Consider the following 111,454-nt stretch of genomic DNA (forward strand, 5'->3'; position numbering starts at 1 on the left):
GCATGTGCTGGGCGTGCAGGCCAACGTGTGGACCGAGCACATGCCGACGATGGCGCACGTGGAGCACGCGGTGTTCCCGCGGCTGGACGCACTCAGCGAAGTGGCCTGGTCGCCGGCCGCCACGCGCGACTTGCCGGGCTTCCTGGCCCGCCTGCCGGCGCAGCTCGAACGCTACCGCGCGCAGCACGTCGGCTACGCCGACAGCGCCTTCGCGGTGAACATCCAGGTGGACCGCAACGTGGCGCTGGCCACCGGCAAGGCCACAGTCACCCTGTCCGACCAGGCCGGCTTCGGCGACATCCGCTACACGCTGGACGGCAGCGTGCCCACGCTGGCCGCGCCACGCTATGAGGCACCGTTGAACCTGGCGCTGCCGGCCACCGTGCGCGCCGCCAGCTTCGCCGCCGACGGCAGCGCGCTGGCCGCGCCGCGCGCACGCGTGCTTGACCGCGCCGCGCTGCTGAGCCTGCCCGGCACGGAGCTGGCGAACTGCCCCGGCAGCGATTTCCGCCTGCGCCTGCAGCCCACGCCGGACGCAGTGAGCACACAGCCGGTGTACGCGGTGAACGTGTTCGACGCCTGCCAGCTGTTCCCGCCCACGCTGATGGACGGCATCGCGGCGATCCGCGTCGACGCCGTGCGGCTGCCGCGTAATTTCGCCCTCGCGGGCGACGCCAAGCTGGTGGTGTCGCGCCCGCACGCCACGCCGTTCGGCGAACTGGTGGTGCACGCCGACCGCTGCGACGGCCCGGCGCTGGCCACGATGCCGCTGCCCGACCCCGGCCACGGTCCACGCGCATTCAGCCTGCACGCGACGCTGCCCGCGCAGACCGGCGAGCACGCCTTGTGCCTGATCTACACCGCGCCCGTCGACGGGCCGCTGTATGCGTCGGGCCGCGTGTCGCTCGAAGCCAGACCCTGAAGCGGCAGCAGGAGCGTGCCCGTGCGGGGCCGGTACCGGGCCGCCGCTTCGGCGTCAACGCGATCGCCGCCTATGCCGGCTCCGGATGCATGCAGGTGGCGTTGCCTGCACCGGGCTGACGGCAACCGGTCTACCAGCGGGGATTCGCGCGCCGGATTGCGCCCCGGGGTGGCGACAGGCTCGCCTCGCTGGCTTTCGCCATCGCATTCGTGGCGCTCTGGTGGCCATCGGGTGGTGGATGGACCGACGGCGCATCTACCTCAAGCTCTGAGCCGCAGCAACGAACCGGACTGCAGTGCCTGCCGCGCCACCAGTGCCTCGGCGGCGGACAGCTCCATCAGCGGCACGATCTTCCCGGCCACCGACGCCGCCAGCGGCACGCCGTCGCGATAGAGCACGCGCGAGCCCGGCACCGCGGGCACCTTGTCGCCGGCCAGCACGCCGCCGACCAGGTTCAGCGGATCGCAACCGCCCACCACGGCCAGCTCGCCGTCGTCCGCGCGCTGGCGGATCGCGCGCAGCGGCGCGATCGCCTCGGGCAGGGCGAACTGCTCGCCCACCAGGCCTTCCACGAAACGGCCGCCGCGGATCTCGCCGCGCGCCTCCAGCCGGCGATACACGCGCAGCAGTTCGCGCCACGGCGGCAGCCACGGCGCCTCGCGTTCCAGCAGCTGCCAGAACACCACGCCGTAGCGGGCGAGCAGGGCACGCGCCACGTGCTCCGTTTCAATCGAATCGCCTCGGCGCGAGGCGCCACGTTCGCCTCCTCTCCCCTGCGGGGCACGCGGGGAGGCGCCATGGATGGCGCCGGCTTTGGGGAGCGAGGAGAGGATTGAAGCGAGGGGGTGTTCTTGCCGCGAGCCTTCATCTGGCTTTTCCGCGAGCACCCGCCCCTCATCCGCCCTGCCGGGCACCTGCACTCGGGCCATCCCTGGCCCTCGCCCTTCGGGCGGCTCGCGCCGTGCAAATCGGCTGTCCTGCCGATTTGTCTCCTCTTGAGGGAGAAGGGAACGAGCCACCAGCGACCAGCGTCCCGCGTCCTCGATGCCGCCGAACACATGCCGGCGCATGCGCCGGTGCCGCGGTGCCTCGCGCTTCGCGGCCGGCAGCAGCAGGGCACGCAGGCCGGCGAAGCTGTCCGCGCTGGCGCGGCCGGCGGCGACCAGCTCGCCCAGCGCATCCTCCAGCTCGGTGCGCAGCAGGTGCGCGACGGACTGCAGTTCGTCGAAGAACAGCGCGCCGTGCTCGCGCAACGCGTCGGCCACCGCCTGCGCGCGCGAGGACAGCAGGCTTTCCTGCGGCGACGACTCTTGTGCGATGGCCGTCCAGACGGCCATTTGCCGCCGCGGCAGCAGCACGATCGGTGTGGCGCGCACCGGCCCGCTACCGCCGCCCGCGCGCAGGCGGCTCCAGCCGATGCGGCCGGCGCGGCAGAGTTCGTCCAGCCAGCTTGCCGAATAGTCGGCGATGCGCGCGGGCAGGATCTCCGCCTCCCACGCCGCGGCCGCCGCCTCGTAGCCCTCCAGCTGGGCGAGTACCGCGGGCAGCGCGTCGGGGCCGCGCAACTGCGTGGCGGGGCTCACGTGCTGCCAGTCGAGCAGGAAGCGCATCAGCGCGCGCCGGCTCACCGGCTCGATCTCGCGCCGCAGCCGGCCCAGCGTGTAGCGGTGGATGCGCGCCAGCAGGTGACGTTCGCACCATTGCGTTGCGGCGATCGCGGGATCGAAATGGCCCTGGATCACGTAGCCTTCGGTCTGCAGGCGCAGCAGCGCGGCTTCCGTGTCGGCCGCCGAAACACCCAGCGGCGCCGCCAGCGTTTCGACCGCGACCGGGCCAAGGCCGAGCAGGCGGCCGCGTACCAGTTCGCGCAGGGCGTCCTCGCGCGTCCAGCCTTGCACGGCGTATTCGGCGGGCGCGGCGATGGCGGGATGCATCGGCACGCCGGGATGCACGGCCTGCCACAGCGGCAGCTTCTCGGCGCTGACCCACACGCTGTTGTCTCCTTCTCCCCCTCGGGGAGAAGGTCGGGATGAGGGGTGGGTGCTCGCGGTGGCGTCCCCCAGAGCGTGCTTCGACGAAAGCTGCGGCGAGGTTGGCCCCTCACCCCGGCCCTCTCCTCGCTCCTCGGGGCCGGCGCCATCCATGGCGCCTCCCTGCGTGCCCCAGAGGGGAGAGGGAGCAAGACAGGTGGCGCGCTGGTCCTTCGCCAGCGCGCGCAGCCTGTCGTCCCAGCCCAGGTTCGCCGCCGCCTCGGCCGCGGTAATGCCGCCCAGCGCATCGAGCGCTTCGTGCATCTCGTCCACGCTGCGCACCTCGGGCCACGCTTCGGCGCGTACCGCGGCGATGGCGTCGGGATCGAGCCGGCCGAGGTCGCCGGCGCTGGCCGGGCTGTCCTGGCGCACGGCGCGGGTGCGGCGCTCCTCCAGCGGCGCGTCGTCGAGGAAGGCGTAGGGCGCCGCGTTGAGCACGGCGCCGGCGAGCGGACTGGGCGCGGCGAGGTCGCGCGCGACGAGGCGGATCGTGCCGCTCTCCAGCTCGCGCAGCAGGCGCAGCAGGCCGTCGACGTCCATCGCCTCGCGCAGGCAGTCGTGCAGAGTCTGCGCCACCAGCGGGTGGTCGGGAATCTGCCGCTCGCCCACGATGTTCTCCAGGCAGGCCACCTGGTCGGGGAACACCGCGGCGAGCAGATCCTCGCTCTTCATGCGTTGCAGTTGCGGCGGCACCTTCTTGCCGCCGGCGAAGCGCGGCAGCGCCAGCGCGGTGACTGCGTTCCAGCGCCAGCGCGCGGGGAACAGCGGCGCGTCGAGCAGGGCCTGGATCAAGACATGCTCGGCGCTGTTCGAATGCAGGTAGCGCGCCACTTCCTCCAGCGGAAAGCTGTGGCTGGTGGAAAGCGACAGCACGATCGCATCCTCGGTGGCCGCGGCCTGCAGCTCGAAGTTGAACTGACGGCAGAAGCGCTTGCGCAACGCCAGGCCCCAGGCGCGGTTGATGCGGCTGCCGAACGGCGCGTGGATCACCAGCTGGGTGCCGCCGGATTCGTCGAAGAAGCGCTCGAACACCAGGGTGGTTTGCGTGGGCAGCACGCCGAGCGCAGCCTTCGCGCTGGCGAGGTGGTCGAACAGTTGCTGCGCGGCCGCTGCGCCAAGGCCGAGCTCGTCGCGCAGCCACGCCAGCGCGCCCGCTGGGTCATCCTCGCCCAGCCGCGCATCCATTTCCCCGCGCAGGCGCGACACCGCGAACGAGAGTTCGTCGGTGCGCCCCGGCGCCTCGCCCAGCCAGAACGGGATGCTGGGCGGCACGCCGTGCGCGTCCTCCACGCGCAGGCGGTCGCGCTCCACGCGCAGGATGCGGTAGCTGGTGTTGCCGAGCTGGAAGACGTCGCCGGCGAGGCTTTCCACCGCGAAGTCCTCGTGCACCGAGCCGATCACCGTGGCCTGCGGTTCCAGCACCACGAGGTAGTCGGCGGTGTCGGGAATCGCGCCGCCGGAGGTGAGCGCGACCAGCCGCGCGCCGCGCCGCGCGCGCAGCCGGCGGTGCACGGCGTCGCGGTGCAGGTAGGCCGCGCGCGCGCCGCGGCGCGTGGTGAAGCCTTCGGCCAGCATGCGCACCACCGCGTCGAAGTCCGTACGCGCCAGCGCGCGGTAGGGATAGGCGCCGCGCACCAGCGCATACAGCGCGTCTTCGTCCCACTCGCGACAGGCCACCTCGGCGACGATCTGCTGCGCCAGCACGTCCAGCGGCTGCGGCGGCTGCACCAGCGCGTCGAGCTCGCCGCGGCGCACGGCGTCGAGCAACGCGGCGCACTCGACCAGGTCGTCGCGCGTAGTGGGGAACAGCCGCGCCTTGGGCGTGCCGCCGATGTGGTGGCCGGAACGGCCCGCGCGCTGCAGGAAGGCGGCGATGGAACGCGGCGAGCCGAGCTGGCAGACCAGGTCCACGTCGCCGATGTCGATGCCCAGCTCCAGCGAGGCCGTGGCCACCAGCACCGAAAGTTCGCCGCGCTTCAGGCGCTGCTCGGCGTCGAGGCGCTGCTCCTTCGCCAGACTGCCGTGGTGTGCGGCGACGGCCTCCTTGCCCAGCCGCTCGGAGAGATGCCGCGCCGCGCGCTCGGCCAGCCGCCGCGTGTTGACGAACACCAGGGTGGTGCGGTGCGCCTGCACCAGTTGCGCGATGCGGTTGTAAACCAGCTCCCAGCAGTCGTTGGACATCACCGCTTCCAGCGGCAGCGGCGGGAGTTCGAGCGCGAGGTCGCGCTTGCGGGTGTACCCCGTGTCGATGATGGTCACGCTATCCCTTTCCCCCTTGGGGAGAGGGCAGGGTGAGGGGCGGGTGCTTGCGGGGACATCTCCCGAGGCGTGCTCTGATGAAAGCTGCGGCGAACTTGCTCCCTCACCCCCACCCTCTCCTCGCTCCTCGATGCCGCGGCCATCCATGGCCGCTTCCCGCGCGCCACGGAGGGGAGAGGGAGGAGACGCCGCACCTGCCAGGAATCGCGCCACCTCCTCGATCGGCTTCTGCGTCGCCGACAGGCCGATGCGCTGCAAACGCCGCTGGCACAGCGCCTCCAGCCGTTCCAGCGTCAGCGCCAGGTGCGCGCCACGCTTGCTGCCGGCGACGGCGTGGATTTCGTCGACGATCACGCTGCGCGTGCTCTGCAGCATCTCGCGACCGGAGGCGGAACCGAGCAGGATGTACAGCGACTCCGGCGTGGTGACCAGGATGTGCGGCGGCGTCTTGCGCATCCATGCGCGTTCGGCCTGCGGCGTGTCGCCGGTGCGCACCGCGGTGCGGATCGTCACCTCGGGCAGGTCGAGCTTGCCCAGTTCGGCGCGGATGCCTTCCAGCGGCTCTTCCAGGTTGACGTGGATGTCGTTGGAGAGCGCCTTCAGCGGCGACACGTAGACCACCCGCGTCTCGTCCGGCAGCGCACCGCCGTTCGCCAGGCCCTCGCGCACCAGCGCGTCGATCGCGGCGAGGAAGGCGGTAAGCGTCTTGCCCGAACCGGTGGGCGCGGCCACCAGCACGTGGCCACCGGTGCGGATCGCCGGCCACGCCTGCGCCTGCGCCGCGGTAGGCGCGACAAAGCGGCCGGCGAACCAGGCGGCGACGGCGGGGTGGAAACCTGGCAGCTTGAGAGAGTCCGCGGGCATGGGTACGTCACATCATGGGGGCGGCCCCGTGAAATTCTACGCGGACGCCCATGCCGGGCTGGCGGTTCGCCACGCGCTGCGTATGCTTGCCGCCATCGACTCCGCGACACAACCGGAACCCGCAGGACGGCAAGCCCATGCAGGTGGCGTCATCGAATTCCGTTTCCGCGCAGCCGGCGGCGCGAGCCTCCCTTCGTCGCCTGCCGATGCCGGACGGCCAGCCGCTGTGCGTGCACGACTGGCCGCTGCCGCAGGCGCGCGGCGGCGTACTGATCGTGCACGGCCTGGGCGAGCATGCCGGCCGCTACGACCGCCTCGCACGCTGGTTCAACGCACGCGGCTGCGCAGTGCGCGCCTACGACCAGCGCGGCCACGGCCAGAGCCCCGGACCGCGCGGCGTGCTCGGGCACCCGGACGATCTGCCGGCCGACCTGTCCGTGGTGTACGCCGACTACGCACGCACGCTGGGCACCGCGCCGCTGCTGCTCGGTCACAGCATGGGCGGACTCGTCGCCTTGCGCGCCGTGCTGGACGAACGCATCACGCCGAAGGCACTGGTGCTTTCTTCGCCCGCATTGCGCAGCCATGCCTCCCGGGGGCTGCAGCGGCTGGCCGCGACACTCGCCCATCTGCTGCCGAACCTGCCGCTGCGCAACGGGCTCGATCTGGAGCGCCTGAGTCACGACCCGCATGTCGCGGCCGCGTACCGCGCCGACCCGCTGTGCCACGACCGCGTCAGCCCGCGCCTTGCCGACTTCATCTTCCGTGCCGGCGCCGCCTGCATCGCCGAGGCCGCCCGGCTCGACGTGCCCACCCTGCTGCTGGTAGCCGGCGACGACGCGCTGGTCGACGCCGCTGGCAGCCGCGATTTCTCCGCCGCCGCCGCACGCACGAAGCAACTCACCACGCGCTACTTCGCGGCGCTCTACCACGAGTTGTTCAACGAAGCCGAGCCCGGCCGCAGCCAGGTGCTGCAGCAGTTGGAGGGGTGGCTGGAACGGCTGGTGGGCCCACCAGGATTCGAACCTGGAACCAAGGGATTATGAGTCCCCTGCTCTAACCGTTGAGCTATAGGCCCGGCGACGGCGAAGTATAGGGGAAGGAGCTGCGCGATCTTGCAAAGATTGGCCGCAGACGTCTTGCATAATTTGGCCAACACCAAGAGGTACGCCCCCGCTTTCGTAGACGGTTAGGCGCTGCTTTTTGAGTTGATCTCCTCAAACATCATGGGCACAAGGCCGCCCATGTGTCCATGCCGTCGCTGACGGTTGTAGAACACCTCGATGTAGTCGAACACATCGCTGCGGGCCTCTTCACGACTGGCGTACACCCGACTGCGTACACGTTCCTTCTTCAGGCTGCTGAAGAAGGACTCGGCCACCGAGTTGTCCCAGCAGTTGCCGCGCCGGCTCATGCTTACCGCCAAGCCGTGTTCCCGGCAGAAGCGCCGCCAGTCGTCGCTGTCGTACTGCGCGCCCTGATCGGAGTGAATGACGACCTCCGACGTTGGGCGGCGACGCCAGTTCGCCATGAGCAAGGCATCCAGGGCCAGTTCGCGCGCCAGGCTGGATTTCATCGACCTACCGATCACCGAGCCGGCGAACATGAGTCTGCGCAAGCCGGCCAAACGCCGCTTCGCCTTCCCCAGCGGCGAAGCGCCAATGAAGCCGCCCCACCTGGCCTTGCGCGACATCAGCAAAAAGCGGGCGCCGCCGATCCGTGATCGGAAGACGGCGCTCAAGCGCTTTGCGATCGAGCCCAGGGGGCGACTCCCTCCGCTTTAGCCCGAATCCCGGTTACGCAAAATTCTGTACACGCCTCCGCCTGGCGCCTGGCGACGGGCGAAACGCCGGTGTTGCCTCAGAAGCCAAGCTCTCGTCGCGCAATGGCCCCGAACCAGCGGGCAAACTGCCCGGCCATGCTCTGCGCCCCGCCATGGACGATCGCCTGGCCCGGCAGCTCGCGTGGCAGCGCGCCAGCGGCGTCGCACGCATCGAAGCGCAGGCGGAAGGTCGAGTCCAGCGGAGCGAGGCTACCGTCGGGGCGGCGCACGCTGGGCACCTCGCCACCGTAGATGCTGGCCACGTAGGGTTCGTCCAGAGCGGCCAGATTCAGGCGATCCACGTCGGCGACACGGCAATGCAGGGTCGGCTGCTCCGGCAGTGTGGCGATGAAATCCACCGCCTGGCCGGCACGCACCCGTGCGAGCGCGGCCTCTCCGACGAACGCGTCGCCCTTGGCGCCACCGGCGCCGACCACGCCCAGCAAGGGCTCGCCACCCTTGAGCCATTCGCCGGCATGCAGTCCCGCTGCCACGTCGACCACCCGGCCAGCGAAGGGCGCGCGCAGCGTGAGTCGGGCGCGTTCGGCGCGGTAGCCGGCGACCGCCTCGCGCGCGGCGTCCCAGCGCTTGCGCAATGCCGGACCGAGGGCGCGCAGATCCTCGTCGAACGGCTGCTGCCGGACCTGCCATCGCAGTTGTGCGGCCTGCTGCTCGGCGCTTGCCAGCCGGTAGTCCAGCTCTGGCGCCTGCAGTTGTGCCAGCACCGCGCCGGCCTCGACCTGCTGGCCCTCGTGTACCGCCAGCTGCACCAGCTGCGCCGGCCGCGGCACGTAGACGACCTGCGCCTGCGCCTGGCCCAGCACGGCCGGCGCACGCACGTCGCGCTGCCACGGCAGCAGCAGCGCCAGCGCCAGCATCGTGGCCAGCACGCCCGTGCGGATCGTCTGCCTGTTCCGGCGCAGCTCGGCGCGCCGGCGCCACCACACGACCAGTTCGCGGGCGATCGGCAGTGCCAGGAAGAAGCCGATCTCCACCCCCATCAGCACGAAGCCCAACGCACGGAAGAACACGTGGAACACCAGCAGTGCGATCGACAGGAACAGCACGAACCGGTAGATCCAGGTGACCCAGGCAAAGCCGATCAGGAAACGGTGCAGCCGCGGCGGCAGCGCTTCGGGCGGTGCCTCGCCGAAGCCGAACAGCTTCTCGCGCAGCCACCAGCGGCCGAGGGCAAAGGTGCGCTCGTGCAGATTGGGTACGTTGAGCCAGTCGCCCAGCAGGTAGTAGCCGTCGAAGCGGGTGAACGGGCTGGCGTTGATCGCCACGGTGACCAGCCAGGTGCTGGTGGCGAGCATGAACACGCCGGCGCGCAGCGGGCCGTCCGGCAGGAAGCTCCACAGCAGCGTCGCCCACGCGGCCAGCATCAGCTCGGCCAGCACCCCGGCCGCGCCGATCTGCAACCGGGCGCGGCGCGACTTCAGCTTCCACGCCTCGTTGGTATCGGTGAACAGCACCGGCCACATCACCAGCAGCGCGATGCCCATGCTGGGAACGCGGCAGCCGTGGCGATACGCGGTGAACGCGTGCCCGAGTTCGTGCAGCACCTTGGCGAAGGACAGCGCCAGCGCCAGGCCGAGCAGGCCCTGCCAGGTGCCGTACGCGTGGAAGGTATGCACGAAGCTGTCCCACTGCCGCGACACCAGGTACAGCCCCAGCAGCAGCGCGGCCAGCGTCAGCCACCAGAAGCCGCGGCGATAGACGAAGGCGATCCACGGATAGGCGCGACGCAGGAACGGCATCGGCCGCACCAGCGGTACGCGCAGGAACAGGTAGTTCTTCAACAGCCACATCGCCACACCGGGACGATGCCGCGCGGCGGAGGCGGCCAGCCACGCCGTGTCGCCTGCGCCCACTGCCAGGGTCAGGTGATGGCCCGCGAGGAAATACGACAGGGCGGTAACGTCCTCGAGCTCGACCGGCACCGTGGTCTGCGCGTTGACCGCCTCGACCACCGCCTCAGCCGTTCCCAGCGACCAGCGCGAAAGTATCTCGAACGCGGCCCAGCCAAGCTGGTAGAACTGGTTGGTGGCCGGATCGTGCAGGGTCCAGCAGGGCGACCCGTCCGGCGCCGCCGGCGCGGGGTTGAGCGTCAGTTCCTGCCGCAGCGGCGGCAACGGCGTCCTGGTGGGATCCGGTTGCATGCGTTCAGCCCAACCACTGGCGCAACGTCGCCAGCGGCCGCCGCAGCAGCAGGTACGCCAGTGGCACGTGGCCGCCATACAGGCGCGCGGTACCCATCAGGCCCAGCCGCGGCGGCACGCCAGAGCCGACGAAATGCGCCTTGATGCGATAGGCGAGGATGCCTTCGTCCGTGGGCGCCGCCTTGTAGGCCACGCTGTCCACCCTGGCGTGATAGGCGGTGAACGGCGAGGCCTTGGGGTAGAAGGTCACGTCCGCGCCGGGCTTGAGCGCGAGCTGGTCGCCCACCGGCAGGTAACCGGTCAGCTCGACCTTCGCCGGGTCGGCCAGCACCAGCACCTTCTCGCCCACGGATACCGCCCTGCCGGTCCAGTCGTTGACGTCTGCAAACACCGCCACGCCGGCGCGCTCGGCCTTCACCTGCACGCGCGCGAGCTGGTCGGCGGTGTAGTCGAGGTCGACCTGCTTCTGCTTCAGGTCGCCCAGGCGCTCGGCCATCTGCAGCTTGCTCTTGTCGTCGGTGACCGCCAGCTGGGCGCTCTGCCGGTATTCCTCCAGCGCCGTCTCGTAGGCCTTGCGGGCGCTGGCGTACCGGCCGCGCAGGGTGGTCGCGTCCAGGTCGAACAGCGGCGCGCCCCTGGCCACCGCCTGGTTGGGCACCACCGCCAGGCGGTCGATCACGCCATCAAGCGGTGATCGCACCACGAACGGATCGGTCGGGGTCACTTCTGCCGGCGCCAGCGCGGACAGCCGCACGGGAATCGCGGCGGCAACCAGCACGCCCAGCGCGATCTTCCACCACAGCCGACGTGTTCGAAGGAGGGTCACCAGGGCACGCCACCAGCGCTCGCGCGGGCGCAGCGCAAACAGGGCATGGCCGAAGAGCGCGCCAAGCTCGCCCGTCAGCGTCAGCTCGTCCTCGCCCCAGGCTTCGTCGCGCGCCAGCAGCAGCACACCTTGCCGGCCGCTCCCGGCGTGCGGCAGCGGGACGGCCAGCGCATGCGCCGGCAGCCAGCTGCCCCATTCCTCGGCCAGCAACGGCGGCAGCGCGTGGACGTCTACCGCGCGTGGCGCCGGCAGTGGCGCCAGTTCGCGGAACAGCCGCGCCAGCCACTGCACGTAGGGTGTGCCCGGGTCCACATGCGGCACACCCGACAGCGCGGCCACCCGGCGCGCGTCGCCATCGAGCCACAGCGCCGCCTGGCGATAGGCCAGCACCACGCGGGTCTCGTTCACGGCGATGAAGCCCAGTTCCTCCACGCCTGCGGCAGCGCGCGTGCGCTGGCCCAGCTGGAGCAGGCCGAGCAGGCCCTGGATGGAGGCGCTGACGGTGGTCACCCCGGCACCCCGGCAGTCGTGCTCCCCCACCGCACCCTGCAGATGGAACCGCGGCTGGCCGTGCTTGGGCGGATCGGGCGCCGCGGGGTCATTTCCGTCCCGGGAAGCTCGCCCAGCCGCTCATGCCGGGCAGCAGCTCGGTATGCGCATCGAGGATGCGCCCGCTCACGCCGACGGTCTGGCTGACCGGGTCGATGCTGGCGCCAAGGCGCGTCACCTGCGCGGGGTAATCGGTGCCAAGGTCGTCCACGTGCACGGTGAACTTCACGCCGGGCTTGAGCCAGGCCAGCCACTTCGACGGTACGATCAGCTTCACTTCCAGCGCGTCGGCATCCAGGATCTCCAGCAGCGGCTTGCCTGGCGTGACGTATTCGAACGGCGCCACATCGCGCTTGGCAACGCGGCCCGCGAACGGTGCGTGGATGGCACACTTGCCCACCATGGTGCGCATGTAGGAGGCATCGGCAGCGGCTTCCTTGGCGCGGGCTTGCGCCTGTGCCACATCGAGTGCGCCGGCCGAGTGCAGCGCGGCGAGCTTGCCGGTGATTTCCTGTTCGCGCCGGGCCGCATCCGCGGTGGCCTCGGCCTTGGCCAGCTGCGCCTGGTAGAGGCCGCAGTCGAAGGCGACCAGCAGGTCGCCCCTGGCAAACGCATCGCCTTCCTTCAGCGGCAGCCGGGCGATCTTGGCCGCCACCTCGCTGGAGATTTCCACGTCGTGCTGCGCGACCAGCTGCGCGCGGATGCGCCCGGCGGCATCGGCCGGGCCGGCATCCTGGGCCCGGGCGGCGCTCAGACCGGACAGTGCGAACAGCAGCGTGACCGCGGCGGCAGGAGCGTGCCTGCGGACGATGCTCCGTTGTTGCTGCCCGCCCTGGAGCGTCGCCCGCGAACAGGCTCTCATCGGAATGCTCACTGCGCGGCGCCCTCGCTCCACTGCTGCTCCGTCTCGTGGATGGCCTTTTCCAGCGAGGGCAGGTCGTGGCCGGCGACGGTTGCCGGCACCGGGTCCAGGCCCAGCGTGGCGACCATCTGGCCATACGCGCCCTGGTAGGCGGCGTAGCTCTGGTAGAGCCGCAGCGCGGCCATCAGCGCGCTGGTGGCCGCGCGGATCTCGCTCAGCTTGCCCTGCGCGTCGGCCGCGGTGGCGTTGCGCGTGTGCTCCAGGATGCGCTGCTCGACATCGTTGAGCTGCTGCGTCCATTCGAACTGCTGCTTGCGGCTGGCGTAGTCGATGTAAGCCACGTGTACCTGGGTCAGCACCGCCATGTTCAGCGCCAGGCGCTGCTCGCGCGCGAGGTCGTACTGCGCCTTGGCCGCGGCCTTGATGTGTTTGGCGTTGAGCAGGTTGAGCAGGTTCCAGCTGACCTGCAGGCCGGCGTCGCGCCATTCGTTGTTGACCAGGAAATTGTTGCTGTCGTAGTGCGCACCGGCCGACAGCTCGATGCCGGGCAGCAGCTTGGCCATTGCCTTGTGCGTCTCGTTGAGGCCGATGCGCTCGTTGTAGCTGGCCTCGATCAGCTCGGGACGGTTGAGCAGCGCGGTCTCCTCCATCTTCTCCGGGGCGATCCCGAGCTTCGGCTCGGCGAAACCCTCCGGCGGCGCCAGCTCAAACGGTTTGCCGGGCTCCAGGTTCATGATCGAGGCGAGCTTGGGCTTGGCCTGCGCCAGTTCGTCGCGGATCGACTCCAGTTGCAGCACCAGGCCGAGCAGCTCGCGCTGGTAGGCCAGCGACTGCAGCGGGTCCTTCAGACCCTGTTTCTCGATCGCTTGCGAATCGCCCAGCGCCTGCTGCGCCTGCGCGAGCAGCGGCTCGATCTGCGCCTGCAGCTTCTGCGCCCCGGCGGCCTGCCAGTAGGCCTCGCGTGTCTGCTGCATCAGCAGCTGCACCACCTTGCGCCGGCGTTGCTGCGCGGCGAGCACGCGGTCGGCCTGCTGGCGGGCACCGTAATAGCTCACGCCGAAGTCCAGCACGTTCCAGGACAGGCCCAGGTCTGCGCGCCGCGCATTCTGCTCGCTCGAGGTCGAGGGCACCAGCGACTGCTGGCCGGTGACGATGTCCTGCGAGGAGGAGGCCAGCACGTTGTCGCGCGTGGTGTAGCCGGCCGCGGCGGTGAGCTGCGGCAGCAGGTCGAAGTTGGACAGGTCCAGCTGCCGCTGCGCCAGCGCCTCTTCCATCATCTTCACGCGATGGTCCAGGTTGTACTTGAGCGCGCGCGCCATCGCCTCGTCCAGCGTGATCGGACCGCTCACCGGTGCCTGCTCGGCGAACATCGCCCGGCTGTCGGCGGCCAGCGCGGCCTGGCGCTGCTCGAGCGTAAGCGGCCGTGGATGGATCGCGCATCCGGCGAGGATCAGGGTACCGAGCGCGGCGGCGAGCGCTTTCTTGGGAAACACCAGGGGCAAGGACAAGACGTGACTCTCCTTAACGGGAGGAACAGGGGCGATTTCGTACGTACGGGTCGGCATCACGGATGCGCCTGCACGGAAGCGGCCTGGCGCCTGGCGACTGCAAGCTGGCGCAGCAATGCCGCGCGGTCGACGCCATGGCGCTGCGTACCGAACTGCTGGGCCAGCGGGGGCTTGGCCGTGACCGCCGGTCGGCTTTCGTGCGATTCCCGGGCGGCCTTGGCGGCAAGCAGCTGCAGCGGCACGTCATGGACCTGGCCGTGGCTGTCGCGGACCGTGAGGACCAGCGCCAGCGCGCCGCTGAAATCACGTGGCGGCGTGCCTGTCAGCGTGCCGGCCACCGGGTCGAACACGAGCCAGGGGGGCAGCGGACGGCCATCGGCCGCGCTCACCTGCAGGATGTCCAGGCCCGGCAGCGGGAGGCTGAAGGCCGTGTTTGCCTCGATCGCCAGCAGACCGGGCCAGCCGGGGGCGGCCCACCCGGCACGCCCCGGCATGTCCTGCGGCCGGGACGCCAGGATGGCCAGCCCGTCGAGCACCCCGCCAGCGGCCTGGAGCGGCAACTCGACGCCGCGAGGCGGCGCCGCCTCGCCGAAGTAGATCGTCGGCAGCTCCGCCGCGGATACCGTCGTCAGCAGCGAGACGGCCGGATCGTGCGCAAAAGCGGTTGCCGTCGGCATGGGCGCCACCGGCGGCAGCACCATCGGGCTGACGCCGCCGACCACGTAGGCCTGTCCCTGTGTGCCGGCGGCCAGCCCGTTGCCGGCCGCATCCGCGATCCCGCTGCCGTCGGCGACCAGGTCCAGCCGGAGGTTGCCGGTGCCGCCCACGTTGTCCAGGTGCACGGTATAGGTATGACCGTCGACGCGGGTGACGCCGGCGATGGCGGCATGGGCGCTGCCAGTCGTGGCAAGCGTGAAGTCCGCGGCGTCCACGCCGCTGACGGCTTCGTCGAACGTCACCGTGTAGTCCAGGCCCTGCCGGCCGCTGTTGGGGCTGGCATCGCTGCGATCAATCGCCACGACGCGCGGTGCATGCGTATCGATGGCATAGCTGTTCGATGCCGTGGTGCCGCGGCCCGCATTGCCGGATGCATCGGCCACGCGGCTCATGTCCAGCGTGATCGCGTTGCTCGTGGCGGTGACGTCGGCGTTCGGCGTGAAAATCGCCGTCCAGGTGATCCCGCCGTCGCCGGAGGCCAGGCCGCCCAGGCTGCCGTTGGCGACGGTGAAGTCATCGGTGGCCAGACCGTGGACCGCCTCGCTGAAGGTGATCGTGACCCGGCTCGTCTCGCCGGCCTTCAGCGCGGTGTCGGCCACCGTGATGCTGGCCGTGGGCGCCAGGGCGTCGACGCGCACGCCCGTGGTGGAAGCCACGCCGTGGAGCGTGTCGACCTCGGCATTGCCCACCGCATCGTGGATGCCGCCGCCGTTGACCTGGATCGCGCCCGCCAGGGTGACGCCATCCGGATCGGCCTGGCCGTCGGCCACGGTGTAGCGGAACAGCAGCGCGGTAGTGCCGCTGCCCGAGACGTAGTCCGCGTACACCGTTCCGCCGGTGGCCAGGGTCACGGCGATGCGCGGCGTGCCGCCGCTGGTATCCACCGTCACCGCCTCGCTGTAGTTGACCGTGAAATCAAGCGCCTGGCCGGCGACGTACATGCCGTCGGCCGGAGCGCCCACGGAAACGACGACAGGCGCGACGCCGTCCACCACGATGGCGTGCTGCCCGGCGATGGAGGCGCCGCTGCCGGTGGCCGGCAGGGTCAGCACCGCGTCGACACCCTGCGCGCTGCGGATGGTGCCGCCATCGAGCGAGAGCGCCGCGGTCGAGGCATAGTCCAGATCGGCGCTGACATCGCCTGCCTGCACGACGTAGGCGAAGGTCAGCGTAGTGCCGCCTGAACCGGAGACGTAGACCGCGTCGTGGTCGACGCCGCCGGTTTCCATCTGCAGCATCGGCGAGCCGCCGGACGTGTCCACCGTGACCGCCTGGTCGAAGGAGACCGTAAGGTAGATCGTGTCGCCGGCCTTGTAGCTGCCATCAGGCGTCGTGCTGCTGACGTTCGTGACCTTTGGCAGCCCCAGCAGGTCGACCGTGTCGGTGGCCGCCGCGCTGGTCTTCGTGCCGTCGCTCGTGGCGAAGGCGATCGTGCGGTTGCCGTAGCTGGTGCTGGTGCTGGAGAACGCCACCGCCGACAGCGCGTCGGACCACTGCGCATCCGTCGCCGTCGCGCCGGCCGAGGTCAGCGTCAGCACGCCCGTCGCCGCGTTGTACGAACCGACGATGTTGCCGAACGTGGCCGAGCTCGTGTTGACGAACGTCAGCGTATCGCCGCTGTGGAAGCCGCCCGCGATCGATACCGTCCCGCTCGACTGCGTCGTGTTGTCGAGGTCGGTGACGGAGATGCCGCCGTCGATCGTCACCGCCGGCGTGCCGCCGACGTAGTTGGTCGCACCGCCGGTCGTCGTCACGACCGGTGTTTGATCCGTGTCGGCCACCGTCACCGTGCGCGTGGCCGTATTGCTCGTCACGGCCGCCGTATCCACCACCGCAAAGCTGACCGTGCGCGTCGCCGCATTCGGCGTCACCGCCGTGTCGGTGTACGTCACCGCGTCCAGCGCCGCCTGCCATTGCGCCAGCGTCGCCGTGTTGCCCGTTGACGAAAGCGTCAGCACGCCCGTGGCCGCGTTGTACGACGCGGCGATATTGCCGTACGTCGCCGAACTCGTGTTCGTGAAGCCGAGCACATCCTCGCCCGAGTGGAAGTTGCCGGTGATCGCCACCGTCGCCGAGGACAGCGTCGATGCGGCGCCGTCCGTCACCGTCAGGCCGGAATCGATCGTGACCGGGGTCGAGGCGGTGTTGTCGCCCGCAACGAATGCGGCCGAGCCCGAATCGGTCACGATCGTGGGCGGACCGAGCACCGAAACGGTGTCGGTCGCCACGGCGCTCGTCTTCGTGCCGTCGCTCGTCGCAAACGCAATCGTGCGGTTGCCCGGCGTCGCGCTCGATCCCGCCGAGAACGTTACTGCGGACAGCGCGCTCGACCACTGCGCATCGGTGGCCGTCGCACCGGAGGACGTCAGCGTCAGCACGCCCGTCGCCGCGTTGTACGAACCGACGATGTTGCCGAACGTGGCCGAGTTCGTGTTGACGAACGTCAGCGTATCGCCGCTGTGGAAGCCGCCCGCGATGGATACCGTCCCACTCGACTGTGTCGTGTTGTCGAGGTCGGTGACGGAGATGCCGCCGTCGATCGTCACTGCCGACGTGCCGCCGACGTAGTTGGCCGCACCGCCGGTCGTCGTCACGACCGGTGTTTGATCCGTGTCGGTCACCGTCACCGTGCGGGTCGCCGTCGCGCTCGTGTTGCTTGCGATGTCCACCGCCGTGAAGCTGACCGTGCGCGTCGTGTTGTTCGGCGTGATGGCCGTGTCGGTGTACGTGATCGACTGTAGTGCGCTCTGCCACTGCGCCAGCGTGGCCGTCGTGCCGGCCGAGGTCAGCGTCAGCACGCCCGTGGCCGCGTTGTACGAAGCCGCGATGTTGCCCATCGTCGCGCCGTCGTTGGCGAACGCCAGCACGTCTTCGCCCGAGTGGAAACCGCCCGTGATCGCAACGGTCGTGCTTGCCAGCGTGGCCGCGCTGCCGTCGGTCACCGTCACCCCTGCGTCGATCGTCACCGGCGTCGAGGTCGTGTTGTCCCCTGCCACGAATGCGGCAGAGCCCGAATCGGTCGTGACCTTCGGCGGCGCCGTGATGTCGACCGTGTCCGCCGCCTGCGCACTGTTCTTGGTGCCGTCGTTTATCTGAAACCAGATCGTGCGGCTGCCGTAGGTCGTGCTCGTGCTCGAGAACGTGACCGACTTGAGCGCGCTCGCCCATTGGGCATTGGTGGCAGTCCCGCCTATCGACGTCAGCAACAGAACACCAGACCCGGCGCTATACGACGCCTGGATGTTGCCCATCGTCGAGCCGTCGTTGGTGAAGCTCAACGTGTCGCCGCTTTGGAAATTGCCCGTTACCGCCACGGTCGCCGACGTCTGCGTCGTGTTGTCGCGATCGGTGACGGTGATGCCGCCGTCGATAGTCACGCCCGCCGATGCGCCCACATAACTCGTCGTGCCGCCTGTCGTCGTCACGATCGGGGTTTGATCGGTGTCGGTCACCGTGACAGTGCGCGTTGCGGTGTTGCTTGCATTGCCCGCACCGTCCACCGTCGTGAAGCTGACCGTCCGCGTCGTGTTGTCGGGCGTGATGGCCGTGTCGGTGTACGTCACCGATTGCAGCGCGCTCTGCCACTGGGCCAGCGTGGCCGTCGTGCCGGCCGAGGTCAGCGTCAATACGCCCGTGGCCGAGTCGTACGAAGCCGCGATGTTGCCCATCGTTGTGCCGTCGTTCGTGAACGCGAGCACGTCTTGGCCGCTGTGGAAACCACCGGTGATCGCCACCGTCGTCGACCCGAGCGTCGTCGCGCTGCCGTCGGTCACCGTCAAGCCCGAGTCGATCGCCACCGGCGTCGACGTCGCGTTGTCGCCCGCGACGAATGCTGCCGACCCCGAGTCGGTCGCGATGACCGGCGGCGCCGTCATGTTCACCGTATCGGTCGCCGCTGTGCTCGTCTTCGTACCGTCGCTCGTGGCAAACGAGATCGTCCGGCTGCCGTACGTCGTACTCGTGCTGGAAAACGAAACGGCCTTGAGCGCGGCAGCCCACTGCGCCGTATCGGCCGTGGCCCCGGCGGACGTCAACGTCAGCACGCCCGTCGCCGCGTTGTACGAGGCCGTGATGTTGCCCATCGTCGAGCCGTCATTGGTGAAACTCAGCGTGTCGCCGCTGTGGAACCCGGCCGAGACCGACACCGTGCCCGACGATTGCGTCGTATTGTCCAAATCGCTGACCGAGATGCCGCCATCGATCCTCACGGCCGAGGACGCGCCCACGTAGCTCGTCGTACCTCCCGTCGTCGTCACGATCGGCGTTTGATCGGTCGCTGTCACGGTTACGTCGCGCGTGACCGTGCTGCTCGTGTTGCCGGCGCTGTCCACGGCCGAGAAGCTCACGGTGCGCGTGAGAGCATTAGGCGTCACCGCCACATCGGTGTATTGGATCGAATCGAGCGCGCTGCGCCATTGCGCAAGCGTTGCAGTCGAGCCGGCGGAAGTGAGCGTCAACGTACCGGTGATCTGATTGAACGAGCCGGCCGTGATGTTGCCCATCGTCGAACCGTCGTTCGTGAACTGCAGGAAATCTTCGCCGCTCGTAAAGTTGCCCGAAATGGCGACGGTCGCCGATGACAGCGTACCGACGGCCGTATCGGTCACCGTCAACCCCGGATCGACGGTCACCGGCGTCGACGCGGTGTTGTCGCCGGCCACGAACGCGGCCGAGCCCGAATCGGCCGTCAGTTGAAGCGGATTAACGACGTTGACCGTGTCGGTGGCCGCCGTACTCGTCTTCGTGCCGTCGCTCGTCGCGAAGGAAATCGTCCGGGCGCCAAGCGTCGTGCTCGAACTCGAGAAGGTGACCGCCGACAGTGCGTGCCCCCATTGAGCATCGGTGGCCGTCGCCCCGGCGGACGTCAGCGTCAGCACGCCCGTCGCCGCATTGTACGAGGCCGTGATGTTGCCCATCGTCGAGCCGTTGTTCGTGAACAAGAGCGCATCGCCGCTATGGAAGCCGCCGGAGATGGACACGGTGCCCGACGCTTGCGTCGTGTTGTCCAGATCGCTGACCGAGATGGTGCTGTCGATGGTGACCGCCGATGCTCCATCGGCGTAGGTGGTCGTGCCGCCCGTCGTCGTGACGATCGGCGTTTGGTCGGTAGCCGCGACGGTCACGTTTTTTGTGACCGTGTTACTGGACGACGAATACGCGTCACTCGTCAACGTGAAACTGACGGTACGTGTCGAAGTGTTCGGCGACACCGCCGTATCGGTGTAGGTGACCGCCCGGAAGGCGCTCTGCCATTGCGCGATAGATGCCGTGCCGCTTGCCGAGGTAAGCGTCAACACGCCGGTGCTGCTGTTGTAGCTGGCGGAAATGTCACCGTATGTCGCGGCACTGGTGTTGACGAACGCCAGCACATCCTGCCCGCTCGAAAAATTGCCCGTAATGCCGACCGTGCCTTGCTTTGCGGTGGTCGCATCGCCATCGGTCAACGTCAACCCGCTATCGACCGCGACGGGCGTAGACGCGGTGTTGTCCGCTTCGACGAAAGCGGTGCTGCCGCCGCTAGCCGTCACGACCGGCGGCGACGACAGGTCGACATAGGCAAAGTTGTTGAGTGTCGGCGTCAGGAAGAAGCCGTCCGTCTCGCGAAGTCGCAGGGAGGTAATGCCGGCAAATCCCGCGATGCTCGAAAGATCCACATGACTCGTGGAACCATTGATCGCCAATGATGCGACAACTGTACCGGACGAATTCAGCCCCTCGACGGTCACCGCTCCGCCGAACGTGTCGACATCGAAACTCTGGACAGCCATCTTGTCGCCGTTCGTCAACGCCATCGTCATCGACGTCAACTGCGTGCCTTGCACATTGCCGAACAGCACCCCATCGCTCGGACCCGTGGTCAACGGCGGCGTGCCGCCTTGATTGACGGTCGTACTGTCGACGGCAAACTCGACGGACTGATCCATCGTGTACGTGAAGGCGCCGAGCGAAAACGACGTGACGCCCGATGCGCCGCCTGGCGTCACGTAGCCGAGTTCGCTGTCATACGTTTCATTCGTCACCGCCAACAATGCGCCGTATCGCTGCTCAGCCGCCGTCGAAAAGATCACCGGCGTATGCACGGCGCCTGCGTCATATTCGAGCGTCCAGTCGCCGCCCAACGCGGCTGCGCCCGTCGCATCGGTCGATGCCGCCACGTTCAGCCCCGTCACCGACGCGATCTGCTGCACGAGCGCCTTGCCGTCCGCGTTTCCGGCGACGTCGCACCCATAGATCAAGAAGTCGCCACCCGCCTTCATCGCACCGCCGATCTGCGCGAAATCGGCGCTGTACGCCGAAAAGTCGGCCTCGTTGATCCACGTGCTGCCGACCTGGAACTCGCCCTTGGCGCCGTGCGACACGAGGTGGATGGCGCTCACGCCCGGGTGCTCCTGCAGATACTGCTCGATCTGCAGGAGCCCATCCTTCGTCGAGTCGAGCAAGACGTACTGCTCGCCAGCGCGCAAACCGGCGACGAGCGACTGGAGACCGGCGACGTTCGAATTGATGAAGACGACTTGCCTGTCCGCCGCTTGAGCGGCCGTATCGCGGGAACTGTCGATGGCGCGCGCCAGCGAGCCGGTGAAGCGGACCGGGCTTTCGCCCGTGGCATTCAGGTTCCAGTGATGGCCCACGCCGATGCGGGTGCCCGATGTGGCAGCGTCGCGCCCGGTGAGTTCGGCCAGCGAGCCGACAGGGACCAGACCCTTGCCGCCGGCGGCCGTGTCGCTGGCGTAGATCTGGATGTTTCCGCCGGCCTTGACGTCGGCACCTATTTGCCGGAGTTCGACGACATGCGTGCGGAGATTGGCGGCGGAAAGATAGGTGTTGCCCAGCCACAGGTCGCCGTCGTGGCCGTGGGCGAGGATCTGCACGGAATCGGCGCCAGGGTGTGCGCCGAGGTAATCGCGTATCTGCGCCAGGCCGTCGCGGCCCTGCTGCAGATAGACCACCTCGGTTCCGGGTTGGGTGCGGGCGAGCAGGGCGGCGTCCTGGATGCGCGCGTCGACGAACAGCACGCTGCGCGAGGCGGTGCCGCCGGCGGGTTCGTGGTCGACGAGCCTGGGGGCATGCGGCGCCACGTCGTCCGCCCACACCGCGGCGGGGCGATGCATCGCTGCGTGAGTCGCGTCGCCATGCGCGGCCGGAGCCGTATGCACGGCCGGCTCTGGCCGGAACGAGACCGCCGCGGCGACGGCTGCACCGTCGAACATGACGCGCGCCTCCAGGGCCATGACCAGCGGCCGGCGCGGCGGCAGGGCCGGGACGCTCGCGACGGGAGAGTGGGACTTGTCCCGATTGAACCACGCCATTTTTATTGTCCCCTGTCGCGTCCGAAAGCGACTCTCTAGGTCAGTCCGTTTGCGTCAACCGCGCCATGCCGGTGCGCCACGCCCAGCTTGTCGACGAGTCCGCCGACAAATACCGTGGAGCACGGCTGAACATGCACCCCTGGCCGCACGCGGCGCAGATCTTACACTCCCGACACCACATCGAACGCGGCGCGTCTTGGTCACGGGGCAAGAATCGTGCCCGAGCCACGATTCACCGGAGAAATCGTGGACTGGCCGCGGCACTCAGCCAGCCTCATGCCCGGCCACTGGCTTGCGTGCCAGGTTGGGACTCACGGCGCCGACCATGGGCGGTACGCCCCATCCCGCAGACACCTGGCCATGCCCGTTGAGGATCGGGGGCGCATGGCCAGGAAGCATTTTGCAGACGCGTCCGAAACCGGAGCAGTGAAGCAGGCTATCGCGCGGGGCTACCCGCTGGCCGAGGTGCCGGGCGATCGGGCGTTCGAGCCACCGCCTGTACGCCTGGCTTCGTGGGCGGAGTGTCGGCCGCGCTGCCGCAAGGCGCGGAAGGATGCCGGTCTCGCTGAAGAGTTGACCCGACCGCCTGCCTGGCGGCGCCGCGTCGGGGAGGAGCGCGACATCCCGGAGAAGGCCGCCGCGTACTTTGCCAGGAAGCAAGGGCATGGCGCGCCTTGACGCAGTTCCACAACCACCATTTCCAGGTTGTCGCGATGCACTGCGTGCCCGAGTCCGATACACCACGGCCTGGCCAGACTGGCCAAGCCATGGTGTAGCGCGCACAGGGACCCGTCATTGGGTACGCAGGGCAGGCCGGCATGGCAACGGGGGCGGCGCAGGCGTCGCGCGGCGAGGCTGCTGACAGCACGCTGTCAGCAAATCGGCCTAGTCTTGGTCTTCCCATCCCTGAGGAGGTCCGCACATGAACACCGAAGCCGTGGCGAAGCGACTGGCCGAGCTGTGCCGCAAGGGCGAGTACGAGCAGGCGCAGCGGGAGCTGTATGCGCAGGATGCGGTGAGCATCGAGATGCCGGGCGCGCCGGCGGGTGCGCTGGGCGACGCGAAGGGGCTGGACGCGATCTACGAGAAGGGTCGCCAGTTTGCCGCGATGGTGGAAGCGGTGCACGCGAACGATGTGAGCGAACCGGTGGTAGCGGGCAACTGGTTCAGCCTGGCGATGGCGATGGACGTCACCTTCAAGGGCCGCGGCCGCGTGCAGATGGCCGAGATCGGCGTGTACCAGGTGCGCGACGGCAAGGTGGTGCACGAGCAGTTCTTCTACGACATGGGCTGAGCGCCCACCCGCGTTCCGAGCCTGCCCCGCGCCGGATGTGGCGGCGGCCGCCTGTGCGGCCGCCGCCGCGTGGCGAACCCGCTATACGGCCTTGCCGATCAGCAAGCCGATGCCCGCGGTCAACGCCATCGCCAGGGCGCCCCACAGCACGACGCGCAGCGCCGGTTTCGCTGCCTTCGCGCCGCCAGTCCTGGCGCCGGCCACCCCGAGCAGGGCGAGGCACAGCATCGAACCCGTCGCCACCACCGGCACCAGCCAGGATTCCGGTGCCGCCAGCACCAGCAGCAGCGGCGCGGCGGCGCCGACGGAGAAGGTCGCCGCCGAGGTCAGCGCGGCCTGCACCGGCCGCGCCGCCGTGAGTTCGGAAATGCCCAGCTCGTCCCGCGCATGGGCGCTGAGGGCATCGTGGGCCATGAGCTGCTCCGCCACCTGCCGCGCCAGTTCCTTCGTGAGTCCGCGCGCAACATAGATCTGGGCGAGCTCCTTTGCTTCCGACTCCGGGTCTTCCGTGAGCTCGCGGCGCTCGCGCGCCAGGTCGGCATGCTCGGTGTCCGACTGCGAACTCACCGATACGTACTCGCCCGCCGCCATCGACATCGCGCCGGCGATCCAGCCCGCCACGCCGGCGAGCAGCACGGCGTTCCTGCCCGATGCGGCGGAAGCCATGCCCAGCACCAGGCTGGCGGTGGAGATGATGCCGTCGTTGGCGCCCAGCACGGCCGCGCGCAACCAGCCTGCCCGGCTCGCCCGGTGCGATTCCAGGTGCAGGCGGCTCATGGCGCGCTGCCGCCCAGCATTCGCTGCAGCACGCCGTCCTTGAGGACGTAGTGATGGACAAGCGCGACCGCCGCATGCAGGCCGGCCAGAATCACGATGGTCCAACCGACGACGTCGTGCAGATCGCCGAGGATGTCCGACAGCGGCCGGTTCCTGACGCTGGCGAAGCGCAGCGGGAACAGGCCGAAGAACTGGAAGGTTTCGGCCTGCGCCCAGCGCCAGGCGAAACCGAGCACCACCTGCATCACCAGCAGCAGGTAGAGCAGATAGTGCATCGCCTTGGCCGCCTTGCCCTGCAGCCCTTCGACGGCAAGCGGGAGCCGCCTGCCGCGCGTGGTGCGCCACGCCAGCCGCAGCACCAGCACCGCGGCGAGCACGATGCCCAGGGAGATGTGCAGGGACTGCATCTGCTTGCGCAGGTCGTGGGGCACGAAGTCCCACAGCATGGCCAGCGCGAAAAGCACGAGCACCAGCAGCGCGGTAAGCCAGTGCAGCACGATCGTGGTGCGGTCGTAACGGGTCGCGGCTGCTCGCGCGGCCATGGACGGTGGCGTTTCCATCATGGGTCTGTGCGCTCCTTGACGTGCTGGGGCAGAAGGTCTCGCGGCATCCGGCGTGGCCGGCCACGCCGGAGCGGTGATGCCGGCAGCCGCCGGAGGTCCGCGCGGCCTGGCCGGACGTGCATGCTAGCCGCTGAAACTGTGGCATTTCTGAGCCGCCGGCGCACGCCCCCCGGACCGCAACCGGCACCCGCATGCGACGACGGCCGCTTGCGCGGCCGTCATCATTGCCCTGCCTTGGCGCTGCCGGGTCAATCCACGTCGAGGAAGGAACGCAGCTGCTCGGAGCGGCTGGGATGGCGCAGCTTGCGCAGCGCCTTCGCCTCGATCTGGCGGATGCGCTCGCGGGTGACGTCGAACTGCTTGCCGACCTCTTCCAGCGTGTGGTCGGTGTTCATGTCGATGCCGAAGCGCATGCGCAGCACCTTCGCCTCCCGCGGGGTGAGGCCGGCGAGCACGTCGCGCACGGTCTCCATCAGGCCGGTCTCGGTGGCCGAGTCGATCGGCGAGGACGCGTTGGAGTCCTCGATGAAGTCGCCGAGGTGCGAGTCCTCGTCGTCGCCGATCGGGGTTTCCATCGAGATCGGTTCCTTGGCGATCTTCAGCACCTTGCGGATCTTGTCCTCGGGCATGTCCATCTCCTTGGCCAGCTCCTCCGGCGTGGCCTCGCGGCCGTACTGCTGGAGCATCTGGCGGGAGATGCGGTTGAGCTTGTTGATCGTCTCGATCATGTGCACCGGGATGCGGATGGTGCGCGCCTGGTCGGCGATCGAGCGGGTGATCGCCTGGCGGATCCACCAGGTGGCGTAGGTCGAGAACTTGTAGCCGCGGCGGTATTCGAACTTGTCCACCGCCTTCATCAGGCCGATGTTGCCTTCCTGGATCAGGTCGAGGAACTGCAGGCCGCGGTTGGTGTACTTCTTGGCGATCGAGATCACCAGGCGCAGGTTCGCCTCGACCATCTCCTTCTTGGCGCGGCGCGCCTTGGCCTCACCCGAGGCCATGGCACGGTTGATTTCCTTGATGTCGGTGAGCGGCAGGAACAGCTTCTGCTCGATCGCGGCCAGCTTCTCCTGCTCGGCGTCGATCGCCTCGCGATGGGTCTTGACGTTCGGCGACCACTTCTGGCGCTTGCGGGACAGCTCCGCGGCCCACTCGAGGTTGCCCTCGTTGCTGGGGAACGCCTTGAGGAACTCGGCCTTGGGCATCTTCACCTGCTTGACGAAGATGTCCATCAGCACGCGCTCGTGGTGGCGGATGTCGCCCACCACCTCGCGCAGCTTGCGCACGAAGCCGTCGATCAGCGCGCTGGGCAGCTTGAGCTTGAGGAACTCCTCGGCCATCTGGTCGCGCAGCTTGACGATCTTCTTGTCGGTGATGCCGGTGGCCTTGGCCGCGGCCTTCTGGAACTTCGCGTAGTGATCGCGCAGCAGCTCCATGCGGCGCTTGACCTCTTCGGGGTCGGGGCCGCTGGAGCCGGCTTCCTCGTCATCGGAGCTGCTGTCGTCCTCGTCCTCCTCGTCGCCCTCGCCGTCGCCGTCCTCGGCGGCGGCAGCGGCAGCCTCCTCGGCCTCCAGGCGCGCGGCGTCGGCCGCGGCCTCCAGGTCGAGGAAGCCCGCGAGGATCTCGGACAGGCGGCGCTTGCCGTCCAGGTGCTGGTCGTATTCCTCCAGCAGCAGCTCGATGGTGAGCGGGAAGCTGGCCAGCGCCTGCTGCACCTGGGAGAGGCCCTCCTCGATGCGCTTGGCGATGGCGATCTCGCCTTCGCGTGTGAGCAGCTCGACGGTGCCCATCTCGCGCATGTACATGCGCACCGGGTCGGTGGTGCGGCCCACCTCGGCGTCCACGGCGGAGAGCAGGGCGACGGCTTCCTCGGCCGCCGCCTCGTCGTCGGGACCGGCGCCGGGCGCATTGTCGGCCAGCGGGTCGGCGTCCGGTGCGGCGTCGTGCACCTCGATGCCCACGCCCTTGAGCACCGCCATGATGTCCTCGATCTGCTCCGCGTCGACGATGTCGTCGGGCAGGTGATCGTTGATTTCGGCGTAGGTCAGGTAACCCTGCTCGAGACCCTTGGCGATGAGCGCCTTGATTTCGGACTGTTGCTCGTGGACTTTGTTGTTCATTCACCGACCGCCGCAGGGTTCAAGAACCGGACATTATAGCGATGTGCTGCTTTTTTGACCAGTTTTCAAGGTGGAAATTTCGTCGCGACTGCACGCAAAAATCGCGCCAGAACGTGGGTTTGCGCGCGTCCTGACGCGCCGCGCGTTCAGCCGGTGTCGAGCCGGAACGTCACCGGCCCGTCGTTGACCAGGCTCACCACCATATGGGCACCGAAGCGTCCGGTTTCCACCTCGGGATGCGCGGCGCGGGCCAGTTCCAGCAGCCGCTCGAACCAGCGCCGACCATGCTCGGGCGCCGCCGCGGAGGTGAAGCTGGGGCGCATGCCGGAACGGGTATCGGCGGCCAGCGTGAACTGGCTCACCAGCAGCAGGCCGCCGCCGGTGTCGGCGAGCGAACGGTTCATCCTGCCGGCCGCGTCGGCGAACACCCGGTAGCCGAGCAGGCGTTCCAGCATGCGCCGCGCCTGCGGTTCGCCGTCGTGGGGCTCCACCGCCACCAGGGCCAGCAGGCCGGGACCGATCGCGCCCACGCTTTCGCCTTCGACCTCGACACGGGCGGAGAGCACACGCTGGATCAGGGCGATCATGGCGACTCGGCAACGGGCGAAGTGCGCAGCATAAGCGCGCCGCGCGGCCGGTGGAAGCGCAGCTATCCCGTACACTGGATGGATGCGTGCCGACATGTACCTCGCCTACCTCCTGCTGCGTCTGCTCGCCCTGCTGCCGCTGCGCACGCTGCAGGCCGGCGGCGCGCTGCTGGGCCACATCGCGCTGTGGCGGCGCACCCGCACCGCGCACCACGTGGCGGTGAACCTGGCGATCGCCCGGCCCGGGCTGGACGCGGCCGCACGCGCGACGCTGCTGCGCGAGGCACTGGCCGAGAGCGGCAAGTCGGCCACCGAGATCATCAAGATCTGGGGCTCGGGCGCCGGGCGCGCGCTGCGGCTGGTGCGCGAGGTGCGCGGCGAGGCGCTGTTCGACGCCGCGCTGGCCGCGGGCAGGGGCGTGATCATCGCCGCCCCCCACCTGGGCTGCTGGGAACTGCTGAACTACTGGCTGTGCCGCAAGACGCCGATGGCGATCCTGTACCGGCCGCCGCGCATCGCCGCGGTGGAGGGCCTGCTGCGCAAGGTGCGCGGCGCGCTGGCGCCGGAACAGGTGCGCGCCGAGGGCGCGGGCGTACGCACGCTGTACAAGCGGCTCGCCGCGGGCGGCACGGTGGGCATCCTGCCTGACCAGAAGCCGCGCGAAGGCGAGGGCGCATTCGCGCCGTTCTTCGGCCGCGAGGCGCTGACCATGGTGCTGCTGCCCCGCCTGGCCGCCCGCACCGGGGCCACCGTGCTGTTCGCGTTCGCGGAACGGCTGCCACGCGGCGCGGGCTACCGCATCCACTTCCTGCCTGCGCCGGACGGCCTGGCCGACGCCGACCTCGGCGTGGCCTGCGGCGCGCTCAACCGTGGCGTGGAAGCCTGCGTGAATCTGGCCTTCGCCCAGTACCAGTGGCAGTACAAGCGCTGGTCGGCGCACGACCGGCCCAGCCCCTACGACCGCAGGAACCCGGCGCAGCCGGGCTGATCCCGCTCAGCCCAGCTCCACGCGCACGCGGTGGCTGCCGCCATCGTCGGCCAGCGCGATGGGTTCACCCACGGGCAGCGGCCGGCCATCCAGCTCCAGTACGCGCACGCCGCGGCAGACGCCGTGCGGGTTCTCCACGCGGATCGCGTAGCGGGTGAGCTGCCGCGCGCCGCGGTGCCGGTAGTCGAGCTCGAAGCCGGGCCAGTGCCTCGGCACGCAGGGGTCGATGCGCAGCCGCCCGCCCTGCTTGCGGAAACCGAGCAGCGCCTCCAGCCCCGCGCGGTACAGCCACGCGGCCGAGCCGGTGTACCAGGTCCAGCCGCCGCGGCCGGCCAGCTCGCCCGCCGCGTAGACGTCGGCGCAGGAGACATAGGGTTCGACCCGGTAGCGCGCCGCCGCGTCGGCGCCGTCGCTGTGGCGGACCGGGTTGAGGAACCCGAACAGCTCGCCCGCGCGGTCGCCGTCGCCCAGCGCGGCCCAGGCGAAGATCGACCACACCGCGCCATGCGTGTACTGGCCGCCGTTCTCGCGCACGCCGGGCGGGTAGCCCCTGATGTAGCCGGGGTTTTCCTGTCCCTGGTCGAACGGCGGCGTGAACAGGCGCGCGAGCCGGTGTTCGCGATCGACCAGTTCGCGCTCGTTCGAGACCATCGCCTGCGCCGCGTGCGCCGCGTCGGCGGCGCCGGCCAGCACGCTCCACGACTGCGCAAGGGTGTCGATGCGGCAGGCGTCGTCCTGCGCCGAACCCAGCGGCGTGCCGTCGTCGTAATAGCCACGCCGGTACCAGGCGCCGTCCCAGGCCTGTTCCAGCGCGGCGCGCATGTCCCGGGCGTAGTCGTGCCAGCGCTGCGCCCGGGCGCGCTCGCCGCGCGCCTCGGCCAGCGGCGCGTAGGCTTCGATGGCGCGGATCAGGAACCAGCCCATCCAGCCGCTTTCGCCGCGGCCGCGCGCGCCCACCGCGTTCATGCCGTCGTTCCAGTCGCCGGTGCCCATCAGCGGCAGGCCGTGCGCGCCGCGGGTGAGCGCCGAATCCAGCGCGCGGGCGCAGTGCTCGTGCAGGCTGGCTTTTTCGTCCGAGGTGCCGGGCTGGAAATACGCGTCGGCGGCATCGTCGGGTATCGCCTCGCCGGTGAGGAAGGCCAAGGCTTCGTCCAGCACCGCGGCGTCGCCGCTGACCTCGACGTAGTGCGCGGCGACGAAGGCCAGCCACACGCGGTCGTCGCTGATGCGGGTGCGGATGCCCTGCCCGTCCGGCGGCAGCCACCAGTGCTGCACGTCGCCCGCGGCGAACTGGCGGCCCGCGGCGCGCAGCAGATGTTCGCGAGCCAGGTCGGGGCGGCTGACGCACAGCGCCATCACATCCTGCAGCTGGTCGCGGAAACCCCAGGCGCCGCTGGCCTGGTAGTAGGCGGTGCGTGCCCACAAGCGGCAGCTGGTCACCTGGTAGAGCAGCCAGCCGTTGAGCATCAGGTCCAGCGCGCGGTCGGGCGTGCGTACCTGCACCGCGTCGAGCAGCTCGTCCCACTGCGCGGCAACCGCGGCCAGCACCGCGTCGACGTCGATGGCGCGGTACTTCGCCACCAGTGCCTGCGCCTCGGCCTCGCCGGGCGCATCGCCGAGCAGCCAGCGCAACTCGAGCTCGGTGTGCGGCGGCAGTTCGAGGCGCAGCTGCAGCGCGCCGCAGGGGTCCAGCCCCGCGCCGAGGCGCCCGGACAGCGACGCATCGCCGCGCAACGCGGCGGGACGATCCACCGCGCCCAGCGGGCCCAGGAAGGCGGCGCGGTCGCCGCTCATGGCCTGCTGCGCACCGCCCAAGTCGGCGAAGGCCACGCGCCCGCCGAAATCCGGCCGCCAGCGGTTGCGCGCGAACAGTGCGCCGGTCTTGTCGTCGCGCACGGTCTGCACGAAGGGCGCGGACACGGAGCCGTTCGGCCCCAGCGCCCATTCCACGTAGGCGGTGAGGGAAAGGCGCCGCGGGCGCGGCGAGCGGTTGACCAGCCGCACGCGCGCCAGCTTCAGCGTGTCATCCACCGGCACGCACTGCAGGAGCTCCAGCGCGATGCCGTGGGCGTCCGTCTCGAAACGGCTCCAGCCCTTGCCGTGGGTGGCCGCGTAATGCGCGCCGGCGATGCGGATCGGCAGCGCGGTGGCGCTCCACAGCACGCCGTTGTCCTCGTCGCGCAGGTACAGCACCTCGTGCGGGCTGTCGCTCACCGGATCGTTCGGCCACGGCGTGAGCGGATTCTGCTGGCTGTTGAGCGACCACGCGTAGCCGCTGCCCTCGGCGGAAACCAGGAAACCGAACGCAGGATTGGCGATCACGTTCACCCAGGGCTGCGGCGTGCAGCTGCCCTCGGCCAGTTCGATGCGATAGGCGCGGCCGCCCTCCACGAAGCCGCCGCAGCCGTTGGGGAATTCCGGCGCCGCGGCGGCCGGCGCGGCATCGCGTGCCGGCGCGGTGGCGCGCAGCGGCGGCGCGGCTGGCGCGGGCGTGGCGGCCGGAGCGGCGGCCGGCGGCGCCGCTGCGCCATCCAGCACCAGCCGCGCCACGCAGGCCAGGCCGTCGCGCAGGTCCTCGCCGATCGCGCGCTCCTGCAGCGCGAACAGCTCCGCCTTGGGCAGGTCTCGCTCCTCCTTCAGCTGCGCCTGCTGCGTCTTCACCAGCGGCACTAGCGCCGACTGCACGGCGCCGTCGCCCGCATCGAGCAGCACCACGTCGATCGGGAAGCGCTGGGCGCACCACAGTCGCTGCGCGCGCAGCAGCTCCTGCACACGGGGCAGGTCGCCTTCGCCGTGCAGCCGCAGCAGCGCGATCGGGCGGTCGCCGGAGATGCCCGCGGCCCACAGCGTGGGCGCGCCGCCGCGGCCGCGCGCGATGGCTTCCGGCGGGGCGCGTTGCGCAGGGTCGCCGACCAGCAGCGCGTCCAGCCAGCGCGCGGCGCGGGCGGCTTGCACGTCGTCGATGCCGAGTTGTCGTAGCCGCGTCTGCGCCTGTTGCGCGGCGGCGTCGAACAGTCGCGCCGGGGCGTCCGCATCGGCCACCCGCGCGGCGAGCGCCAGGGCGTCGTCGCGGTGGTCGGCCAGCTTTGTCCACAGCAGCACGGCGACTTCGCCGTTCGGTGCCAGCGTGAATTGCCGGCGCTGCGCGAACACCGGGTCGAGCACGCAGCCGACACTGCCTTCCCATGCCGTGCCGGGCTGCAGCGCCCGTGCGTGGCGCAGCGTGCGGCCGCGACCGAGGAAGCGCATGCGGTCGGTCTCGAACTCCGGCACGCCGGACGCCGCACCCCCGATGCGCAGCGCCTGCGCCGCCCATATGGCCGCGTCGTCGTCCGATCGCCTGCGCCGCGTGGCCAGCAGCAGGCCGCGTGCGGCGTCCCACTCCGTCTGCACGAACATCTTGGAGAACGCGGGGTGTGCGTCGTCCGCGCCCGCCGGGCCCAGCACCAGTTCGGCGTAGCTGGCGATCGACAGATGGCGCACGCGGTCGCCGTGGTTGCCCAGCGTGAGCCGGCGCAGTTCCACGTCGGCGTCAGCGGCCACCGCCACCTGCAGCGTGCAGTGCAGGCTGTGGTGGCGGCGATGGAATGTGGCGAGGCCTGGCTCGAACCGCTCGGCGTCATCGGGCGCTTCGTGCGCGAACGGCTGCCGCGTGGGCGACCAGACCTCGCCGCTGTCCTCGTCGCACAGCAGCAGCCAGCTGCCCCAGCCGTCCACCGTGGAATCCTCGCGCCAGCGCGTCACCGCGAGATCGCGCCAGCGGCAGAAGCCGGCACCGTGGCGATCGATCATCACCGAGATGCGGCCATTGGAAAGCAGGCCATGCCGCGGCGTTGCAGGGGAAGCAATCATCGTCGGGATTTCGCGCGGGGAAGCATCGAGCATGCGGGGCCGCGCGCATTCACGGCGTCAATGCACGGCGGACGGCACGCTGGCCAGCGCTGATTCCGCCACGTTCCATCCATGTCCGCCGCCACCTCGCATCCCCCGCTCGAATCCGGCCCGCAGCTGCAGCACCTGCAGAACAAGGCCTGGGCCTACTTCCAGTACGAGACGAACCCGCACAACGGCCTGGTGGCGGACAAGACCGCGCCGGACTGGCCCGCCAGCATCGCCGCCACCGGGATGGCGCTCAGCGCATATCCGGTGGCGGTGGAACGCGGCCTGCTGGACGAACACGCCGCGATCGCGCGCACCCTGGCCACCCTGCGCTTCTTCCGCGACAGCGCGCAGGGCGAGGCGGCGGACGCCACCGGGTACCGCGGCTTCTACTACCACTTCCTCGACATGCGCACGGGCAGGCGCGCGTGGCAGTGCGAGCTGTCCACGGTGGACAGCGCCTTCCTGTTCGCCGGCATGCTCACGGCGGCGGCGTACTTCCGTGCCGACACGCCGCCGCAGCGCGAGATCCGCGAGCTGGCGGACATGCTCTATCGCCGCGCCGACTGGGCCTGGGCGCAGGCCGCGGACGGCACCATCGGCCACGGCTGGCGGCCCGAAAGCGGCTTCATCCCGCATCGCTGGCAGGGCTACGACGAAGGCCTGCTGCTGTACGTGCTGGCGCTCGGCTCGCCCACCCACGCACTGCCGCCCGCCGCATTCGCGGCCTGGGCTTCCACCTACGAGTGGAGGCACGCCTACGACATCGACTACCTCTACTGCGGGCCGCTGTTCACCCACCAGCTGTCGCACGTATGGATCGACTTCCGCGGCATCCAGGACGCCTTCATGCGCGGCAAGGGCATCGACTATTTCGAGAACAGCCGCCGCGCCAGCCTGGTGCAGCAGCGCTACGCGATCGACAATCCGCTGTGCCTCAAGGGGTACGGCGCGCAATGCTGGGGCATCACCGCCAGCGACGGCCCCGGCGAGACCACGCGCGTCATCGACGGCGTGCCGCGCCAGTTCCGTGGCTACGCAGGACGCGGCGCGCCCTGGAGCATCGACGACGGCACGCTGTCGCCGTGGGCGGTGGCGGCCTCGCTGCCATTCGCGCCGGAAATCGTGCTGCCCACGTTGCACCACTTCGTCCACACGCTGGCGCTGCACGACCGCCACCCTTACGGCTTCCAGGCCAGCTTCAACGCCACCTGGGGCGGCGACGCGGCCTGCGGCTGGACCTCGCCGTACTTCTTCGGCATCAACACCGGACCGATCCTGCTGATGATCGAGAACCAGCGCAGCGGCCTGTTATGGCAGCTGCTGCGCCGCTGCCGGTATATCGTGGACGGTCTGCGTGCCGCCGGCTTCACCGGCGGCTGGCTGGACGCGCAGGGCCGGCGGCCCTGACACTTTCGCGGTCGGCGCACATGGCGCCACCGACTTCTTTCAATCAAGCGGAGCAGGCGATGGAACTGGGCATGGTCGGGCTGGGCAAGATGGGCGCCAACATGGCGGAGCGGCTGGTGCAGGGCGGCCACCGGGTCACCGGCTTCGATCCCAGCGCGGACGCGCGCCGGGCGGTGGCGGCCAAGGGCGTGGCCGGCGCCGATTCGCTGGAAGCCCTGGTCAAGGCGCTGCCCGCGCCGCGCGTGCTGTGGCTGATGGTGCCCGCGGGCAAGATCACCGACGACACCGTCAACGCGCTGCTGCCGCTGCTCGCGCAGGGCGACACCGTGATCGACGGCGGCAACTCCAACTACAGGGACACGCTGCGCCGTGCCGCGCTGTATGCCGAACACGGCCTCGGCTACGTGGACTGCGGCACCAGCGGCGGCGTCTGGGGCCTCAAGGAGGGCTACAGCATGATGGTGGGCGGCGACGCGAAGGCCGTCGAGGCGCTGCGGCCCATCTTCCAGACGCTGGCGCCCGCCGCGGAGCAGGGCTGGGGCCGCGTCGGCCCGGTGGGCTCCGGCCACTTCACCAAGATGGTCCACAACGGCATCGAGTACGGCCTGATGCAGGCCTACGCCGAGGGCTTCTCCATCCTCGGCCACAAGAAGGAGTTCGGCCTGGACCTGCACCAGATCGGCGAGATCTGGCGCTACGGCAGCGTGGTGCGTTCCTGGCTGCTCGACCTCACCACCGACGCGCTGGGCAAGAACCCCGCGATGGACGGCATCGCGCCCTACGTGGCCGATTCCGGCGAAGGCCGCTGGACCGTGGACGAGGCGATCGAACTCGACGTGCCCGCCCCGATCATCACCGCCTCGCTGATCGAGCGCCTGCGCTCGCGCGACACCGATTCGTTCTCCGACAAGCTGCTCGCCGCGATGCGCAACGAGTTCGGCGGGCACGCGATCAAGGGCGAGGCGAAGTAGGAGCCTGTCCGGGCAACATCATCCCGGCCGCGCGGCTCAGCCGGGATGGAACGGCCAGAACCGCGGGATCAGCCACATCGACAGCGCGCAGAACAACGCGATCAGCGGGATGCCCACCTTCATGAAGTCGGTGAAGCGGTAGCCGCCGGCGTAGTACACCATGGTGTTGGTGGGATAGCCCACCGGCGTGGCGAACGAGGTGGCGGCGGCGAACGCCACCGCCACCACGAACGGGCGCGGGTCGGCATGCACGGCGTGCGCCACGCTGGCGGCGATGCCCACCATCAGCACCACCGAGGGGTTGTGGCCCATCAGCTCGGTGAGCAGGGCGGTGAGCAGGTACACCATCAGCAGTGCGGCTAGCGGGCCGTGGTTGCCGACCAGGCCCAGCCCGGCCTGCACCACCTCATGCGACAGGCCGGTCTTCTCGATCGCGCTGCCCAGCGGCAGGATCGCACCGAGCAGCACGATGATCTTCCAGTCCATGCCCTCGTAGACGTCCTTGCGGCCGTAGCAGCCAGTGAGTGCCATCGCCGCCGCGCCGCAGATTGCCGCCACCGGGATCGGCAGCCAGCGCAGGCCGGAGACGACCACCACGCCGGCCATGATCGCCGCCGCCACGATCGCCTTGCGCGACATGCGCCGCACGTCGTCACGCTCGCTGAGCACGATGAACGCGTCGTCGCCGCGCAGCTGCGGCATGCTGTCCTCGTCCACCAGCACCAGCAGCACGTCGCCCACCGCGAGGCTGACGTCGCTGAGCTTGTCGCGCAGCACCTGGCCGCGGCGGTGGATCGCCAGCGCCACCGCATCTGGGCGGCGGCCGAGGTCGGTCTCGACCAGCCGGCGGCCCTCGGCGAGGCTGGCCGGCGCGACCATGATCTCGGCAAGCACGCGCGGGTGGTCGGCGTCGCGCAGGTAGCGGCTCTCCGGCACGTTCTGCAGGTGCGCGCGGCGCTGGAACTCCTCGATCTTCTCCCAGTCGCCGCGCACCAGCAGCACGTCGCCGGCCTCCATCTGCTGCGAACGCGGCGACCACATGCGCCGCTCGCCGCGCAGCAGCTCCAGCGGGTACACGCCGTAGCGCTCGCCCAGCTGCGCCTCGCCGATGCTGCGCCCCACCAGCGGCGACTGCACGGTGAGCGCGAGCTCGGTGACGTACTTGCCGATCTCCACCTCCTCGACCTCGCCGGTGTCGACGTGGCGCGGCAGCAGCCAGCGCCCCACCAGCATCAGGTAGACCATGCCGGCCACCGCGAGCAGCACGCCCATGCCGGTGAACTCGAACACGCCGAACGCGGGCAGGCCGTGCTTCTGCGCCAGCGAATCGGCGAGCAGGTTGGACGAGGTGCCGATCAGGGTGCACACGCCGCCCATCTGCGCGGCGTAGGCCATCGGCATCAGCACCCGCGCCGGCGAGGTGCCGGTGCGCTGGCACACCCGCAGCGCCAGCGGCAGGAAGGTGGCGACCAGGGCGATGTTCTTCACGAACGCGCCCAGCGGCGCGATCGCCAGCATCAGCACGAGCGTGAGCAGCCACGGCCGGCGGATGCGCATCAGCAGCCGGCTGAGCGGCTCCAGCACGCCCGAGCGCTCGATGCCGAGGGAAAGCGCGAACATCGCCGCCACCGTTACCGTGGCCTCGTTGCTGAAGCCGGACAGCGCCTCCACCGGACTGACGATGCCCAGCACCACCAGGGTGGCGAGCACCAGCAGCGCCACCAGGTCGATGCGCAGCTTCTCGCTGGCGAACAGCGCCATCGCCACCGCAATCACGGCGACCACCGCCCAGGCCTGCCAGTTCATGCGCAGGCTCCGGCTGCTGTGCTCGGCGGCAACGCCCCGCGTGCTGTCTGCATCGATTTCACCCTGGCACCTGCGCGGCGATACAGCCCGCATGCTACGCGACGACGGCGCGTGCGCAAAACGCATGCATGCCGCGTTCACCGCGATCCGCGGCAGAATGCGCGGATGGACACACTGCCTTCCCCAGCATCCGCCGGCACGCGCCGCCAGCCCACCGTGGCGCTGGCGCTGGGCGCGGGCGGCGCGAAGGGACTGGCGCACATCGGCGTGATCGAGGAGCTGGAGGCGCAGGGCTACCGCATCAGCGCGATCGCCGGCAGCTCGATGGGCGCGGTGATCGGCGGCATCCACGCGATGGGCAAGCTCGACGTGTACCGTGACTGGGTCAGCGCGCTGGCGAAGCTCGACGTGCTGAGGCTGGTGGACTGGACGCTGTCCGGCGGCGGCCTGATCAAGGGCGAGAAGATCATCGGCACGCTGCGCGGGCTGATCGGCGACGCGCTGATCGAGGAGCTGCCGCTGGCATTCACCGCGGTGGCGGTGGACATCGACCGCGAGCGCGAGGTGTGGCTGTCGCGCGGGCCGCTGTTCGACGCGATCCGCGCCTCGATCGCCATTCCCACCGTGTTCCGCCCGCACCGCATCGAAGGCCGCCGGCTGGTGGACGGCGGCCTGCTCAACCCGGTGCCGGTGACGCCGCTGATCCGCGAGCCGGCCGACTACCTGATCGCGGTGAGCGTGGACGGCATGGCCAGCGAAACGTCCCCGGCACCGCCGGCGACCGGCGCGGAGACGGCCGACGCGCCCGGCTACCACCAGCGCATCGGCGCCTTCATCGGCCGGCTGGTGTCGCACGTCGGCAGCGGCGACGTGCCGCGCGAGCCCGGCGCGCTGGAACTGCTGACCCAGGTGATGGACCTGATGCAGGCGAACCTGGCGCGGCTGCGCCTCGCCGCCTACGAACCCGACCTGCTGATCCAGCTGCCGCGGAACATGGCCAGCGCCTACGAGTTCTATCGCGCCCGCGAACTGATCGAGCTGGGCCGGCAACAGGCGCGCGAAGCGCTGGCGCACTGGCCGCGCGCGGCCGCTTCACCGTAGGAGCGCACCCGGCACGCAAGCGGTCAACGCGGCCCGTGCGTGCGCAGCCAGTTTTCCAGGTAGGCCTTCATCACCACCGCGTTGTTGTGCTCCTCGTCGCGGGCGCCGTAGAGCAGGGTGACCGGGTGTTTCGCGGCACGCTCGGCCAGCGGCCGCCAGTGCTCGGCGCGCTTGTCCAGCTCGCCGGCGTAGCGCTGGCGGAAACCCTCCCAGCGCGCCGGATCGTGGCCGAACCACTGGCGCAGCGCGGTGGACGGCGCAAGTTCCTTGGCCCACAGGTCGAGCGGCACCTCGTCCTTCTTCAGCCCGCGCGGCCACAGGCGGTCGATCAGCACGCGGTAGCCGTCGGATTTCGCCGGCGGCTCGTAGACGCGTTTCACGGCAATGCTCATGCACGCAACTCCCGCAGGAAATGCGTTCCAGCATACGCCCGCGCGGTCGCGCAGGCGTGATTGAGGTCAGAGCTCCTCGACCCTCGTCACCTTGCCCCGGCGCATCAGCCAGGCCACGCCGCGCAGGTCGGCCAGGCCCACCCACAGGCGATCCAGCATGCCGTACTTGGACACGCCCGCGGTGCGCGGCCGGTGGCCCACCGGCACGCTGGTGCTCTGGAAGCCGGCGCGCTTCACCAGCGCGGGCAGGTAGCGGTGCATGTGGTCGAAGTAGGGCAGGCGCAGGAACACCTCGCGCTCGAACAGCTTGAGGCCGCAGCCGGTGTCCGGCGTGGCGTCCTTCAGCATGCGCGAGCGCACCGCGTTGGCGATCTTCGAGGAGATGCGCTTGTTGAAGCTGTCGCGCCGCGTGGTGCGCCAGCCGGCGAACAGCCTCACCTCGGGTGCGGCGACATCGCGGGCGGCGAGCAGCTTGGGGATGTCGGCCGGGTCGTTCTGGCCGTCGCCGTCCAGCGTGGCGATCCATGCGCCGCGTGCCGCGCGCACGCCGTTCCACACCGCCGTGCTCTGCCCGCTGCGGGTGACGTGGTGCAGCACGCGCAGCTCGGGATGCTGCGCCTTCTGCGCGTTCAGCACGGCGCGGCTGTCGTCGCTGGAGTCGTCGTCGACGTAGACCACCTCGTAGTCGATCTTGCCGCGCAGCGCGGCGGCAATCTCGGCGAGCAGCGGCGGGATGTTGTCGCGCTCGTTGAACACGGGGACGACCACGGAGAGTTGCGGCATGGGGCAGCCTTTCAACGGAAACGGGGCGCCGCGGCAGCGGCGAGCGCGCAGTTTACCGCCTGCGCCGGTGTTGCCGTGCGCAGCCCGCTGTAAGGAAATCCTGCCTGGGCGGGTCACCTGTGGCAGCCGGAATCCTCCGGCACCCACGGGAGAACCCCATGCAAGCCCAGACCATCCTCAGCTCCGCCCTGCTCAGCCTGATCGCCGCCGGCGCGCTCGGCGCCGCCACCAGCGCCCACGCCGCCGACAAGATGGCCGGCCACACGAACATGGAGAAGTGCTACGGCATCAACGCCGCGATGAAGAACGACTGCCAGACCCCGGGCCATTCCTGCGCGGGCCAGGACAGCAAGGCGCGCGATCCGCAGGGTTTCGTGGCGGTGCCCGCCGGCCTGTGCGCCAAGATCGCCGGCGGCTCGCTGCAGCCGATGGCCGCGATGTCGCACGACGCCATGAAAAAGAGCTGAGCCGTGGACTCTCCGCAAGCCCTGCTTGCGCAGCCGATCCCGACCGCGGTCGGGATCGGGCTGCGGCCGCCGCATGTCGCCCAGGTGCTGGAGCAGCGGCCGGCCGTGCCGTTCTTCGAGCTGCACAGCGAGAACTTCTTCCACCCCGGCGCGTCCTGGGAGCTGCTCGACGCGGTGCGCCGCGACTACCCGGTGAGCCTGCATGGCGTGGGCCTGTCGCTGGGCTCGGCCGAGGCCCTGGACAGCGGCCATCTGGCCGCGCTGCGTGCGCTGGTGCGCCACGCCGAACCCGCGCTGGTGTCCGAGCACGTGTGCTGGGGTGCGATCGGGGGGCGTCACTACAACGACCTGCTGCCGCTGCCCTACACCGAGGAGGCGCTGGACGCGATGGCGACGCACGTCGACCAGCTGCAGGAGGCGCTGGGCCGCCGCGTGCTGCTGGAGAACGTCTCCAGCTACCTGCAGTTCACCCACTCGACCATGCCCGAGTGGGTATTCCTCGCCGCGCTGGCCGCGCGCACCGGCTGCGGCCTGCTGCTGGACGTGAACAACGTCTACGTGAACAGCGTGAACCACGGCTTCGACGCGCACGCCTACCTCGCCGGCATCCCCGCCGCCGCGGTGGGCGAACTGCACCTGGCCGGCTTCACGCGGAAGGAAGGCCTGCGCCAGGACGGCACGGACGGGCCGCTGCTGATCGACTCGCACAACCGCCGCGTCGACCCCGCCGTGTGGGCGCTGTACGCGCACGCGCTGGCGCGGCTCGGCCCGCGTCCCACCCTGATCGAATGGGATCAGGACCTGCCCGACTTCGCCGTGCTGCAGGACGAGGCGCGGCTCGCCACGGAGCATCTCGATGCCTGCGCCGCCCTCGCTGCCTGAGCTGCAGCGCGCCTTCGCGCGTGCGCTCCAGGGCGGCGAAGCGCCCGCGCTGCACGCCTGGATCGCCGCGCGTGGCATCGATCCCGCCGCGCGGCTGCGCATCTACCGGCACGCCGGCTACGCCATCCACGTCGAGGTGCTGGCCACTGCCTTCCCTGCGCTGCGCCGTCTGCTCGGCGAGGACAGCTTCGACGGCCTCGCCACCCGCCATGCCGCCCGCCACGGCAACTGCAGCGGCAACCTGCAGGACTACGGCGCCGACTTCGCCGATTTCATCGCCGCGCAGGCCGAAACCGCCGCGTGGCCATGGCTGGACGCGGTGGCACGACTGGAATGGCTGCGCCAGCAGGCGGTGCTGGCCGCTGACGAGGCGCCCGCCGATGCCGGTGCCCTGCTCGCCGCGCTGGCCAACGCGCAGGGCACGCTGCGCCTGCGTCCGAGCGTGCGCGTGTTGCGCTCGGATTGGGCGGTGCTGGACCTGTGGCGCCATGCGCTGCTGCCGGACGTCGCCACGCCCGAGCCCGCCGTGCCGCAAGCCGTGCTGCTGTGGCGCGAGCACGCGCAGGTGGCGATGCGCGCCATCGCGCCCGCGCAAGCCGCCTTCGCCGAAGCGCTGTGCCGCCGTGCACCGCTGGCCGACGCACTGGCCGAGGCGCAGGCGGTCGACGCGGCCACCCCGCCCGAAGCCCTGCTGCAGCCCCTGCTGGAACACGCGCTGTTCGCCGCCTGACTTCTACCGACCCGCGAGGAAAACCCATGCACACCCTCATCGACCGCTGCTCGCGCCTCACCGCGCGGCTGACCGTGCTCACTCCGCTCGCCCTGCTGCTGTTCCGGGTGTTCGTGGCGCTGGCCTTCTGGCGCGCCGGCGTGGTGAAGTGGAGCGACCCCGGCGGCACCGCCTACCTGTTCGAAAACGAGTACCACGTGCCCCTGCTCGCCCCGGCCGTGGCCGCCGCGCTGGGCATGTGGACCGAACTGGTGCTGCCGTGGTTCCTCGCGCTCGGCCTGGGCACCCGCGCAGTCGCGGCGGTGCTGTTCGTCTACAACATCGTCGCCGTGATCTCCTATCCCGCGCTGTGGCCGAACGGCCTGTGGCACGGCCTGCTCGGCGCCGACTTCAACGACCACAAGGCGTGGGGCCTGATGCTGCTCGCGCTGGTGGCGCTGGGGGCGGGGCGGTTGTCGGTGGACGCCTTGCTCGGACGCGCGCCGGGGCGGCGCTGAGCCCGGCCGGCGTCAGGGCGCCTGCAAGCCGGATGCCCGCTCCGGCGCGCCCGCCGCCTGCGCGGTGCCCATGCCGTCGATGGCCACCCGCCAGCCCTGCGCGACCGCGTCGAACGGCCGCGCGCCCTGGCGGTCGGTAAGCATCACCAGGGTGCCGTGCTGCAGCGGCACGATGCGGCCCTGCCAGCCGTCGCGGTGGAAGTCGCGCGCCCTCGCCACCTGCTTGCCGGGCACGTAGAGCACGGCCACCGGCATGTTGTCCACGCGGCTGACCAGGTGCACGGTCTTGTAGGGACCGACCGGGCAGTCGTGCACGTAGGTGACGCCGGCGGGGAGGGGGCCGCGCAGCTGCACGCCGCGGTCGGCGAAGCCGGCTGCGACGGCCTGCGCGGTGACCGGCCGGACGAGGTCGAGCGAGTGGATCTCGCCGGGCATGTGCGCCACCGCCAGCGCGGGCAGCGAACGCGCGTCGTGCTGGCGCCAGGCGTAGCCGCCCACGCCCAGCGCGAGCAGCACGGAGGCCGCCAGCGCGTAGCCGAGGTGGCGGCGGCGCGCGGTCTGCTGCCGGCGCTCGCCGGTGGCCTGGGCCAGCAGTACGCGCTCGGCCAGGCCGTCGGGCACGGGCACGTCGAGCGCGGCCAGCAGTTCGTGCTCGAAGGCCTGCGCGCGCTCCCACGCGGCGGCGCAGGCCGGGCAATCGCGGCGGTGGGCCAGCAGTGCCGGGTCGCGCGATTGCGGCTCGGCGCCCAGCCGGCGGCGGAATTCAAGACAGTCCATGCTGTGCCTCCGGGCGGCCGCCCTGCAGGATGGACTTGAGTTTCTGCCGGGCGCGGAACAGCTGGGTCATCACCGCGCCGGGCTGCTGGCCCAGTTCGGCGGCGATCTCCTCGCAGCTCATGCCGCCCAGCACCTGCAGCAGCAACGGCTCGCGATATTTGTGCGGCAGTTTCGACATGGCCTCACGCAGCTCCGCGGCGTCACCGTGGCGCTCGGGGCTGGCCCAGGCGGCCTCCTCGGCGATGCCTTCGTCCAGTTCCACCGTGTCCAGCGGCTTGCGCTCGTGGATGCGCGCATGCTCGCGGCGCAGGATGGCGAGCAGCCAAGGCTTGGCCGACTCGGCCTCGCGCAGCGCATCGAGGCCCTTCCAGGCGCGCAGCAGGGTTTCCTGCACCAGGTCCTGCGCCAGCGCGTCCTGCCCGCACAGCCAGTAGGCGAAACGGTACAGGTCGCCGGCATGGGCGCGGGTCAAGGCTTCGAATTGCCGCTGTCGTGGACTCACGAACAAGGAGACCGGCCCGAGGCGCTTCATCTTTCAGTCCATGGCTCAACGCAGCTTGCCGAGGATGCCTTCGAGTTCGTCGTTGCTGTGGTAGTGGATCACCAGCTTGCCGCGGCCGTCGCGGGCGGCGGCCACTTCCACGCGGGTGGCGAAGCGCTCGGCCAGTTCGCGCTCCAGCGCGGCGATGTTGGGATCGCGCGGCGGCGCGGCTTTCGCCTTGCCCTTGGGCGCGGCCTGGGCGCGGCGCGCGGCGTCCTCCAGCTCGCGCACCGACCAGCCCAGCGTCACCGCCTGGCGGGCGAGCGGCACGGCGACGGCTTCGTCCAGCGTGAGCAGGCAGCGCGCGTGGCCCATCTCCAGCTTGCCCTCGTCGAGCAGCTTCTTGATGGCGTCGGGCATCTCGGTGAGGCGCAGCAGGTTGGACACCGCGGCGCGCGAGCGGCCCACCGCGTCGGCGGCCTGCTGGTGGGTAAGGTCGAAGTCCCCGATCAGGCGCTTGAGCGCATCGGCTTCTTCCAGCGGGGTGAGGTCCTGGCGCTGGATGTTCTCGATCAGCGCCATCGCGGGCACCGCGACCTCCGGCACCTCCTTCACCAGCGCGGGCACCTCGCTCAACTGGGCGCGCTGTGCGGCGCGCCAGCGGCGTTCGCCGGCGATCAGCTCATAGCGGTGCCGGCCGATCGCGCGTACCACCACCGGCTGGATCAGGCCCTGCGCCTTGATCGAGGCGGCCAGTTCGTCCAGTGCCTCGTCGTTCCAGTGGCGGCGGGGCTGGTACTTGCCGGGCTGGATCTGCTGGATCGGCAGCGTGCGCAGCTCGCCTTCCTGCTCCAGCACCGGCGCGGCGGCACCATCGCCGCCGAGCAGCACGTCCAGCCCCCGGCCCAGTCCACGTTTCTTTGCAGCAGCCATTCCTCAGCCTCAGTCCTGGTGGTTGGCGGCGGGCGCCTTCAGCACCACGCCATGCGCGCCCGCTGCGGGCGGTTCGGTCACGTCGGCCGGATCGTCCGCGGCGGGCGGCTCCACCGGCACCGGCGGCAGGCCGCGTTCGCGGCGGATGATCTCGCCGGCCAGGCCGATGTAGGCGATCGCGCCGCGCGAACTGCGGTCGTACAGGTGGATCGGCTGGCCGTGGCTGGGCGCCTCGGCGAGGCGCACGTTGCGCGGGATGATCGAGCGCAGCACCTTGTCGCCGAAATGCTGGGTGAGCTGGGCGGAGACCTCGTTGCCGAGGTTGTTGCGCACGTCGTACATGGTGCGCAGCAGGCCCTCGATCTCCAGCCGGGGATTCAGCCGCTGGCGCACCGCCTTGATCGTTTCCAGCAGGCTGGAGAGGCCTTCCAGCGCGAAGTACTCGCACTGCACCGGGATCAGCACGCCGTCGGCGGCGGTGAGCGCATTGAGCGTCAGCAGGTTCAGCGACGGCGGGCAGTCGACCAGCACGGTGTCGTAGCGGCCGCCCACCGTGGCCAGCTGTTCCTTCAGCCGGTGCTCGCGCGCCAGCGTGTCCATCAGCTTCAGCTCGGCAGCGGTAAGGTCGCCGTTGCCGGGCAGCAGGTCGTAATGGCCTTCGGTGGTGACCACGGCGTCGGCCACCGCGGCCTCCTCCAGCAGCACCGCGCAGCCGTTCGGGCGCGCCGCGTGCTTGTCCACGCCGGAGGCCATGGTGGCGTTGCCCTGCGGATCGAGATCGACGAGCAGCACGCGGCGCTTCGCCGCAGCCAGCGCCGCCGCGAGGTTCACTGCGGTGGTGGTCTTGCCGACGCCGCCCTTCTGGTTGGCGACAGCGATGATGCGTGCCATGTCGTCGATCGTGTGCGAAAGGGGGCCTAGATTAGCAGGCCCGGTTCAGTCGGCGCTGCGGCCGAGTACGACCACGCTGCGTTCGGCCTCCAGCCCCGGCACCGCGAGCGCGTGGACGCCGCGCACCGCGAAGCCGGGCGGCACGCCAGCCAGCTCCTCCTCGGGCGTCTTGCCCTTCATGGCTAGCCAGACGCCGCCGGGGGCCAGCAGGTGGCCGCCCCAGGCAAGCATGTCGGCGAGGCTGGCGAAGGCGCGCGCGGTGACGCAGTCGTACTGGCCCTCGACGTCCTCCACCCGCGACTGCAGGGCGCGCACGCCGTCGAGCTTCAGCGCGCGGATCGCCTCGCGCAGGAAGCGCACCTTCTTGCCGTTGGAGTCCACCAGCAGGATCTGCCGCCCTGGCGCGGCGATGGCGAGCGGAATACCCGGCAGGCCGGGGCCGGTGCCGAGATCGGCCAGGGTCTGGCCCTGCACGAACGGCAGGATCGCCAGCGAGTCGAGCAGGTGGCGGGTGACCATCTCGGCCGGGTCGCGGATGGCGGTGAGGTTGTAGGCAGCGTTCCAGCGCTCCAGCAGCGCTTGGTAGTCCAGCAGGCGCTCCACCGCATCGGCGGGCAGGGCGAGGCCGAGCGCGGCGATGCCCTGTTCCAGGCGTTGCTGCAGGGCGGCACGGGCGGTCATGCGGTATCCGGGACGAGGGTGGGCCGGCCAGTATCCGGCAGAACCGCCCTGGCGATCATCCCCGGTCGCGCGGCCCTGCATCCTTGTGATCTTCGATGATCGCGAAAAATCAGGCAGGCGGCCATCCATGGCCGCACTGCTTTGCTTCTGGCGATCCTCCATGATCGCGAAAATCAAATGGGCGGCCATCCATGGCCGCACTGCTTTGCTTCCTGCGATCTTCCATGATCGCGAAGATCAAACGGGCGGCCATCCATGGCCGCACTTCAAAAAAGGAAAACCCGCCGGATGGCGGGTTCAAGGCTTGCTTGCGGCCCCTGTGGCGCGGCGCTCTGGGGCGGCCTGCGCGAAGTACCCGGTGCCTCAGGCGAGATCCAGCTCCACCCGGGTCACCATCACGCCGCGCTCGCGCAACGTGCCGTTGAGATTCCGCTTGAGCTGCTGCCCCAGCACGCGCCGGTCGCCGGTCACCGCCTCGGGCTCGCCGCGCAGCGCTTCCAGCGCGCCGCGGCGGATCAGCTGGTCGGCCTGCTCGATCACCGCGTCCGCACGCTCGGGCTCCAGCACCTGCCAGTACACCGTGCCACGCACATCGCGGGCGTCGGCCAGCGGTTCCTCGAAACGCAGCACGCGGCCACCGAGGTCGATGCGATGACCCACCCGTTCCAGCAGCGGCAGGACCACGTGGGTACCCGGCTGCAGCAGGCGCACCGGTTTGCCATGGCGGTACAGGCTGTAGACCTGCCCGTCCGGAACGCGCTTCACCGCGATCGCGGCTAGTGCGAGCAGGCTGAAGGTGGCGGTGAGGATCAGGGCAAACATGGTCAGGAAAATCAGTGCGTTACCTGTTAATTGTTACGCTTCGACTACAGCTTGAGGATACAGCTACATGAACCTGCGAAGATTAATCTTTATTTAACGCCGATGCCTTGCGGCTTGCAAGCGCCGGTATCGCTGATCTGTGTCGGCATCGGCCGACCCTCCTGAAGGAAGGGCAAGCATCGGCCATACCAGTCGGCGGGGCCGGCGGCGCACGCAACCGGGCGCGCCGCATATCCGCGGGAGCGGTCACGTTGCGGGTGTCGACCCGATCCGCTTTCCGCCGCCCGCTCCCGTGCGCGCCAGCGTCGCGATGGCGACAGGACCAGGCCCCGGTCGGCGCGGCCGGGGCAGGTGTGGACGCGGCGCGTCAGAACTTGCCGGCGCGGAAGTCGGCGATCGCCTCGTGGATCTGCTCGGGCGTGTTCATGACGAACGGTCCGTAGCGCGCCACGGATTCGCCCAGCGGCCGGCCCGCGACCAGCAGCACGCGGGCCGGCGCCTCGCCGCCGCCGATGCGCACGCTGCCGCCGGGCGACAGCACCGCCAGCTCGCTGCGCGCAAGCTTGTCGTCGGCCACCCGGGCATCCGTGCCATCGAACACGTAGGCGAAGGCGTGGTGACCTTCCGGCAGCGGGATCTCCACCTGCGCACCCGCTGCCACCGCGATGTCCAGGTACACCGGTGCGGTGACGATGCCGGCCACCGGCCCGGTGGCGCCGGCCAGCTCGCCGGCGATCACCTTCACCGTGACGCCGTCGGCCGGATGCACCACGGGGATGCGCTCGGGGCCGATGTCCTGGTAGCGCGGCGCGGTCATCTTGTCGGCGGCAGGCAGGTTCACCCACAGCTGGAAGCCCCACATCAGGCCGTCTTCCTGCTGCGGCATCTCCGAATGGAGGATGCCGCGGCCGGCGGTCATCCACTGCACGCTGCCCGCGACCAGATCGCCGCGGTTGCCGTGGTTGTCGCCGTGCTGCATGTGGCCGGCCAGCATGTAGGTGACCGTTTCGAAGCCGCGGTGCGGATGCTCGGGAAAACCGGCGATGTAGTCGTCCGCGCTGTCGGAACGGAACTCGTCCAGCAGCAGGAACGGGTCGAGCATGTCCAGCCCGGGCTGGCCGATGATGCGCTTCAGCTTCACGCCCGCGCCGTCGGCGGTGTCGATGCCGCGGATGCGGCGGAGGATGCGGCGTTCGCCCATGACGATGCTCCGGTGGATGGAATGCCGCCAAGATGCGCGCGCGTGGCGCCTTATCCAAGCGCCGCGGCGGGAACGGATCGTTCCGCCGGCGCGACGGTCTCAGGCCAGCCAGCGAAATGCGCGGCGCAGCTCCGCCCCGGCGTTGTCCAGATAGCAGCGGCCGTGGGCGAGGATGACCCGCTGCGGCTGCCAGCCCATGATGCGCTGGAGGCAGGCACGCGCCGTGGCGCGGTCGCGGAACGTCAGGCGCATGTCCAGCGGGGCCTTGCCGTCGGGATCGAGCACGCCGCCCAGCCGCGCGATCCAGCGCATCGCCGTGCCGAGCCTGGCGGCCTCGAAGTTCTCGATCAGGTCGGCGAGGATCAGGGTGGCGCTGGCGCGGTGCAGGAACACCACCTCCTCGATCACGCGGCTGCCGCGGAAACGCAGCTGGTCGAGCTCCGCGGCCCACGCCGGTTCAGGCCGGTCGCCGAGGTCGGCGTCGAAGGAGACGTGGATCTTCTGGTGTGCTGCACGTTCGCGCACGCCGGGCGAGGCCCAGGCGACGGCGTCGGGATAGCGCCGCTTCCACGCGGCGACGTGCGCGTAGTGCAGCTTGTTGGGCGACACCAGGTGGCGCACCGGGCCCAGCGCGTCGATCGCGGCGAACAACGCCGCATCGGGGGCGACCGGCGAATGGCACCACAGGCCGCCGTCGGCCAGCCGTGCCACCGTCATGCGGGTGGGAAACGGCGCACTGCCGCCCAGCGCGGCCATGCGCACGATCGGGCCGTCAACGATCCACAGGCCCGGCGCGACCGGCTTCAAGGTATTGATGGGCTCGTAGAGCGGCGCCGCGACGTTCAAGCGTGGTCCCTCCCCGCGCGCGGCGGCCTCAGTGCACCCAGTGCCCGCTGCGGTGGCGCGGCGGCGTGCCATCGCCGCTTTCGGGCTCGGCATGCCGCTGCACCATCGCCTCGAGCTCCGCCTCGGTGACGGGCTTGGCCTGCCAGTACTGGCCGACCGCGTCGAGCACGGCGGGCACCTGCGACAGGCAGTCGTCGTATTCCTCGTCGCTGAGCTTCTCGAACTCGGCGTCGGCGCTGAGCACGCCGTCATCCACCGCCAGCGCCATCACCGGGCCGAGCAGTTCCATCAGCTGCGGATCCTCGGCGAGGCGGCCCTCCCACAGCGCGGCGCGCAGGTCGATGCCGCGGCTGAAGCCCTCGCACCAGCCGGCGGCCGACAGCGCGGGGCCGGTTTCGGTGTCGATCTCGCCGAGGATGGGCTCGTAGGCGTCCACGTCGAGCTCGGCGCTGATCGAGTCGTTGAGCTTGGCCAGCAGTTCCAGCACGCGGTTGCCCTCGGCCTCGTTGGCGAACGGCTCGTGCAGCACCTCGGGCAGCCATTCGTCGGGCAGCACCTGCAGTGGTCCCACCGCCAGCGCACTGAGCAGGCCATGCACGCCGTCCAGCAGCAGGCGGCCGTCGTCCCCGCTGGTGTGGGCGCGCAGGTAGCGGTCCAGTTCGTCGAGCTCGCTGTCGGTGAGCGAGCTGGGCCAGTCGGTCTTGCTTGTATTCATCGAATATCCAAATCCAGCGTCACCGGCGTGTGGTCGGAGGGGCGTTCCCAGCGCCGCGGTTCGCGATCGATCGCGGCGCCGACGGCGGCGGGTTTCAAGGCCTCGCCGAGCAGGATCAGGTCGATGCGCAGGCCCATGTTGCGCCGGAACGCCCCCTGCCGGTAGTCCCACCAGCTGTAGTGGCCACCCTCGGCCTCGAACAGCCGGAAACTGTCGTGCAGGCCGAGGTCGGTGATCGCCTTGAGCGCGGCGCGCTCGGGCGGCGAGCACAGGATGTCCTCGCCCCAGGCGGCCGGATCGTGCACGTCGCGGTCGTCGGGCGCGATGTTGAAATCGCCCAGCACCACCAGGCGCGGGTGGCGCTCGATCTCGCGGGCGAGGAACTCGCGCACGCGCTCCAGCCAGTGCAGCTTGTAGGCGTACTTCTCGTCACCCACCGCCTTGCCGTTGACCACGTACAGGTCCACCACGCGCACGTCGCCCACGGTGGCGGCGAGGATGCGCCTCTGCGGATCGTCCAGCCCGGGAATGTCGGTGACCACCTCGGCGAAGTCGCCCAGCGCGTCGCGGGCCAGGATCGCCACGCCGTTGTAGGTCTTCTGCCCCGAGTACACCGTGCGGTAGCCGGCGGCCGCCAGTTCGGCCGCGGGGAATTTCGTGTCCTCCAGCTTGGTTTCCTGCAGCGCCACCACGTCCGGCCGTGCGTCCGCCAGCCACTGCGTCAGCTGCGGCAGGCGCACCTTCAGCGAGTTCACGTTCCACGAGGCGATTTTCATGCGCACATTGTACGGGATGCCCGCGGGCGCACCCCCGGCGGCTGAACCGGTGACGGCAGTCGCCGCCGCCGGGGCGCTTTTCCATGTATGCTCGCGGCGGCAAGGGCCGGGAAGATCCGGATTTCCTGCGTCATCTGCGGCCGAGCACTCCTGCTTCCGGCCGCAAACCATTCATGTTTCAAAGGTATGTGTCATGTCGGAACGTCAGAGCGGTACGGTCAAGTGGTTCAACGATGCGAAGGGTTTTGGTTTCATCACGCCGGAAAGCGGTGAGGACCTGTTCGTGCACTTTCGCGCCATCCAGGGCACGGGCTTCAAGTCCCTGCAGGAAGGCGAGCGCGTCACCTTCATCGTGACCAAGGGCCAGAAGGGCCTGCAGGCCGAGGAAGTGCAGAAGGCCTGAGCCTTCGGCATTCCGCCGCCTGGAGAAGCCCGCCGCAAGGCGGGCTTTTTCTTTGCTGTTGCGATCATCCCTGATCGCAAACGTCAGACGGGCGGCCCTCCGTGGCCGCATCCTTCGACACGGCCTTGCGATCGCCCCTGGTCGCGGGAATCGAGCGGGCGGCCGTTCCTGGCCGCACCTTTCGCTTCAGTCCAGCAGCCCGTGGCTGCGCAGCAGCGCCTCGGGCTCCGGCTTGCGGCCGCGGAAGGCGACGAAGCTTTCCAGCGCGGGGCGACTGGCGCCTACCGCGAGCACCTCGCGGCGGAAGCGCGCGCCGGTGGCGGGATCGATCACGCTGCCGCCCTGCTTCGCCGCGTCCTCGAACGCGCCGAAGGCGTCGGCGCTCAGCAATTCAGCCCACAGGTAACTGTAGTAGCCCGCCGCGTAGCCGCCCGCGAAGACGTGGCTGAAGGCGTGCGGGAAGCGCTGCCACGCCGGCGGATGCAGCACCGCCACCTGCTTACGCACCTCGTCGAGCACCGCCAGCGCGCGCGCGCCCTCGGCGGGGTCGTAGCCCAGGTGCAGGGTGAAGTCGAACAGCGCGAATTCCAGCTGCCGCACCAGGAACAGGCCGGCATGGAAATGCCGCGCGGCCAGCATGCGCCGGAACAGCTCCTCCGGCAGCTTCTCGCCGGTCTGCCAGTGGCGCGCGAACAGGTCCAGCGCCTCGCGGTTCCAGCCGAAGTTCTCCATGAACTGGCTGGGCAGCTCCACCGCGTCCCACTCCACGCCGTCGATGCCGCCGATCGAGGGCAGCGCGATCTCGGTGAGCAGGTGGTGCAGGCCGTGGCCGAACTCGTGGAACAGGGTGAGCACGTCGTCGTGGGTGAGCAGCGCGGGGCGGCCCTCGGTGGGCGGTGCGAAGTTGCAGGTGAGGAAGGCCACCGGCAGCTGCTTCGCGTCGCCGTCGTCGAAGCGGGCGCGGCATACGTCCATCCAGGCGCCGCCGCGCTTGCCGTTGCGCGCGTACAGGTCGACGTAGGCGCCGGCGAACACGCGGCCGTCGGCGTCCTTGACGTCGTAGTAGCGCACGTCGGGATGCCACACGTCGACGCCGTCGCGGGCGGCGAGCGTGATGCCGTAGAGCTTGTGCACGATCGCCCACAGGCCGTCGATCACCGCGGGCAGCGCGAAGTAGGGCTTGAGCTGCTCCTCGTCGAGCTCGTAGTTCTTCTGGCGCAGCTTCTCGGACGCATAGCCCACGTCCCACGGCTCCAGCATGTCCAGTCCCAGCTCGGTGCGCGCGAACTCGCGCAGCACCGCCAGCTCGCGCTGCGCCACCGGCTTCGCGCGCGTGGCGAGGTCGTGCAGGAACTCCATCACCTCGGTGGGCGAGTCGGCCATCTTGGTGACCAGCGATTCCTCCGCCGCGTTGGCGTAGCCGAGCAACCGGGCGGCCTCGTGGCGCAACGCCATGATGCGCTCGATGCGCGCGGAGTTGTCGAACTTGCCCGCATGCGGGCCCTGGTCGGAGGCACGCGTCTGGTAGGCCCAGTACACACGCTCGCGCAGGCCGCGGTTGTCGGCGTAGGTGAGCACGGCCTGCACGCTGGGCTGCTTCAGCGTGACCAGATAGCCGTCCAGGTCCTGCTCCTTCGCGTACTGGCGCAGCACCGCGCGACCGGACTCCGGCACCCCGGCGAGGTCGCGCTCGTCGGTGACGTGCTCGTGCCAGGCATCGGTGGCGTCCAGCACTGCGTTGGAGAACTCGGTGGACAGCTTGCTGAGTTCCACGCCGATCTCGCGGAAGCGCGTGCGCGCCGGTTCCTCCAGCGCCACGCCGGAAAGCCGGAAGTCGCGCAGCGCGTGTTCCACCAGCGCGCGTTCGGGCCGGCCCAGCGCCGCGAACGCGGGCGCGTCGGCCACCGCCTGCACCGCGGCGTACAGGTCGCGGTTCTGGCCCTGTTCGAGGCCATAGTCGGTGAGCTTTTCCTCGGCGGGACCGTAGACCTCGCGCAGCGCCGCGCTGTCGGCCACCGAATGCAGGTGCGACACCGGCGCCCAGGCGCGCGACAGGCGCTGCGACAGCCGCTCCTGCGCCAGCATCACGTGCGTGAAATCGCGCGGCGCGCCGGGCGCGGCGAGTGCGTCGATGGCGGCGCGGTCGTCGGCGAGGATGGCGTCGACCGCCGGCGCCACGTGTTCGGGGCGGATGCGCGAAAACGCCGGCAGCGCGTCGTCGGCCAGCAGCGGATTGTCGTGGTTCATGCAGTACTCCTTGGCTGCCCGAAGCGTGGCGATGGCGCCAGGCGAAATCAAGCGCGGCCCGGCATGTCATGGCCGCGGCGCCGGCGCGGCAGCCGCCGCGCGCGGCCCGTCGACCAGACCGCGCCGGAATACGCCCCATTCGCTGCAAGGGAGGGCGGGCGCGGCGCGGCTAGAATGGCTGCATGAACCCCCTGCGCAGCTACAAGGGCATCACCCCCATCCTCGGCGACCGCGTCTACGTCGATCCCGCCGCCAGCGTGATCGGCGACGTGGTCCTGGCCGAAGACGTCTCGATCTGGCCCGGCGCGGTGTTGCGCGGCGACGTGAACCACATCCGCGTCGGCGCGCGCACGAACATCCAGGATGGCGCGGTCGTGCACGTGGCGCATGCGGGGCCGTACGGCCCGGGCTACCCCTGCCTGATCGGCGCCGACGTCACCATCGGCCACGGTGCGGTGGTGCACGCCTGCACCATCGGGGACGGCTGCCTGATCGGCATGCACGCGAGCGTGCTGGACGGCGCGGTGGTGGGGCGCCACGGCTTCGTGGGCGCCGGCGCGCTGGTGCCGCCGGGCAAGGTGGTGGGCGAGCGCGAGCTGTGGCTCGGCAATCCGGCGAGGTTCGTGCGCATGCTCGACGACGCCCAGGTCGAGCAGCTGCTGTACTCGGCCGCGCACTACGTGCGGCTGAAGGACGACTACCTCGCGGCCTGACCCGCCTACTGCGGCGGGGTGTCCGCCGCCTGCCGCGCGCGGATCGCCATCGCCTCGGCGGCATGCCGCCGGCTCAGCAGGATGCGCTGCGCATCGAGGTAGCCGCCGAGCAGGGCCAGCTGGTAGTTGCTTGCGTTGGTCTCGAAGTGCGCCGGATCGTACCTGTAGTTGCCGGCGTCGTAGGCACGCAGCAGCTGCAGCTCGCGTTGCGCCTCGTCGAGGTCGCCCGCGGCGATCGCCTTCTCGACGTCCTCGCAGGCCGGCTTGAACTCCGCCTGCAGCTTGTCCAGTGCGGTCCGGTTGTGCGGATCGAGCTGCAACACGCTGAAGTAGAACTCGTACGCGTTGCTGCCCACCGGCGCCACCAGCCGGCCGTCGTGCAATGCGGCGGATGCGAGGTCGAACAGGATGCCGGTGCCCTTGTCGTCCGGTGCCGGCACGGCATCGGCACGGGCATTCCAGTGCCACCAGCCGCCGCCGGCCGCCAGGATCAGCACCAGGAGTCCGCCCAGCCAGACGGGGCGGCGAGAGAGAAGCGCAACGAGACCTTGCATGACACCCTGCCTGAGCGGAACCGCGGTCGCGGCCGTCCACCGGGGACGACCGCGACCGTGGCGGCAAGCTAGCCGGGCATCATGTCAGGGCGATGACCAGCGGGCTCACCAGCCGGACAGCGCGTCGCCCTGGTCGGGCGAGCCGTCCGGATGGCTGAACCAGTACACGCCGTTCTGTCCGCCGGGGCAGCCCTGGCCGCTGCTCCAGCTGGTCACCGCGCCCGCCGCCGATCCCACGTCGGCGCGGTAGCAGCCGCCCAGCGTGTCGCGCCAGGCGAACGACTGCGTGCTGGCCTGGCCGCTGTGGCCGGTGAAGTGGCCGCCGGCGTCGAAATCCAGCGTGTCGGCGCTGTTCACCGTGTTGTCCACCTGGTCCGCATACAGCGTGAAACCGCCGAAGCGGCGGGCACGGCGCAACTGGTAGCCCTGCTGCACGATGGTGGCCGCAGTCATGCTGCCATCCGCGGCGGCCTGCTGGTTGTAGTCCAGGTGGAACGGATAGCGCAGCTGCTGGCGGTACTCGCGGGTGACGTGGTGCCCGACGCGGCTGCGGCTCACGCCGTCCATCGAGGTGAGCTGGTCGGTGACCTGGCGGTAGGTGGCCGCGTCGATCGTGAAGGACTGGGTGTCGGCGAAGCCGACGGTCTGCTCCACCGAGTTCCGCACGCGTCCGTGCGAGGTGTCGACGTAGCCCTCGATCACGAAATGGCGCGAAAGCGTGGTGGTGATGTCGCCGTTGCCGCTGCCGTCCAGCGTGCTGGCGACGGCGGGTACGGGCGGCTGGCCGGCCAGGGTGTTGCGGGTCACCTGGCCGGTGACCTGCCGCGCATGGTGGTCCTGGTAGACCAGCAGCGTCGCGGCGGCGGAGAAGTAGTTGTTCGCGCCCTGCACGCTCACCGCCACCGTGTGCGGCGCGCCGTCGCTGAGCACGCCCGCGAACGGGCTGAGGTCGACGCGGTAGGGCATGAAGTTCAACGTCTGCACGCCCGTGACCGGCCGCCACAGGTAGGGGTCGATGCCGCCGGTGTAGATCCACGGATACACCGGCGCCACGCCGGCCGGCTGGCCGTCGATGCTCACCTCGGCCTCGCGGAAGTTGCCGCCGCCGCACTCGTACACCTGCCCGGCGTACTGGTCGGGCACGCAGGTGTACCAGAACTCGTCGGCGTTCTGGCTCTGCGCGAACACGTCAAGGTAGGCGCGCTCCACGTTGCGCGGCAGGCTCAACGTCTTCGACAGCGTGCTGCCGGAGTTGTCCAGCTCGGTGGTGCTGCCCACCGCGTCGCTGCCCAGCGAAATCACGTCGTCGGGCACGTGCGGCGCGGGTGCACGCGCCGTGGCCGGGTAGAACAGCAGCCTGGCGCTGCCGTGGATCACGCCGGTGTAGGTGCCGTTGACCAGGTTCCACAGGATCGCCTGGCCTTGTCCGGCGGTGCGGAACAGCGCGCTGTAGTCGGTAAGGTCGCGTTCCACGTGCCAGCTCGGCGCCACCGTGGACGAGGGTTCCTCGGTGGTGCCGAAGTACAGGTTCACCCCGTTCAGCCACAGCGAGCCGGTGCGGTCGAACTGGCGGCCTGCGGTCACCGAGAAGTCCGCTTCCAGCACTACCTTGGCCCAGTGCGTGCCGCAGCCCGCGGGTGGCGCATAGCTGTAGGGCCGGGTGCCGAAATCGTCGAAGGTGTCGTCGGCGAACAGCTGCACCACGCACGGCTGGCCGGGCGGGCGCGGCACCGCCGGATCCGCGGTGGTCACGTTGGTCGAACCCACCGGACTGCCGCCGCTGTCGGCGGCGTAGGTGGTGCAGGCAAACCAGGTCAGCCCGGCGACGGCCAGGCAACGACTCAACATTCCCATGCGCAACATGCGATTTCCCCTCGCGAGGAGCCTGCCCGTGTGCGCGGCGGCATCGTGGGCAGGCCCGGGTCACCCCCTGCGCCGGGCATGCTGGCACGGGAGATTTTTAGACGGGGTCAAATGCCGGCGCGGAAAGGTGATGCGGTTGGCAGCGGCGCGCTCAGCCCGCCGCGCGCAGCGCCTGGTACACCGTCTCGGTGTCGGGACGGCGGCCGTGCCACAGCGCGAACGCATCGGCCGCGGTTTCCACCAGCATGCCGAGGCCGTCCCAGGCGTAGCGCGCGCCGGCCGCCTTCGCCCAGGCTAGGAAGCCGATCGCCGCGTTGCCATAGGCGAGGTCGTAGCAGAGCGCGCGCGCGCCCACCAGCGACGGCGGCAGCTGCAGGCCGCCACCGAGCACGCCGGCCGAGGTGGCGTTGATGATCAGGTCGTAGCTGCCGAGGGTGGCGAGATCGTCCCAGTAGCGGGTGTGCACGCGTGCCGGCTCGCCGATCGCGTCGGCCAGCGCGTCGGCGGTCTCCGGCGTGCGGTTGACGATGGTCAGCGTCTGCACGCCCGCCTCCAGCAGCGACCAGGCCACGCCACGGGCGGCGCCGCCCGCGCCCAGCATCAGCGCGTCGTGGCCGCGCAGGTCGGCGCGGTGGCGCTCGGTGAGGTCGCGCACCAGGCCATCGCCGTCGGTGTTGTGCGCGGCGAGCCGGCCGTCCGGCAGGCGGGTGAGCACGTTCGCGCTGCCGGCGCGCGTGGCCGCCGCGCTGCGCTCGTCCGCCAGCGCGAACGCGGCGCCCTTGTGCGGCAGGGTGACGTTGGCGCCGACGCCGCCCGCGGCGAAGAACGCACGCACCGCCGCGACGAACTCCGCCGGCGCGGCATCGATCGTGCGGTACTCCAGCGCGATGCCGAACTGCCGCGCGAACGCCTGGTGGATGCGCGGCGACAGCGAGTGCGCGATCGGGTGGCCGAACACGGCGAACTGGGCGGGCAGGCTCATGCGGTGCTCCTGGAAATGGACGGCCATTGTAGGGGGCGCGCGCCGCCCATCGCGCGGTCGCGTCGGCGGTCGCAGGTTCTGAGATGGCGGGCCGGCATGCTGCGTCCATCGCCCGCGAGGAAGCCGCCATGCGCACCACCGCCATCGACCACCGCCGCCACGACCGCCTGCTCGGCGTCGCCCTGCTATGGCTCGCCGCCGGCGCCGCGCTGCTCGCCACCACCCTGGTTCCCGCGCACACCGCGCTGCTGGGCTGGGCACCGCTGCTGTGGCTGCTGGCGGCGCCGCTGGCGCTGCTGCTGATCCTCGAGCCTGGCCTGCCGCGGCAACTGCTGGCGCTGCGGCACGGGCGGCGCAGGTACTGATTCCATCTGGCAGTGGAACGGCCGCAACGGGCAGGTCGCGGCTGGGGCCAGGGCGGCAGCAACCGTCCAGGCCCCCGGGGTAGTCGGGTACCGGGCCGGAGGCTGCGAACCCCGACGGCGTGAGGGAACACGCCTGGCGCCGGTCGCTGCAGGGAAGCGGCGGCCGGCGTGGCCCGCTTGGCTCAGTTGCCCATGCCCTGGCGCTTGCGCTCCATCCGGCGCAGGAATTCGCGCATCACGCGCAGGTACAGCTCGCTGCCGAGATGCTCGTCCTCGACACCGGCGTCGATCGAGGGGTTGTCGTTCACCTCGATCACCACCGGCTTGTCCCCCACTTGCTTGAGGTCCACGCCGTAGAAGCCGTTGCCGACCGCGCTGGTGGCCTTCAGCGCCAGCTTCACTACCTCGGGCGGTGCGCGGTCCACCGGCATCGTCTCGAACCCGCCCGACTTCGCATCACCCTTGGCCGCGTGGTTGTAGATCTGCCAGTGGCCGCGCGACATGTAGTACTTGCAGGCGTACAGCGGCTCGCGGTTGAGCACGCCGATGCGCCAGTCGAACCCGGTGTAGACGTATTCCTGCGCGAGCAGCAGCGCGCTGTGCTGGAACAGCTCGCCGCTGGCCTGGTCCAGCGCCGCCTCGCTCTCCACCTTGACCACGCCGCGCGAGAACGAGCCGTCGGGGATCTTCAGCACCAGCGGGTAGCCCAGCCGCGCGGCGACCTCCTTCATGCCCTTGCCGTCGTCGCGGTAGAGGATCTCGGTGCGCGGCACGGCGAGCTTGCGCGAGACCATCAGGTCGTTGAGGAAGATCTTGTTCGTGCAGCGCAGGATCGAGGCCGGGTCGTCGATCACCACCATGCCTTCCTTCTCCGCGCGGTGCGCGAAACGGTAGGTGTGGTTGTCCGAGGCGGTGGTCTCGCGGATGAACAGGCCGTCGTACTCAGCGAGGCGCTGGTAGTCGTTCTTGCCGATGGTGTCGACCTCGATGCCGAGCTCCTTGCCGGCGGCGACGAACTGCTTCAGCGCCTTCTTGTTCGACGGCGGCATCTGCTCGTTGGGGTCGACCAGCATCGCCAGGTCGTAGCGGTACAGCTTGCGCACACGCGGCTTGCGCCACAACTTGCGCGAGAAGCGGTCGAGCTCCTCGGCGAACGCATCCTCCTGCGCGTCGTCCAGCGTGTGCAGGCCCACCGGCTTGATCGAGCTGACCTGCCACACTCGGTCGCGCTCGAACTCGATGCGCAGCAGCGGACAGGGGAAGGATTCGAACACCTGCCGCGCCAGGTCCTGCAGCGCCGGGTAGGCGGTCTCGCCGAAGTAGACCAGGATGCCGAAGTCGGTGGTGTCGCGGCCGCCCGCAGGCAGGAAGTGGGTGAGCTTGGTGTTGAGATCCTCGATGTCCACGCCGTACAGCGAGCGCCGGCCCAGGTCGTTGATGGTGCGCACCGAGGGCATCACCTTGTGTCCGCGCGCTTCGGCCAGCAGCGACACGTAGTAGCCGGTGCCCAGGTACTTGTAGCTGCGGCACAGGTTGATGACGTGGGTGCGCTCGTCGTCGCTGCCCGCCGGCTCGCGCAGGTAGTCCATCGCGCTGACCACGTCCACGGACGGGTAGTAGGAACCCCAGTCGGAGGCTTTCTCGACCACGATGACCAGACGGGCCATGTCACTACTCAGGCTTGCGATTTGCGGGGACGCCCTGCGGGCAGGGCGGGGAGGCGAAGCAGGGCGGCAGTTTCGCACAGCGCAGGCGCGCCACGGGCCGTGGCACTGAACCTTTTCTGAGCGCCCGCGCCGCACCGCGATTGCCGCCCCACGGGTGGGGCACTACAGTCCGCCCGGTTTTCCGCCCGCCGGCATCCCCACGCACTGCCCGACTGGCCGCATCGTCCGATCCAGGGAATCCATTGCCATGCCACCGGCCAACGTGCGCGTCCGCTCCGCCGAACTCTCCGACCTCGACGACCTGGTGGCGCTGGAGCAGCACAGCTTCGACAGCGACCGGCTGAGCCGCGCGCAATTCCGCCGCCACCTCGACAGCGACAGCGCGAAGGTGCTGGTGGCCAGCACCGGCCCGCACCGCTTCCTCGGCACCGCGGTGCTGTTTTTCCGCAAACGCAGCGGCGTGGCGCGGCTGTATTCGATCGCCACCCGCCACGAGGCGCGCGGCCAGGGCGTGGGCAGCGCCCTGCTCGATGCCGCCGAACGGCTGGCACTGCGGCGCCGCTGCCGTGCGCTGCGGCTGGAAGTGCGTACCGACAATCCCGGCGCCGTGCGCCTGTACGAGCGGCTCGGCTACCGGCGCATCGGCCACGTCGTGGGGTACTACGAGGACGGCGCCGACGCCTGGCGCTACGAAAAGCGGCTGGCGGGCCAGGCGACCTGAGGCCCTGCGCGTCCGGTTCTTTTACCCGCCCAGCGGCGAACTGATACGCCGCTGCGTGGCGGCGTCCGGCCGCGCCACCAGCGCACCCGTGCGCGACAGGCTCACGCTGTAGTGGCCGCCATCGACCAGCGGCAGGAAGGCGCCGCTGCCGTAGACCGCGTCCACCATCGGCAGCGCGCGCGGGTACCGCCGGCGCAGGTCGAGCAGGTCGAAGCCGTCGGCGGGCCCGAAACCGATTACCGTGCGCGGCGCGCTCGCCTCCTGGACGGGGTCGTCGTAACGGCCGTCGACGCGGTCGAGCCGGTACAGCGGCGGCAGGCCGGCGAGCAGGGCGGGCAGCTTCCACTTCAGCACCACCGCCTCCACGCGCCAGTCATCGCCGGCCAGCTGCAGCTGCCGCGTGCTGCCGTCGGGCCAGGAGAGGGTGACGGCCCAGCGCTGCGGCGAGAGGATGTGCGCTTCGATGTCGACCACCGGAGCCTCCTCGCCCAGCAGGCGGTAGCCGCGCAGCGCCCAGCCGCCGATGCCGAATAGCATGGTCAATACCAGGCACGCCACGCAGAGCAGTGCGTGCCAGCCCGCGGCCAGCCGCGCACCGGCATCGAGGCGGCGACGCAGCATCACCAGCTGCAGCAGGCAGCACAGCAGCAGGATCGCCGCCAGCACCAGCAGCACGGTGGCGGGCAGGCGCAGCAGCTCGATCGGGTTCATCGGGGTTTCCGCGGGGAAGGCGCGCGCATGATAAGCCGCGCGGGCCGGATCGACGCGCTCGCTATACTGCAGCGTCCCACGTCACGCCCAGGTACCCGCCCATGCGCCGTCCGCTGCTGTTGCCGCTCTGCCTCGCCGCCACCGTGCTCGCCGGCTGCGGCAACAAGGGTCCGCTGTACCTGCCGGACAACCCCCATCCGCCGGTCCGGGTGCCGATGCAGCCCGCGCCGGCGGCGACCGCCTCGCAGGCGGCGCCGGCCGCCGCGGCGAGCAGCGCCATTCCCGCCACGCATTGAGCGCGCCGATGCTGCGTTTCTCCAAGATGCACGGCCTGGGCAACGACTTCGTCGTGCTCGACTGCCGCGGCACGCCGTTCGCGCTGGACACGGCGCGCATCCGCGCGCTGGCCGACCGCCGCACCGGCGTGGGCTTCGACCAGCTGCTCAGCGTGGAGCCGGCGCGCGATCCATCCTGCGCGTTCTACTACGGCATCTGGAACACCGACGGCTCGCCCTCGGGCCAGTGCGGCAACGGCGTGCGCTGCGTGGCGGCATGGCTGCATCGCGCGGGCGCGCTGGCGCTGGGCGAAGACGTGCGGCTGGAGAGCCCGTCCGGTCCGGTGACGGTGCGCCTGCTCGCCGCGCGCGAGATCACCGTGGACATGGGCGAACCGGTGTTCGCGCCGGCGCGGATCCCGTTCGCGGCACCGGCCGAAGCGGATCGCTACGCGATCGAGGTCGACGGCGCCACGCTGGAGATCGGCGCGGTGTCGATGGGCAATCCGCATGCAGTGGTGATGGCCGACACGCTGGCCGACGGCGCACCGGAACGGCTGGGCCCGGCACTCAGCACGCATCCGCGCTTCGCCGAGGGCGCGAATGCGGGTTTCCTGCGGCGTCTCGACCGGGGCCATCTCACGCTGCGCGTGCACGAGCGCGGCGCGGGCTGGACGCTGGCCTGCGGCACCGGCGCCTGCGCCGCGATGGCCGTGCTGCGCCGGCGTGGCGAGGTGGACGACAGCGTGCGCGTGGACCTGCCCGGCGGCGCCTTGCGCATCGACTGGCAAGGCCCCGGCCACACGCTGTGGATGACCGGCCCCGCCGCGTTCGTGTTCGAAGGCGAATGGCTGGATTGATCCCCGTGCCCGTCCATCGCACACTCCGGGCATGACCGGCCCGAGGAAAACGCGCATGAACGCCCCCCTGTCCGATGAGGCCACCGAGGCCGGCGCCGTCGCGGCCTACCTGCAGCGCCATCCTTCCTTCCTCAGCGAGTACCCCGAGCTGGCCGCCCAGCTCACCGTGCCGCGCGAGCAGGGCGCGGTGGCCTCGCTGGCCGCGTGGCAACTGCAGCAACTGCGCGAGAAGAACGCGGAGCTGGAACGGCGCCTCGCCGAACTCACCGCGATCGCCGCCGACAACGAGCGGCTGATGGAGCGCGTGCACGCGCTCACCGTGGCGCTGTTGCGCGCGAACACGCTGGAAGTGACCACGCGCACCGTGATGGCCCGGCTCAGCGAGGACTTCCACACCGAACAGGTGCGCCTGCTGCTGTTCGGCAACAACGCGGACCTGCCGCGTTCGGACTGGCTGCGCCAGGTGGGCGGCGGCGCCGCGGACCTGCCCGAGCTGGCCGAGCTGCTGCAGCGGCACGAGCCGGTCTCCGGTCGCCTGTCGGCCGACAAGCTGGCGCTGCTGTTCGGCGACGAGGCGCCCGCGATCCGCTCGGCCGCGCTGATGCCACTGGGCGATGCCGGCATCCTTGCGATCGGCAGCCATGACCCGGACCGCTTCCAGCCAGGCATGGGCACGCTGTTTCTGAAGATGATCGCCGCCACCGTCACCGCCGCACTGGCGCGGGCACACGACCTGTCGTGAGTTCCGCATGACGACGCCGGCGCAACAGGTGGAAACCTGGCTGGCGCGCCTCGCCGGCGAGCGGCAGGCCTCGCCGCACACCGTGGACGGCTACCGCCGCGATCTCGCCAAGCTCACCGGCTGGATGGAGACACAGGGCATCGGCGGATTCGCCACGCTGGAGCCGAACCGCATGCGCCAGTTCGTCGCCGCGCAGCACCGCGCGGGCCTGGCGCCGAAGAGCCTGCAGCGCCTGCTGTCGTCCTGCCGCAGCCTGTTCCGCCAGCTCAGCCGCGAAGGCGCGCTGGCGCACGACCCGCTGGCCGGCGTGCGCGGCCCCAAGGTGCATCGCAAGCTGCCCGTGGTGCTGGACGTGGACGAGGCCGCCAGCCTGGTGGAAGCGGGCGGTGACGGCGCGCTCGGCGTGCGCGACCGCGCGATGCTGGAGCTGTTCTATTCCTCCGGCTTGCGCCTGTCCGAACTGGTCGGGCTGCGCTGGAGCGATCTCGACCTCGACGGCGGCGAAGTGCGCGTGCTGGGCAAGGGCCGCAAGACGCGCATCGTGCCGGTGGGCCGCCACGCCGTGGCCGCGCTGCGCACGCTCGGCGAAGCCGAGGGCCGGACGCCGGAAACGCCCGTGTTCCGCGGCCGCGGCGATGCGGCCATCAGCCCGCGCACCGTACAGGCGCGGCTGCGAAAACTCGCGCTTGCGCACGGCTTCGCCAAGCACGTGCATCCGCACCTGCTGCGCCATACCTTCGCCAGCCACATGCTGGAATCCTCCGGCGACCTGCGCGCCGTGCAGGAACTGCTCGGCCACGCCGACATCGCCACCACCCAGATCTATACGCATCTGGATTTCCAGCATCTGGCGAGGGTGTACGACGCGGCGCACCCGCGGGCCAAGAAAAAGTAGACGCACTTCTCGCGTTTGCCCCTTCTCCCCTTTGGGGAGCGTGCGGGGAGACACCATGGATGGCGTCGGCGCTGAGTGCGAGGACGGTTGGGATGCGGGGCGGGCGCTTGTGGGGTACTTCATTGAAGCTCGCTTCGATGGCGGCTGTCGCCAGATTGGCCCCTCACCTCAATCCTCTCCCCGGCGGGGAGAGGAGGCGAAAGTGCCGGGCGGGTCTGCTCCGCATTGAAGGCACTGCCAGCCGGCCCCATGTCGTTCGCTCAACCTTGGAGCTCTCATGGAATCCTTCCACGCCACCACCATCGTCAGCGTGCGCCGCAACGGCAAGGTCGTGATCGGCGGCGACGGCCAGGTCACCTTCGGCAATACCGTGATGAAGGCGAACGCGCGCAAGATCCGCCGGCTGGGCAAGAACGCCGACGTGCTGGCGGGTTTCGCCGGCGCCACCGCCGACGCCTTCACCCTGTTCGAGCTGTTCGAGCAGAAGCTGGACAAGCACGGCGGCAACCTCACCCGCGCCGCAGTGGAGATGGCCAAGGAATGGCGCACCGACCGCCGCCTGGGCCGGCTGGAAGCGATGCTGGCGGTGGCCGACAAGGAGGCCTCGCTGCTGATCTCCGGCAACGGCGACGTGCTGGAACCCGAGCACGGCCTGATCGCGATCGGTTCCGGCGGCCCCTACGCGCAATCCGCCGCGCTGGCGCTGATGGAGAACAGCGACCTCGACGCGCGCACCATCGTGGCGAAGGCGCTGAAGATCGCCGGCGACATCTGCATCTACACCAACCACAACACCACGATCGAGGAGCTGTAGGCGCTCGCACAGCTTTTGCGATCGTCCCTGATCGCGAAGATCAAGCGGGCGGCATCCGTGGCCGCACTTCTCACCAAAAGCCGCATCCTGCCGTTGCAGCTTTTCCACACACTTGACGAAAGCCATGTCCGAACTGACCCCCCGCGAAATCGTCAACGAACTCGACCGCTACATCATCGGCCAGCACGACGCCAAGCGCGCCGTGGCGGTGGCGTTGCGCAGCCGCTGGCGGCGCATGCAGCTGGAGCCGGCGATGCGCAACGAGATCACGCCCAAGAACATCCTGATGATCGGCCCCACCGGCGTGGGCAAGACCGAGATCGCGCGCCGCCTCGCCACGCTGGCGAACGCGCCGTTCGTGAAGGTGGAGGCCACCAAGTTCACCGAGGTGGGCTACGTGGGCAAGGACGTGGAGTCCATCATCCGCGACCTCGCCGACGTGGCGTACAAGCTCACCCGCGAGCAGGCGATGAAGCGCGTGCGCAGCCAGGCCGAGGACCGCGCCGAGGACCGCCTCCTCGACGCCCTGCTGCCGCGCCGCCAGGCGCCCGCCGACTGGAGCCACGACGCGCCGGCCGCGCCCGCGGCCGACAGCGAGACCCGCCAGAAGCTGCGCAAGCAGCTGCGCGAGGGCGCGCTGGACGAACGCGAGATCGAGCTGGATTTCGCCATGAACGTGGGCGTGGAGATCATGTCGCCGCCCGGCATGGAGGAGATGGGCGCGCAGCTGCGCCAGATGTTCCAGAACCTGGGTGGCACCAAGACCCAGCACCGCAAGCTGGCGATCAAGCTGGCGCGCCCGCTGCTGGTCGAGGAGGAGGCCGCCAAGCTGCTCAACGACGAGGAGATCCGTGCGCAGGCGGTGGAGGCCGCCGAGCAGAACGGCATCGTCTTCCTCGACGAGATCGACAAGATCGCCCAGCGCTCCGAATGGGGCGGCGCCGGTGTCAGCCGCGAGGGCGTGCAGCGCGACCTGCTGCCGCTGGTGGAGGGTTCCACGGTGTCCACCAAGTACGGCCCGCTGAAGACCGACCACATGCTGTTCATCGCCTCCGGCGCGTTCTCGCTGGCGAAACCGTCGGACCTGATTCCGGAGCTGCAGGGCCGCCTGCCGATCCGCGTCGAACTGAGTGCGCTGTCGGTGGACGACTTCAAGCGCATCCTGCGCGAACCGCACAATGCGCTGACCAAGCAGTACGTGGCCCTGCTCGGCACCGAAGGCGTACGCCTGGAGTTCACCGACTCCGGCGTCGACCGGCTGGCCGAGGTGGCCTACCAGGTGAACGAGCGCACCGAGAACATCGGCGCTCGCCGCCTGCACACGGTGATGGAGCGGCTGCTGGAGCGGATCTCGTATGAGGCAGCAGACAAGTCCGGCGAAAAATATCTTATCGACGCCGAACAGGTAGACAAAAATCTGGGCAATCTGGTCCGCAACGAAGACCTGAGCCGCTACATCCTGTAAGCGCAGAAAACCCGGGGACGGCCAGCCGCGATGCCATAGGCTGTCGACAGCCGTCCTCGAAGTGCATATATCGCCGCTTTTGTCGCATATTAAGTGCATGTTCGACGAAATTATGCCGGAACATCCTCTGAACAAGCCGGGGAGGCCGCTCTGTTAAAATAGGTCCGCTATGGCAAAGATTCTCGAGTTCAAGACCAACGGCCTGCGCGCCCAGTTGCGCGAGGCCCAGCAGCAGCAGACGATGGTGCGGCTGTGGCGCGGCGAGCTGGAACACGGCAGCTTCTGCGGTTACGTGGGCGGCGTGGGCCGCGAGTTCGTCCTGCTGTGGGTGATCGGCGACGGCCTCACCGACGATGGCATCTACGTGATGCGGCACCGCGACATCACCGAACTCGAGTCGCCGGAGCGCCACCATGCCTTCATGGCCAGGGCGCTGGAACTCAAGGGCATCGCCCCGCGCCTGCCGCGCGGCTTCCCGCTGGACTCGATCCGTGACGCCGTGCAGGCCGCCGGCGCGATGTCGCCGGTGATCGGCGTGCACGTGGACACCGAGGAAGAGGAGGAGGTCTGCTACATCGGCCACCTCGTGCGCGTCGACGACGACGGCTTCTACCTGCAGGAACTCAGCCCCGACGCGGAATGGATGCGCCAGGCCTCGTTCTTCGCCTGGGACGAGGTCTCCACGCTCAGCATCGGTGACGGCTACGCCCAGGCGCTGCTCGCCGTGGCCGGCCCCGCACCCGCGCTGGAGCCCGGTGACGCCGGCATCGGCCACATGCACTGAGCCTGCGCCGCCTCGCGTCGCCGACCACGCCCGCCGGAGATCCGGCGGGCGTTTCGTTTCCGGGAGCGGCAACATTTACTCTGCACGCAATCACGCACCGGAAGACCGCATGCCCCGCATCGTCGTCGTTGGCAGCATCAACATGGACCTGGTCACGCTCGCGCCGCGCTTTCCCGGCCCTGGCGAGACCCTGCTCGGCAACCGCTTCTTCACCACGCCAGGCGGCAAGGGTGCGAACCAGGCGGTCGCCGCCGCACGGCTGGGCGCCGAGGTGGCGATGGTCGGCGCACTGGGTCGCGACGCGTTCGGCGACCAACTGCACGCGGGGCTGGCGCAGGAAGGTATCGACCTCGCCCACGTGATCCGGCTTGACGATGTGGGCAGCGGCAGTGCCTCCATCACGGTGGCCGAGGGCGACAACGAGATCATCGTGGTGCCCGCGGCCAATGCGCGTGTCACGCCTGCCCAGGTCGAAGCCGCTGACGCGGCCATTGCCCGCGCCGATGTGGTGCTGGTCCAGCTGGAAATTCCGCTCGATACCGTAGAGGCCACCTTGCGCCTCGGCCACAGGCTTGAGGTTCCCGTCATCCTCAACCCGGCCCCTGCGCAAAAGCTGCCAGGCGATTGGCTGAAGCTGGTCAGCTACATCACGCCCAACCAGCACGAGCTGGCCGCCGTGCTCGACCAGGATGTGCGCACGGACTTCCGCGAGCTGATGCGTCGCGCACCATGCCCCGTGGTGCTTACCCGAGGCGGCGAAGGCGCGTGGTACCGCGACCCCGCATATCCCGAGCCCGTGCACCAACCCGGATTCGCCGTCGACGCCGTCGACACCACCGGTGCCGGCGACACCTTCAACGGTGCGCTTGCCGTGTTCCTGCACGAAGGCTTGCCACAAGCCGTGCGCAAGGCCTGCGCCGCCGCTGCGCTGTCGGTGACCAAACTTGGAGCGCAGGGCGGCATGCCCACGGCAGGCGAGCTGGAAATGCTGCTTGCCCGATAAACGTATCGACCGCTTGCCGATGCAGGGAGGGGAAAGTGGCGCTGTTCAATCTCCCGCGGAAGACACGGGATCTGGCAAGCCTCTTCGCATGCTTGCAATCGAACCGCCGCCTGGCGCCATTGATATCTAGTGATGGGCGCCCAGGGCGTTGCGCAGCAGCGTGGCCGCGCGGGACGCACTGTCGAACACCATGTACGTCGAACTCACCCGGCCGGCGCGCACGGTATGCCACTCGCTCATCGCCATGGTGGCGCTGCCCTCGGTTGTGCGGACGTCGATCTCGTAGACGGTGCAGACGTCGTTGCCCTGCGTCCATTGGCGCAGGATGCGGAAGGCGTGGATGAAACGGGTCTTCCGCTCCGCCCCGGCGAAATAGGCCGCCTTGCTGCCCTCGCCTTGGTGCATCGGTGCCCGGAAGCAGAAATCGTCGCTCACCATGCCGGACGCCTTCTCGACGTCGCCAGACATGAAAGCCTGCAGGAACGCAGTGACGAGTTCGGAAGGCGTTGCTGACATGGCTCGGCTCGCCAGGGGTATGGGTCTCCAGCCTAAGCCGTGGACCCGGATCGAGAGTCAACCGCGGAGAACGATCGCCATGGCCAGGCGCGCGCTGGCAGAGCGCTGCGAACCGCGGTTGAGGCCCTTTGCCGAGACCTTGCCCCGGAAGAACCCGGACAGCCCATCACTTGCCGATGCAGAACGAGCCGAAGATCGCGCCGAGCAGGTCATCGCTGCTGTAAGCACCGGTGATTTCGCCCAGCGCGTGTTGGGCCTGGCGCAGTTCCTCGGCGGCAAGCTCGCCCGCACGGCTGATGACGAGTGCGTTGGCGGCATGATCCAGGCGTTCACGCACTTCCTGCAGCGCAAGCACATGGCGGCGGCGCGCACTGAAGTTGCCCTCGCCACTGCCGGCGCCGGCGAGTTCCTTGAGGCATTCGCGCAGGGCGTCGAGGCCTTCGCCGGTTTTCGCCGACGCCCACAGCCAGCGGACGCCGTCGCGGGTCTCGGCGTGCGGCACGACGTGAGCGAGGTCGATCTTGTTGATGAGCACCACGCGTTCGGCGCCCGCGGGCAGCGCATCGAACAGGGCGAGGTCGGCGGCGGCGTGTTCCACGTCGGTGACCAGCAGGGCGGCGTCGGCACGCTGCAGTTCGCCATGGGCGCGGCGCACGCCCTCGCGTTCGATTTCGTCGGCGGTGTCGCGCAGCCCGGCGGTGTCGGCAAGTTCCAGCGCCATGCCGTCGAGCGCCACGCTCTCGCGCAACACGTCGCGGGTGGTGCCGGCGACGGCGGTGACAATGGCACGCTCGCTGCCGGCCAGCGCGTTGAGCAGGCTGGACTTGCCGGCGTTGGGACGGCCCACGATGGCCACGCGCAGGCCGTCGTTGAGGCGCAGGCCGCGCTGCGCTTCACGCAGCAGCGAGGCGAGTTCCGCGCGCAGGTTCTCGAGCTGTTGCGCGATCGCAGGATCGGCGAGGAAGTCGATTTCTTCCTCGGGGAAGTCGATGGCGGCCTCGACGTGCACGCGCAGCGCGATCAGTTTTTGCAGCAGGGTTTCGACGCGCTGCGAGAACACGCCTTCCATCGAGCGCAGCGCCGCGCGTGCGCCGGCCTGCGAGCGGGCAGCGATCAGGTCGGCCACGGCCTCGGCCTGGGCGAGGTCGAGCTTGCCGTTGAGGAAGGCGCGCTCGGTGAACTCCCCGGGACGCGCGAGGCGCGCGCCGAGCTCGCAGACGCGGCGCAGCAGTGTGTCGAGCAGCACCGCGTTGCCGTGGCCCTGCAGTTCCAGCACGTGCTCGCCGGTGTAGGAAGCCGGTGCGGGGAAGTGCAGCAGCAGGCCGTGGTCGATCACCTCACCCTGCGCGTCGCGAAAGCTGGCGAAGTACGCATGGCGCGGCTGCGGCGTCCGGCCCAGCATGACCTGCGCGATCGCCGGCGCCCGCGGCCCCGACACGCGCAGCACGCCCACCCCGGCAGCGCCCGGTGCGCTGGCGATGGCGGCGATGGTGTCGACGGGCTGATTCATGTCGGGGAGCGTAAACGAAGACGGCCGCGCCGGTTGCCGGGCGCGGCCATCTGGTGGTTTCCGCGATCAGGGAGGATCGCCAGGACCAGCCATCAGGCGGCCTTGGCCACCGCTTCCTCGCGGTCCATGTGGTGGGTGATCCACCACTGCTGGCCCAGGCCCACCAGACCATTCACCGCGTAGTACAGGCACAGGCCCGCGGGGAAGAAGGCGAACATGACAGTGAACAGCAGCGGCATCACCTTCATCATCTTCGCCTGCGCCGGGTCCATGCCCGCCGCGGCCGGGTTCAGCCACTGCGTGCCCAGCATCACCAGCGCGTAGATCACCGGCAGGATGTAGTACGGATCGGGTGCACTGAGGTCCGGCATCCACAGGAAGGGCGCGTGGCGCAGTTCCAGCGAGTACTCCAGCACGTAGAACAGGCCGTAGAACACCGGCAGGGTGATCAGCACCGGGAAGCAGCCCGCCATCGGGTTGACCTTCTCCTTCTTGTACAGCTCCATCTGCGCCTGCTGCAGCTTCACCTTGTCGTCGCCGTAGCGCTCCTTGAGCGCCTGCACGCGGGGCATCAGCTTGCGCATCTTGGCGCTGGAGCGGTACTGGATGGCGGTGAGCTTCCAGGTGACGCCCTTGATCGCGAGCACCAGGAGGATGATCGCCAAGCCCCAGTTCTTCACGATGGCGTGGAAGAACGACAGGATGCCGTGCATCGGCACCGCGATCGCCTTGAACATGCCGTAGTCGATGGTGAGATCCAGCCCCGGCGCCACCGCGTCGAGCTTGCCCTGCAGGTTCGGTCCGACGTACAGGCGCGCCGTGGCGTCCACGCTCTGCCCCGGCGCCACGCTGAGCGTGGGGCCGATCGCGCGGATCAGGTAGCGCGGATGCCCGCTGCCCGGGTTCACCGTGTCGGTGGCGTAGTGCGCGGTCTCGCCCGCCGGCGGGATCCACGCGGCGAAGAAGTACAGCCTGAGCATCGCCGCCCAGCCGCCCTTGATGCTGGCGTCGAGCTTGTCCTTGGGCTCGGCGAAATCCTTGAACGGCAGCTTCTCGAATTTCTCGCCGGTGTACCACGCCGCGCCCTGGAAGCTGCGCGACTCGGGATTGGAGATGTTCTTCAGCCAGTTGCCGCTGTGCGGCGGCTCGGTGCGCAGCAGTTGGGTATAGGCATTGCCCTGCCACGGCACGCTGCTGCCGTTGGCGATCTTCTGGTCCAGCGCGACGACGTAGCTGCCGCGGGTGAAGCGGTAGGTCTTGGTGACCTTGAGGCCCTTGGCATCCTGCCAGGTCAGCGGCACGTCCAGTTCGTTCTGGCCGGGCGCCAGCGTGTAGTCGGCCTGCGTGGCCTGGAACAGGGCGAGGTGGTTGGGCTGGTCCGCTGCAGCCGGGTCGCTGCTGCTGACCAGGCCGTTCTGCGCCACGAAGTAGTGCGTATCGGTGTTGTCGAACAGGGTCACCGGTGCGGGGTTCGGATCCTTGTGCGTGCGCGGCGCCACCGGATAGTCGAGCAGTTGCGCCTTGACGAGGCTGCCACCGCGGGTGTCGATGGTCAGGCGCAGCACGTCGGTGGTGACGGTCACCAGCGACGACGCGGCGTTGCCGGCCGGGCCGCTGGCGTCGCTGATCGCCGGAGTGCCGCCCGGAGTGCTCGGCACGCCTGGAACGCTGGCCGCGTTCGCGACACTGCCGCTGGCGACAGGCGCCGGTGGCGGCGTCATGTAGTCCTTCTCCCAGGCCATGAACAGGAAGTAGGCCACGGCGAGCAGGGCGAACAGGAGGAAGTTGCGTGTTTGGTTCATCGGGTCACGGATCCGGACGACGCCACGCGGCACGCGGCCACTGGGGAAAAGGAAAGGTCAACACGCGATTGTGGCGGCGGCGTCCATCGGCATCAATGGTGCGGGATGCCTGGGGTGGCCGGCCGCATCGCCGCGAGGCGTCGCCACAGCGCGTCGGCCTCGGCCAGGAGTTCCGTGCCGGGCAGGCCGGCCGCCTGCTCGCGCGCCATCACCACCACGTCCACCGGCGGCAATTGGCCGCGGACGCGCCGGAACGACTCGCGCAGCAGGCGCTTCAGCCGGTTGCGCTCTACCGCGCGCTTGGAGACCCGCTTGGAGATCGCCAGGCCAAGCCGCGCATGCGTCAGTCCGTTGGGACGGTAGCGCAAATGAAAACAGCGGCCGCCGAGGCGGCCGCTGCTCGTGCGCAACGCGGCGAAGTCGCCGGCCAGACGCAGCCGCAGCTCGCGCGGCAGTCCGGCAGGGTGCATGACGGAGCCGCCGCTTACGGGATCAGGCGCTTGCGGCCCTTGGCACGGCGGGCGTTGAGGACTTTGCGACCGTCGGCGGTGGCCATGCGGGCACGGAAGCCGTGGGTGCGGGCGCGCTTGAGCTTGCTGGGCTGGAAGGTCCGCTTCATGGCGTTGCTCCGAAGGGAATGGTATGTGGATAAAAAGGCTGGAAATTATGCGGGGCGCGGCAACGCGATGTCAAATCGGCGCGGTTTGCCGGGCGCAGCACCGCGCGACGGCTTGTGGATATCCATGTGGACGATCCGGGGACGGCGAGCCGGAGCGTGCTGCTAGACTAGTCCGTCCACCCCGCGCACAAGCGCCCGAAGCCTGTGGACGAGAAACATTCATGAGTGAGCTGTGGCGGCGCTGCCTGGAGCGTCTGGAAGGCGAATTGAGCGCCGAGGATCTGCATACCTGGCTGATGCCGCTGCAGGCCCGCGAGGACGACACCGGGCTGGCGTTGTTCGCTCCCAACCCATACACGCTGGACACGGTGCGCGAGCGTTATCTGCCGCAGATCACCGCGCTGCTCGGCCAGCTGGCCGGCCGCGCGCTGCCGGTGCGGCTGGAAGTGGGTTCCAGTGCCCCGCGGGCGGCTGCCAGGCCTGCCGGGGCACTTCGTGCGGGCGCGCCGGTCGAGCCGGCAGCGGCAGCCGTGCCGGCCTTCAGCCACAACCTCGACCCGCACTACACCTTCGAAACCTTTGTCGAGGGCAAGTCGAACCAGCTGGGCAAGGCCGCCGCGATGCAGGTGGCGCAGAACCCGGGCCGCGCCTACAACCCGCTGCTGCTGTACGGCGGCACGGGACTCGGCAAAACCCACCTGATGCACGCGGCCGGCAACTTGATGCGGCAGAACAACCCTGCCTGCAAGGTGCTGTACCTGCGTTCGGAACAGTTCGTGGGCGCGATGATCGAGGCGCTGCGCACCAAGAGCATGGACCAGTTCAAGCTGCGCTTCCGCTCGGTGGACGCGCTGCTGATCGACGACATCCAGTTCTTCGCGGGCAAGGACACCACGCAGGAGGAGTTCTTCCACACCTTCAACGCACTGTTCGAGTCCAAGCAGCAGATCATCCTTACCTGCGACCGCTACCCGAAGGAAGTCGACAAGCTGGAGCCGCGACTGAAGTCGCGTCTCGGCTGGGGCCTCAGCGTGGCGATCGAGCCACCGGACTTCGAGACACGCGCAGCGATCCTGCTCTCCAAGGCGCACGACAAGGGGGTGGCCGTGGACGAGCACGTGGCGATGCTGCTGGCCAAGCGCATCCGCTCCAACGTGCGCGACCTCGAGGGTGCGCTGAACACGCTGGCGGCGCGCGCGAACTTCTACGGCAAGCCGATCACCACCGACTTCGCCGAGGAAACGCTGCGCGACCTGCTGGCCACCCACGCCCAGGCGGTGACGGTGCCGAACATCCAGAAGATCACCGCCGAATACTTCAACGTGCGCCTGCAGGACCTGCTGTCCAAGCGGCGGGTGCGTTCACTGGCGCGGCCGCGCCAGATTGCGATGGCGCTGTCCAAGGAACTCACCGACCACAGCCTCCCGGAGATCGGCGAGGCGTTCGGTGGACGCGACCACACCACGGTGCTGCATGCCTGCCGCACGATCAGGAAGCTGTGCGAGGCCGATGCGCGCATGCGCCAGGACTGGGAGCAGCTGATCCGTACCCTCACCGGTTGAGGTTCTCGCCCGGAGCGAGCACAACTTCTTGATAAGCTGGGCGGGAAGCTGTGGATAATGCGTGGATGGAAGATGCGGACGAGTTATCCACAAATGGCCCACGTTGGAAGCACTGCTTTCCGCACAACCCAAAGGCAGCGCAAGGCATTGATTTGAAACAAGTAAGCGGCGAAAAAAAGTTATCCACGCCGCCAACAGCAACCACCAACTTTCTTTCAAAGACAGAACAGCAGGCATAGGGGACGCGCAGACATGCAATTCAGCATCCAACGAGAAGCTCTGCTCAAGCCACTGCAACAGGTCGTAGGCGTGGTGGAACGGCGCCAGACGCTGCCCGTGCTCGCCAATCTGCTGGTGAAAGTCGCCGACGGCCAGCTGTCGTTGACCGGTACGGACCTGGAGGTGGAGATGATCGCCACCACGCCCGCGGACAAGCTGGACGACGGCGAGGTGACCATTCCCGCGCGCAAGTTCTTCGATATCGTTCGCGCGTTGCCGGATGGTGCCAAAATCGAGCTGAAGCTCAATGGCGACCGTGTCGCACTCACCGCCGGACGCAGCCGCTTCACCCTCACCACGCTGCCTGCCAGCGAATTCCCCACCATCGACTCGATCGAATTGGTGGAGAAAGTCAGTTTGCCTGAAGAAGCCCTGCGCGACCTCATGGAACGTACCGCTTTCGCGATGGCCAACCAGGACGTGCGTTACTACTTGAATGGCATGTTGCTGGATCTCCAGGAACACAGCCTGCGTTGCGTGGCCACCGACGGGCACCGCCTTGCGATGAAGGAAACCAGCCTTGCCACGTCGGTGAAGGCGCGTCGGCAGATCATCATCCCGCGCAAGGGCGTCAACGAGCTGATCGGCCTGCTGGAACCCGGCGAGGGTGAGGTGGAGTTGGAGTTCGGCCGCAACCATCTGCGCGTGCGCCGCGGGGGTGTCACCTTCACCTCCAAGCTGATCGACGGTCGTTTCCCCGATTACGAGGCAGTCATCCCGCTGGGGGCGGACAAGACCGCCACGCTGGATCGCGAGGTGCTGCGGGGCGCATTGCAGCGCGCCGCGATTCTCTCCAACGAGAAATATCGCGGCGTGAAGCTGGAGTTGTCGCCCGGCAAGCTGCGCATCGTGGCGCATAACCCCGAGCAGGAGGAAGCCGTGGAGGAGGTCGAGGCCGACACTCACGTCTCCGATCTCGCCGTGGGCTTCAACGTGGGCTACCTGCTGGATGCGCTCTCCGCGCTGCGTGGCGAACAGGCTCGGCTGAGCCTGCGCGATGCGCAGTCCAGCTGTCTGGTGCAGGAACACGACGGCGAACAGGCCCGTCACGTGATCATGCCCTTGCGCCTCTGACATATGCATCCTGGCAAGCGCCGCATGGCCGAGGAACGCCGGAGTCATCGTCAGATGCTCCGGCGTTCTTGCATCGGTAACCGCCGGTTATGAGGCTGGATCGCCTGCGCATCCAGGGTCTGCGCTGTCTGCACGACGTCGATCTGGCTCTCGCGCCAGGCGTCAATGTCTTCGTGGGCGCCAACGGTGCGGGCAAGACCAGCGTGCTGGAGGCGGCGTTCCTGCTGTCGCATGGCCGCTCGTTTCGGAGCGGCGCCCGGGAAGCCTTGCTCGAACGTGGTGCCTCCCGTTTGTCGGTGTTCACCGAATTGCGGCAGAGCGGCGATCGCCTGCTCCGTCTCGGCCTGGGTCGCGAGGCTTCGCGCTGGGAGGCACGCCTGGAAGGCAAGGACGCGACGCTGGGGGAGCTGATCGCCGAGTGCGCGGTGGTCTGTTTCGAGCCGGGTTCGCATGCGTTGATTGCCGGCGCCGCCGAGGAGCGCCGCCGCTTCCTCGACTGGGGTGTGTTCCACGTGGAACATGACTTCCTGGGCGTCTGGCGCCGTTATCAGCGCGCCCTGAAGCAGCGCAACGCGTTGTTGCGTGCAGGGGCGGATTCGAATACGCCGCTGTTTGATTCCTGGGAGGTCGAACTGGCGGGGCTTGCCGAATGGATCGACAACCAACGGCGCGAATACCTGGAGCGACTGCGAACGCGCGTGCGGGCTTGCCTGGGCACCTTGCTGCCCGAACTGGGCGAGGCGGAACTGCATTATCGCCGGGGGTGGGGTGAGGGGCAGGACCTGCGCGCGCAGTTGGCAACGCAGCGAGGTCGGGACTTGGCCCGTGGGCACACGAGCCTCGGCGCCCACCGCGCCGACTGGTCACTGGCATTCCCGCATGCCCCGCAACGGGAGCACCTTTCCCGGGGGCAGGAGAAGCTCACCGCGCTTGGGTGCATGCTGGCGCAAGCCCGCTTGTTCGCTGAGCAGCACGGCAATTGGCCCGTCATATGTCTCGACGACCTGGCGTCCGAGCTGGACGAGGTCCATCAGTCCGCGGTGATAGCCCAGTTTGCCGAATGCGGAGCGCAGGTGCTGGTCACTGGCACCAGTCCCCCTGAGTCCCTCCGTCGACTGCCGCACCATATGTTCCACGTGGAACAGGGGCGCGTGACGCCCCTGCTATAATGAGGGATTGCGTCGCAGCTCACCGGCTTGCACGCCACGTCTGCCGCACCACCAGCAACCGGAAGTCGCATGAACGAACCCATCACCGAATCGCATTACGACTCCAGCAACATCAAGGTGCTGAAGGGCCTGGAGGCGGTCCGCAAGCGCCCCGGCATGTACATCGGCGACACCGATGACGGTACCGGCCTGCACCACATGGTGTTCGAGGTGGTCGACAACGCGATCGATGAGGCGCTGGCGGGCTACTGCGATCACGTGGTCGTGACCATCCTGGAGGACGGTTCGGTCAGCGTCAGCGACAACGGGCGCGGCATCCCGGTGGACATCCACCCGGAGGAGGGTCGCTCGGCCGCCGAAGTGGTGATGACGGTGCTGCACGCCGGCGGCAAGTTCGACGCGAATTCGTACAAGGTCTCCGGCGGCCTGCACGGCGTGGGCGTATCGGTGGTGAACGCACTCAGCGACCATCTTTGGCTGACCATCTACAGCAACGGTCAGGAGCACCAGCAGGAGTACACGCTGGGCGAGCCGCTGTATCCGCTGAAGGTCATCGGCCCCACGGATCGGCGCGGCACCACGGTACGCTTCCTGCCCAGCCCGCAAACCTTCAGCCAGACCGAGTTCCATTACGAGATTCTCGCCAAGCGCCTGCGCGAGTTGGCCTTCCTCAATTCAGGCGTCACCATCGAGTTGCGGGACGAACGCGGGGAAGGGCGCGCCGACACCTTCGCCTACGAAGGCGGCATCCGCTCCTTCGTGCAGCACCTGGCACAGTTGAAGACCGCACTGCACCCGAACGTGATCAGCCTCAGCGCCCAGCAGGACGGCATCACCATCGAGCTGGCGATGCAATGGACCGACTCGTACAACGAGACGATGTTCTGCTTCACCAACAACATCCCGCAGCGCGACGGCGGCACCCACCTGACCGGCTTCCGCGCTGCGCTGACCCGCTCGCTGCAGGGCTACATCGAAAAGGAGGGCCTGGCCAGGAACGCCAAGGTCGCGCTTTCCGGCGATGACATGCGCGAGGGCCTGATTGCGGTGCTGTCGGTGAAGGTGCCCGATCCGAAGTTCTCCTCGCAGACCAAGGACAAGCTGGTTTCCTCCGAGGTCAAGACCGCAGTGGAGCAGGCGGTCAACGAGAAGCTGGGCGAATTCCTGCTGGAGCACCCCAACGAAGCCAAGGCGATCGCCTCCAAGGTGGTCGACGCGGCCCGGGCCCGCGAGGCCGCGCGCAAGGCCCGCGAAATGACTCGCCGCAAGGGCGCGCTGGATATCGCCGGCCTGCCGGGCAAGCTCGCGGACTGCCAGGAAAAGGATCCGGCGCTGTGCGAACTGTTCCTGGTCGAGGGTGATTCGGCCGGCGGCTCGGCCAAGCAGGGGCGCAACCGCAAGACCCAGGCGGTGCTGCCGCTGAAGGGCAAGATCCTCAACGTCGAGAAGGCGCGCTTCGACAAGATGCTGTCGTCGGCCGAGGTCGGTACCCTGATCACCGCGCTTGGCACCGGCATCGGCAAGGAGGACTACAACCCGGACAAGCTGCGCTACCACCACATCATCATCATGACCGATGCGGACGTGGACGGCTCGCACATCCGCACCCTGCTGCTGACCTTCTTCTACCGCCAGATGCCGGAACTGATCGAGCGCGGCCACGTCTACATCGGCCTGCCGCCGCTGTACAAGCTGAAGCAGGGCAAGCAGGAGCTGTACCTGAAGGACGATGCGGCACTCAACGCCTACCTGATCTCGAGCGCGGTGGACAATGCCGAGCTGGTGGCGGATCCGGTCGCGCCGGCGATCACCGGCGAGCGCCTGGAGAAGCTGCTGCGTGAGTACCAGACCGCGCTGGACCAGATCGAGCGCCTCGGCCATCGCTTCGACACCAGCGTGCTGTCGGCACTGCTGGAACACCCGCCGATCGCCCCGGAACTCTGGGCCGACCCGGTCGCGATGCAGGCCTGGCTGGACGGTATCACCCGGCGCCTCGCCGCCAGCGGGCTGGGCAAGCCGCGCTATCGGCTGTCGCTGCGTCCCGCACACGGCGAGCAGCCGGCGGCGATCGAAGTGGTGCGCGATCAGCACGGCCTCAGCCACACCTTGCTGCTGCCGCAGCCGTTCTTCGCCGGCGCCGAATTCCGCCCCATCCTGCACGTGAGCCAGCAACTGGCCGGGCTGGTCCAGGCCGAGGCGGTGGTTCGCCGCGGCAATGCCTCGCGTGGCGTCACCAGTTTCGCCGAGGTGCGCAGCTGGCTGCTGGACGAGGCGAAGAAGGGTCGCACCATCCAGCGCTTCAAGGGTCTGGGCGAAATGAACCCGGAGCAGCTCTGGGAAACCACGGTGAACCCGGAGACCCGCCGCATGCTGCAGGTCGGCATCGAGGACGCGTTCGCCGCCGACCAGATGTTCTCGATGCTGATGGGCGAGGCGGTGGAACCACGCCGCGACTTCATCGAGGCGAACGCACTGAAGGTCGCCAACCTCGACATCTGAGCCCAGCGCGGCGGGGCCGATGGCCGCGCCGCGAGATCCATGCCTTGTCACACATCAATGCGTTAATACATTGAAGCAGAGCATGGACCGCGGCGCGCCCAAAGCGGGTGCTGCACGGTTTGCCGCGACGGATAGCCCGAAACCGCGTCCAGTGCGGCCGCGTATGGAAACTCCCATGCAACCCATTGATCTGGCAGGGGCTTTCATGTCGCAATGCGACTTGTCATTCACACATTGCTCAGGGTAGTCTCAACGATCCCCTGCGCACGAAGCACCGCGTAAAACCCCGGACACCGAGGATCGCCATGAAGCACACGCCCCTGTTCACGATGCTGGCCGGCGCCGCGCTGGCGTTCACTCTTGCCGCCACGCCTGTTCGTGCGACCGACGCTTCCAAGAAGCAAGCCTCGGACTACCCCAACGCCACGCGCGCCGAACCGAAGCTGGATCTGAAGAGCGAAAAGGACCAGAAGGCACTGCAGCAGGCTGGCGAAGCGTTCAACGCTGGCGACACCGCCAAGGCCACCCAGTTGCTGCAGCCGGTCATCGACAAGAGCAACAGCAAATACGCCAAGGCGTATGCGCAGTATCTGATGGGCAACATCGCGTTCAAAAACGGCGACACGAAAGGAGCCATCGAGCAGTTCAAGAGTTCGCTGGACAACGGCGTGTTGCCGAACGATGTCTATTTCAACGAGATGCTCGCGCTCGCCCAGGTGTATGCCGCCAACCAGCAGTACCAAGTCTCGCTGGACACCATCGCCAAGTGGCATGACCAAGGCAAGAAGGAAAGTGCCGACGCTTATGGCTTGCAGGGTCTGGATGACTACAATCTGGAGAAGTACCCCGAGGCGATCGCCGCGATCCAGAAGGCCAAGTCACTCACCGACAAGCCGCAGGATTCCTGGAACCAGATCCTGATGGCCAGCTATGCCGCCTCAGGCCAGGGTGCCGACGCGGCCAAGATGGCCGAATCCGAATACGCGAAGAACCCAACCGACAGCAGCCTGCTGCACAATGCCGGCGCGATCCTGCTGCAGCAGCAGGACTATGCCGGCGCGATCAAGGTGCTTGAGCAGGGTCGTGCGAACGGCGCGCTGAAGGACGAGGGTGACTGGATTCTCCTCGTCAAGGCCTACCTGCTGCAGGCGCAGAACGGCGGCGATACCAAGAGCGGCAGCGCCAAGGCGCTGGCCGTTTTCGACGACGGCGTGAGCAAGGGTGCGATCAAGCCCAGTGCAGCAAATTACAAGCTGGCCGGCGATGCCTCCGTGATCGGCGAGAACGACGCCAAGGCAATCGGCTACTACCAGAAGGGCGCGGCGCTGGCCAGCGACGGCGAACTCGATGTCGCGCTGGGCCGCGTCTACTTCCAGGACCAGAAGTTCGCCGAGGCACGCAAGTACCTGAAGCAGGGTATCGCCAAGGGTGTGCAGCACAAGGGACAGGCCTACATGGTGCTGGCCGAGACGGATCGCCAGCTGAAGGACAAGCCCGCCGCGATCACCGCCGTGATGGAAGCCGCCAAGGATCCGGAGACCGCCGCCAAGGCCAATGAATGGCTGCGCAAGGCGCACGTGGGCAAGTGATTGCCCGGCAAGGAAACGCGCGGCGGATAGACGTCCATCTGTCTGCCCCGCGAGCGCTATACAAACGCCAGACGCTGTTGTACCGTTGAAACCTTCCCTGCGTAACCCCAGCGGCGTGTTTCGTCCATATGCCAGACGGAACATGCCGGGCCTGCGGCGACGCTTTCTCCGTCCCAGCTTCAGATAGTGACAGATGGCCTCTAGTACCGAAGACACAGAACGCGAAGAGGGGTTCAGTTGGAAACGAACCCTGGCGTTGGCATTCGCCATTGGTCTGCACGCCTTCGCGTTTCTCATCCTGCTCGCGCCGATGGCGCCCCCGGGCCAGAAGCACGAAAAGAAAGAGCAGATCGTGCAGGTGAATTTCATCGAGCCGCCGCCGCCGCCGCCGCCGCCGCCGCCGCCGCCGCCGGAACCGCCCAAGCAGCCGCCGCCGAAGATCATCAAGCAGGTGGTACCGCCGCCGACCCCGCCGCCGCCGGCACCGCCACCGCCGGTGGAAGAGGTGTCGCAGAATGCGGTCGCGGCCGCGCCGCCGGCGCCGCCTGCCCCGCCCGCCCCACCGGCGGACATCAGCGCTGGCCAGGATCTGAGCTACAACAGCCGGATACAGCCGCGCTATCCGCCACAGGCCATCCGCCAGCGCCATGAAGGCACGGTGGTCCTGCTGATCCTGGTGGGTGTCGACGGTTCGCCGAAGGACATCAAGGTCGACAAGTCCAGCGGATACCACGAGCTTGATCGCGCGGCGATCGAGGCGGCACAGAAGTGGCGCTTCAATCCCGAAATCAAGAACGGCAAGAAGGTGGAGGGCTACGCACGCGTACCGGTCACCTTCAACCTCAACAACCTGTAATCCTCGTTACAGCCTCTACAGTTCACGCTTGACTTCCCAAGGGTAGCGTTATGTTCCTACAGACTCCTGCACCGTCCGATGCCGCCCAGTCCCTGGGCGGCAATTCCAACGCCGAAGCCATGAAGCAGATGGGCTTCGCCAACCTCGCCCACGGCTTCGACTGGCTGGGCTGGGTGGTGTTCGTCACCCTGGTGGTGATGTCGTTCCTGTCCTGGTACTTCATCATTGCCAACACCATCCGCAATGGCCTGGTGAAGTCGCGCGCCGACGGCGTGATCAACGGCTTCTGGAACAACCCGTCCACCCAGGACGCGATCCGCGAGCTGGAAACCCAGCCCAAGGGCGAACCGTTCTCGAAGATCGCGCTGGACGCCGCATCGGCGGTGGCCCACCACCAGCAGGCCAACAAGGGTGGCCTGGCCGAGTCGCTGAGCCGCTCCGAGTTCGTCGACCGCGCGCTGCGCCAGGCCGTGGCCCGCGAGAGCCTGCGTCTCGAAGGCGGCCAGACCCTGCTCGCCACCGTGGGTTCGGCGGCTCCGTTCGTCGGTCTGCTCGGCACCGTGTGGGGCATCTACCACGCGCTGATCGGCATCGCCGCCAGCGGCAACGCCTCGATGAGCGCGGTGGCCGGCCCGGTGGGCGAGGCGCTGATCATGACCGCGATCGGTCTGTTCACCGCCATTCCGGCACTGCTCGCGTTCAACTTCTTCAACCGGTCGAACCGCGTCATCTTTGCCCGTTTCGACGAGTTCGCGCACGACCTGCACGACTTCTTCGCGACCGGCTCGCGCGTCGAGTGAGGGATTGACCCATGGCAATGAGCGTCGGAGGCAATACCGGCGGTCCGGTTTCGGAAATCAACGTCACGCCGCTGGCCGACGTGATGCTGGTGCTGCTGATCATCTTCATGATCACGGCGCCGCTGATGTCCCATCCGGTCACGATCACGGTGCCGACCGCGGCGCCGAAGACCAGCGAAGAGAAGATCGACGTGCCGCCGCTGGATCTCGCCATCAAGGAAGACGGTTCGATGTACTTCCAGGATCAGCCGGTCAGCGAGGCCGCGCTGAAGGCCCAGCTGGCGGTGGCCGCGCAGAAGTCGCCGCAGCCGGAGCTGCAGATCCGCGCCGACAAGGCGATCGAATGGAAGATCGTGCGCAAGGTCATCAGTGACGCCAAGGCCCAGGGCATGGTGCATGTCGGCTTCATGACGACGGCCCCGGCGAAGGAGTAAACAGAGATGGCCTTTTCCGTCAAATCCTCGTCGGGCCCGATGGCGGACATCAACATCACGCCGCTGATCGACGTGATGCTGGTGTTGCTGATCATCTTCATGGTGACGGCGCCGATTCCGCTGCTGAAGATCAAGATCGATCTCCCGCAGCCGAATCCGAACCAGCAGCAGCCGCAGAATCCGCCGGAGCCGATCAACCTCAAGATCGACCAGAGCGGCGCGTTCTACTGGAACGATACGCCGGTGGACGAACTGGGCCTCAAGGCGCAGTTCGCGGTGATCGCCCAGCAGACCAACCAGCCGGAAATCCAGATCAAGGCCGCGGATGCCACCGCCTACCAGTACGTCGCTACCGTGCTGGCAGACGCGAAGCAGTACAACCTGGTCAAGATCGGATTCACCGACAGCGAGGGGCAGTAGGCCCGCAGCTGGCGGACAACAGCGTTACCCGCGCCAACCCCCGCCCCGTGCGGGGGTTGGCGTTTCTGGCGGTGGCAAATTGCGGACGTCCGGACGGCTGGACGTCCCCGCTCGCAGGGGCGGGGGTCAACGCAGGATCTGCAGGTAGTTGCGTACCGTGGTGGCCAGGCCCTCGTACAGCGCCTCGCCGATCAGCGCGTGGCCGATCGACACCTCGGCCAGGCCCGGGATCGCAGCCTTGAAGGTGCCGAGATTCGCCTGGCTGAGATCATGCCCCGCATTCACCGCCAGCCCCGCCTGCTGCGCCTGTCGCGCGGTGGCGGCGCAGCTTGCCAGCGCCGCGTCGGGCTCGCCTTCGGCGAACGCCTCGGCGTAGGGGCCGGTGTAGATCTCGATGCGCTTCACGCCGATCGCCTTCGCCGCCGCGAAATCCTGGCTGCCGGCGTCCACGAACAGGCTGACCCGGCAGCCGATCGCGGCGAGTTCGTCCACCAGCGGCCGCAGGCGATCGAGGTCGCGCGACAGGTCGAAGCCGTGGTCGGAGGTGATCTGGCCATCGCTGTCCGGCACCAGGGTCACCTGGGTGGGGCGCACCTCGCGCGCCAGCGCAAGCAGGCCGGGATAGGCGCCGCGCGGTGCGGCGAACGGGTTGCCCTCAATGTTGTATTCCACCCGCCCGCGCAGCATCGCGGCCAGCGCGCGCACGTCGTCGGGACGGACATGGCGCAGGTCCGGCCGCGGGTGCACGGTGATGCCGCCGCAACCGCTCTCGATGCAGGTCTGCGCCGCGCGGCAGATGTCGGGTTCGTGGCCGCCGCGCGAATTGCGCAGCACGGCAATCTTGTTGAGGTTGACGCTGAGCAGGGTCATGGGAGCGATCCGTCACGAAGCCGGGAACGCAACACTGCCGCGATCAGGCGGCGCCGGCAAGCGTATAGCGACGGATGCGCCGTGGCGTACCACGCCAGGCCAGCGCCGCGAAGGCGTCCCCGCCCACCTCCAGCCGGTGCAGCTGCCACGCGTCGGGATCCTCGCCGTCCAGTCGCTGCAACACGAGTCCGCTGGCGTCGCGACGGAACGCCAGCCGGTCCAGCCCAAACGCGAGGCCGCGGCCCAGCGCCTTCAGCACCGCCTCGCGCGCCGTCCACAGTTCGAGGAAGGCGGCGCGTCGTGCGGCCTCGTCCAGGGTGCCCAGCCAGGCCGCTTCCTCGGCGGTGAAAAAGCGCTGTGCGATCTCCAGCGCATTCGCGCGCGTGCGGCGCTGCTCCAGGTCGATGCCGGGCGCGATGCCGCGGGCCAGCGCCACGAGCGCCTGCTCGCCGCTGTGCGACCAGTTGAAGTCCAGCGCATCGCCGAGGCAGGGATCCAGCGCCGGCCGGCCGTGCTCGCCCGTCACCAGCCGCACCTCGGCGGGCGCGATGCCGAGGTAGGCCGCGAGCAGGGCGAGCAGCGGCTCGCGCCGCCTGCCCGGCGGCCGGGGCAGCCGCCAGACGTGAATCTCGTCAGCATGCAGGGGCTCTGCTACTTTCGGAGACAAGGGTCCGTCGATGACTTGCATGCGCGCATGCTGACGGACGGGCGCCGCCGCGCACAAGCGGCGGATCGCATCGTCGAGGCACGTGGGGAGGATCATGATCGCCGGCTGGCTGCTGCTGCTCGTCGCGCTGCTCTACGTGGGCCTGCTGTACGGCGTGGCCTGGGCGGGCGACCGGCGTCCGCTGTATCCGCGCCAGCCACGCCTGCGGCCCATCGTCTACAGCCTCGCGCTGGCGGTGTACTGCTCGTCGTGGACGCTCTACGGCGCGGTGGGTACGGCCGCTCGCGAGGGCCTTGGCTACCTGCCGATCTACCTGGGGCCGGTGCTGCTGTTCGTGTTCGGCTTCGGCCTGCTGCGCCGGCTGGTGGAGGTGGCGCAGCAGCGCAACATCACCTCGATCGCCGACTTCATCGGCGCTCGCTACGGCAAGTCGCACGGGCTGGCCGCATTGGTCGCTGTGATCGCGGTGGTGGCGGTGCTGCCGTACATCGCGCTGCAGCTGAAGGCAGTGGCGATGTCGTTCGCGGTACTGGGCGGCAGCACGCCGGGCCTGCGCGCCACCATCGCGACCGATCCCGCACTGTGGTGCGCCGGCCTGCTGGCGGTGTTCGCGATCCTGTTCGGCACGCGCAGCATCGACGCTACCGAGCACCACCACGGCATGATGCTGGCGATCGCGCTGGAGTCGCTGATCAAGCTGCTCACCTTCGTGGTGCTGGCGCTGTATGCGCTGCACCACGGGCCTGGCCTGGCCGCCACCGCGAGCCTGCCGCTTCGGCATCCGGGCAACGGCCTGACGGCGGGCTTCCTGGCGCAGACGCTGCTGGCCTTCTTCGCGATGTTCTGCCTGCCGCGGCAGTTCCAGATCGGCGTGGTCGAATGCGAGGAACCGCACGACCTGCACCGCGCGCGCTGGATGTTCCCGCTCTACATGCTGGCGATCACCCTCGCGGTGCTGCCCATCGTGGCCACCGGCATGCAGCTGCCGGCGGTACGCGATGGCCTCGCCGACGCCTGGGTCCTCAACCTGCCGCTGGCGCTGGGCAGCGGCGGCATGGCGATGCTGGCGTTCGTGGGTGGCTTCTCCGCCGCGACCGGCATGGTGATCGTGGCGGCGGTGGCGCTGTCCACCATGATCAGCAACGACCTGGTGATGCCAGCGCTGCTGCGCGTGCGACGCCTGCGGCTGGAGCACCGCAGCGACCTGTCGCGGCTGGTGCTGCGCGTGCGCCGCGTGGCGATCGTGGCGCTGGTCGCGCTGGCCTACGGTTACTACCGCGTGGTGGCCGACACCGAGAACCTCGCCGCCACCGGCCTGCTCGCCTTCGCCGCGGTGGCGCAACTGGCGCCGGCGATCGTGGCGGCGCTGTACTGGCGCGGCGCCAGCCGGCGGGGCGTGGCGATCGGCCTGGTGGCGGGCTTCGTGGTGTGGGCCTACACGCTGCTGCTGCCGGCGATGCTGCACGCGGGCAGCTGGCAGCAGGACGGTCCGCTCGGGCTGGGTTGGCTGCGCCCGCAGGCGCTGTTCCATCTCGGCGACAGCGATCCGCTGCTGCACGGCACGCTGTGGTCGCTGCTGGTCAACCTGGCCTGCGTGGTGTTCGTCTCGCTGCGCTGGCGGCCGAACCTGGAGGAGCGCCTGCACGCGGCGCTGTTCGTCGCCCCCTACGCGGCCAGCCGCGGCGGTGCGGGCGACTGGCGCGGCCGCGTGGCGGTGGCCGACCTGCGCACCATCGCCACCCGCATCGTGGGCCGTCGCGGCACCGAGCGTGCCTTCGCCGAGTACGAGCAGCGCCGCGGCAAGCCCTTGCAGTCCGGCGAGTCCGCGGACCGCGCGCTGATCCAGCACACCGAGCGCCTGCTTGCCGGTGCGGTTGGCGCGGCCAGCGCACGGCGCATCCTGATGGGCATGCTGTCCGGCTCGGGTCTGGACATCACCGAGGCGATGGCGCTGATGGACGAGGCCTCGCAGGAGCTGCGCTTCAACCGGGAGCTGCTGTCCTCCACGCTGGAGAACGTCTCGCAGGGCATCAGCGTGGTCGACGCCGGGATGCGCGTGGTGGCATGGAACCGGCGCTATCTCGAGCTGTTCGGCTACCCCGACGGCATGGTCTACGTGGGCGTGCCGGTGGCCGACCTGATCCGCTGGAATGCCGAGCATGGCGAATGCGGCCCCGGCGAGGTGGCGGCGCACGTGGCCAAACGCCTCGGCCACCTGCGCGCCGGCACGCCGCACGTGTTCCAGCGCGTGCGCGCGGACGGCAGTACCATCGAGATGCGCGGTCGTGCGCTGCCCGGCGGCGGCTACGTCACCACCTACACCGACGTCACCGCATACAAGCGCGCCGAGCAGGCGCTGATCGAGGCGAACGAGACGCTGGAGCAGCGCGTGGACCAGCGCACCGCCGAACTCAGCGAGGCGCTCGCCGCGACCGCGCAGGCGCAACGCACCGCCGAGGCCGCCAACGCCTCGAAGACGCGTTTCCTCGCCGCCGCCAGCCACGACCTGCTGCAACCCCTGAATGCCGCGCGGCTGTTTACCTCCGCGCTGCGCCAGCAGCCGGCGCTGAATGCGGAGTCGCGGCAGCTGGCCGAACGCATCGACGCCGCGTTCCGCGCCGCCGAGGACCTGCTCGACGCCCTGCTCGACACCTCGCGCCTGGACACCGGCAGCTACCAGCCGGAGATCGCCAATTTCGCGCTGGCCGAACTGTTCGAGTCGCTGCAGAGCCAGTTCGCGGTGCTCGCCGAGCAGCGCGGCCTGCGCCTGCGTGTGGCGCCCACGCGGCTCGCCGTGCGCAGCGACCCGCAGCTGCTGCGCCGGGTGCTGCAGAACTTCCTCTCCAACGCCTTGCGCTACACCCAGCGCGGCGGCGTGCTGCTCGGCGCGCGCCGCGCCGGCGACACCGTGCGCATCGAGGTGTGGGACAGCGGCCCCGGCATCGCCGCCGAACAGCGCGCGCGCATCTTCGGCGAGTTCCAGCGGCTGGAGCAGCCCTCGCCGTGGGGCGAGAAGGGGCTGGGCCTGGGCCTGTCGATCTGCGACCGCATCGCGGCGATGCTCCACCACCGGCTCGACCTGCGCTCGCGCCCCGGCCACGGCAGCTGCTTCGCGGTGACGGTGCCGCGCGCCACCGCCGCGCCATCGCGCCGCCACGTGGTGCGCCGCGGCGGCAGCACCGAGGCGCTGCCGCTCACCGTGCTGTGCCTCGACGACGACGCAGCCATCCTCGACGGCATGCGCGCCCTGCTCGGCCGCTGGGGCGTGGACTGCCGCACCGCGCGCGACGCGGCCGCCGCGGCCGCCGAGCTGCGACGCGGCCCGGTCGACCTGATTCTCGCCGACTACCACCTCGCCAACGGCACCGACGGCCTCCAGGCCCTGCAGCAGCTGCGCGCCGCCCACCACTCGCTGCCGCCCGCCGCCCTGATCACCGCCGACGGCAGCAGCGAACTCAAGCAGCGTGCCCGCGCGCTCGGCTATCCGTTGCTGCACAAGCCGGTGAAGCCGGCGGCGCTGCGCGCGCTGCTGACGGCACTGGCGAGGAAGCAGGCGGAAGGGAGCGTCGGCGCCTGAGCGGGCTCGGGTCCGCCTGGACAGGTTTCAGCCGCCGCAGCCGTTCGCCGAGCCCGCTCTCCGCACGCGTGGACACTTGACGCTGCCATAGGAACAGACGACGCAGCAGTCGCCGGGCCAGGACTCGAGCAGAGCCTTGCACGACGCGCGTTCATGGAAATGGATGCACGCGTCGGCGGGCAGGATCTCGGCCCTGGAGAAGCTGCATACCGGGTGGCCGATCACGGAGGAAGGAGCGACGGCTTCTTGCGCGGCTGGAATGGAATTCGGCGGCTGGCGCTTGTCGATCCGTCGCCGCGCAAATTCGCGGACCCATGGTTCCTCACGCCCCCTCCTCATCCTCCGGCAGCGGCTGCATCGTGCCGGGTTCGACGGCAAGCTGGCTGGCGGCCAGCGCCACCTGGGTGCGGTTGTTGACGCCGAGCTTGCGCATGATCGCGGTCATGTGCGCCTTCACGGTGGCTTCGGAAACACCGAGCTCCCAGGCGATCTGCTTGTTGAGCAGGCCCTCGGCAATCATGGTGAGCACGCGGAACTGCTGCGGGGTGAGCGTGGCGACGCGGGCGGCGATGTCGGCTTCGTCGGGCTTGAGCTCGGCGCTGCCGCCGACGAGCTGCGGCGGCAGCCACACGTCGCCGTCGAGCACCGCGCGGATCGCGTGGACGATCTCCTCGCCGGCGGTGGACTTGGGGATGTAGGCGGCGGCGCCGTGGGCCAGCGCGCGGCGCGCGACCTGGGCCTCCTCGTGGCCGGACACCACGATGATCGGCAAACCGGGGTACTGGCCGCGGATGTGCGCGAGCGCGGAATAGCCGCGTGCGCCGGGCATGTGCAGGTCGAGCAGCAGCAGGTCGGCGTCGGGGTACTGCTCGATCAGCGTGTACAGGCCGTGCACGCTTTCGGCGCTGCGCACCTGCGCCTGCGGCAGCGCGGCGAGCACCGCGCGCTGCAGGGCGTCGCGGAACAGCGGATGGTCGTCGGCGATCAGGATGTCGGGCATGGCGGCTTGCTGCAGGAGCGCCCCCTGTGCGCGATGACCCCGGCGCTGATCGGGGCCGGAACATTCGCGCGCGGGGCGCTCCTACCGCGGCTTATTTGATCAGGCGCTCCTCGACGAGGTTCTTCACCACGCTGGGGTCGGCGAGCGTGGAGATGTCGCCGAGCTGGTCGGGCTGGTTTTCGCCGATCTTGCGCAGGATGCGGCGCATGATCTTGCCCGAGCGGGTCTTGGGCAGGCCGGGCGCCCACTGGATGTAGTCCGGCGTGGCGATCGCGCCGATCTCCCTGCGCACCCAGGCCACCAGTTCCTTCTTCAGCTCGTCGCTGCCGGCTTCGCCGGCCACCAGGGTGACGTAGGCGTAGATGCCCTGGCCCTTGATCTCGTGCGGGCAGCCCACCACGGCGGCCTCGGCCACCTTGGGGTGCGCCACCAGCGCGCTTTCCACCTCGGCGGTGCCGATGCGGTGGCCGCTGACGTTGATCACGTCGTCGACGCGGCCGGTGATCCAGTAGTAGCCGTCCGCGTCGCGCCGCGCGCCGTCGCCGGTGAAGTAGTTGCCGGGGTAGGCGCTGAAGTAGGTCTCGATGAAGCGCTGGTGGTCGCCGTACACCGTGCGCATCTGGCCGGGCCAGGAGTCGGTGAGCAGCAGGTTGCCCTCGGCCACGCCTTCCTGCACCTCGCCGTTGGCGTCGACGATGGCGGGCTTGATGCCGAAGAACGGCTTGGTGGCGGAGCCGGGCTTGGTGTCGATCGCGCCGGGCAGCGGGGTGATCAGGATGCCGCCGGTCTCGGTCTGCCACCAGGTGTCGACGATCGGCAGGCGGCTGTCGCCCACCACGCGGTGGTACCACTCCCACGCCTCGGGGTTGATCGGCTCGCCCACCGTGCCGAGCACGCGCAGCGAGGCGCGCGAGCACTTCTTCACCGGCGCCTCGCCCTCGCGCATCAGCGCGCGGATCGCGGTGGGTGCGGTGTAGAACAGCGTGACCTGGTGCTTGTCCACCACCTGCCAGAAGCGGCTGAAGTCGGGGTAGTTCGGCACGCCGTCGAACATCACCGTGGTGGCGCCGTTCGCCAGCGGGCCGTACACCACGTAGCTGTGGCCGGTGACCCAGCCCACGTCCGCGGTGCACCAGTAGACGTCGTCCTCGCGCAGGTCGAACACGCATTCGTGGGTGTAGCTGGTGAACACCAGGTAGCCCGCCGAGGTATGCAGCACGCCCTTCGGCTTGCCGGTGGAGCCGGAGGTGTAGAGGATGAACAGCGGGTGCTCGGCTTCCATCGGCTCGGCCGGGCAGTCGGCGGACTGGCCGTCCATCAGGTTGTGCCAGTAGCGGTCGCGCGGCGACTGCATCGGCACCGCGCTGCCGGTGCGGCGCACCACCACCACGGTTTCCACGCTGTTCGTGCCGGGGCGCTTGAGCGCCTCGTCCACGTTGGCCTTCAGCGGGATCTTCCTGCCGCCGCGCACGCCCTCGTCGGCGGTCACCACCAGCTTGCACTGCGAGTCGGCGATGCGCCCGGCCAGCGAGTCGGGCGAGAAGCCGCCGAACACCACCGAGTGGATCGCGCCGATGCGCGCGCAGGCCAGCATCGCCACCGCGGCCTCGGGGATCATCGGCAGGTAGATCGCCACGCGGTCGCCCTTGGCCACGCCGAGGTGCTTCAGCGTGTTGGCGAACTTGCACACCTCGGCGTGCAGCTCGCGGTAGGTGAGCTTGCGCGACTCGTTCGGGTCGTCGCCCTCGAAGATGATCGCCACCTTGTCGCCGCGCTCGGCGAGGTGGCGGTCGAGGCAGTTCGCGGCCACGTTGAGCGTGCCGTCCTCGTACCAGCGGATGTGCAGGTTCTTCGGGTCGTAGGAGACGTCCTTGATCTTGGACGGCTTGCGCGCCCAGTCCAGCCGTTCGCCCACCCTGGCCCAGAAGCCTTCGGGGTCCTTCACCGACTCGGCGTACAGGCGCTCGTAGTCGTCCTTGCGGATGCGTGCCCTGGCGGCGAACGCGGGGTCGACAGGATGGATCGTGGACATGCGGGTCTCCTGCTGGCGAGGGTGGGGCGTGGGCGCGGCGCCGTGCGCGAACGGCGCGGCAGGCTTTCGAGTGTAGCGGCGTCGCCGCTGCGGCGAGGAGCCCTGCGTATCGACTTTGGTCGAGGTAAGACCATCGGCGAATAGCCATGCGCGCGGACGCATGAGCATGCTCGTCGCACGATCACCTTGGGGAAACGCCACATGAGCCCGACACTAGTCCGTCGTTGCCGTACGCCGTTGGCGCTGGGCATCGCCTGCGTGCTGGCGATGCCGTGGGCGGCGCAGGCGCAGACCGCCGCGTCCGCCGGCGGCGCCAGCGCGCGCGAGCAGCAACTGGAGCAGCGCGTGGACCAGCTGGAGCAGGAGCTGGCCCAGCTGAAGGCGATGATCCAGGCGCAGAAGCAGCAGGCAGCCAGCGCACCCGCCCCGGCGGCACCCGCGCAGAACGTGGCCGCCGCGCCAGCCGCCGCCAAGCCGGTGTTCACCACCGCGCCGGGCGTGTCGGTGGCCCTGCACGGTTTCGTCAGCGCCACCGCGTTCAGCCAGACCAAGAGCTTCGTCTACGGCAACGGCACCAATGCCGAATATCCGGTGAGCGGTTCGAAGGGCTCGCTCAGCGGCGTGGACGTGCGCAACACGCGCTTCTGGCTCGACTTCAGCGGCGCGAAGCTCACCGGCGACTGGATCGGCGGCGGCCGCATCGAGATGGACTTCTTCGGCGGCTTCAACGGCACCGGCCCCTACAGCCAGCAGCAGCCCACGCCGCGCCTGCGTCAGGCCTACATGGACCTGAGCAACCCGGACACCGGCAGCACGATCCGCATCGGCCAGCAGTGGGAGCTGCTGTTCCCGCTCGACAACGTGCCCGCCTCGCTGGCGCACATTGCCTTCCCGCTGGGTTTCGGCAGCGGCATGGTCGGCTGGCGCTTCCCCGGCGTGGTGTGGATGCAGGACCTCAACCACGGCAGCGACGGCACGAAGTGGCGGCTGGACCTGGGCGCGTTCGAGGGCTCCTGGGACGGGCCGGACGGTGCGGCCACCAACACCAACTACCTGACCGCCGGCAACGCCGGCTTCCGCCCGCAGCTGGAAGCGCGCCTGCACGCTCAGGGCAAGGACTGGCTGGCCTACGTCGTGGCGCACTACAGCGAGGTGGACCTGCGGGGCGTGAACGGCGAGGCACCGACGCCGGTGCAGTCCAGCGTGAAGAGCGTCGGCTACGAGCTGGGCGGCCAGTGGAAGCCCGGCCCCTGGGTGTTCCGCGCCAATGCCTATACCGGCAAGGGCCTCGGCGAGGTGTTCGGCGACCTCTCGCAGTTCGGCGACATCAAGGACACCGGCGGCTACCTGCAGGCCGGCTACAGCTTCACGCCGAACTGGAGCCTCAACGCGCTCTATGCGACCAGCAAGCTCAACCGCAACGACGTGGTCCGCTGGATGGGCAACGGTGCCTCCGGCAAGCTGCGCAGCCGCCAGGCGGGACTGAACCTGGACTACGCGGCCGGCAGCTACGAGCTCGGCGTCGAGTGGCTGTACGGCTGGCTCGACAGCACCACCGACGGCACGAACACCAGGACCACCAGCGGCAACCAGGTCAGCGTGAGCGCGCTGTACCACTTCTGAGCGGCGGCAGGGGAGACGCCGCCCGAGTTCCGTTCCACGCCAGCGGGCGCGCCCGCGACGACACGAGCCGGTGCGCGGTGCGTGGATGGCCCGCCGCGCGCGCTGGACACGGCATCCGGCACCACCATCCGACCACCTGGGGAACACCACGATGAGCGACGCGACCACGCAAGCGAAGTTTTCCAATCCGGCGCCGCTGGGCCTGGCCGGTTTCGCGCTGACCACCTGGCTGCTCAGCATGATCAACGCCGGCTGGTTCGGCGGCGAGGCGATGGGCATGGTGCTGGCCTGCGCGCTGGCCTACGGCGGCACCGCGCAGGCCATCGCCGGCGTGATGGAACTGCCGCGCGGCAACACCTTCGGCGCCACCGCCTTCCTCAGCTACGGCGCATTCTGGTGGTCGTTCGCGCTGTTCGTGCTGTTCCTGCACGACAAGGTACCCGCCGCCTTCGTGGGCTGGTACCTGTTCCTGTGGGGCATGTTCACGTTCTACATGTGGCTGGGCACGTTCCGCGCGCCGCGCGCACTGCAGCTGATCTTCCTGGCGCTGTGGATCACCTTCTTCCTGCTTGCAGCCGGCGAATGGACGGGCATGGCCGGGCTGCACCAGGCCGGCGGCTACATGGGCCTGCTCACCGCCATCCTCGCGTTCTACCTGTCCGCGGCCGAGATCATCAACGACAGCCAGCAGCGCACCGTGCTGCCGATCGGCGCGCCCTGACCGGCGTTCCCGCTGGCCGCCCCGCGGGGCACGCTCCAGGGTGTCGGTGTCGCCCGCCATGAGACATGGCGGGCGCACACTGCGGCGATGGACTCCACCGTCACGCCGCCCGCGGCCATCAAGGGCCGCGGCGCCGCCTCCAACCCGGAGGGGCGCTTCGAAACCATCCGTCATCATGCCGAGGACGACGGCTGGCGGGGCGTGTTGCTGGACGAGGCCGCGCCGCGCCCGCCCACCTGCGTCACCGAGGAACGCGCGCGCAGCGTGATCACCCGCAACGACTCGCCGGACATCGCCTTCGAGCAGGCGATGAACCCGTATCGCGGCTGCGAGCACGGCTGCATCTACTGCTTCGCGCGGCCCAGCCACAGCTACCTCAACCTCTCCCCCGGGCTGGACTTCGAGACGAAGATCCGCGCCAAGGGCAACCTCGCCGAGGTGCTGCGCGCCGAACTGGCGAAGCCCGGCTACGTGCCGAAACCGATCAACATCGGCAGCAACACCGATCCCTACCAGCCGATCGAGAAGAAGTGGCGGCTCACCCGCGCCGCGCTGGAGGTGCTGGCCGAAAGCCATCACCCCTGCACCATCGTCACCAAGAATGCGCTGGTGGAACGCGACCTCGACCTGCTCGCCGCGATGGCGCACGAACGCCTGGTGCAGGTGTTCGTCTCGGTAAACTCGCTGGACAACCACCTCGCCGCGAAACTCGAACCGCGCGCCAGCGCGCCGCACCGCCGCCTCAAGGCCGTCGCCGCGCTGGCCGCGGCCGGCGTGCCGGTGGGCGTGCTGGTGGCGCCCATCATTCCCGCGCTCAACGACAAGGACATGGAGGCGGTGCTGGAACGCGCGCACGAGGCCGGCGCGCGCTGCGCCGGCTACACCGTGCTGCGCCTGCCGTGGGAATTGAAGGTCCTGTTCCGCGAATGGCTGGCGCTGCATGCGCCGCAGCGCGCCGAGCACGTGATGAGCCTGGTGCAGCAGATGAACGGCGGCCGCGACTACGACAGCGACTTCCGCAGCCGCATGCGCGGCCAGGGCGTGTTCGCCGAGCTGCTGCGCAAGCGCTTCGAAGTCGCCTGCCGCCGCCATGGCTTCGGCCGCGCCCGCGAACTGCAGTTGGATGCCTCGCGCTTCGTGCCGCCGCGCAAGCCGTCACCGCAGGGGGAGTTGTTCTGAGGATGCCGGCGCAGGCCGTTTCGATGCCGCGATAGAAGCGCCTGGGTGCCGGCGCCCGCGTCGTCGCGGCTGTCGCCGCAGCCCCGGCACGGAGTCACCGCCTCGCGGATGACCGCCGAAAGTTTCAGGCGCGGCGAGCGCGCCGTCGAAATCGAGCGGCGCGAGGTTCGTCGGCGGCCGTCCGTGACGGAGAGACCCCTCTCCCGTGCGGGAGAGGGGCACGGAGCCGCTTACCTTCCCGCCGGCAGGTACTTCGCGAACCAGTCCAGCGAACGCTGCAGCACGTCGTGCACGTGCTTGGGATCGTCGAAGTGGTGGCCCTCGTTGGGGTAGACCACCAGCTGGGTGGGCACGCCCAGGGTCTTCAGCGCGTGCCAGTACTCGAAGGACTGCGGCGCGGGGCATTCCTCGTCGCGATCGCCCACCACGATCAGCGTGGGGGTCTTCGCCCGCTTGACGAAGTTGATCGCCGAGCTCTTCGCGTAGGGGGCCGGATCGTCGTACAGCGAGGCGCCGAAGTAGGGGATCATCCACTGGTCGATGCGGTTCTCGCCGTAGTAGCTCTGCCAGTCGGACAGGCCGGCACCGGCGACCGCGGCGCGGAAGCGCCGCGTCTGCGTCGGCGCGAACATGCTCATGAAACCGCCGTAGCTCCAGCCGGTGAGGCCGAGGCGGTGGTCGTCCACCGGCGCCAGCTTCTCCACCGCATCCACGCCGGCGAGGATGTCGCGCAGGTCGCCGTAGCCGAAGTCCTTGCGGTTGGCCTGCACGAAGGCCTCACCCTGGCCGAAGCTGCCGCGCGGGTTGGGCATGAATTGGAAATAGCCGCTGGCCGCATACATCGCGCCCATGCCGGGCCAGTTGGAGAGCACGCCCCAGGCGGGGCCGCCGTGCACGCTGACGATCATCGGGTAGCGCTTGTGCGGGTCGTAGTTCGCCGGGTACAGCAGCCAGCCCTGCACGTCGCGGCCGTCGTTCTTCCACTCCACCGACACCGCCTTGCCCCAGTCCGGCTTCAGCGCGGCGTTGAGCGCGGTGACCGCGGGCGGCGGCACGTGGCCGAGCGCGCCTGCGTGCACTTCCGGCGCGTGCTGGTACGAGCTCTGCTGGAAGGCCACTGTCCGATGGTCGGCCGACAGCGACACCGAGAGCACGGCGCCGCCCGCGCCGATCATCGCCGGCAGGGTGAAGTACGGCGCCTGCATGCGGGCGCGGTTGCCGGCCACCGTGTAGGCGGCGAGCTGCACCTTGCCCCTGGCGTTCTGGCTCACCAGCAGCGCGTCGGATGCCGTCCAGGCAAACCACTGCGGCGTCACCGTGATGCCGGGCGTGAGGTCGCTCACCGCGCCGCCCGCGGCCGGCACGCCGTACAGGTCGCCGCCGGTGGCGCCCTGGTCGCTCATCAGGCCGCCGATGAAGGCGATGCGCGAACCGTCGGGCGACCAGCGCGGCAGCGCCATCTGCAGGCCGTGCAGCGAACCGGCCACGGTGGCCGGATCGACCGCCACGCGTGGCGCCGCGCCCGCATGCGCGTCCTGCACGTAGAGCTTGGCCACCCACCAGTTGTCGTCGCCCGGCGGCGGCGCGGCAGTGTAGGCGATGCGGCTGCCGTCCGGCGACCAGTCGAACTCGTAGGCATACAGCGCGTCGGGCGTCAGCGTGTGCACCGCGCCGCTGGCCACGTCGAGGCTGGCCACGTGCTGCAGTTCGACGCCGTCCTCGCCGATCACGCCGACCTGCGCCTTGCCCGCGGCGGTGGCGCTGGCGTGGCGGGTGGCACCGGGCACGTAGAGGAAGCCCAGTGACTTGCCGTCCTTCGTCCATGCCAGCGCGCGGGCGTAGCCGGAGAGTCTGGCCAGCACGCGCGGCGCGGCCTTGCCGGCGGCGTCGGCGAGATAGACGTCGTTGTGCATCGCCTGGGTGTTGGTGAGGTCCTTGCTGCAGTCGGCGATGAAGGCGAGCCCGTGCGAGTCGGGCGTCCAGGCGATGTCGCGCTTGCCGCAGGCGGCGAGCGCCGTGCCCACGTCCAGCGCATGCGCGTGCCGGCCGTCGGCGTCGGCCAGCTCGATCGTGGACTGCTTGCCTTCCAGCACCCAGGCCAGGCGCGCGCCGTCGGGCGAGATCGCCACCGGGCCGATGCGCTTGACCTGGTCGAGCCGGGCGAGCAGTTGGGTGACGTGCGAGCCCGTCCCTGGGCTGGTGCCGGCTGCCGTCGCGGCGAAGGCGGCGGGGGGAGCCAGCAGCGCCCCGGCAAGCAGCAGGTGGAAGGGCAGGGACGGGCGGGAAAACATGGCGCGACTCCGACATGGGGAAGCCGCGACGCTACAACGCCGCGGGCGGGGCGGCCAAGTGCGGGAAGGCAGGGCATCGCCGCACGATCATGCGAAGCGGAGCCGTCCTGCCGCGGGCGAATCGCCGCCGTGGCGGGAGCCAGGCGGCGGACTCAGGGCGTGGCGACGCGGACGCCCTCGCGCGCGGCGAGTCTGGCGCGGATGGCGGGAATCGCCGCCAGCGCTGCCTTCTCGCCGGCGAGGATGGCCAGGTCCTTCTGCTCGAAGTCGGTGGAGCCGATGCCGCCGAGGTCGGGCCGGATCACCACGTCGGCACGGGCGATCTCCTGCCTGGCCAGCTGCCGGCCCATGATGGTGATCGACTGGCCCACGATGTTCAGCATGCCCTGCGGGTTGCCGCCGTCGGGCTTGCTGGAGATGTCCACCGCGATCACGAAATCCGCGCCGAGCTGGCGCGCGGCATCCACCGGGATCGGGCTGACCACGCCGCCGTCGACATAGTGCTTGCCGCGGATCGCCACTGGCTCGAACACGCCGGGAACGCTGGAGGAGGCGCGCACCGCCTCGCCGGTGTTGCCGCGCACGAACACCGTGCGCTGCCCGGTTTCCAGCTCGGTGGCCACCGCGGCGAACGGCCGCTTCAGCCGTTCGATCGGCTGGTGGTCCACCCGCCGGTTCACGTAGTCCTCCAGCGCCTTGCCCCGCACCAGGCCGCCGGAGAACAGCCGCACGTCGCGGATCTTCGCCTCGTCCAGGCCGAACGCGACCTGCTGCATCTGGAACGCGTCCATGCCGCTGGCGTACAGCGCACCGACCACGCTGCCGGCGCTGGTGCCGGCCACCACGTCGGCATGGATGCCGCTGGCTTCCAGCATCTTGATCACGCCGATGTGCGCGAAGCCCTTCGCCGCGCCGCCGCCCAGCGCGAGGCCGATCTTCAGCTTCGGTGGCGGTGGCGGCGCGGCGGGTGGAGGCGCGGGCCTGGCCGCGTGCGTGCAGGCACCGAGCGCGAGCATGGCGAGCAGAAACAGGCGACGGAGGTGCATGAGGGACCGAAGAAGAAGAGGGGCAGACGGCCTGCGTTCCTCCTCCCCTGCGCACAGGGGAGGAGGACGGCATCAGCCCTGCGCGCCGTCCGCTTCGCGGTGGTAGTGCGTGGCCAGTTCGACTTCCTGCTTCGAGCCCAGGAACACCGGCACGCGCTGGTGCAGGCCGGTGGGCTGCAGCTCCATGATGCGCTCGCGGCCGGTGGTCGCCGCGCCGCCGGCCTGCTCGACGATGAAGGCCATCGGGTTGGCCTCGTACATCAGGCGCAGCTTGCCGCCCTTGTCCCGGATCTTGGCGTCCAGCGGATAGAAGAACACGCCGCCGCGGGTCACGATGCGGTGCACGTCGGCCACCATCGAGGCCACCCAGCGCATGTTGAAGTCGCGCCCGCGCGGGCCGTCACGGCCGGCCAGCAGCTCGCCGATGTAGCGCTGCATCGGCGCTTCCCAGTGGCGCTGGTTGGACATGTTGATCGCGAACTCGCCGGTCTCCTCCGGGATGCGGATGTCGCGGCGGCTGAGGATGAAGCTGCCGATCTCGCGGTCCAGCGTGAACTCGTGCGTGCCGTGGCCGAAGGTGAGCACCAGCAGGGTGCTCGGGCCATACACCACGTAGCCGGCGGCCAGCTGGGTGGTGCCCGGCTGCAGGAAATGCGCAGCCCTTGGCTCGGTGGCGCCGTCGGGGCAGCGCAGCACGGAGAAGATCGTGCCGACGGATATGTTCACGTCGATGTTCGAGCTGCCGTCCAGCGGATCGAACAGCAGCAGGTGGTTGCCCTTCGGATAACCGTCGGGGATCGGCTGCGGGTCTTCCATCTCCTCCGAGGCGCAGGCGGCGAGGTGGCCACCCCAGGCGTTCGCCTCCAGCAGGATCTCGTTGGAGATCACGTCGAGCTTCTTCTGTGCCTCGCCCTGCACGTTGTCGGTGCCGGCCGCGCCCAGCACGCCGCCCAGCGCACCCTTGCCGGTGGCCACCGCGATGCGCTTGCATGCGCGCGCCACCACCTCGATCAGCAGGGAAAGCTCGGCGTTGATGTGGCCGGCGCGGCGTTCCTCGATCAGGAACTGGATCAGCGAGACGGGCTTCATGGCGGGTCCGTGGTGGAAGGTGCCGCCATTTTCCCGGCTCCGCCTGAACCGCGCCAGCCCGACTGCTGACATCACGATGGCAGCAGGACCCGCGCAAACTGCATCTCCAACATGGAGGGAACGGCATGCGCGACACGGTTTATTTCCTGGTATTCGACGGCTACGCCGACTGGCAGGCCGCGCTGGCCCTGTGCGAGATCCGCCGCCCCGGCGACTGGCGGGTGCAGGTGGTGGGCTTTTCGCTGGCGCCGGTGGTGTCGATGGGCGGGCTCACGGTGCAGCCCGAGCTGAGCCTGGCCCAGCTCGATCTCGCCCGCGCGGCATTGCTGATCCTGCCCGGCGGCCACCTGTGGACGCGTGGCGAGGGTCTGGCCGCGGTGGCCGCCGCGCGCCGCGTGCATGCGGCCGGCGCGCCGGTGGCGGGCATCGACGGTGGCGTGCTGGCGCTGGCCCGTGCCGGCCTGCTCGACCACTGCCGGCACACCGGCAACCATGCCGGCCACATCGACGCCCATGTGCCCGATTATCGCGGCGCCGAGCAGTACGACGCCTCGGTGCTTGCGGTCAGCGACGGCGGCACGCTCACCGCCAGCGAGCTCGGCAGCGTGGAGTTCGCACGCGAGGTGATCCGCACGCTGGACCTCTACAACGCCAGCGACCGCGAACACTGGTTCCGTCTCTACAAGCACGCGTTGCCGCCGCCGTGGCTCGCGGGCGTCGCCGCGGTCGCGGCATGAATGCGCTCGTCCGTGAGCGCGGCTTCGATCAGGTTTTCATCGTGGGGAAGCCGTCCGATTCTGCGAGTCCAACCGCGGCCATCCGTGGCCGCACTTTCAAGTAGAGCTCACGCCATGACCAAGAAACTGCTGCTCGACCACGTGCTGATGGCCTACCGCCCGCTCTACCTGCGCGGCCTGATGCTGGACGGGCAATACCGCCCACTGGTGCCTGCCGCGCCCACGCCCGCCGTCAAACGCCGGCGCATGCTGCTGGCGGCGTTGACCGGCCTGCGCCACATCGTTTCGTTCGGGAGGAAAGCGCCATGAAGAAGACCTACCACGGCAGCTGCCACTGCGGCGCGGTGCGCTACGAGACCGACCTGGATCTCGCCGCGGGCACCGGCCGCTGCAACTGCTCGATCTGCACCAAGACGCGCTGGTGGGGCATCACCATCAAGCCGCAGGACTTCCGCCTGCTCGCAGGCGAGGATGCGCTGTCCGACTACCAGTTCGGCACGCTGAGCGCGCACCACCTGTTCTGCCGCCATTGCGGCGTGCGCGCGTTCGGACGCGGCCACGTGGAGGAGATCGGGGGCGACTACGTGTCGGTCAACGTCGCATGCCTCGACGACGTGGAGCCGCAGGAGCTGATCGACGCGCCGCTGCGCTGGTGCGACGGCCGCGCGAACAACTGGATGAACCCGCCCGCCGAGACGCGGCATCTCTGAGGAAGTGAACATGGCCAGACCCATCCTCAACATCGACGAGCTCGAGCCGATCCCGCTCGACGTGCTGAACAGGCAATACGGCGGTGGGCCGATGCCGGCGGCATTCGCCGGCGGCATGGCGCCGATCGGACATCGGCTGGGTGCGCAGAAGCTCGGCTACAACCTCACCGTGGTGCCGCCCGGCAAGCGTGCCTTCCCGTTCCACTCGCATCGCGTCAACGAGGAGATGTTCTTCGTGATCGAGGGTGCGGGCGAGGTGCGCATCGGCGCCGAGATCTGGCCGATCCGCGCAGGCGACGTGATCTGCTGCCCACCCGGCGGGCCGGAGACCGCGCACCAGATCGTCAACACCGGCGGGACGACGCTGCGCTACCTCGCCGTGTCGAGCAGCCAGACACCGGAACTCTGCGAGTACCCGGATTCGGGCAAGTTCGCCGTCATGCACGTCGGGGGCAAGGATGCGGACGGCAAGCCGCAGGGCTTCCGCCACGTCGGCAGACTGGCCGACGGCTGCGACTACTGGGACGGCGAGTAGCCGACATGCACTGGCGGTCGGCGCCCGGGCGAGCCACCATGAAACGATGCGACGCGCCGACCGCCTGTTCCTCATCATCCACGCCCTGCGCGGACGGCGCACTGCGCTTCCCGCGCGCAACCTCGCCGGGACGCTGGGCGTGTCGCTGCGCACGGTCTACCGCGACGTGGCCGACCTGCAGCTCTCGGGTGTGCCGATCGAAGGCGAGGCCGGCGTGGGTTACGTGCTGCGCAAGGGTTCGGACATCCCGCCGCTGATGTTCACCGCCGACGAACTCGAATCGCTGGTGGTCGGCACGCGTTTCGTGCGCGCGTTCGCCGGCGACCGGCTCGCCGCCGGCGCGCAGGCCGCGCTGCTCAAGATCGAAGCGGTGCTGCCGCCCGAGCTGCGCGAGCGCGCCGCGCGCACGCGCATCTACGCGCCAGTGTGGCGCGACCAGGGCCGTGCCGATTTCGCGATGCTGATCGACCGCCTGCACGCGGCCATCGAGCGGCGCCACGTGCTGCGGCTGGACTACCGCGACGAGGGCGGCCAGCCCAGCCTGCGCGAAGTGGAGCCGCTGTGCCTCGCGTTCTGGGGCGGCAAGTGGACGCTGGGCGCGTGGTGCCGGCTGCGCCGGGACTTCCGCAACTTCCGCCCCGACCGCATCCACGCCAGCGAAGCCACCGGCGAGACCTTCGCCGAGGTGCCGGGCCGCAGCCTCGACGACTACCTGCGCGCGGTAGGCGGCGACCGCGTAGGCATGAACTGAGAGGCGGCGGATCCCCCGCGGCGGCGGCATGACCTTCGCCGCATTGCATGTGCGGGCGCGACGTGGGACGGTGCCTCGGTTGCGCGCTCAGGCATGCGGCGCCGTTTGCCACGAAACCGCGAGGACTCCCCGTGAACAAGACCCTGCTGCTGGCCGCCGCGACGGCGTTGGCCTTCACCGCCGGCCTGCCGGCGGCGCAGGCTGCCGCCGCCGCCCCCACCGCCGTCGATGGCGCCGATGCGCGCTTCACCGCCATCTACACCGCCGAATGGGCCTGGCGCACCGGCCAGGCCGGCATCAGCGCGTCGGGCGAGCCGCAGCCGAACAACGGCCGCCTCGACGACGTGGGCGCCGCCAGCCAGCAGCAGCGTCTCGACTACTGGCGCAAGGTGATGCAGCAGCTCGACGCGGTCGACGTGCGGCAGCTGTCGCCGGAGAACCGGGTGAACTACGCGGTGTACCGCGAGCAGATCCGCAACTTCATCGCCGACCAGCAGTTCAAGCAGTGGCAGATGCCGTTCAACAGCGACTCGGCGTTCTGGAGCGACGTGGGCTACGAGCTGGGCGGCGACAAGCTGCGCACCGCGGCCGACTACCACGGGTACCTCGACCGCCTCGGCCAGATCCCGCATTACTTCGCGCAGCAGATCGCCAACATGCGGCTGGGCCTCGCGCGCGGCTTCAGCGTGCCGCGCGAGGTGCTCAAGGGCCGTGACCGCTCGATCGCCGCGGTGGCGGAGCTGAAGGACCCCACGGCGTCGAGCTTCTACGCGCCGTTCAAGCAGATGCCGGCCACCCTCTCCGCCGACCAGGCGCAGGCGTTGCGCGGCGAGGCGGTACAGCGCATCCGCGACCAGGTGATCCCCGCCTATGCGAAGCTGCTGAAGTTCTTCGACGACGAATACGTGCCGCAGGCGCGCAGCACGCTGGCCGCCGAGGCGCTGCCCGACGGCAAGGCGTATTACCGCCAGCAGATCCGTGAATACACCACGCTCGACCTCCCGCCCGACGAGATCCACCGGATCGGCCTGGAGCAGGTGGCGAAGATCCACGCCGAGATGCTGGACGTGGTGAGGCAGACCGGCTTCAGGGGCAGCTTCGCCGAGTTCCTGCACTACCTGCGCACCGACCCGCAGTTCTACGCGAAGACGCCGCAGGAGCTGCTGGACAAGACCGCCTGGGTGGCGAAGGAAGTGGATGGCAGGATGGGCCGGTTCTTCGGCCACCTGCCGCGCGAGCGCTTCACCATCGAGCCGGTGCCGGATGCCATCGCGCCGTACTACACCTCGGGCCGCGGCGGCCCGGACGTCTACCTGGTCAACACCTACGACCTGAAGTCGCGGCCGCTCTACAACATGCCTGCGCTGACCCTGCACGAGAGCTACCCCGGCCACGCCCTGCAGCTGGAACTGGCCGAGGAAGACCGCGGCCAGCCCGCGTTCCGCCGCCACGGCTACATCTCCGCCTACGGCGAAGGCTGGGGCCTGTACTCCGAATACCTCGGCAACGAGATGGGCATCTACCGGACGCCTTGGCAGAAGTTCGGCTACCTCACCTACCAGATGTGGCGCGCCTGCCGCCTGGTGGTCGACACCGGCATTCACCACCTCGGCTGGACGCGCCAGCAGGCCATCGACTACCTCACCGAAAACACCGCGCTCAGCCCGCTGGAGATCGCCAACGAGGTGGACCGCTACATCAGCTGGCCCGGCCAGGCCGACAGCTACGAGCTGGGTTACCTCAAGATTCTCGAACTGCGCGCCAGGGCCGAGCAGGCGCTGGGCGACAAGTTCGACATCCGTGCGTTCAACGACACGGTGCTTTCCACCGGCTCGGTACCGCTGCCGGTGCTGCAGGCGAGGATCGACCGCTTCATCGCCGAGGGCGGGCCGGAACCGCATTACGGCCGCGATGGCGCAAAGGACAAGGGCAAGCCGGACACACCCTGAAGCTCGCGCGGATCATTTTGGACGCAACTGCCGTTTTGCAGTAAACTTTTCACGTGCTTCACGTGGAGAGTTCCGATATGAACGCACATGCCGGCCGCCTCGCCACCTCCTCCTCAGGCTATGCGCCCACCGATGCAGCGCTGGCGGGACCCGCGTTGCGCAGCTTCTTCCGCCTCGCCGGGCAGTGGGACCTGCGCGTCGCCGAACAGCGCAAGCTGCTCGGCGACCCGCCCGAATCGACGTTCTACAAGTGGAAGCGCGAGCAGGCCGGCAGCCTGGGCCGCGACACGCTGGAGCGCATCAGCTACCTGCTCGGCATCTGGAAGGCGCTGCAGATCCTGTTCCCCGATCCCGCGCAGGCCGACGCGTGGCTGCGCAGGCCGAACGCGGCACCGCTGTTCGGCGGCCACTCGGCGCTGGAGCGCATGCTGTCGGGGAACGTGGCCGACCTGTTCGTGGTGCGCCAGTACCTGGACGCGCAACGCGGCTGAGGGCGCGGCGCGGCGCCGGTCGCGTTCCGCGAGACCGCTTGCCGCGAGGCTCGTTTCCCCGCCCCACAGCAACGACACGGACAACCGCGATGCCCGCCGATCTGCCGCCCGTACGCCGCGTCCGCTGGAGCCACGCGTACCGCATCGTGCCCAGCCGCTTCCCGCCGGTGGGCGTGTACGACCGCATCGCCGATCCGGCCGACCTCGACGCGGTGTTCGCGATCGAGGCGCTCACCAACCCGCGCCTGCGCGAGGAAGCCGGCGCGCTGAAGCTGGTGCCGAAAGAGCGCCGCATCAGTGGCCCGGGCGCGACGCCGGTGATGGCCGCCTTCACGCACCTGAATCCGGAAGGCAGCCGTTTCTCCGACGGCAGCTGGGGCGTGTTCTACGCCGCGCACAGCGTGGCCACGGCGGTGGAGGAAACCGTCTATCACCGCGAGCGTTTCCTCGCCGCCACCGCCGAGCCGGCCTGCGACATCCAGATGCGCTGTTATCGCACCCGCGTCGACAGCCGCCTGCACGACATCCGCGGCGGCTGGAAAAGGGAACACGGCGCGGACACCTATACGGCCAGCGTGAAGCTGGCACGCACCTTGCGCGACGCCGGCTCCAACGGCATCGTCTACGGCAGCGTGCGCGACCGCGGCGGCGAGTGCGTCGCCGCGTTCTATCCCGATGTGGTGGCGCCCTGCGTGCAGGCGCAGCACCTGATCTACCGCTGGGATGGCAGGCGCATCGTCAAGGTGCTCGCGGTAACCGAGCTCGCGCGCGGGCGCTGAGCGGCGGCACGTCCCTGTGCCGCGGGGTGCGATTCAGAAGCGGTAGCCGACGCTGACGCCGTATACCCAGGGGTTGACCTTGGCCGTGCCTACCTTGGTGCCGTTCACGTGCACGTCGCCCTCGATGCCGATCCAACGCACGTCGGCGGTGAAGATCCACTGCGGCGCGATGCTCACGTCTACGCCGGCGTGGGCGGCAGGGCCCCAGCTGTTGTCGATCCTCACCGCGGAGCTGGTGAGCGGGCCGGTGCCCCTGGTGCTGAAGAAGCGGGTGTAGTTCACGCCGGCACCGACGAAGGGCGAGACGGCGGCGTCGGGCATGAAGTGGTAGTTCACGCCGACGGTCGGCGGCAGCTGTCTGGTGGTGGCCGCCTTCTGGCCATCCAGCCGGATGTCGTGGTCGAACGGCAGCGCGGCCAGCACGTCCACGCCCCAGCTGGGCGTGAACAGGTACTCGAGGCTGACGGTGGGCCGGGTGTCACTGCCGATGCTGGCCCGCATGCCGGCCAGCTGGCCGTTGTCGGACTTGGGGTCCACGACGTGTGCGCCGATCCGCACCACCCAGGCGTCATCGGCCGCGCGGGCGGCGGGCAGGGCAGCGAAGCTGGCGGCGATCAGCAGGGGAAGCAGGATGTTTTTGCTCATGGCGACGATCCTCGTGAGGGGCGCCAGAATGTGCGGCCGGCGCGCCGCGCGCCTGTTGATCGTCGTCATATCCGGCGGGCCGCCATGCCGTTCTGCGGCGCTGCGCCGCACGGCATGCCACGGCCTTGCCGGAAAAAGCGACGGCCCGCAGGGCGGGCCGTCAGGAGACGTTCGCCGGGCCGATGGCGCTCAGGTGTCGCCGCCGGTGGCGAAGCCTTCGCGCGTACCGCGGTTGAACACGCGGTCGCTGTCCAGCACGTCGGCGGCGGCGTGCGCGGGCTCGGTCCTGAGCTTCGCGTAGATCGGCGTGAAGTCCGGTCGCGTGGCGTCGAACAGCTGCTCGAAGCTGTCGATCACGAAATAGGTCTGCTGGTAGGTGTCGATGCGGTAGCGCGTGCTCATCACGCGCTCCAGGCCGAAGCCGATGCGGTTCGGCGCAGGCGAGTCGAGGCAGTAGATCGACTCGCCCTTGGAGCTGACGATGCCGGCGCCGTAGATGCGCATGCCTTCGCCGGTGTGGATCAGGCCGAACTCCACCGTGTACCAGTACAGGCGCGTGAGGTTCATCAGCGCCTCCGGACCGATGCCGAACGCCTTCATGCCGCCGCGGCCGTAGGCCTGCATGTAGTCGGCGAACACCGGGTTGAGCAGGAGTGGCACGTGGCCGAACAGGTCGTGGAACAGGTCGGGCTCGCTGAGGTAATCGAGCTGTTCGGGCTTGCGGATCCACCAGCTCACCGGGAAGCGGCGGTTGGCGAGGTGGTCGAAGAACACCTCGTCCGGCAGCAGGCCCTCCACCGCCACCAGTTCCCAGCCGGTGGCCTTGGCCAGCACCTTGTTCAGCTCGGAAAACTTCGGGATGCCGCCGTCGCCCAGGCCGAAGCGTTCCACGCCGGCGAGGAACTCCTTGCAGGCGCGCCCGGGCAACAGCTCGCGCTGGCGCTGGTACAGGGTGTCCCATACCTCGTGGTCGGTGCGCGTGTAGCTGTCCCAGGGCTGCTCCACCACGCCGGTGGCGTAGACCGGGATGTAGCCGCGGTCGGTCTGCTGGTGTTCGACCTTGCGGGGCGTGGTGTTTTCCATGATGACGGCCGGGTGGGAGGGATACCGAAAGCATACGGCGAAGCGGCTGCACGAAACTTGCGATATTGCGCATGAGGCGCGTCTTGACGCAATATTCATGCGTCAAAAGATGCATATTGCCGGGTATCGTGCATGATCACACTGGATCGTACCGACCTGCGCCTGCTCGCCGTGCTGCAGACGGAAGGCCGCATCACCAATGCCGAGCTGGCCGAGCGGGTCAGCCTGTCGCCTTCGGCCTGCCTGCGCCGGTTGCAGCGGCTGGAGGCGGACCGGGTGATCACCGGCTACGCCGCCCAGGTCGACCCGCAGGCGGTGGGCCTGGGCCTGCAGGCCTTCGTGCGCGTGCAGCTGGTGAAGCACGAGGCGGCGGTGATCGAGCGCTTCGTCGAGCGTGTCGGCGGCTGGGACGAGGTGGTGGCCTGCCACGCGCTCACCGGCGACATGGACTACCTGTTGCACATCTACGTGGCCGACCTCGCGGACTTCTCGCGCTTCCTGCTCGACCACCTGCTCAACGCCGCCGGGGTGGCCGACGTCAATTCCAGCTTCGTGCTGCGCACGGTGAAGCGCTCGCCCTCGCTGCCGCTGTCGCGCGCCGAAAGGCCGGCACCGCCTTCGCACGATGTTGCAGGCAATAAACGCTAAACTTGCCGGCTGATGGATACCGCCGCCTGCCCTTTGCCTGCCCGCGACCGCCTGCGCCCGCTGCGCTACCTGTGGCGGGTGCCGCTGCTGCTGCTGCACATCGTGCTGGCGATCGCGCTCGCCGCGTTCGTGATGAGCTGGAACCGCCACAGCGTGATGCGGGACGGCCGCGAGCCGTTCGCGCACAAGCTGATCCGCTGGTGGTCGACCGCGCTGATGGGCATCTTCGGCCTGCGCGCGGTGCGCGTGGGTGAGCCGCTGGCCGATCCGGTGCTGTTCGTGGCCAACCACACCTCGTGGATCGACATCGTGCTGCTGCATTCGCAGCGCGCCGCCTGCTTCGTGGCCAAGGCGGAGATCGCGCACTGGCCGCTGGTGGGCTGGCTGGCGGCCAGCGGCGGCACCATCTTCCACCGTCGCGGCAACAACCACTCGCTGGCGTCGGTGATGCAGACCATGGTGGAGCGCCTGCGCGCCGGCCGCTCGGTGGCGGTGTTCCCCGAAGGCGGCACCGGCCACGGCGGCGTGCTCAAGGTGTTCCATGCGCGCATCTTCCAGGCGGCGCTGGACGCCGAGGTCGCCGTGCAGCCGGTGGCGCTGCGCTTCGCGCGCGACGGCCGGCGGCTGGTCGACGCCGGCTTCCGCGAGCACGAGAACTTCATGCAGAACTTCCTGCGCCTGCTCGGCGGCCCGCCGATGGACGCGGAGGTGCATTTCCTGCAGCCGGTGCCGGCCAGCCCCGAGGCGCGCCGTCGCATGGCCGAACTGTCGCGCGAACGCATCGCCGCGGCGCTGGAAGACCGCGCCGCATGAACCTGCCCCGCGGAAAGGATTTCCGTCCGCCTTGGCCGCTCACCAGCGGGCACATCCAGACCATGCTGTCGTCCAGCGGCGTGCGCCGCCTGCTGCTGCCGCGCGCCGCGCGCGCGGTGCTGGAAGGCGCCGAGCCGGTGCTGGTGGATGGCGGTGGCGGCGTGCGCCTCACTGGTGCGTTCACCGCGCAGAAATCCCGCCCGCGGCCGCACGGCCTCGCCGTGCTGTTCCACGGCTGGGAGGGCAGCGTCGACTCCACCTACGTGCTGCAGACCGGCAGCCGCCTGCTCGCCGACGGCTGGGACATCTTTCGCCTCAACTTCCGCGACCACGGCGACAGCCACGGCCTGAACGAGGCGCTGTTCCACTCCTGCCGGCTCGACGAGGTGGTGCACGCGCTGGGCGACATTGCCGCGCGCTGGCCGGCGCGGCCGCTGGCGCTGGCCGGCTTCTCGCTGGGCGGCAACTTCGCGCTGCGCGTGGCGCTGCAGACCCCGCGCCTGGGCATCCCGCTCAGCTACGCGCTGGCGGTGTGCCCGATCATCGACCCCACCGAGGGGCTGTTCTCGCTGGAGCAGGCGGCGCCCTGGTTCTACCAGGCCTACTTCATGCACAAGTGGCGGCAGTCGCTGCGCACGAAGCAGGCGGCCTTCCCGCAGCAGCGCTACTTCGAGATCACCGAGCTGAGGCAGAACCTGCGCGGGCTCACCGAGGCGCTGGTGCTCAGGCACACCGACTTCGGCTCGCTGCAGGCCTATCTGGACGGCTATTCGGTGGCTGCCGACGCGCTGATGGCGATGCAGGTGCCCGCCACCATCCTCACCGCGCGCGACGATCCGGTGATTCCGGTGGGCGCATTCGAGCAGCTGCGGCTGCCGCCGAACGTGGAGCTGGACATTGCCGAATACGGCGGCCATTGCGGCTTCATCCGCGGCCGCGACATGACCAGTTTCACCGACGACTACATCGCGGCGCGCTTCAACGCGGTGGCGGTGGCGGGCGAGCTGCCGGCAGGCGTCTGAGCGGGCATGCCGGTCGCGGCGGACGGGAGTAGGATCGGGCTTCCCCATCGACGGTGCAGGCCCATGCGTATCCGGCTGCTGTCCTTGTCCGCCCTGCTGATGCTGCTCGCCGCGCCCGCCTTCGGCGCGATCCACCTCGACCGGCTGGTGCTGCCGCAAGGCTTCCACATCGCGGTGTATTCCGACCAGGCGCCGAATGCGCGCGAGATCGCGCTGGGCGCGAAGGGCACGGTGTTCGTGGGCTCGATGGACGCAGGCAAGGTCTACGCACTCATCGACACGCGGCACAACGGCCACGCCGACAAGGTGCGCGTGCTCGCCAGCGGGCTGGAGATGCCGGTGGGCGTGGCGTTCCGCCACGGCGACCTCTACATCTCGGCGGTGAGCCGCATCTACGTGCTGCGCGACATCGAGGACCATCTCGACGATCCGCCGAAGCCGGAACTCGTCACCGACAAGTTGCCCGGCGACATGCACCACGGCTGGCGCTTCATCGCGTTCGGTCCCGACGGCAGGCTGTACGTGCCGATCGGCGCGCCGTGCAACATCTGCGACAAGGGCAAGGCGTACGCCAAGATCACCCGCATGAACGCCGACGGCAGCGGCCAGCAGGACGTGGCCTACGGCATCCGCAACACCGTGGGCTTCGACTGGCGCCCCGGCTCGCACCAGCTTTGGTTCACCGACAACGGCCGCGACCTGCTGGGCGACGACGTTCCCAGCGACGAGCTGAACCGGCTCTCGCGCCTGGGCGAGAACTTCGGCTACCCGTACTGCCACGAGGGCGACATCCTCGACCCCGAGTTCGGCAAGGGCCATTCCTGCAAGGACTACACACCGCCGGTGCTCAAGCTCGGCGCCCACGTGGCCTCGCTGGGCCTGCGCTTCTACACGGGCCGCATGCTCCCCGCCAGCTACCGGGGTGCGATCCTGATCGCCGAGCACGGCTCGTGGAACCGCACGAAGAAATCCGGCTACCGCGTGATGACGGTGCGCCTGGACGGCAACAAGGTGGCGAGCTACCAGCCGCTGATCACCGGCTTCGAACAGGACGAACAGGCCTGGGGCCGCCCGGTGGACGTGCAGCCCCTGCCCGACGGCAGCGTGCTGGTGAGCGACGATCTCGCCGGCGCGGTGTACCGGGTGATGTACGACGGTCGCAACTAGCGGGTGCGCCGGAGCATGCCGTGCGGCATGCTTCGCCCACCACGATCCCGGAGCCACCCATGCAACTGCGCAGCGACAACTTCGCCCATGGTCAGCCGATTCCGGCCGCCAATGCGTTCGGCAAGCCCGGCGCCCCGGTGGCGCTGTCGGACAACCGCAGCCCCCACCTGGCGTGGAAGGACGCGCCGGAAGGCACGCGCTCGTTCGTGCTCACCTGCATCGACACCGACGTGCCCAGCCGCGGCGACGACGTGAACCAGGCAGGCCGCATGGTGCCCGCCGACCTGCCGCGCGTGGAGTTCGTGCACTGGCTGATGGCGAACATCCCCGAGGAGTGCGGCGAACTCGACGAGGGTGCCTGCTGCGACGGCATCACGCCGCACGGCAAGCGCGATCCGATTGGCCCGCCGGGCAGCGTGCAGGGCCTGAACGACTACACCGGCTGGTTCGCGGGCGACGCCGAGATGGGCGGCGACTATCTCGGCTACGACGGTCCGTGCCCGCCGTGGAACGACAGCATCGTGCACCACTACCACTTCCGCATCCACGCGCTGGACGTGGCCCGGCTGGACCTGCCAGGCGGCTTCACGCTGGCCGAGTTGCGTGCGGCGATGCGCGGCCACGTGCTGGCGGAAGCGGAGCTGGTAGGCACCTATGCGATCCGCCCGGCGCGAGTCGGCTGAGCACGAATGTGGAGGTGACGTGCAGGTGCCGTGCGCCCTTCACGCGCAGATGGCAGCCACTGTGGGTGAATGTCGGCACGCGGCCCCACGTGCCGTGGTCGGCATTCGTTCAAGAGGGCAAGGCCATGCTTCACTACGCGCTGGTGTTCCTGATCGTCGCCATCATCGCCGCGGTGCTCGGCTTCGGCGGCATCGCGGGCGCGGCGGCGGGGATCGCGAAGATCCTGTTCGTCGTGTTCCTGGTCCTGGCGATCATCTCGTTCCTGCGCCGCGCGAAATGAACCTTGGCGCGGCGCCAGGCGAACCCGCATTCTTCCGCATGAGCCTCGTGGAGACAGCATGAACAAGCAGGCAGCAACGACCGAAAACGGCACGTCCAGCCGCATCGACGAAGGCGCCGAGCGCGTCAAGCACGCTACGTCCAGCGCGATCGCCGGCACCAAGGAGGCGGTGGAGCGCGCCGCCGACCGCGTGGAGGAAACCCTGCACCACGCCACCGACAAGGTCGCCGCCGGCGCGCACCGCGCCAGCGACAAGCTCGACGAGGCGGGCGAGCGCGGCCGTGCCGCCTACGACGCCACGATGGACCGCGCCGACGAGTGGCTGGAGCAGGTGCGCGACTACGTGCGCGAGAAGCCGGTGCAGTCGGTGGCGATCGCGCTGGGTGCGGGCTGGCTGCTCGGCCGCCTGCTCAGGCGCTGATCGCGCATGCAGGAGGATTCCGGGCGCGGGCAGGATCGCGCGACGGCGCCGGGTGCCCCGGCGCCGTCCTCGTCTGTGCTGGGCGAACTGGGCCGGTTGGCGCGTGCGGTGCGGCAGCTGTTCGGCGCGCAGCTGCAGCTGCTGGCCGCCGAGCTGGGGCTGGCGCGCAGCGCGGTGTCGTGGCTGCTGGCCGCCGCGCTGGCCGCCACGGTGGCGGGCGTCGCGCTGGGGCTCACCCTGCTGGGCCTGGTCGGCCTGCTGCTGGCCACCTGGTTCCACTCGTGGATCTGGGCGCTGATGGTGCTGGCGCTGTTGCAGGCGTTGCTGCTCGCGGGCGCGATCGCGCTGTTTCGCCGCTGCCTGCACTGGATGAGCCTGCCCGCCACGCGCAACGAATGGAGTGCGATGATGCGCGAGACGCTGCACCGCGCCGAGCACGGGGCGGACGGCGAGACCGCGGGGAAGGACCAGCCATGAGCCTGTTCGGACAGATCGACAAGGTGCGCGCGGCGCAGGCGCGGGTGGCCGCGCATCGCGCGGAGCTGGCGGTGCCGGCCGCGGCCCTGGTGGCGCGCGGCCAGCGCCATCCGCTGACCGTGCTGGGCGTGGCCGGCGGCGCGGGCTTCGTGCTCGGCAGCCTCGACGTGCATCCGCTGCGCGTGCCGGGGCTGGGCCCGTTGCTGCGCGGCGGCCTCGCCGAGCTGGTGGCGCAGGGCGTGCGCCTGTTCGCCGGGCTGGCCGCGGGCGCCGACGCCGACGGCAGCACGGCGGACGACGCCACCGCATGAACGATCCGCTGCCGCTGCCCGGCGCCGGCGGCGCGGACGGTAGCCCGCCGCCCGTGGTGCCGGTGCGCGCACCGTCGCCGGCGCGCGGCCGTTTCGCGCGGCGCAGCGCGCGCGGCATGCGGCGCCACCTGCGCGGCATCCGCGTGCTGCTCAACGCACTGCTGCTGCTGGCGCTGCTGTATACGGTGACGCTGTGCAAGGCGCTGCTGATCCCGCTGGTGCTTGCCGCCTTCATCGGCCTGGCGCTGAACCCGATCGTGGCCGGCGCCGCCCGCCACGGCCTGCCGCGCTGGCTGGGCGCGAGCGTGCTGATGCTGGCGCTGGTCGGCGGCATCGGCACCGGCATCGGCCTGCTCACGCCGCCGGCGCTGGACTGGTTCCACGAGGCGCCGCGCACCATCCGCAGCTTCGTGCCGAAGCTGGAGCACATCACCCAGCCGCTGGAGGCGGCCAACCGCGCCA

Annotated in this window: 99 protein-coding genes, 1 tRNA gene and 4 pseudogenes (2 of these 104 only partly in view); 56 read left to right on the forward strand and 48 right to left on the reverse strand. The window is 69.6% G+C overall.

Features of this window, described 5'->3' with window-relative positions:
- Window positions 1-922, forward strand: partial view of a beta-N-acetylhexosaminidase gene (locus ACQGNW_RS03870; RefSeq protein WP_426661801.1) — the 3' end only. 1,397 nt of this gene lie to the left of the window's left edge; only the last 922 of its 2,319 coding nucleotides appear in the window; the start codon falls outside the window, past its left edge; its stop codon occupies window positions 920-922.
- Window positions 923-1,182: 260 nt separating this feature from the next.
- On the opposite strand, the pseudogene ACQGNW_RS03875 reads toward ACQGNW_RS03870, so the two are convergent.
- Both ACQGNW_RS03875 and ACQGNW_RS03880 read right to left on the reverse strand, forming a co-directional pair.
- Window positions 1,183-2,988: pseudogene (locus tag ACQGNW_RS03875) on the reverse strand (Lhr family helicase); the annotation flags it as partial.
- A gap of 108 nt (window positions 2,989-3,096) precedes the next feature.
- Window positions 3,097-6,075, reverse strand: a pseudogene (locus tag ACQGNW_RS03880) (DEAD/DEAH box helicase); the annotation flags it as partial.
- A 206-nt stretch (window positions 6,076-6,281) separates the two neighbouring features.
- Between ACQGNW_RS03880 and ACQGNW_RS03885 the strand changes: the two are divergent.
- The gene (locus tag ACQGNW_RS03885; protein WP_426662025.1) at window positions 6,282-7,121 is read left to right on the forward strand and encodes an alpha/beta hydrolase; all 840 of its coding nucleotides are present in this window, start codon (window positions 6,282-6,284) and stop codon (window positions 7,119-7,121) included.
- Here the strand turns inward: ACQGNW_RS03885 and ACQGNW_RS03890 are convergent.
- Window positions 7,078-7,153 (reverse strand) — tRNA-Ile (locus tag ACQGNW_RS03890). The two genes, ACQGNW_RS03885 and ACQGNW_RS03890, sit on opposite strands and share 44 nt — an antisense overlap.
- Window positions 7,154-7,264: 111 nt before the next feature.
- Window positions 7,265-7,681: pseudogene (locus ACQGNW_RS03895) on the reverse strand (IS3 family transposase); the annotation flags it as partial.
- Between ACQGNW_RS03895 and ACQGNW_RS03900 the strand changes: the two are divergent.
- Window positions 7,668-7,859: pseudogene (locus tag ACQGNW_RS03900) on the forward strand (IS256 family transposase); the annotation flags it as partial. The pseudogenes ACQGNW_RS03895 and ACQGNW_RS03900 overlap by 14 nt on opposite strands.
- 76 nt (window positions 7,860-7,935) lie before the next feature.
- On the opposite strand, the gene ACQGNW_RS03905 reads toward ACQGNW_RS03900, so the two are convergent.
- From ACQGNW_RS03905 to ACQGNW_RS03925, 5 genes are all read right to left on the reverse strand, one after another.
- The gene (locus ACQGNW_RS03905; RefSeq protein WP_426661802.1) at window positions 7,936-10,059 is read right to left on the reverse strand and encodes a site-2 protease family protein; all 2,124 of its coding nucleotides are present in this window, start codon (window positions 10,057-10,059) and stop codon (window positions 7,936-7,938) included.
- Window positions 10,060-10,063: 4 nt separating this feature from the next.
- Window positions 10,064-11,395: an efflux RND transporter periplasmic adaptor subunit gene (locus ACQGNW_RS03910; protein ID WP_426661803.1), complete on the reverse strand. Its 1,332-nt coding sequence runs from the start codon at window positions 11,393-11,395 to the stop codon at window positions 10,064-10,066.
- Window positions 11,396-11,483: 88 nt separating this feature from the next.
- Window positions 11,484-12,296, reverse strand: coding sequence for an efflux RND transporter periplasmic adaptor subunit (locus ACQGNW_RS03915; protein ID WP_426661804.1), 813 nt, complete (start codon window positions 12,294-12,296; stop codon window positions 11,484-11,486).
- Window positions 12,297-12,304: 8 nt separating this feature from the next.
- A complete protein-coding gene (locus tag ACQGNW_RS03920) occupies window positions 12,305-13,804 on the reverse strand; it encodes a TolC family protein (protein WP_426661805.1) in 1,500 nt (499 codons plus the stop codon).
- 56 nt (window positions 13,805-13,860) lie between these two features.
- Entirely contained in the window at window positions 13,861-21,831 is a 7,971-nt protein-coding gene (locus ACQGNW_RS03925) for a DUF4347 domain-containing protein (RefSeq protein ID WP_426661806.1), read from the reverse strand.
- Between the two features lie 384 nt (window positions 21,832-22,215).
- Here ACQGNW_RS03925 and ACQGNW_RS03930 point away from each other — a divergent pair, with 384 nt between their 5' ends.
- Window positions 22,216-22,509: a hypothetical protein gene (locus tag ACQGNW_RS03930; protein ID WP_426661807.1), complete on the forward strand. Its 294-nt coding sequence runs from the start codon at window positions 22,216-22,218 to the stop codon at window positions 22,507-22,509.
- 244 nt (window positions 22,510-22,753) lie between these two features.
- The gene (locus ACQGNW_RS03935; protein ID WP_426661808.1) at window positions 22,754-23,125 is read left to right on the forward strand and encodes a SnoaL-like domain-containing protein; all 372 of its coding nucleotides are present in this window, start codon (window positions 22,754-22,756) and stop codon (window positions 23,123-23,125) included.
- Between the two features lie 81 nt (window positions 23,126-23,206).
- Here the strand turns inward: ACQGNW_RS03935 and ACQGNW_RS03940 are convergent, their stop codons facing one another.
- From ACQGNW_RS03940 to dtd, 4 genes are all read right to left on the reverse strand, one after another.
- A complete protein-coding gene (locus ACQGNW_RS03940) occupies window positions 23,207-23,902 on the reverse strand; it encodes a VIT1/CCC1 transporter family protein (protein WP_426661809.1) in 696 nt (231 codons plus the stop codon).
- Window positions 23,899-24,444 (reverse strand): cytochrome b, encoded by a 546-nt coding sequence (locus tag ACQGNW_RS03945; RefSeq protein WP_426661810.1) that lies wholly within the window; start codon window positions 24,442-24,444, stop codon window positions 23,899-23,901. The genes ACQGNW_RS03940 and ACQGNW_RS03945 overlap by 4 nt, the downstream gene beginning before the upstream one ends.
- A gap of 269 nt (window positions 24,445-24,713) precedes the next feature.
- The gene (rpoD, locus tag ACQGNW_RS03950; protein WP_426661811.1) at window positions 24,714-26,585 is read right to left on the reverse strand and encodes an RNA polymerase sigma factor RpoD; all 1,872 of its coding nucleotides are present in this window, start codon (window positions 26,583-26,585) and stop codon (window positions 24,714-24,716) included.
- A gap of 146 nt (window positions 26,586-26,731) precedes the next feature.
- Window positions 26,732-27,172, reverse strand: a complete 441-nt coding sequence (gene dtd / locus ACQGNW_RS03955; RefSeq protein WP_426661812.1) for a D-aminoacyl-tRNA deacylase — start codon at window positions 27,170-27,172, stop codon at window positions 26,732-26,734.
- Between the two features lie 82 nt (window positions 27,173-27,254).
- Here dtd and ACQGNW_RS03960 point away from each other — a divergent pair, with 82 nt between their 5' ends.
- Complete coding sequence (locus tag ACQGNW_RS03960) at window positions 27,255-28,160, forward strand: LpxL/LpxP family acyltransferase (RefSeq protein ID WP_426661813.1); 906 nt, start codon at window positions 27,255-27,257, stop codon at window positions 28,158-28,160.
- 6 nt (window positions 28,161-28,166) lie between these two features.
- On the opposite strand, the gene ACQGNW_RS03965 is transcribed toward ACQGNW_RS03960, so the two are convergent.
- Window positions 28,167-32,045, reverse strand: a complete 3,879-nt coding sequence (locus ACQGNW_RS03965) for a GH36-type glycosyl hydrolase domain-containing protein (protein WP_426661814.1) — start codon at window positions 32,043-32,045, stop codon at window positions 28,167-28,169.
- A gap of 78 nt (window positions 32,046-32,123) precedes the next feature.
- On the opposite strand from ACQGNW_RS03965, the gene ACQGNW_RS03970 reads away from it, so the two are divergent.
- On the forward strand, window positions 32,124-33,449 hold the full coding sequence (locus tag ACQGNW_RS03970; protein WP_426661815.1) for a glucoamylase family protein: 1,326 nt from the start codon (window positions 32,124-32,126) through the stop codon (window positions 33,447-33,449).
- 59 nt (window positions 33,450-33,508) lie between these two features.
- Window positions 33,509-34,420, forward strand: coding sequence for a phosphogluconate dehydrogenase (NAD(+)-dependent, decarboxylating) (gene gnd / locus ACQGNW_RS03975; RefSeq protein WP_426661816.1), 912 nt, complete (start codon window positions 33,509-33,511; stop codon window positions 34,418-34,420).
- A gap of 36 nt (window positions 34,421-34,456) precedes the next feature.
- Here gnd and ACQGNW_RS03980 read toward each other — a convergent pair whose 3' ends face one another.
- The gene (locus tag ACQGNW_RS03980) at window positions 34,457-36,226 is read right to left on the reverse strand and encodes an SLC13 family permease (RefSeq protein ID WP_426661817.1); all 1,770 of its coding nucleotides are present in this window, start codon (window positions 36,224-36,226) and stop codon (window positions 34,457-34,459) included.
- A gap of 165 nt (window positions 36,227-36,391) precedes the next feature.
- On the opposite strand from ACQGNW_RS03980, the gene ACQGNW_RS03985 reads away from it, so the two are divergent.
- Window positions 36,392-37,327 (forward strand): patatin-like phospholipase family protein, encoded by a 936-nt coding sequence (locus ACQGNW_RS03985; protein WP_426661818.1) that lies wholly within the window; start codon window positions 36,392-36,394, stop codon window positions 37,325-37,327.
- A gap of 23 nt (window positions 37,328-37,350) precedes the next feature.
- Here the strand turns inward: ACQGNW_RS03985 and ACQGNW_RS03990 are convergent, their stop codons facing one another.
- Both ACQGNW_RS03990 and ACQGNW_RS03995 read right to left on the reverse strand, forming a co-directional pair.
- Window positions 37,351-37,719 (reverse strand): DUF488 domain-containing protein, encoded by a 369-nt coding sequence (locus ACQGNW_RS03990; RefSeq protein WP_426661819.1) that lies wholly within the window; start codon window positions 37,717-37,719, stop codon window positions 37,351-37,353.
- A 66-nt stretch (window positions 37,720-37,785) separates the two neighbouring features.
- On the reverse strand, window positions 37,786-38,502 hold the full coding sequence (locus ACQGNW_RS03995) for a glycosyltransferase (protein WP_426661820.1): 717 nt from the start codon (window positions 38,500-38,502) through the stop codon (window positions 37,786-37,788).
- Window positions 38,503-38,660: 158 nt separating this feature from the next.
- Here ACQGNW_RS03995 and bufA1 point away from each other — a divergent pair, with 158 nt between their 5' ends.
- The 4 genes from bufA1 to ACQGNW_RS04015 are packed head-to-tail and all read left to right on the forward strand — an operon-like array spanning window position 38,661 to window position 41,078.
- On the forward strand, window positions 38,661-38,969 hold the full coding sequence (gene bufA1 / locus ACQGNW_RS04000; protein ID WP_426661821.1) for a BufA1 family periplasmic bufferin-type metallophore: 309 nt from the start codon (window positions 38,661-38,663) through the stop codon (window positions 38,967-38,969).
- Between the two features lie 3 nt (window positions 38,970-38,972).
- Window positions 38,973-39,851: an MNIO family bufferin maturase gene (gene bufB, locus ACQGNW_RS04005; RefSeq protein WP_426661822.1), complete on the forward strand. Its 879-nt coding sequence runs from the start codon at window positions 38,973-38,975 to the stop codon at window positions 39,849-39,851.
- Complete coding sequence (locus ACQGNW_RS04010; protein ID WP_426661823.1) at window positions 39,826-40,581, forward strand: HvfC/BufC family peptide modification chaperone; 756 nt, start codon at window positions 39,826-39,828, stop codon at window positions 40,579-40,581. The genes bufB and ACQGNW_RS04010 overlap by 26 nt, the downstream gene beginning before the upstream one ends.
- Window positions 40,582-40,607: 26 nt before the next feature.
- Complete coding sequence (locus ACQGNW_RS04015; RefSeq protein ID WP_426661824.1) at window positions 40,608-41,078, forward strand: DoxX family protein; 471 nt, start codon at window positions 40,608-40,610, stop codon at window positions 41,076-41,078.
- A 12-nt stretch (window positions 41,079-41,090) separates the two neighbouring features.
- On the opposite strand, the gene ACQGNW_RS04020 is transcribed toward ACQGNW_RS04015, so the two are convergent.
- From ACQGNW_RS04020 to xth, 10 genes are all read right to left on the reverse strand, one after another.
- A complete protein-coding gene (locus ACQGNW_RS04020) occupies window positions 41,091-41,855 on the reverse strand; it encodes a DUF3379 family protein (protein ID WP_426661825.1) in 765 nt (254 codons plus the stop codon).
- The gene (locus ACQGNW_RS04025) at window positions 41,842-42,327 is read right to left on the reverse strand and encodes a sigma-70 family RNA polymerase sigma factor (protein WP_426661826.1); all 486 of its coding nucleotides are present in this window, start codon (window positions 42,325-42,327) and stop codon (window positions 41,842-41,844) included. The genes ACQGNW_RS04020 and ACQGNW_RS04025 overlap by 14 nt, the downstream gene beginning before the upstream one ends.
- A gap of 75 nt (window positions 42,328-42,402) precedes the next feature.
- Window positions 42,403-43,269 carry a ParB/RepB/Spo0J family partition protein gene (locus ACQGNW_RS04030; RefSeq protein ID WP_426661827.1) on the reverse strand — a complete coding sequence of 289 codons (867 nt, stop codon included), beginning with the start codon at window positions 43,267-43,269 and terminating at the stop codon, window positions 42,403-42,405.
- A 9-nt stretch (window positions 43,270-43,278) separates the two neighbouring features.
- Window positions 43,279-44,160 (reverse strand): ParA family protein, encoded by an 882-nt coding sequence (locus tag ACQGNW_RS04035; protein ID WP_426661828.1) that lies wholly within the window; start codon window positions 44,158-44,160, stop codon window positions 43,279-43,281.
- A gap of 45 nt (window positions 44,161-44,205) precedes the next feature.
- A complete protein-coding gene (rsmG, locus tag ACQGNW_RS04040; protein WP_426661829.1) occupies window positions 44,206-44,841 on the reverse strand; it encodes a 16S rRNA (guanine(527)-N(7))-methyltransferase RsmG in 636 nt (211 codons plus the stop codon).
- 363 nt (window positions 44,842-45,204) lie between these two features.
- Window positions 45,205-45,663 (reverse strand): SPFH domain-containing protein, encoded by a 459-nt coding sequence (locus tag ACQGNW_RS04045; RefSeq protein ID WP_426661830.1) that lies wholly within the window; start codon window positions 45,661-45,663, stop codon window positions 45,205-45,207.
- A 367-nt stretch (window positions 45,664-46,030) separates the two neighbouring features.
- Window positions 46,031-46,864 (reverse strand): pirin family protein, encoded by an 834-nt coding sequence (locus ACQGNW_RS04050; protein ID WP_426661831.1) that lies wholly within the window; start codon window positions 46,862-46,864, stop codon window positions 46,031-46,033.
- Window positions 46,865-46,963: 99 nt separating this feature from the next.
- On the reverse strand, window positions 46,964-47,710 hold the full coding sequence (locus ACQGNW_RS04055) for a DUF4336 domain-containing protein (RefSeq protein WP_426661832.1): 747 nt from the start codon (window positions 47,708-47,710) through the stop codon (window positions 46,964-46,966).
- Window positions 47,711-47,738: 28 nt separating this feature from the next.
- The gene (locus tag ACQGNW_RS04060; protein WP_426661833.1) at window positions 47,739-48,425 is read right to left on the reverse strand and encodes a YecA/YgfB family protein; all 687 of its coding nucleotides are present in this window, start codon (window positions 48,423-48,425) and stop codon (window positions 47,739-47,741) included.
- A complete protein-coding gene (gene xth, locus ACQGNW_RS04065; RefSeq protein WP_426661834.1) occupies window positions 48,422-49,201 on the reverse strand; it encodes an exodeoxyribonuclease III in 780 nt (259 codons plus the stop codon). Before xth ends, ACQGNW_RS04060 begins: the two co-directional genes overlap by 4 nt.
- Before the next feature lie 193 nt (window positions 49,202-49,394).
- Between xth and ACQGNW_RS04070 the strand changes: the two genes are divergently transcribed.
- Entirely contained in the window at window positions 49,395-49,604 is a 210-nt protein-coding gene (locus ACQGNW_RS04070) for a cold-shock protein (RefSeq protein ID WP_426661835.1), read from the forward strand.
- A 186-nt stretch (window positions 49,605-49,790) separates the two neighbouring features.
- On the opposite strand, the gene ACQGNW_RS04075 is transcribed toward ACQGNW_RS04070, so the two are convergent.
- A complete protein-coding gene (locus ACQGNW_RS04075) occupies window positions 49,791-51,851 on the reverse strand; it encodes a M3 family metallopeptidase (protein ID WP_426661836.1) in 2,061 nt (686 codons plus the stop codon).
- Between the two features lie 182 nt (window positions 51,852-52,033).
- Here ACQGNW_RS04075 and ACQGNW_RS04080 point away from each other — a divergent pair, with 182 nt between their 5' ends.
- Window positions 52,034-52,564 (forward strand): gamma carbonic anhydrase family protein, encoded by a 531-nt coding sequence (locus tag ACQGNW_RS04080; RefSeq protein WP_426661837.1) that lies wholly within the window; start codon window positions 52,034-52,036, stop codon window positions 52,562-52,564.
- A 5-nt stretch (window positions 52,565-52,569) separates the two neighbouring features.
- Here the strand turns inward: ACQGNW_RS04080 and ACQGNW_RS04085 are convergent, their stop codons facing one another.
- The 3 genes from ACQGNW_RS04085 to aroE all read right to left on the reverse strand — a co-directional run bounded on the left by ACQGNW_RS04085 (window position 52,570) and on the right by aroE (window position 55,957).
- Window positions 52,570-53,118: a hypothetical protein gene (locus tag ACQGNW_RS04085; RefSeq protein ID WP_426661838.1), complete on the reverse strand. Its 549-nt coding sequence runs from the start codon at window positions 53,116-53,118 to the stop codon at window positions 52,570-52,572.
- 105 nt (window positions 53,119-53,223) lie between these two features.
- Window positions 53,224-54,981, reverse strand: coding sequence for a peptide-N4-asparagine amidase (locus ACQGNW_RS04090; protein WP_426661839.1), 1,758 nt, complete (start codon window positions 54,979-54,981; stop codon window positions 53,224-53,226).
- 151 nt (window positions 54,982-55,132) lie between these two features.
- A complete protein-coding gene (gene aroE, locus ACQGNW_RS04095) occupies window positions 55,133-55,957 on the reverse strand; it encodes a shikimate dehydrogenase (RefSeq protein WP_426662026.1) in 825 nt (274 codons plus the stop codon).
- A 134-nt stretch (window positions 55,958-56,091) separates the two neighbouring features.
- Here aroE and ACQGNW_RS04100 point away from each other — a divergent pair, with 134 nt between their 5' ends.
- Entirely contained in the window at window positions 56,092-56,328 is a 237-nt protein-coding gene (locus ACQGNW_RS04100; RefSeq protein ID WP_426661840.1) for a hypothetical protein, read from the forward strand.
- A gap of 182 nt (window positions 56,329-56,510) precedes the next feature.
- On the opposite strand, the gene ACQGNW_RS04105 is transcribed toward ACQGNW_RS04100, so the two are convergent.
- The gene (locus ACQGNW_RS04105; RefSeq protein ID WP_426661841.1) at window positions 56,511-57,995 is read right to left on the reverse strand and encodes a RimK family protein; all 1,485 of its coding nucleotides are present in this window, start codon (window positions 57,993-57,995) and stop codon (window positions 56,511-56,513) included.
- Window positions 57,996-58,242: 247 nt separating this feature from the next.
- On the opposite strand from ACQGNW_RS04105, the gene ACQGNW_RS04110 reads away from it, so the two are divergent.
- A complete protein-coding gene (locus ACQGNW_RS04110; RefSeq protein WP_426661842.1) occupies window positions 58,243-58,716 on the forward strand; it encodes a GNAT family N-acetyltransferase in 474 nt (157 codons plus the stop codon).
- 21 nt (window positions 58,717-58,737) lie between these two features.
- Here the strand turns inward: ACQGNW_RS04110 and ACQGNW_RS04115 are convergent, their stop codons facing one another.
- A complete protein-coding gene (locus tag ACQGNW_RS04115; RefSeq protein ID WP_426661843.1) occupies window positions 58,738-59,427 on the reverse strand; it encodes a hypothetical protein in 690 nt (229 codons plus the stop codon).
- Window positions 59,428-59,528: 101 nt separating this feature from the next.
- Here ACQGNW_RS04115 and lptM point away from each other — a divergent pair, with 101 nt between their 5' ends.
- From lptM to rbsK, 8 genes are all read left to right on the forward strand, one after another.
- Window positions 59,529-59,723, forward strand: coding sequence for an LPS translocon maturation chaperone LptM (lptM, locus tag ACQGNW_RS04120; RefSeq protein ID WP_426661844.1), 195 nt, complete (start codon window positions 59,529-59,531; stop codon window positions 59,721-59,723).
- A gap of 8 nt (window positions 59,724-59,731) precedes the next feature.
- The gene (dapF, locus tag ACQGNW_RS04125; RefSeq protein ID WP_426661845.1) at window positions 59,732-60,562 is read left to right on the forward strand and encodes a diaminopimelate epimerase; all 831 of its coding nucleotides are present in this window, start codon (window positions 59,732-59,734) and stop codon (window positions 60,560-60,562) included.
- 55 nt (window positions 60,563-60,617) lie between these two features.
- On the forward strand, window positions 60,618-61,304 hold the full coding sequence (locus ACQGNW_RS04130; RefSeq protein ID WP_426661846.1) for a DUF484 family protein: 687 nt from the start codon (window positions 60,618-60,620) through the stop codon (window positions 61,302-61,304).
- A gap of 7 nt (window positions 61,305-61,311) precedes the next feature.
- Window positions 61,312-62,199 carry a tyrosine recombinase XerC gene (locus ACQGNW_RS04135; protein WP_426661847.1) on the forward strand — a complete coding sequence of 296 codons (888 nt, stop codon included), beginning with the start codon at window positions 61,312-61,314 and terminating at the stop codon, window positions 62,197-62,199.
- 277 nt (window positions 62,200-62,476) lie between these two features.
- Entirely contained in the window at window positions 62,477-63,013 is a 537-nt protein-coding gene (gene hslV, locus ACQGNW_RS04140) for an ATP-dependent protease subunit HslV (protein ID WP_426661848.1), read from the forward strand.
- Between the two features lie 124 nt (window positions 63,014-63,137).
- Window positions 63,138-64,478, forward strand: a complete 1,341-nt coding sequence (gene hslU, locus ACQGNW_RS04145; protein WP_426661849.1) for an ATP-dependent protease ATPase subunit HslU — start codon at window positions 63,138-63,140, stop codon at window positions 64,476-64,478.
- Window positions 64,479-64,647: 169 nt separating this feature from the next.
- Window positions 64,648-65,262: a hypothetical protein gene (locus ACQGNW_RS04150; RefSeq protein ID WP_426661850.1), complete on the forward strand. Its 615-nt coding sequence runs from the start codon at window positions 64,648-64,650 to the stop codon at window positions 65,260-65,262.
- Between the two features lie 109 nt (window positions 65,263-65,371).
- On the forward strand, window positions 65,372-66,265 hold the full coding sequence (rbsK, locus tag ACQGNW_RS04155) for a ribokinase (RefSeq protein WP_426661851.1): 894 nt from the start codon (window positions 65,372-65,374) through the stop codon (window positions 66,263-66,265).
- A 126-nt stretch (window positions 66,266-66,391) separates the two neighbouring features.
- On the opposite strand, the gene ACQGNW_RS04160 is transcribed toward rbsK, so the two are convergent.
- The 5 genes from ACQGNW_RS04160 to rpmH all read right to left on the reverse strand — a co-directional run bounded on the left by ACQGNW_RS04160 (window position 66,392) and on the right by rpmH (window position 70,712).
- Window positions 66,392-66,781, reverse strand: a complete 390-nt coding sequence (locus tag ACQGNW_RS04160) for a nuclear transport factor 2 family protein (RefSeq protein WP_426661852.1) — start codon at window positions 66,779-66,781, stop codon at window positions 66,392-66,394.
- A 166-nt stretch (window positions 66,782-66,947) separates the two neighbouring features.
- Window positions 66,948-68,291, reverse strand: coding sequence for a tRNA uridine-5-carboxymethylaminomethyl(34) synthesis GTPase MnmE (gene mnmE, locus ACQGNW_RS04165; RefSeq protein ID WP_426661853.1), 1,344 nt, complete (start codon window positions 68,289-68,291; stop codon window positions 66,948-66,950).
- Between the two features lie 92 nt (window positions 68,292-68,383).
- The gene (gene yidC / locus ACQGNW_RS04170; protein WP_426661854.1) at window positions 68,384-70,093 is read right to left on the reverse strand and encodes a membrane protein insertase YidC; all 1,710 of its coding nucleotides are present in this window, start codon (window positions 70,091-70,093) and stop codon (window positions 68,384-68,386) included.
- Between the two features lie 92 nt (window positions 70,094-70,185).
- The gene (gene rnpA, locus ACQGNW_RS04175) at window positions 70,186-70,563 is read right to left on the reverse strand and encodes a ribonuclease P protein component (protein ID WP_426661855.1); all 378 of its coding nucleotides are present in this window, start codon (window positions 70,561-70,563) and stop codon (window positions 70,186-70,188) included.
- A 14-nt stretch (window positions 70,564-70,577) separates the two neighbouring features.
- Window positions 70,578-70,712, reverse strand: a complete 135-nt coding sequence (rpmH, locus tag ACQGNW_RS04180; RefSeq protein ID WP_007510029.1) for a 50S ribosomal protein L34 — start codon at window positions 70,710-70,712, stop codon at window positions 70,578-70,580.
- A gap of 221 nt (window positions 70,713-70,933) precedes the next feature.
- On the opposite strand from rpmH, the gene dnaA reads away from it, so the two are divergent.
- From dnaA to ACQGNW_RS04225, 9 genes are all read left to right on the forward strand, one after another.
- Window positions 70,934-72,274 carry a chromosomal replication initiator protein DnaA gene (gene dnaA / locus ACQGNW_RS04185; RefSeq protein ID WP_426661856.1) on the forward strand — a complete coding sequence of 447 codons (1,341 nt, stop codon included), beginning with the start codon at window positions 70,934-70,936 and terminating at the stop codon, window positions 72,272-72,274.
- Window positions 72,275-72,526: 252 nt separating this feature from the next.
- Entirely contained in the window at window positions 72,527-73,627 is a 1,101-nt protein-coding gene (gene dnaN / locus ACQGNW_RS04190) for a DNA polymerase III subunit beta (protein WP_426661857.1), read from the forward strand.
- 89 nt (window positions 73,628-73,716) lie between these two features.
- Window positions 73,717-74,796 (forward strand): DNA replication/repair protein RecF, encoded by a 1,080-nt coding sequence (recF, locus tag ACQGNW_RS04195; RefSeq protein WP_426661858.1) that lies wholly within the window; start codon window positions 73,717-73,719, stop codon window positions 74,794-74,796.
- A gap of 69 nt (window positions 74,797-74,865) precedes the next feature.
- A complete protein-coding gene (gene gyrB / locus ACQGNW_RS04200; protein ID WP_426661859.1) occupies window positions 74,866-77,295 on the forward strand; it encodes a DNA topoisomerase (ATP-hydrolyzing) subunit B in 2,430 nt (809 codons plus the stop codon).
- Between the two features lie 305 nt (window positions 77,296-77,600).
- Entirely contained in the window at window positions 77,601-78,884 is a 1,284-nt protein-coding gene (locus ACQGNW_RS04205; RefSeq protein ID WP_426661860.1) for a tetratricopeptide repeat protein, read from the forward strand.
- 193 nt (window positions 78,885-79,077) lie between these two features.
- A complete protein-coding gene (locus tag ACQGNW_RS04210) occupies window positions 79,078-79,740 on the forward strand; it encodes an energy transducer TonB (protein ID WP_426661861.1) in 663 nt (220 codons plus the stop codon).
- A gap of 50 nt (window positions 79,741-79,790) precedes the next feature.
- The gene (locus ACQGNW_RS04215) at window positions 79,791-80,540 is read left to right on the forward strand and encodes a MotA/TolQ/ExbB proton channel family protein (protein WP_426661862.1); all 750 of its coding nucleotides are present in this window, start codon (window positions 79,791-79,793) and stop codon (window positions 80,538-80,540) included.
- An 11-nt stretch (window positions 80,541-80,551) separates the two neighbouring features.
- Window positions 80,552-80,974, forward strand: a complete 423-nt coding sequence (locus ACQGNW_RS04220) for an ExbD/TolR family protein (protein ID WP_426661863.1) — start codon at window positions 80,552-80,554, stop codon at window positions 80,972-80,974.
- A 6-nt stretch (window positions 80,975-80,980) separates the two neighbouring features.
- Complete coding sequence (locus tag ACQGNW_RS04225; protein ID WP_426661864.1) at window positions 80,981-81,394, forward strand: ExbD/TolR family protein; 414 nt, start codon at window positions 80,981-80,983, stop codon at window positions 81,392-81,394.
- 126 nt (window positions 81,395-81,520) lie between these two features.
- Here the strand turns inward: ACQGNW_RS04225 and ACQGNW_RS04230 are convergent, their stop codons facing one another.
- Together ACQGNW_RS04230 and ACQGNW_RS04235 are read right to left on the reverse strand one after the other, a co-directional pair.
- A complete protein-coding gene (locus ACQGNW_RS04230; RefSeq protein WP_426661865.1) occupies window positions 81,521-82,264 on the reverse strand; it encodes a pyridoxine 5'-phosphate synthase in 744 nt (247 codons plus the stop codon).
- 43 nt (window positions 82,265-82,307) lie between these two features.
- Window positions 82,308-82,952, reverse strand: coding sequence for a 4'-phosphopantetheinyl transferase family protein (locus ACQGNW_RS04235; RefSeq protein WP_426661866.1), 645 nt, complete (start codon window positions 82,950-82,952; stop codon window positions 82,308-82,310).
- 73 nt (window positions 82,953-83,025) lie between these two features.
- Between ACQGNW_RS04235 and ACQGNW_RS04240 the strand changes: the two genes are divergently transcribed.
- Window positions 83,026-86,508, forward strand: coding sequence for a PAS domain-containing hybrid sensor histidine kinase/response regulator (locus ACQGNW_RS04240; protein ID WP_426661867.1), 3,483 nt, complete (start codon window positions 83,026-83,028; stop codon window positions 86,506-86,508).
- A gap of 27 nt (window positions 86,509-86,535) precedes the next feature.
- Here ACQGNW_RS04240 and ACQGNW_RS04245 read toward each other — a convergent pair whose 3' ends face one another.
- The 3 genes from ACQGNW_RS04245 to acs all read right to left on the reverse strand — a co-directional run bounded on the left by ACQGNW_RS04245 (window position 86,536) and on the right by acs (window position 89,540).
- Complete coding sequence (locus ACQGNW_RS04245) at window positions 86,536-86,847, reverse strand: GDCCVxC domain-containing (seleno)protein (protein ID WP_426661868.1); 312 nt, start codon at window positions 86,845-86,847, stop codon at window positions 86,536-86,538.
- On the reverse strand, window positions 86,831-87,508 hold the full coding sequence (locus ACQGNW_RS04250) for a response regulator (protein WP_426661869.1): 678 nt from the start codon (window positions 87,506-87,508) through the stop codon (window positions 86,831-86,833). The genes ACQGNW_RS04245 and ACQGNW_RS04250 overlap by 17 nt, the downstream gene beginning before the upstream one ends.
- A gap of 91 nt (window positions 87,509-87,599) precedes the next feature.
- Window positions 87,600-89,540 carry an acetate--CoA ligase gene (gene acs / locus ACQGNW_RS04255; RefSeq protein ID WP_426661870.1) on the reverse strand — a complete coding sequence of 647 codons (1,941 nt, stop codon included), beginning with the start codon at window positions 89,538-89,540 and terminating at the stop codon, window positions 87,600-87,602.
- A 201-nt stretch (window positions 89,541-89,741) separates the two neighbouring features.
- Between acs and ACQGNW_RS04260 the strand changes: the two genes are divergently transcribed.
- From ACQGNW_RS04260 to ACQGNW_RS04270, 3 genes are all read left to right on the forward strand, one after another.
- Window positions 89,742-91,163, forward strand: coding sequence for a hypothetical protein (locus tag ACQGNW_RS04260; protein ID WP_426661871.1), 1,422 nt, complete (start codon window positions 89,742-89,744; stop codon window positions 91,161-91,163).
- Between the two features lie 151 nt (window positions 91,164-91,314).
- On the forward strand, window positions 91,315-91,884 hold the full coding sequence (locus ACQGNW_RS04265; RefSeq protein ID WP_426661872.1) for an acetate uptake transporter: 570 nt from the start codon (window positions 91,315-91,317) through the stop codon (window positions 91,882-91,884).
- 87 nt (window positions 91,885-91,971) lie between these two features.
- Window positions 91,972-93,063: a PA0069 family radical SAM protein gene (locus tag ACQGNW_RS04270; RefSeq protein ID WP_426661873.1), complete on the forward strand. Its 1,092-nt coding sequence runs from the start codon at window positions 91,972-91,974 to the stop codon at window positions 93,061-93,063.
- 230 nt (window positions 93,064-93,293) lie between these two features.
- On the opposite strand, the gene ACQGNW_RS04275 is transcribed toward ACQGNW_RS04270, so the two are convergent.
- From ACQGNW_RS04275 to ACQGNW_RS04285, 3 genes are all read right to left on the reverse strand, one after another.
- Entirely contained in the window at window positions 93,294-95,354 is a 2,061-nt protein-coding gene (locus ACQGNW_RS04275) for a S9 family peptidase (protein ID WP_426661874.1), read from the reverse strand.
- A 152-nt stretch (window positions 95,355-95,506) separates the two neighbouring features.
- On the reverse strand, window positions 95,507-96,400 hold the full coding sequence (locus tag ACQGNW_RS04280; protein ID WP_426661875.1) for a patatin-like phospholipase family protein: 894 nt from the start codon (window positions 96,398-96,400) through the stop codon (window positions 95,507-95,509).
- A 72-nt stretch (window positions 96,401-96,472) separates the two neighbouring features.
- Entirely contained in the window at window positions 96,473-97,489 is a 1,017-nt protein-coding gene (locus tag ACQGNW_RS04285; RefSeq protein ID WP_426661876.1) for a class 1 fructose-bisphosphatase, read from the reverse strand.
- Window positions 97,490-97,614: 125 nt separating this feature from the next.
- On the opposite strand from ACQGNW_RS04285, the gene ACQGNW_RS04290 reads away from it, so the two are divergent.
- The 8 genes from ACQGNW_RS04290 to ACQGNW_RS04325 all read left to right on the forward strand — a co-directional run bounded on the left by ACQGNW_RS04290 (window position 97,615) and on the right by ACQGNW_RS04325 (window position 103,441).
- Entirely contained in the window at window positions 97,615-98,226 is a 612-nt protein-coding gene (locus tag ACQGNW_RS04290; protein ID WP_426661877.1) for a DJ-1/PfpI family protein, read from the forward strand.
- Window positions 98,227-98,340: 114 nt separating this feature from the next.
- Complete coding sequence (locus ACQGNW_RS04295; RefSeq protein WP_426661878.1) at window positions 98,341-98,535, forward strand: hypothetical protein; 195 nt, start codon at window positions 98,341-98,343, stop codon at window positions 98,533-98,535.
- Window positions 98,532-98,936 (forward strand): GFA family protein, encoded by a 405-nt coding sequence (locus ACQGNW_RS04300; protein ID WP_426661879.1) that lies wholly within the window; start codon window positions 98,532-98,534, stop codon window positions 98,934-98,936. Before ACQGNW_RS04295 ends, ACQGNW_RS04300 begins: the two co-directional genes overlap by 4 nt.
- A 10-nt stretch (window positions 98,937-98,946) precedes the next feature.
- The gene (locus tag ACQGNW_RS04305) at window positions 98,947-99,471 is read left to right on the forward strand and encodes a cupin domain-containing protein (RefSeq protein ID WP_426661880.1); all 525 of its coding nucleotides are present in this window, start codon (window positions 98,947-98,949) and stop codon (window positions 99,469-99,471) included.
- Window positions 99,472-99,517: 46 nt separating this feature from the next.
- A complete protein-coding gene (locus tag ACQGNW_RS04310) occupies window positions 99,518-100,222 on the forward strand; it encodes a helix-turn-helix transcriptional regulator (RefSeq protein WP_426661881.1) in 705 nt (234 codons plus the stop codon).
- A 47-nt stretch (window positions 100,223-100,269) separates the two neighbouring features.
- Window positions 100,270-102,171, forward strand: a complete 1,902-nt coding sequence (locus ACQGNW_RS04315; RefSeq protein WP_426661882.1) for a DUF885 domain-containing protein — start codon at window positions 100,270-100,272, stop codon at window positions 102,169-102,171.
- A gap of 77 nt (window positions 102,172-102,248) precedes the next feature.
- The gene (locus tag ACQGNW_RS04320) at window positions 102,249-102,662 is read left to right on the forward strand and encodes an MbcA/ParS/Xre antitoxin family protein (RefSeq protein ID WP_426661883.1); all 414 of its coding nucleotides are present in this window, start codon (window positions 102,249-102,251) and stop codon (window positions 102,660-102,662) included.
- Window positions 102,663-102,751: 89 nt separating this feature from the next.
- Window positions 102,752-103,441, forward strand: a complete 690-nt coding sequence (locus ACQGNW_RS04325) for an RES family NAD+ phosphorylase (RefSeq protein ID WP_426661884.1) — start codon at window positions 102,752-102,754, stop codon at window positions 103,439-103,441.
- Between the two features lie 33 nt (window positions 103,442-103,474).
- On the opposite strand, the gene ACQGNW_RS04330 is transcribed toward ACQGNW_RS04325, so the two are convergent.
- Together ACQGNW_RS04330 and phhA are read right to left on the reverse strand one after the other, a co-directional pair.
- A complete protein-coding gene (locus ACQGNW_RS04330) occupies window positions 103,475-104,086 on the reverse strand; it encodes an OmpW/AlkL family protein (RefSeq protein ID WP_426661885.1) in 612 nt (203 codons plus the stop codon).
- A 189-nt stretch (window positions 104,087-104,275) separates the two neighbouring features.
- Entirely contained in the window at window positions 104,276-105,169 is an 894-nt protein-coding gene (gene phhA / locus ACQGNW_RS04335; RefSeq protein ID WP_426661886.1) for a phenylalanine 4-monooxygenase, read from the reverse strand.
- A 132-nt stretch (window positions 105,170-105,301) separates the two neighbouring features.
- Here phhA and ACQGNW_RS04340 point away from each other — a divergent pair, with 132 nt between their 5' ends.
- From ACQGNW_RS04340 to ACQGNW_RS04385, 10 genes are all read left to right on the forward strand, one after another.
- Window positions 105,302-105,817, forward strand: a complete 516-nt coding sequence (locus ACQGNW_RS04340) for an Lrp/AsnC family transcriptional regulator (RefSeq protein WP_426661887.1) — start codon at window positions 105,302-105,304, stop codon at window positions 105,815-105,817.
- Between the two features lie 12 nt (window positions 105,818-105,829).
- A complete protein-coding gene (locus ACQGNW_RS04345; RefSeq protein ID WP_426661888.1) occupies window positions 105,830-106,630 on the forward strand; it encodes a lysophospholipid acyltransferase family protein in 801 nt (266 codons plus the stop codon).
- Window positions 106,627-107,652 (forward strand): YheT family hydrolase, encoded by a 1,026-nt coding sequence (locus ACQGNW_RS04350; protein WP_426661889.1) that lies wholly within the window; start codon window positions 106,627-106,629, stop codon window positions 107,650-107,652. Before ACQGNW_RS04345 ends, ACQGNW_RS04350 begins: the two co-directional genes overlap by 4 nt.
- 69 nt (window positions 107,653-107,721) lie before the next feature.
- A complete protein-coding gene (locus tag ACQGNW_RS04355) occupies window positions 107,722-108,819 on the forward strand; it encodes a PQQ-dependent sugar dehydrogenase (RefSeq protein WP_426662027.1) in 1,098 nt (365 codons plus the stop codon).
- A gap of 59 nt (window positions 108,820-108,878) precedes the next feature.
- Entirely contained in the window at window positions 108,879-109,502 is a 624-nt protein-coding gene (locus tag ACQGNW_RS04360; RefSeq protein WP_426661890.1) for a YbhB/YbcL family Raf kinase inhibitor-like protein, read from the forward strand.
- Between the two features lie 125 nt (window positions 109,503-109,627).
- A complete protein-coding gene (locus ACQGNW_RS04365) occupies window positions 109,628-109,783 on the forward strand; it encodes a DUF1328 domain-containing protein (protein ID WP_426662028.1) in 156 nt (51 codons plus the stop codon).
- Between the two features lie 58 nt (window positions 109,784-109,841).
- Entirely contained in the window at window positions 109,842-110,204 is a 363-nt protein-coding gene (locus tag ACQGNW_RS04370; RefSeq protein WP_426661891.1) for an ElaB/YgaM/YqjD family protein, read from the forward strand.
- Window positions 110,205-110,210: 6 nt separating this feature from the next.
- Window positions 110,211-110,681, forward strand: coding sequence for an ABC transporter ATP-binding protein (locus ACQGNW_RS04375; protein WP_426661892.1), 471 nt, complete (start codon window positions 110,211-110,213; stop codon window positions 110,679-110,681).
- Window positions 110,678-110,992 (forward strand): hypothetical protein, encoded by a 315-nt coding sequence (locus ACQGNW_RS04380; RefSeq protein WP_426661893.1) that lies wholly within the window; start codon window positions 110,678-110,680, stop codon window positions 110,990-110,992. Before ACQGNW_RS04375 ends, ACQGNW_RS04380 begins: the two co-directional genes overlap by 4 nt.
- Window positions 110,989-111,454, forward strand: the beginning of a protein-coding gene (locus ACQGNW_RS04385; protein ID WP_426661894.1) for an AI-2E family transporter. 692 nt of this gene lie beyond the right edge of the window; 466 of the gene's 1,158 nt are visible here — the first part of the coding sequence; its start codon is at window positions 110,989-110,991; its stop codon lies beyond the right edge, outside the window. The genes ACQGNW_RS04380 and ACQGNW_RS04385 overlap by 4 nt, the downstream gene beginning before the upstream one ends.

The organism is Rhodanobacter aciditrophus, from assembly GCF_050026795.1.
Classification (GTDB): domain Bacteria; phylum Pseudomonadota; class Gammaproteobacteria; order Xanthomonadales; family Rhodanobacteraceae; genus Rhodanobacter_A.

Bases quoted from the DNA above. Each gene is read 5' to 3' on its own strand.
- ACQGNW_RS03885 (WP_426662025.1), top strand. From the start codon at position 6,282: ATGCCGGACGGCCAGCCGCTGTGCGTGCACGACTGGCCGCTGCCGCAG.
- ACQGNW_RS03905 (WP_426661802.1), bottom strand. From the start codon at position 10,059: ATGCAACCGGATCCCACCAGGACGCCGTTGCCGCCGCTGCGGCAGGAA.
- ACQGNW_RS03915 (WP_426661804.1), bottom strand. From the start codon at position 12,296: ATGAGAGCCTGTTCGCGGGCGACGCTCCAGGGCGGGCAGCAACAACGG.
- ACQGNW_RS03925 (WP_426661806.1), bottom strand. From the start codon at position 21,831: ATGGCGTGGTTCAATCGGGACAAGTCCCACTCTCCCGTCGCGAGCGTC.
- ACQGNW_RS03930 (WP_426661807.1), top strand. From the start codon at position 22,216: ATGGCCAGGAAGCATTTTGCAGACGCGTCCGAAACCGGAGCAGTGAAG.
- ACQGNW_RS03935 (WP_426661808.1), top strand. From the start codon at position 22,754: ATGAACACCGAAGCCGTGGCGAAGCGACTGGCCGAGCTGTGCCGCAAG.
- ACQGNW_RS03940 (WP_426661809.1), bottom strand. From the start codon at position 23,902: ATGAGCCGCCTGCACCTGGAATCGCACCGGGCGAGCCGGGCAGGCTGG.
- ACQGNW_RS03945 (WP_426661810.1), bottom strand. From the start codon at position 24,444: ATGGCCGCGCGAGCAGCCGCGACCCGTTACGACCGCACCACGATCGTG.
- rpoD (WP_426661811.1), bottom strand. From the start codon at position 26,585: ATGAACAACAAAGTCCACGAGCAACAGTCCGAAATCAAGGCGCTCATC.
- dtd (WP_426661812.1), bottom strand. From the start codon at position 27,172: ATGATCGCCCTGATCCAGCGTGTGCTCTCCGCCCGTGTCGAGGTCGAA.
- ACQGNW_RS03960 (WP_426661813.1), top strand. From the start codon at position 27,255: ATGCGTGCCGACATGTACCTCGCCTACCTCCTGCTGCGTCTGCTCGCC.
- ACQGNW_RS03965 (WP_426661814.1), bottom strand. From the start codon at position 32,045: ATGCTCGATGCTTCCCCGCGCGAAATCCCGACGATGATTGCTTCCCCT.
- ACQGNW_RS03970 (WP_426661815.1), top strand. From the start codon at position 32,124: ATGTCCGCCGCCACCTCGCATCCCCCGCTCGAATCCGGCCCGCAGCTG.
- gnd (WP_426661816.1), top strand. From the start codon at position 33,509: ATGGAACTGGGCATGGTCGGGCTGGGCAAGATGGGCGCCAACATGGCG.
- ACQGNW_RS03980 (WP_426661817.1), bottom strand. From the start codon at position 36,226: ATGAACTGGCAGGCCTGGGCGGTGGTCGCCGTGATTGCGGTGGCGATG.
- ACQGNW_RS03985 (WP_426661818.1), top strand. From the start codon at position 36,392: ATGGACACACTGCCTTCCCCAGCATCCGCCGGCACGCGCCGCCAGCCC.
- ACQGNW_RS03990 (WP_426661819.1), bottom strand. From the start codon at position 37,719: ATGAGCATTGCCGTGAAACGCGTCTACGAGCCGCCGGCGAAATCCGAC.
- ACQGNW_RS03995 (WP_426661820.1), bottom strand. From the start codon at position 38,502: ATGCCGCAACTCTCCGTGGTCGTCCCCGTGTTCAACGAGCGCGACAAC.
- bufA1 (WP_426661821.1), top strand. From the start codon at position 38,661: ATGCAAGCCCAGACCATCCTCAGCTCCGCCCTGCTCAGCCTGATCGCC.
- ACQGNW_RS04010 (WP_426661823.1), top strand. From the start codon at position 39,826: ATGCCTGCGCCGCCCTCGCTGCCTGAGCTGCAGCGCGCCTTCGCGCGT.
- ACQGNW_RS04015 (WP_426661824.1), top strand. From the start codon at position 40,608: ATGCACACCCTCATCGACCGCTGCTCGCGCCTCACCGCGCGGCTGACC.
- ACQGNW_RS04020 (WP_426661825.1), bottom strand. From the start codon at position 41,855: ATGGACTGTCTTGAATTCCGCCGCCGGCTGGGCGCCGAGCCGCAATCG.
- ACQGNW_RS04030 (WP_426661827.1), bottom strand. From the start codon at position 43,269: ATGGCTGCTGCAAAGAAACGTGGACTGGGCCGGGGGCTGGACGTGCTG.
- ACQGNW_RS04035 (WP_426661828.1), bottom strand. From the start codon at position 44,160: ATGGCACGCATCATCGCTGTCGCCAACCAGAAGGGCGGCGTCGGCAAG.
- rsmG (WP_426661829.1), bottom strand. From the start codon at position 44,841: ATGACCGCCCGTGCCGCCCTGCAGCAACGCCTGGAACAGGGCATCGCC.
- ACQGNW_RS04045 (WP_426661830.1), bottom strand. From the start codon at position 45,663: ATGTTTGCCCTGATCCTCACCGCCACCTTCAGCCTGCTCGCACTAGCC.
- ACQGNW_RS04050 (WP_426661831.1), bottom strand. From the start codon at position 46,864: ATGGGCGAACGCCGCATCCTCCGCCGCATCCGCGGCATCGACACCGCC.
- ACQGNW_RS04060 (WP_426661833.1), bottom strand. From the start codon at position 48,425: ATGAATACAAGCAAGACCGACTGGCCCAGCTCGCTCACCGACAGCGAG.
- xth (WP_426661834.1), bottom strand. From the start codon at position 49,201: ATGAAAATCGCCTCGTGGAACGTGAACTCGCTGAAGGTGCGCCTGCCG.
- ACQGNW_RS04070 (WP_426661835.1), top strand. From the start codon at position 49,395: ATGTCGGAACGTCAGAGCGGTACGGTCAAGTGGTTCAACGATGCGAAG.
- ACQGNW_RS04075 (WP_426661836.1), bottom strand. From the start codon at position 51,851: ATGAACCACGACAATCCGCTGCTGGCCGACGACGCGCTGCCGGCGTTT.
- ACQGNW_RS04080 (WP_426661837.1), top strand. From the start codon at position 52,034: ATGAACCCCCTGCGCAGCTACAAGGGCATCACCCCCATCCTCGGCGAC.
- ACQGNW_RS04085 (WP_426661838.1), bottom strand. From the start codon at position 53,118: ATGCAAGGTCTCGTTGCGCTTCTCTCTCGCCGCCCCGTCTGGCTGGGC.
- ACQGNW_RS04090 (WP_426661839.1), bottom strand. From the start codon at position 54,981: ATGTTGCGCATGGGAATGTTGAGTCGTTGCCTGGCCGTCGCCGGGCTG.
- ACQGNW_RS04100 (WP_426661840.1), top strand. From the start codon at position 56,092: ATGCGCACCACCGCCATCGACCACCGCCGCCACGACCGCCTGCTCGGC.
- ACQGNW_RS04105 (WP_426661841.1), bottom strand. From the start codon at position 57,995: ATGGCCCGTCTGGTCATCGTGGTCGAGAAAGCCTCCGACTGGGGTTCC.
- ACQGNW_RS04110 (WP_426661842.1), top strand. From the start codon at position 58,243: ATGCCACCGGCCAACGTGCGCGTCCGCTCCGCCGAACTCTCCGACCTC.
- ACQGNW_RS04115 (WP_426661843.1), bottom strand. From the start codon at position 59,427: ATGAACCCGATCGAGCTGCTGCGCCTGCCCGCCACCGTGCTGCTGGTG.
- lptM (WP_426661844.1), top strand. From the start codon at position 59,529: ATGCGCCGTCCGCTGCTGTTGCCGCTCTGCCTCGCCGCCACCGTGCTC.
- dapF (WP_426661845.1), top strand. From the start codon at position 59,732: ATGCTGCGTTTCTCCAAGATGCACGGCCTGGGCAACGACTTCGTCGTG.
- ACQGNW_RS04130 (WP_426661846.1), top strand. From the start codon at position 60,618: ATGAACGCCCCCCTGTCCGATGAGGCCACCGAGGCCGGCGCCGTCGCG.
- ACQGNW_RS04135 (WP_426661847.1), top strand. From the start codon at position 61,312: ATGACGACGCCGGCGCAACAGGTGGAAACCTGGCTGGCGCGCCTCGCC.
- hslV (WP_426661848.1), top strand. From the start codon at position 62,477: ATGGAATCCTTCCACGCCACCACCATCGTCAGCGTGCGCCGCAACGGC.
- hslU (WP_426661849.1), top strand. From the start codon at position 63,138: ATGTCCGAACTGACCCCCCGCGAAATCGTCAACGAACTCGACCGCTAC.
- ACQGNW_RS04150 (WP_426661850.1), top strand. From the start codon at position 64,648: ATGGCAAAGATTCTCGAGTTCAAGACCAACGGCCTGCGCGCCCAGTTG.
- rbsK (WP_426661851.1), top strand. From the start codon at position 65,372: ATGCCCCGCATCGTCGTCGTTGGCAGCATCAACATGGACCTGGTCACG.
- ACQGNW_RS04160 (WP_426661852.1), bottom strand. From the start codon at position 66,781: ATGTCAGCAACGCCTTCCGAACTCGTCACTGCGTTCCTGCAGGCTTTC.
- mnmE (WP_426661853.1), bottom strand. From the start codon at position 68,291: ATGAATCAGCCCGTCGACACCATCGCCGCCATCGCCAGCGCACCGGGC.
- yidC (WP_426661854.1), bottom strand. From the start codon at position 70,093: ATGAACCAAACACGCAACTTCCTCCTGTTCGCCCTGCTCGCCGTGGCC.
- rnpA (WP_426661855.1), bottom strand. From the start codon at position 70,563: ATGCACCCTGCCGGACTGCCGCGCGAGCTGCGGCTGCGTCTGGCCGGC.
- rpmH (WP_007510029.1), bottom strand. From the start codon at position 70,712: ATGAAGCGGACCTTCCAGCCCAGCAAGCTCAAGCGCGCCCGCACCCAC.
- dnaA (WP_426661856.1), top strand. From the start codon at position 70,934: ATGAGTGAGCTGTGGCGGCGCTGCCTGGAGCGTCTGGAAGGCGAATTG.
- dnaN (WP_426661857.1), top strand. From the start codon at position 72,527: ATGCAATTCAGCATCCAACGAGAAGCTCTGCTCAAGCCACTGCAACAG.
- recF (WP_426661858.1), top strand. From the start codon at position 73,717: ATGAGGCTGGATCGCCTGCGCATCCAGGGTCTGCGCTGTCTGCACGAC.
- gyrB (WP_426661859.1), top strand. From the start codon at position 74,866: ATGAACGAACCCATCACCGAATCGCATTACGACTCCAGCAACATCAAG.
- ACQGNW_RS04205 (WP_426661860.1), top strand. From the start codon at position 77,601: ATGAAGCACACGCCCCTGTTCACGATGCTGGCCGGCGCCGCGCTGGCG.
- ACQGNW_RS04210 (WP_426661861.1), top strand. From the start codon at position 79,078: ATGGCCTCTAGTACCGAAGACACAGAACGCGAAGAGGGGTTCAGTTGG.
- ACQGNW_RS04215 (WP_426661862.1), top strand. From the start codon at position 79,791: ATGTTCCTACAGACTCCTGCACCGTCCGATGCCGCCCAGTCCCTGGGC.
- ACQGNW_RS04220 (WP_426661863.1), top strand. From the start codon at position 80,552: ATGGCAATGAGCGTCGGAGGCAATACCGGCGGTCCGGTTTCGGAAATC.
- ACQGNW_RS04225 (WP_426661864.1), top strand. From the start codon at position 80,981: ATGGCCTTTTCCGTCAAATCCTCGTCGGGCCCGATGGCGGACATCAAC.
- ACQGNW_RS04230 (WP_426661865.1), bottom strand. From the start codon at position 82,264: ATGACCCTGCTCAGCGTCAACCTCAACAAGATTGCCGTGCTGCGCAAT.
- ACQGNW_RS04235 (WP_426661866.1), bottom strand. From the start codon at position 82,952: ATGCAAGTCATCGACGGACCCTTGTCTCCGAAAGTAGCAGAGCCCCTG.
- ACQGNW_RS04240 (WP_426661867.1), top strand. From the start codon at position 83,026: ATGATCGCCGGCTGGCTGCTGCTGCTCGTCGCGCTGCTCTACGTGGGC.
- ACQGNW_RS04245 (WP_426661868.1), bottom strand. From the start codon at position 86,847: ATGAGGAGGGGGCGTGAGGAACCATGGGTCCGCGAATTTGCGCGGCGA.
- ACQGNW_RS04250 (WP_426661869.1), bottom strand. From the start codon at position 87,508: ATGCCCGACATCCTGATCGCCGACGACCATCCGCTGTTCCGCGACGCC.
- acs (WP_426661870.1), bottom strand. From the start codon at position 89,540: ATGTCCACGATCCATCCTGTCGACCCCGCGTTCGCCGCCAGGGCACGC.
- ACQGNW_RS04260 (WP_426661871.1), top strand. From the start codon at position 89,742: ATGAGCCCGACACTAGTCCGTCGTTGCCGTACGCCGTTGGCGCTGGGC.
- ACQGNW_RS04265 (WP_426661872.1), top strand. From the start codon at position 91,315: ATGAGCGACGCGACCACGCAAGCGAAGTTTTCCAATCCGGCGCCGCTG.
- ACQGNW_RS04270 (WP_426661873.1), top strand. From the start codon at position 91,972: ATGGACTCCACCGTCACGCCGCCCGCGGCCATCAAGGGCCGCGGCGCC.
- ACQGNW_RS04275 (WP_426661874.1), bottom strand. From the start codon at position 95,354: ATGTTTTCCCGCCCGTCCCTGCCCTTCCACCTGCTGCTTGCCGGGGCG.
- ACQGNW_RS04280 (WP_426661875.1), bottom strand. From the start codon at position 96,400: ATGCACCTCCGTCGCCTGTTTCTGCTCGCCATGCTCGCGCTCGGTGCC.
- ACQGNW_RS04285 (WP_426661876.1), bottom strand. From the start codon at position 97,489: ATGAAGCCCGTCTCGCTGATCCAGTTCCTGATCGAGGAACGCCGCGCC.
- ACQGNW_RS04290 (WP_426661877.1), top strand. From the start codon at position 97,615: ATGCGCGACACGGTTTATTTCCTGGTATTCGACGGCTACGCCGACTGG.
- ACQGNW_RS04295 (WP_426661878.1), top strand. From the start codon at position 98,341: ATGACCAAGAAACTGCTGCTCGACCACGTGCTGATGGCCTACCGCCCG.
- ACQGNW_RS04300 (WP_426661879.1), top strand. From the start codon at position 98,532: ATGAAGAAGACCTACCACGGCAGCTGCCACTGCGGCGCGGTGCGCTAC.
- ACQGNW_RS04305 (WP_426661880.1), top strand. From the start codon at position 98,947: ATGGCCAGACCCATCCTCAACATCGACGAGCTCGAGCCGATCCCGCTC.
- ACQGNW_RS04310 (WP_426661881.1), top strand. From the start codon at position 99,518: ATGCGACGCGCCGACCGCCTGTTCCTCATCATCCACGCCCTGCGCGGA.
- ACQGNW_RS04315 (WP_426661882.1), top strand. From the start codon at position 100,270: ATGTGCGGGCGCGACGTGGGACGGTGCCTCGGTTGCGCGCTCAGGCAT.
- ACQGNW_RS04320 (WP_426661883.1), top strand. From the start codon at position 102,249: ATGAACGCACATGCCGGCCGCCTCGCCACCTCCTCCTCAGGCTATGCG.
- ACQGNW_RS04325 (WP_426661884.1), top strand. From the start codon at position 102,752: ATGCCCGCCGATCTGCCGCCCGTACGCCGCGTCCGCTGGAGCCACGCG.
- ACQGNW_RS04330 (WP_426661885.1), bottom strand. From the start codon at position 104,086: ATGAGCAAAAACATCCTGCTTCCCCTGCTGATCGCCGCCAGCTTCGCT.
- phhA (WP_426661886.1), bottom strand. From the start codon at position 105,169: ATGGAAAACACCACGCCCCGCAAGGTCGAACACCAGCAGACCGACCGC.
- ACQGNW_RS04340 (WP_426661887.1), top strand. From the start codon at position 105,302: ATGATCACACTGGATCGTACCGACCTGCGCCTGCTCGCCGTGCTGCAG.
- ACQGNW_RS04345 (WP_426661888.1), top strand. From the start codon at position 105,830: ATGGATACCGCCGCCTGCCCTTTGCCTGCCCGCGACCGCCTGCGCCCG.
- ACQGNW_RS04350 (WP_426661889.1), top strand. From the start codon at position 106,627: ATGAACCTGCCCCGCGGAAAGGATTTCCGTCCGCCTTGGCCGCTCACC.
- ACQGNW_RS04360 (WP_426661890.1), top strand. From the start codon at position 108,879: ATGCAACTGCGCAGCGACAACTTCGCCCATGGTCAGCCGATTCCGGCC.
- ACQGNW_RS04365 (WP_426662028.1), top strand. From the start codon at position 109,628: ATGCTTCACTACGCGCTGGTGTTCCTGATCGTCGCCATCATCGCCGCG.
- ACQGNW_RS04370 (WP_426661891.1), top strand. From the start codon at position 109,842: ATGAACAAGCAGGCAGCAACGACCGAAAACGGCACGTCCAGCCGCATC.
- ACQGNW_RS04375 (WP_426661892.1), top strand. From the start codon at position 110,211: ATGCAGGAGGATTCCGGGCGCGGGCAGGATCGCGCGACGGCGCCGGGT.
- ACQGNW_RS04380 (WP_426661893.1), top strand. From the start codon at position 110,678: ATGAGCCTGTTCGGACAGATCGACAAGGTGCGCGCGGCGCAGGCGCGG.